The 112838-nt window shown below is 71.2% G+C and carries 105 protein-coding genes, 1 tRNA gene and 2 pseudogenes (2 of these 108 only partly in view); 57 read left to right on the top strand and 51 right to left on the bottom strand.

The features are described from left to right. Positions 1 to 516 carry the 3' portion of a glutamate synthase subunit beta gene (locus tag ACIRD7_RS22220; RefSeq protein ID WP_403455806.1) on the top strand. The gene continues 945 nt to the left of window position 1, outside the view, so only the last 516 of its 1461 coding nucleotides appear in the window; its start codon lies beyond the left edge, outside the window; it ends in the stop codon at positions 514 to 516. Between the two features lie 127 nt (positions 517 to 643). Here the strand turns inward: ACIRD7_RS22220 and ACIRD7_RS22215 are convergent, their stop codons facing one another. Together ACIRD7_RS22215 and ACIRD7_RS22210 are read right to left on the bottom strand one after the other, a co-directional pair. Then, a complete protein-coding gene (locus tag ACIRD7_RS22215) occupies positions 644 to 1552 on the bottom strand; it encodes a chitosanase (RefSeq protein WP_403455803.1) in 909 nt (302 codons plus the stop codon). Then, positions 1549 to 2487 carry a rhomboid family intramembrane serine protease gene (locus ACIRD7_RS22210; protein WP_403455801.1) on the bottom strand — a complete coding sequence of 313 codons (939 nt, stop codon included), beginning with the start codon at positions 2485 to 2487 and terminating at the stop codon, positions 1549 to 1551. The genes ACIRD7_RS22215 and ACIRD7_RS22210 overlap by 4 nt, the downstream gene beginning before the upstream one ends. 146 nt (positions 2488 to 2633) lie before the next feature. Between ACIRD7_RS22210 and ACIRD7_RS22205 the strand changes: the two genes are divergently transcribed. Next, positions 2634 to 3359 carry a vWA domain-containing protein gene (locus tag ACIRD7_RS22205; protein WP_403455798.1) on the top strand — a complete coding sequence of 242 codons (726 nt, stop codon included), beginning with the start codon at positions 2634 to 2636 and terminating at the stop codon, positions 3357 to 3359. An 84-nt stretch (positions 3360 to 3443) separates the two neighbouring features. Continuing rightward, positions 3444 to 5093, top strand: coding sequence for a cytochrome bc complex cytochrome b subunit (locus ACIRD7_RS22200; RefSeq protein WP_403455796.1), 1650 nt, complete (start codon positions 3444 to 3446; stop codon positions 5091 to 5093). On the opposite strand, the gene ACIRD7_RS22195 is transcribed toward ACIRD7_RS22200, so the two are convergent. After that, positions 5068 to 6036 carry an acyl-CoA dehydrogenase family protein gene (locus tag ACIRD7_RS22195; protein ID WP_403455794.1) on the bottom strand — a complete coding sequence of 323 codons (969 nt, stop codon included), beginning with the start codon at positions 6034 to 6036 and terminating at the stop codon, positions 5068 to 5070. The two genes, ACIRD7_RS22200 and ACIRD7_RS22195, sit on opposite strands and share 26 nt — an antisense overlap. Beyond that, entirely contained in the window at positions 6036 to 7184 is a 1149-nt protein-coding gene (locus ACIRD7_RS22190) for an acyl-CoA dehydrogenase family protein (protein ID WP_403455791.1), read from the bottom strand. Before ACIRD7_RS22190 ends, ACIRD7_RS22195 begins: the two co-directional genes overlap by 1 nt. 38 nt (positions 7185 to 7222) lie before the next feature. Here ACIRD7_RS22190 and ACIRD7_RS22185 point away from each other — a divergent pair, with 38 nt between their 5' ends. Genes ACIRD7_RS22185 through ACIRD7_RS22175 form a run of 3 tightly spaced genes read left to right on the top strand, consistent with a single transcriptional unit; the run spans position 7223 to position 9819 of the window. Continuing rightward, on the top strand, positions 7223 to 8008 hold the full coding sequence (locus tag ACIRD7_RS22185; protein ID WP_403455789.1) for an SDR family oxidoreductase: 786 nt from the start codon (positions 7223 to 7225) through the stop codon (positions 8006 to 8008). 15 nt (positions 8009 to 8023) lie between these two features. Continuing rightward, a complete protein-coding gene (locus tag ACIRD7_RS22180; RefSeq protein ID WP_403455787.1) occupies positions 8024 to 8635 on the top strand; it encodes a TetR/AcrR family transcriptional regulator in 612 nt (203 codons plus the stop codon). 26 nt (positions 8636 to 8661) lie between these two features. Further along, positions 8662 to 9819, top strand: a complete 1158-nt coding sequence (locus ACIRD7_RS22175; protein ID WP_403455785.1) for an acetyl-CoA C-acetyltransferase — start codon at positions 8662 to 8664, stop codon at positions 9817 to 9819. A 1-nt stretch (position 9820) separates the two neighbouring features. Here ACIRD7_RS22175 and ACIRD7_RS22170 read toward each other — a convergent pair whose 3' ends face one another. The 4 genes from ACIRD7_RS22170 to ACIRD7_RS22155 are packed head-to-tail and all read right to left on the bottom strand — an operon-like array spanning position 9821 to position 13187. Next, the gene (locus tag ACIRD7_RS22170; protein WP_403455783.1) at positions 9821 to 10876 is read right to left on the bottom strand and encodes an NAD(P)H-dependent flavin oxidoreductase; all 1056 of its coding nucleotides are present in this window, start codon (positions 10874 to 10876) and stop codon (positions 9821 to 9823) included. After that, complete coding sequence (locus ACIRD7_RS22165; RefSeq protein WP_403455782.1) at positions 10876 to 11595, bottom strand: CoA-transferase subunit beta; 720 nt, start codon at positions 11593 to 11595, stop codon at positions 10876 to 10878. Before ACIRD7_RS22165 ends, ACIRD7_RS22170 begins: the two co-directional genes overlap by 1 nt. Further along, on the bottom strand, positions 11592 to 12428 hold the full coding sequence (locus ACIRD7_RS22160) for a CoA transferase subunit A (protein ID WP_403455780.1): 837 nt from the start codon (positions 12426 to 12428) through the stop codon (positions 11592 to 11594). The genes ACIRD7_RS22165 and ACIRD7_RS22160 overlap by 4 nt, the downstream gene beginning before the upstream one ends. Continuing rightward, positions 12429 to 13187, bottom strand: a complete 759-nt coding sequence (locus ACIRD7_RS22155; RefSeq protein WP_403455778.1) for an enoyl-CoA hydratase family protein — start codon at positions 13185 to 13187, stop codon at positions 12429 to 12431. It lies immediately after the preceding gene. Between the two features lie 54 nt (positions 13188 to 13241). Between ACIRD7_RS22155 and ACIRD7_RS22150 the strand changes: the two genes are divergently transcribed. Together ACIRD7_RS22150 and ACIRD7_RS22145 are read left to right on the top strand one after the other, a co-directional pair. Next, positions 13242 to 13982, top strand: a complete 741-nt coding sequence (locus ACIRD7_RS22150; RefSeq protein WP_403455775.1) for an SDR family oxidoreductase — start codon at positions 13242 to 13244, stop codon at positions 13980 to 13982. A 1-nt stretch (position 13983) separates the two neighbouring features. After that, entirely contained in the window at positions 13984 to 14889 is a 906-nt protein-coding gene (locus ACIRD7_RS22145; protein ID WP_403455772.1) for an SDR family oxidoreductase, read from the top strand. Positions 14890 to 14980: 91 nt separating this feature from the next. On the opposite strand, the gene ACIRD7_RS22140 is transcribed toward ACIRD7_RS22145, so the two are convergent. Next, a complete protein-coding gene (locus ACIRD7_RS22140) occupies positions 14981 to 15877 on the bottom strand; it encodes a hypothetical protein (RefSeq protein WP_403455770.1) in 897 nt (298 codons plus the stop codon). Positions 15878 to 16037: 160 nt separating this feature from the next. Here ACIRD7_RS22140 and ACIRD7_RS22135 point away from each other — a divergent pair, with 160 nt between their 5' ends. The 9 genes and pseudogenes from ACIRD7_RS22135 (at position 16038) to ACIRD7_RS22095 (ending at position 26408) form a co-directional block, all read left to right on the top strand. Beyond that, entirely contained in the window at positions 16038 to 16835 is a 798-nt protein-coding gene (locus tag ACIRD7_RS22135; RefSeq protein WP_403455769.1) for a S1 family peptidase, read from the top strand. A 76-nt stretch (positions 16836 to 16911) separates the two neighbouring features. Beyond that, positions 16912 to 17511, top strand: a pseudogene (locus tag ACIRD7_RS22130) (helix-turn-helix domain-containing protein); the annotation flags it as partial. Positions 17512 to 17522: 11 nt separating this feature from the next. Further along, on the top strand, positions 17523 to 17897 hold the full coding sequence (locus tag ACIRD7_RS22125; RefSeq protein WP_403455767.1) for a chorismate mutase: 375 nt from the start codon (positions 17523 to 17525) through the stop codon (positions 17895 to 17897). Between the two features lie 141 nt (positions 17898 to 18038). Continuing rightward, the gene (locus tag ACIRD7_RS22120; protein ID WP_403455765.1) at positions 18039 to 18584 is read left to right on the top strand and encodes a two-component system response regulator; all 546 of its coding nucleotides are present in this window, start codon (positions 18039 to 18041) and stop codon (positions 18582 to 18584) included. 56 nt (positions 18585 to 18640) lie between these two features. Beyond that, positions 18641 to 21145, top strand: a complete 2505-nt coding sequence (pepN, locus tag ACIRD7_RS22115) for an aminopeptidase N (RefSeq protein ID WP_403455763.1) — start codon at positions 18641 to 18643, stop codon at positions 21143 to 21145. Between the two features lie 191 nt (positions 21146 to 21336). Further along, positions 21337 to 22722, top strand: a complete 1386-nt coding sequence (locus ACIRD7_RS22110) for a pyridoxal phosphate-dependent decarboxylase family protein (protein WP_403455760.1) — start codon at positions 21337 to 21339, stop codon at positions 22720 to 22722. Continuing rightward, positions 22719 to 24230, top strand: coding sequence for a lysine N(6)-hydroxylase/L-ornithine N(5)-oxygenase family protein (locus ACIRD7_RS22105; protein ID WP_403455757.1), 1512 nt, complete (start codon positions 22719 to 22721; stop codon positions 24228 to 24230). The genes ACIRD7_RS22110 and ACIRD7_RS22105 overlap by 4 nt, the downstream gene beginning before the upstream one ends. Positions 24231 to 24499: 269 nt before the next feature. Beyond that, a complete protein-coding gene (locus ACIRD7_RS22100; RefSeq protein ID WP_403455754.1) occupies positions 24500 to 26029 on the top strand; it encodes a hypothetical protein in 1530 nt (509 codons plus the stop codon). A 4-nt stretch (positions 26030 to 26033) separates the two neighbouring features. Further along, complete coding sequence (locus ACIRD7_RS22095; RefSeq protein ID WP_403455752.1) at positions 26034 to 26408, top strand: hypothetical protein; 375 nt, start codon at positions 26034 to 26036, stop codon at positions 26406 to 26408. 52 nt (positions 26409 to 26460) lie between these two features. Here the strand turns inward: ACIRD7_RS22095 and ACIRD7_RS22090 are convergent, their stop codons facing one another. Then, entirely contained in the window at positions 26461 to 28275 is a 1815-nt protein-coding gene (locus tag ACIRD7_RS22090) for a bifunctional metallophosphatase/5'-nucleotidase (protein ID WP_403455750.1), read from the bottom strand. A 148-nt stretch (positions 28276 to 28423) separates the two neighbouring features. Here ACIRD7_RS22090 and ACIRD7_RS22085 point away from each other — a divergent pair, with 148 nt between their 5' ends. Beyond that, entirely contained in the window at positions 28424 to 29140 is a 717-nt protein-coding gene (locus ACIRD7_RS22085; RefSeq protein WP_403455749.1) for an SIMPL domain-containing protein, read from the top strand. Positions 29141 to 29285: 145 nt separating this feature from the next. Continuing rightward, complete coding sequence (pyk, locus tag ACIRD7_RS22080) at positions 29286 to 30722, top strand: pyruvate kinase (protein ID WP_403455746.1); 1437 nt, start codon at positions 29286 to 29288, stop codon at positions 30720 to 30722. A gap of 72 nt (positions 30723 to 30794) precedes the next feature. Here the strand turns inward: pyk and ACIRD7_RS22075 are convergent. After that, positions 30795 to 30869: transfer RNA gene (locus ACIRD7_RS22075), tRNA-Leu, on the bottom strand. A gap of 101 nt (positions 30870 to 30970) precedes the next feature. Between ACIRD7_RS22075 and ACIRD7_RS22070 the strand changes: the two genes are divergently transcribed. Continuing rightward, on the top strand, positions 30971 to 31627 hold the full coding sequence (locus tag ACIRD7_RS22070) for an ANTAR domain-containing response regulator (RefSeq protein ID WP_403455743.1): 657 nt from the start codon (positions 30971 to 30973) through the stop codon (positions 31625 to 31627). Between the two features lie 66 nt (positions 31628 to 31693). On the opposite strand, the gene ACIRD7_RS22065 is transcribed toward ACIRD7_RS22070, so the two are convergent. The 8 genes from ACIRD7_RS22065 to ACIRD7_RS22030 form a co-directional block, all read right to left on the bottom strand. Beyond that, positions 31694 to 32410: an ABC transporter ATP-binding protein gene (locus tag ACIRD7_RS22065; RefSeq protein ID WP_403455740.1), complete on the bottom strand. Its 717-nt coding sequence runs from the start codon at positions 32408 to 32410 to the stop codon at positions 31694 to 31696. Further along, the gene (locus tag ACIRD7_RS22060) at positions 32407 to 33279 is read right to left on the bottom strand and encodes an ABC transporter ATP-binding protein (RefSeq protein ID WP_403455737.1); all 873 of its coding nucleotides are present in this window, start codon (positions 33277 to 33279) and stop codon (positions 32407 to 32409) included. The genes ACIRD7_RS22065 and ACIRD7_RS22060 overlap by 4 nt, the downstream gene beginning before the upstream one ends. A gap of 5 nt (positions 33280 to 33284) precedes the next feature. Further along, entirely contained in the window at positions 33285 to 35096 is a 1812-nt protein-coding gene (locus tag ACIRD7_RS22055; RefSeq protein ID WP_403456391.1) for a branched-chain amino acid ABC transporter permease, read from the bottom strand. A 23-nt stretch (positions 35097 to 35119) separates the two neighbouring features. After that, entirely contained in the window at positions 35120 to 36049 is a 930-nt protein-coding gene (locus ACIRD7_RS22050) for a branched-chain amino acid ABC transporter permease (protein ID WP_403455734.1), read from the bottom strand. Between the two features lie 113 nt (positions 36050 to 36162). Then, the gene (locus ACIRD7_RS22045; RefSeq protein WP_403455731.1) at positions 36163 to 37392 is read right to left on the bottom strand and encodes a branched-chain amino acid ABC transporter substrate-binding protein; all 1230 of its coding nucleotides are present in this window, start codon (positions 37390 to 37392) and stop codon (positions 36163 to 36165) included. A 480-nt stretch (positions 37393 to 37872) separates the two neighbouring features. Beyond that, entirely contained in the window at positions 37873 to 38280 is a 408-nt protein-coding gene (locus ACIRD7_RS22040) for a hypothetical protein (RefSeq protein ID WP_403455729.1), read from the bottom strand. Positions 38281 to 38372: 92 nt separating this feature from the next. After that, positions 38373 to 38861, bottom strand: coding sequence for a PaaI family thioesterase (locus tag ACIRD7_RS22035; RefSeq protein ID WP_403455727.1), 489 nt, complete (start codon positions 38859 to 38861; stop codon positions 38373 to 38375). A gap of 52 nt (positions 38862 to 38913) precedes the next feature. After that, positions 38914 to 41208, bottom strand: a complete 2295-nt coding sequence (locus ACIRD7_RS22030) for an FdhF/YdeP family oxidoreductase (RefSeq protein ID WP_403455725.1) — start codon at positions 41206 to 41208, stop codon at positions 38914 to 38916. 232 nt (positions 41209 to 41440) lie between these two features. Between ACIRD7_RS22030 and polA the strand changes: the two genes are divergently transcribed. Continuing rightward, complete coding sequence (gene polA, locus ACIRD7_RS22025; RefSeq protein ID WP_403455722.1) at positions 41441 to 44167, top strand: DNA polymerase I; 2727 nt, start codon at positions 41441 to 41443, stop codon at positions 44165 to 44167. A gap of 535 nt (positions 44168 to 44702) precedes the next feature. Continuing rightward, entirely contained in the window at positions 44703 to 45017 is a 315-nt protein-coding gene (locus ACIRD7_RS22020) for a hypothetical protein (protein WP_403455720.1), read from the top strand. Here ACIRD7_RS22020 and ACIRD7_RS22015 read toward each other — a convergent pair. Continuing rightward, on the bottom strand, positions 44926 to 45792 hold the full coding sequence (locus ACIRD7_RS22015) for a DUF4184 family protein (protein ID WP_403455718.1): 867 nt from the start codon (positions 45790 to 45792) through the stop codon (positions 44926 to 44928). The genes ACIRD7_RS22020 and ACIRD7_RS22015 overlap by 92 nt on opposite strands. Before the next feature lie 317 nt (positions 45793 to 46109). Between ACIRD7_RS22015 and ACIRD7_RS22010 the strand changes: the two genes are divergently transcribed. The 3 genes from ACIRD7_RS22010 to ACIRD7_RS22000 all read left to right on the top strand — a co-directional run bounded on the left by ACIRD7_RS22010 (position 46110) and on the right by ACIRD7_RS22000 (position 49169). After that, complete coding sequence (locus ACIRD7_RS22010; protein WP_403455716.1) at positions 46110 to 47849, top strand: lytic murein transglycosylase; 1740 nt, start codon at positions 46110 to 46112, stop codon at positions 47847 to 47849. A 167-nt stretch (positions 47850 to 48016) separates the two neighbouring features. Then, a complete protein-coding gene (locus ACIRD7_RS22005) occupies positions 48017 to 48151 on the top strand; it encodes an SPW_0924 family protein (protein WP_403455713.1) in 135 nt (44 codons plus the stop codon). 25 nt (positions 48152 to 48176) lie between these two features. After that, a complete protein-coding gene (locus tag ACIRD7_RS22000; protein ID WP_403455712.1) occupies positions 48177 to 49169 on the top strand; it encodes a DUF3068 domain-containing protein in 993 nt (330 codons plus the stop codon). Here ACIRD7_RS22000 and hrpB read toward each other — a convergent pair. Next, positions 49159 to 51636, bottom strand: coding sequence for an ATP-dependent helicase HrpB (hrpB, locus tag ACIRD7_RS21995; protein ID WP_403455710.1), 2478 nt, complete (start codon positions 51634 to 51636; stop codon positions 49159 to 49161). The genes ACIRD7_RS22000 and hrpB overlap by 11 nt on opposite strands. A gap of 4 nt (positions 51637 to 51640) precedes the next feature. Beyond that, complete coding sequence (locus tag ACIRD7_RS21990) at positions 51641 to 52444, bottom strand: class I SAM-dependent methyltransferase (RefSeq protein ID WP_403456388.1); 804 nt, start codon at positions 52442 to 52444, stop codon at positions 51641 to 51643. Positions 52445 to 52820: 376 nt separating this feature from the next. On the opposite strand from ACIRD7_RS21990, the gene rpsA reads away from it, so the two are divergent. The 4 genes from rpsA (at position 52821) to ACIRD7_RS21970 (ending at position 56537) form a co-directional block, all read left to right on the top strand. Further along, a complete protein-coding gene (rpsA, locus tag ACIRD7_RS21985) occupies positions 52821 to 54317 on the top strand; it encodes a 30S ribosomal protein S1 (RefSeq protein ID WP_403455708.1) in 1497 nt (498 codons plus the stop codon). 160 nt (positions 54318 to 54477) lie between these two features. Continuing rightward, on the top strand, positions 54478 to 55416 hold the full coding sequence (locus ACIRD7_RS21980) for a PAC2 family protein (protein ID WP_403455705.1): 939 nt from the start codon (positions 54478 to 54480) through the stop codon (positions 55414 to 55416). Positions 55417 to 55471: 55 nt separating this feature from the next. Further along, positions 55472 to 56086, top strand: a complete 615-nt coding sequence (coaE, locus tag ACIRD7_RS21975) for a dephospho-CoA kinase (protein WP_403455703.1) — start codon at positions 55472 to 55474, stop codon at positions 56084 to 56086. A 70-nt stretch (positions 56087 to 56156) separates the two neighbouring features. Further along, complete coding sequence (locus ACIRD7_RS21970; protein WP_403455701.1) at positions 56157 to 56537, top strand: tetratricopeptide repeat protein; 381 nt, start codon at positions 56157 to 56159, stop codon at positions 56535 to 56537. Positions 56538 to 56667: 130 nt separating this feature from the next. Here ACIRD7_RS21970 and ACIRD7_RS21965 read toward each other — a convergent pair. Beyond that, positions 56668 to 56925 (bottom strand): annotated as a pseudogene (locus ACIRD7_RS21965) (DUF6343 family protein); the annotation flags it as partial. Between the two features lie 55 nt (positions 56926 to 56980). On the opposite strand from ACIRD7_RS21965, the gene ACIRD7_RS21960 reads away from it, so the two are divergent. Both ACIRD7_RS21960 and ACIRD7_RS21955 read left to right on the top strand, forming a co-directional pair. Beyond that, on the top strand, positions 56981 to 57892 hold the full coding sequence (locus ACIRD7_RS21960) for an acyltransferase domain-containing protein (RefSeq protein WP_403455698.1): 912 nt from the start codon (positions 56981 to 56983) through the stop codon (positions 57890 to 57892). Between the two features lie 89 nt (positions 57893 to 57981). Beyond that, positions 57982 to 58446, top strand: a complete 465-nt coding sequence (locus ACIRD7_RS21955; RefSeq protein WP_403455696.1) for a DoxX family protein — start codon at positions 57982 to 57984, stop codon at positions 58444 to 58446. A gap of 103 nt (positions 58447 to 58549) precedes the next feature. Here ACIRD7_RS21955 and ACIRD7_RS21950 read toward each other — a convergent pair whose 3' ends face one another. Next, complete coding sequence (locus tag ACIRD7_RS21950) at positions 58550 to 59083, bottom strand: RNA-binding S4 domain-containing protein (RefSeq protein ID WP_403455693.1); 534 nt, start codon at positions 59081 to 59083, stop codon at positions 58550 to 58552. A 90-nt stretch (positions 59084 to 59173) separates the two neighbouring features. Here ACIRD7_RS21950 and ACIRD7_RS21945 point away from each other — a divergent pair, with 90 nt between their 5' ends. After that, the gene (locus tag ACIRD7_RS21945) at positions 59174 to 59875 is read left to right on the top strand and encodes a uracil-DNA glycosylase (protein WP_403455691.1); all 702 of its coding nucleotides are present in this window, start codon (positions 59174 to 59176) and stop codon (positions 59873 to 59875) included. Here ACIRD7_RS21945 and ACIRD7_RS21940 read toward each other — a convergent pair. Further along, entirely contained in the window at positions 59868 to 60521 is a 654-nt protein-coding gene (locus tag ACIRD7_RS21940; protein WP_403455685.1) for a GntR family transcriptional regulator, read from the bottom strand. The genes ACIRD7_RS21945 and ACIRD7_RS21940 overlap by 8 nt on opposite strands. A 172-nt stretch (positions 60522 to 60693) precedes the next feature. Here ACIRD7_RS21940 and ACIRD7_RS21935 point away from each other — a divergent pair, with 172 nt between their 5' ends. Together ACIRD7_RS21935 and ACIRD7_RS21930 are read left to right on the top strand one after the other, a co-directional pair. Further along, complete coding sequence (locus ACIRD7_RS21935) at positions 60694 to 62160, top strand: NCS1 family nucleobase:cation symporter-1 (RefSeq protein WP_403455682.1); 1467 nt, start codon at positions 60694 to 60696, stop codon at positions 62158 to 62160. Between the two features lie 5 nt (positions 62161 to 62165). Continuing rightward, positions 62166 to 62885, top strand: coding sequence for an aspartate/glutamate racemase family protein (locus ACIRD7_RS21930; protein WP_403455679.1), 720 nt, complete (start codon positions 62166 to 62168; stop codon positions 62883 to 62885). On the opposite strand, the gene ACIRD7_RS21925 is transcribed toward ACIRD7_RS21930, so the two are convergent. The 4 genes from ACIRD7_RS21925 to ACIRD7_RS21910 form a co-directional block, all read right to left on the bottom strand. Continuing rightward, complete coding sequence (locus tag ACIRD7_RS21925) at positions 62886 to 63344, bottom strand: GNAT family N-acetyltransferase (RefSeq protein WP_403455678.1); 459 nt, start codon at positions 63342 to 63344, stop codon at positions 62886 to 62888. After that, positions 63344 to 63766 (bottom strand): RidA family protein, encoded by a 423-nt coding sequence (locus ACIRD7_RS21920; RefSeq protein WP_403455675.1) that lies wholly within the window; start codon positions 63764 to 63766, stop codon positions 63344 to 63346. The genes ACIRD7_RS21925 and ACIRD7_RS21920 overlap by 1 nt, the downstream gene beginning before the upstream one ends. A 134-nt stretch (positions 63767 to 63900) precedes the next feature. Then, positions 63901 to 64101 (bottom strand): DUF397 domain-containing protein, encoded by a 201-nt coding sequence (locus tag ACIRD7_RS21915; protein WP_403455673.1) that lies wholly within the window; start codon positions 64099 to 64101, stop codon positions 63901 to 63903. Positions 64102 to 64310: 209 nt separating this feature from the next. Next, entirely contained in the window at positions 64311 to 65216 is a 906-nt protein-coding gene (locus ACIRD7_RS21910) for a helix-turn-helix domain-containing protein (RefSeq protein WP_403455671.1), read from the bottom strand. A 443-nt stretch (positions 65217 to 65659) separates the two neighbouring features. On the opposite strand from ACIRD7_RS21910, the gene ACIRD7_RS21905 reads away from it, so the two are divergent. Together ACIRD7_RS21905 and ACIRD7_RS21900 are read left to right on the top strand one after the other, a co-directional pair. Continuing rightward, on the top strand, positions 65660 to 65788 hold the full coding sequence (locus tag ACIRD7_RS21905; protein WP_403455670.1) for a hypothetical protein: 129 nt from the start codon (positions 65660 to 65662) through the stop codon (positions 65786 to 65788). Between the two features lie 398 nt (positions 65789 to 66186). Further along, on the top strand, positions 66187 to 68088 hold the full coding sequence (locus ACIRD7_RS21900) for an FUSC family protein (RefSeq protein ID WP_403456386.1): 1902 nt from the start codon (positions 66187 to 66189) through the stop codon (positions 68086 to 68088). A 456-nt stretch (positions 68089 to 68544) separates the two neighbouring features. Here the strand turns inward: ACIRD7_RS21900 and ACIRD7_RS21895 are convergent, their stop codons facing one another. Next, entirely contained in the window at positions 68545 to 69504 is a 960-nt protein-coding gene (locus ACIRD7_RS21895; RefSeq protein WP_403455668.1) for an endonuclease/exonuclease/phosphatase family protein, read from the bottom strand. Between the two features lie 163 nt (positions 69505 to 69667). Between ACIRD7_RS21895 and ACIRD7_RS21890 the strand changes: the two genes are divergently transcribed. The 4 genes from ACIRD7_RS21890 to ACIRD7_RS21875 all read left to right on the top strand — a co-directional run bounded on the left by ACIRD7_RS21890 (position 69668) and on the right by ACIRD7_RS21875 (position 73375). Beyond that, positions 69668 to 71032 (top strand): amidohydrolase, encoded by a 1365-nt coding sequence (locus ACIRD7_RS21890; protein WP_403455666.1) that lies wholly within the window; start codon positions 69668 to 69670, stop codon positions 71030 to 71032. 10 nt (positions 71033 to 71042) lie between these two features. After that, complete coding sequence (locus ACIRD7_RS21885) at positions 71043 to 72230, top strand: cytochrome P450 (RefSeq protein WP_403455663.1); 1188 nt, start codon at positions 71043 to 71045, stop codon at positions 72228 to 72230. Positions 72231 to 72347: 117 nt separating this feature from the next. Further along, the gene (locus ACIRD7_RS21880) at positions 72348 to 73037 is read left to right on the top strand and encodes a DUF899 domain-containing protein (RefSeq protein WP_403455660.1); all 690 of its coding nucleotides are present in this window, start codon (positions 72348 to 72350) and stop codon (positions 73035 to 73037) included. 152 nt (positions 73038 to 73189) lie between these two features. Further along, a complete protein-coding gene (locus tag ACIRD7_RS21875; protein WP_403455657.1) occupies positions 73190 to 73375 on the top strand; it encodes a hypothetical protein in 186 nt (61 codons plus the stop codon). 21 nt (positions 73376 to 73396) lie between these two features. Here the strand turns inward: ACIRD7_RS21875 and ACIRD7_RS21870 are convergent, their stop codons facing one another. The 3 genes from ACIRD7_RS21870 to ACIRD7_RS21860 form a co-directional block, all read right to left on the bottom strand. After that, on the bottom strand, positions 73397 to 75340 hold the full coding sequence (locus ACIRD7_RS21870) for an ABC transporter ATP-binding protein (protein ID WP_403455656.1): 1944 nt from the start codon (positions 75338 to 75340) through the stop codon (positions 73397 to 73399). Between the two features lie 132 nt (positions 75341 to 75472). Beyond that, a complete protein-coding gene (locus tag ACIRD7_RS21865; RefSeq protein ID WP_403455653.1) occupies positions 75473 to 75907 on the bottom strand; it encodes a hypothetical protein in 435 nt (144 codons plus the stop codon). After that, positions 75898 to 76536: an ATP-binding protein gene (locus tag ACIRD7_RS21860; RefSeq protein WP_403455651.1), complete on the bottom strand. Its 639-nt coding sequence runs from the start codon at positions 76534 to 76536 to the stop codon at positions 75898 to 75900. Before ACIRD7_RS21860 ends, ACIRD7_RS21865 begins: the two co-directional genes overlap by 10 nt. A gap of 272 nt (positions 76537 to 76808) precedes the next feature. Between ACIRD7_RS21860 and ACIRD7_RS21855 the strand changes: the two genes are divergently transcribed. The 3 genes from ACIRD7_RS21855 (at position 76809) to ACIRD7_RS21845 (ending at position 78834) form a co-directional block, all read left to right on the top strand. After that, positions 76809 to 77669, top strand: a complete 861-nt coding sequence (locus ACIRD7_RS21855) for a helix-turn-helix transcriptional regulator (protein ID WP_403455650.1) — start codon at positions 76809 to 76811, stop codon at positions 77667 to 77669. Next, complete coding sequence (locus ACIRD7_RS21850; RefSeq protein WP_403455647.1) at positions 77670 to 77924, top strand: DUF397 domain-containing protein; 255 nt, start codon at positions 77670 to 77672, stop codon at positions 77922 to 77924. It begins immediately after the preceding gene. Positions 77925 to 78045: 121 nt separating this feature from the next. Then, the gene (locus ACIRD7_RS21845) at positions 78046 to 78834 is read left to right on the top strand and encodes an SAM-dependent methyltransferase (protein ID WP_403455644.1); all 789 of its coding nucleotides are present in this window, start codon (positions 78046 to 78048) and stop codon (positions 78832 to 78834) included. Positions 78835 to 78919: 85 nt separating this feature from the next. Here ACIRD7_RS21845 and ACIRD7_RS21840 read toward each other — a convergent pair whose 3' ends face one another. From ACIRD7_RS21840 to ACIRD7_RS21825, 4 genes are all read right to left on the bottom strand, one after another. After that, positions 78920 to 79624 (bottom strand): dual specificity protein phosphatase family protein, encoded by a 705-nt coding sequence (locus ACIRD7_RS21840; protein WP_403455641.1) that lies wholly within the window; start codon positions 79622 to 79624, stop codon positions 78920 to 78922. A gap of 112 nt (positions 79625 to 79736) precedes the next feature. Further along, complete coding sequence (locus tag ACIRD7_RS21835; RefSeq protein WP_403455640.1) at positions 79737 to 80657, bottom strand: hypothetical protein; 921 nt, start codon at positions 80655 to 80657, stop codon at positions 79737 to 79739. After that, positions 80654 to 82882 (bottom strand): PEP/pyruvate-binding domain-containing protein, encoded by a 2229-nt coding sequence (locus ACIRD7_RS21830; protein ID WP_403455637.1) that lies wholly within the window; start codon positions 82880 to 82882, stop codon positions 80654 to 80656. The genes ACIRD7_RS21835 and ACIRD7_RS21830 overlap by 4 nt, the downstream gene beginning before the upstream one ends. A 402-nt stretch (positions 82883 to 83284) precedes the next feature. Next, positions 83285 to 84778 carry a PLP-dependent aminotransferase family protein gene (locus ACIRD7_RS21825; RefSeq protein ID WP_403455634.1) on the bottom strand — a complete coding sequence of 498 codons (1494 nt, stop codon included), beginning with the start codon at positions 84776 to 84778 and terminating at the stop codon, positions 83285 to 83287. A 47-nt stretch (positions 84779 to 84825) separates the two neighbouring features. On the opposite strand from ACIRD7_RS21825, the gene ACIRD7_RS21820 reads away from it, so the two are divergent. After that, positions 84826 to 85413 carry a carboxymuconolactone decarboxylase family protein gene (locus tag ACIRD7_RS21820; RefSeq protein WP_403455632.1) on the top strand — a complete coding sequence of 196 codons (588 nt, stop codon included), beginning with the start codon at positions 84826 to 84828 and terminating at the stop codon, positions 85411 to 85413. A gap of 42 nt (positions 85414 to 85455) precedes the next feature. Here ACIRD7_RS21820 and ACIRD7_RS21815 read toward each other — a convergent pair whose 3' ends face one another. The 3 genes from ACIRD7_RS21815 to ACIRD7_RS21805 all read right to left on the bottom strand — a co-directional run bounded on the left by ACIRD7_RS21815 (position 85456) and on the right by ACIRD7_RS21805 (position 88469). Beyond that, positions 85456 to 86943 carry a glutamate synthase subunit beta gene (locus ACIRD7_RS21815; RefSeq protein ID WP_403455631.1) on the bottom strand — a complete coding sequence of 496 codons (1488 nt, stop codon included), beginning with the start codon at positions 86941 to 86943 and terminating at the stop codon, positions 85456 to 85458. Between the two features lie 177 nt (positions 86944 to 87120). Continuing rightward, a complete protein-coding gene (locus ACIRD7_RS21810) occupies positions 87121 to 87600 on the bottom strand; it encodes a DUF1772 domain-containing protein (RefSeq protein ID WP_403455629.1) in 480 nt (159 codons plus the stop codon). 173 nt (positions 87601 to 87773) lie between these two features. Further along, positions 87774 to 88469: a DUF2293 domain-containing protein gene (locus ACIRD7_RS21805; protein ID WP_403455627.1), complete on the bottom strand. Its 696-nt coding sequence runs from the start codon at positions 88467 to 88469 to the stop codon at positions 87774 to 87776. A gap of 189 nt (positions 88470 to 88658) precedes the next feature. Between ACIRD7_RS21805 and ACIRD7_RS21800 the strand changes: the two genes are divergently transcribed. The 3 genes from ACIRD7_RS21800 to ACIRD7_RS21790 all read left to right on the top strand — a co-directional run bounded on the left by ACIRD7_RS21800 (position 88659) and on the right by ACIRD7_RS21790 (position 90341). Further along, on the top strand, positions 88659 to 89300 hold the full coding sequence (locus tag ACIRD7_RS21800) for a uridine kinase (RefSeq protein WP_403455625.1): 642 nt from the start codon (positions 88659 to 88661) through the stop codon (positions 89298 to 89300). A 54-nt stretch (positions 89301 to 89354) separates the two neighbouring features. After that, positions 89355 to 89768, top strand: coding sequence for a PPOX class F420-dependent oxidoreductase (locus ACIRD7_RS21795; RefSeq protein ID WP_403455623.1), 414 nt, complete (start codon positions 89355 to 89357; stop codon positions 89766 to 89768). 135 nt (positions 89769 to 89903) lie between these two features. Then, entirely contained in the window at positions 89904 to 90341 is a 438-nt protein-coding gene (locus tag ACIRD7_RS21790) for a CBS domain-containing protein (RefSeq protein ID WP_403455620.1), read from the top strand. 127 nt (positions 90342 to 90468) lie between these two features. Here ACIRD7_RS21790 and corA read toward each other — a convergent pair whose 3' ends face one another. Beyond that, entirely contained in the window at positions 90469 to 91596 is a 1128-nt protein-coding gene (gene corA, locus ACIRD7_RS21785) for a magnesium/cobalt transporter CorA (protein WP_403455618.1), read from the bottom strand. Positions 91597 to 92203: 607 nt separating this feature from the next. Here corA and ACIRD7_RS21780 point away from each other — a divergent pair. Further along, positions 92204 to 92998, top strand: coding sequence for a methyltransferase domain-containing protein (locus tag ACIRD7_RS21780; protein ID WP_403455616.1), 795 nt, complete (start codon positions 92204 to 92206; stop codon positions 92996 to 92998). A gap of 29 nt (positions 92999 to 93027) precedes the next feature. Here ACIRD7_RS21780 and ACIRD7_RS21775 read toward each other — a convergent pair whose 3' ends face one another. Beyond that, the gene (locus ACIRD7_RS21775; protein WP_403455613.1) at positions 93028 to 93990 is read right to left on the bottom strand and encodes a carbohydrate kinase family protein; all 963 of its coding nucleotides are present in this window, start codon (positions 93988 to 93990) and stop codon (positions 93028 to 93030) included. Beyond that, a complete protein-coding gene (locus tag ACIRD7_RS21770; RefSeq protein ID WP_403455611.1) occupies positions 93987 to 94895 on the bottom strand; it encodes a pseudouridine-5'-phosphate glycosidase in 909 nt (302 codons plus the stop codon). The genes ACIRD7_RS21775 and ACIRD7_RS21770 overlap by 4 nt, the downstream gene beginning before the upstream one ends. Before the next feature lie 98 nt (positions 94896 to 94993). Here ACIRD7_RS21770 and ACIRD7_RS21765 point away from each other — a divergent pair, with 98 nt between their 5' ends. Further along, positions 94994 to 95422 carry a VOC family protein gene (locus tag ACIRD7_RS21765; RefSeq protein ID WP_403455609.1) on the top strand — a complete coding sequence of 143 codons (429 nt, stop codon included), beginning with the start codon at positions 94994 to 94996 and terminating at the stop codon, positions 95420 to 95422. 112 nt (positions 95423 to 95534) lie between these two features. On the opposite strand, the gene ACIRD7_RS21760 is transcribed toward ACIRD7_RS21765, so the two are convergent. The 3 genes from ACIRD7_RS21760 to ACIRD7_RS21750 all read right to left on the bottom strand — a co-directional run bounded on the left by ACIRD7_RS21760 (position 95535) and on the right by ACIRD7_RS21750 (position 98451). Continuing rightward, positions 95535 to 96821, bottom strand: coding sequence for an MFS transporter (locus ACIRD7_RS21760; RefSeq protein ID WP_403455607.1), 1287 nt, complete (start codon positions 96819 to 96821; stop codon positions 95535 to 95537). 148 nt (positions 96822 to 96969) lie between these two features. Then, on the bottom strand, positions 96970 to 97524 hold the full coding sequence (locus tag ACIRD7_RS21755) for a methylated-DNA--[protein]-cysteine S-methyltransferase (RefSeq protein WP_403455604.1): 555 nt from the start codon (positions 97522 to 97524) through the stop codon (positions 96970 to 96972). Between the two features lie 57 nt (positions 97525 to 97581). Further along, complete coding sequence (locus ACIRD7_RS21750; RefSeq protein ID WP_403455602.1) at positions 97582 to 98451, bottom strand: glycerophosphodiester phosphodiesterase; 870 nt, start codon at positions 98449 to 98451, stop codon at positions 97582 to 97584. 278 nt (positions 98452 to 98729) lie between these two features. Between ACIRD7_RS21750 and ACIRD7_RS21745 the strand changes: the two genes are divergently transcribed. The 7 genes from ACIRD7_RS21745 to ACIRD7_RS21715 all read left to right on the top strand — a co-directional run bounded on the left by ACIRD7_RS21745 (position 98730) and on the right by ACIRD7_RS21715 (position 107484). Further along, a complete protein-coding gene (locus ACIRD7_RS21745; RefSeq protein WP_403455599.1) occupies positions 98730 to 99596 on the top strand; it encodes an MHYT domain-containing protein in 867 nt (288 codons plus the stop codon). Between the two features lie 39 nt (positions 99597 to 99635). Continuing rightward, positions 99636 to 101789, top strand: a complete 2154-nt coding sequence (uvrB, locus tag ACIRD7_RS21740) for an excinuclease ABC subunit UvrB (protein ID WP_403455597.1) — start codon at positions 99636 to 99638, stop codon at positions 101787 to 101789. Between the two features lie 166 nt (positions 101790 to 101955). Continuing rightward, positions 101956 to 102534 (top strand): TerD family protein, encoded by a 579-nt coding sequence (locus tag ACIRD7_RS21735; RefSeq protein WP_403455595.1) that lies wholly within the window; start codon positions 101956 to 101958, stop codon positions 102532 to 102534. Between the two features lie 60 nt (positions 102535 to 102594). Further along, positions 102595 to 104610 carry a TerD family protein gene (locus ACIRD7_RS21730; RefSeq protein ID WP_403455592.1) on the top strand — a complete coding sequence of 672 codons (2016 nt, stop codon included), beginning with the start codon at positions 102595 to 102597 and terminating at the stop codon, positions 104608 to 104610. A 224-nt stretch (positions 104611 to 104834) separates the two neighbouring features. Then, on the top strand, positions 104835 to 105836 hold the full coding sequence (locus ACIRD7_RS21725) for a TerC family protein (protein WP_403455590.1): 1002 nt from the start codon (positions 104835 to 104837) through the stop codon (positions 105834 to 105836). Positions 105837 to 105965: 129 nt separating this feature from the next. Further along, positions 105966 to 106280, top strand: a complete 315-nt coding sequence (locus tag ACIRD7_RS21720; RefSeq protein ID WP_403455588.1) for a hypothetical protein — start codon at positions 105966 to 105968, stop codon at positions 106278 to 106280. A gap of 103 nt (positions 106281 to 106383) precedes the next feature. Beyond that, the gene (locus ACIRD7_RS21715) at positions 106384 to 107484 is read left to right on the top strand and encodes a calcium:proton antiporter (RefSeq protein WP_403455587.1); all 1101 of its coding nucleotides are present in this window, start codon (positions 106384 to 106386) and stop codon (positions 107482 to 107484) included. Between the two features lie 41 nt (positions 107485 to 107525). Here the strand turns inward: ACIRD7_RS21715 and ACIRD7_RS21710 are convergent, their stop codons facing one another. Continuing rightward, complete coding sequence (locus ACIRD7_RS21710; protein ID WP_403455584.1) at positions 107526 to 108830, bottom strand: MFS transporter; 1305 nt, start codon at positions 108828 to 108830, stop codon at positions 107526 to 107528. A gap of 61 nt (positions 108831 to 108891) precedes the next feature. Beyond that, complete coding sequence (locus ACIRD7_RS21705; protein ID WP_403455583.1) at positions 108892 to 109938, bottom strand: S66 peptidase family protein; 1047 nt, start codon at positions 109936 to 109938, stop codon at positions 108892 to 108894. 103 nt (positions 109939 to 110041) lie between these two features. Between ACIRD7_RS21705 and aroQ the strand changes: the two genes are divergently transcribed. Continuing rightward, complete coding sequence (gene aroQ / locus ACIRD7_RS21700) at positions 110042 to 110515, top strand: type II 3-dehydroquinate dehydratase (RefSeq protein ID WP_403455582.1); 474 nt, start codon at positions 110042 to 110044, stop codon at positions 110513 to 110515. A 78-nt stretch (positions 110516 to 110593) separates the two neighbouring features. On the opposite strand, the gene ACIRD7_RS21695 is transcribed toward aroQ, so the two are convergent. From ACIRD7_RS21695 to ACIRD7_RS21685, 3 genes are all read right to left on the bottom strand, one after another. Beyond that, positions 110594 to 111322: an amino acid ABC transporter ATP-binding protein gene (locus tag ACIRD7_RS21695; protein WP_403456383.1), complete on the bottom strand. Its 729-nt coding sequence runs from the start codon at positions 111320 to 111322 to the stop codon at positions 110594 to 110596. A 65-nt stretch (positions 111323 to 111387) separates the two neighbouring features. Continuing rightward, positions 111388 to 112308, bottom strand: a complete 921-nt coding sequence (locus tag ACIRD7_RS21690; protein ID WP_403455581.1) for an amino acid ABC transporter permease — start codon at positions 112306 to 112308, stop codon at positions 111388 to 111390. Further along, a protein-coding gene (locus tag ACIRD7_RS21685; protein WP_403455578.1) for an ABC transporter substrate-binding protein crosses the window boundary here: on the bottom strand, positions 112305 to 112838 show its 3' portion. The gene runs 351 nt beyond the window's last position; the window shows 534 of its 885 coding nt (coding positions 352-885); its start codon lies beyond the right edge, outside the window; it ends in the stop codon at positions 112305 to 112307. The genes ACIRD7_RS21690 and ACIRD7_RS21685 overlap by 4 nt, the downstream gene beginning before the upstream one ends.

The raw sequence follows: 112838 nt of genomic DNA, 5'->3' as shown, positions 1-112838 counted from the left end.
CCCCGTCCGGGCGAGGACCGGGCGCCGCACCAGCCGTGGCCGACCTTCCCGATGCTGTACAAGGTCACGTCCGCGCACGAGGAGGGCGGTGAGCGGGTCTACTCCGTCTCCACCACCCACTTCGAGGGCGACGAGGACGGCAACGTCCAGTGGCTGCACCTCACCGAGGTGGAGTTCATCGACGGCAAGCTGACCCCGAAGCCGGGCACCGAGCGCAAGATCCCGGCCCAGCTGGTCACCCTCGCCATGGGCTTCACCGGCACCGACCGCGAGAACGGCCTGGTCGAGCAGTTCGGCCTGGACCTCGACGAGCGCGGCAACATCGCCCGCGACGCCGACTTCCAGACCAACGTGCCGGGCGTCTTCGTCGCCGGTGACGCGGGCCGCGGCCAGTCCCTCATCGTGTGGGCCATCGCGGAGGGCCGCTCGGCCGCCCGCGGCTGCGACCGCTTCCTCACCGGCGCGAGCGAACTGCCGGCCCCGATCCGCCCGACGGACCGCGCGCTGATGGTCTGATCCGAGGATCGACAGACGTCCCGTACAAAGGCGTACGGGCGGGATGTCTGGGGGATACCCCCAGATCCCCGCGACGGCGCCTGCCCCTTGTCCCCGACCGGACGAATGGGCAGGCGCCGTCACTTGCTCAGGGCACCTTGTACGTCTCCCCGTACACCTGCCACCGGAGCGGCGTCCGCAGCCCCAGGTTCCCGTCGTACAGGAACTGCCGCTGGGCCGTGTCGATGCGGGTGGTGTCGGTGCCCGGGCGTTTCTCCCGCATGGCCTTGCGACGGACGTCCAGGAAGATGTCCAGGTACGCCTTCTCCGAGCCGCCCTGGGACGGGGAGTTCGCCTCGCGCAGGGCCCGTTCCCGCAGGACGTAGAAGCCGTCGTCGTCGATGCCGGGGCCGTGGAAGACCATCGCGTCGAAGTAGATGAACTGGCCCAGCGTGCCGAGGCCGTCGAGCTTGGCCAGGCGCACCGCCGGGTCGAAGTAGGCGCGGTCCCGCTCGGCCAGCTGGGCCTCCTGGAAGGCCGGCAGCTCGGCCTCCGCCTTCCAGGCCGCCGTGAAGCCGGGGTCGAGGCCCTCGTGGGAGTCCGTGCCGTCGACCGCGCGCAGGGCGGGCAGATACTTGGCGAGCCCGTTGTCCGGGTGGCTGTCGGTGTAGCGCTCGACCAGCGCGAGCAGGTCGTGCGTGCCGGTGCAGAAGCCGATGATGCCGGCCGTGTAGCCCTGGCCGTCCTTGATGTCCTCGATGTAGCCGAAGGCGCTGCGCCAGTTCAGGGTCGAGTTCTCGGCGCTGGACACGAGCCGCTGCGCCAGCTCCTTCCTCGCCGGGTCGGCCAGCCCCGGCGGCAGGCTCGCGATCAGCTTGTCGTCGGCCGACCGCTCCTGCTCGGCGCGGCTCTTGGCGTCCTGGCGGGAGGCCTGCTGCGAGGTGGCGACGGAGGGTTCGGCGGGGCTCTCCGCGGAGTCGGTGGGGACGAGGAAGTAGGCGGCCGCGGTGATGGCGACGGGGACGGCCGCGAAGAGCAGGACTCCGGTACGTCTCACTGGGACAGCCCTCCACTCGTCAGCTCCGACACCTTGGCGAACGCGACCATGGCCAGCAACACCAGCACGCCCGCACATGCGACCGCCTGGACCAGGGTCTGACGCGGCCCGCGCGGGGCGTAAGCGTAGGCGAACGTCACCGCCGCGCCGGTCAGCAGCCCGCCGAGGTGGCCCTGCCAGGAGGTGAGGCCGGCGGACAGCAGCAGCCACAGCAGAAGGAAGACCATGAAGCGGTTGACGGACCGCATGTCGGCGCCGATCCGGCGGGCGAGCACGTAGTACGCGGCGCCGAGGCCGAAGATCGCGCCCGACGCGCCGACCGACTCCACGTTCACGTCGGTGAGCAGCAGCTCGAACACCGAGCCGCCCAGCGTCGCCAGCAGGTACAGGGCGACATAGCGGAGCCGGCCCAGCATGGGCTCCACGACCCGGCCGAGCTGCCACAGCGAGAGCATGTTCATCACGATGTGCAGCAGCCCGAAGGTGCCCTCCGTCGGCGGCAGATGCAGGAAACCGCCGGTGAGCAACCGCTCCCACTGCCCGGCGACGACGCCTTCGGCATGGAAGTCCGAGGGGTACGGGGACTGGTAGACGTAGAAGCCGCCGTCCGGCCCGACCAGCCGGGCGCTGAGCATCGAGAACCGGTCCAGGATCTCCGGGCGCACCACCTCGGCCAGATAGGCGACGACGTTGAGCCCGATGAGCACCGAGGTCACCAGCGGCGTCGTGGCGATCCGGCCGCCGACGAGCGTCCGGGCCTGCCGCACCGACCGCGCGCCCTCCTTCACGCACTCCACGCACTGGTGTCCGACGGCCGCCTCACGCATGCAGTCCGGGCAGATGTACCGGTCGCAGCGGGTGCAGCGGACGTGGGACTCCACCTTGGGATGGCGATAGCAGGTGGTCACGACGGACTCGGTGGACTCGGGCTCCACAGCCGGCTCCTCTGAGGACTGGACGAACGGTGAGCCGGTGGGGACGGCGACGCATCAAAATATCGAACACCTGTGGGTGGCGGGAGGGGCGGGGCCGGTGGTGTCGTAGTCTCGGCATCCTGTGTGGTGCGCTAGGGGGAGAACGTATGGCGGCGATCAGTCTGAGCAAGGTGGAAGAGCGCGCGCCCGCGCTGGTCAGTCTGTACAAGAGCGCCGGGGTGTCGCTCCGCAAGCACGGGCTGGACGGGGTGCGGGCCGCCGTCTATCTGGTGGTCGACTACTCCGGTTCGATGAAGCCGTACTACAAGGACGGCAGCGTGCAGGCGCTCGCCGACCGGGTGCTCGGGATGTCGGCGCACTTCGACGACGACGGCACGGTGCCGGTGGTGTTCTTCTCCACCGACGTGGACGCCGTCACCGACATCGCGCTGGCCGACCACCGGGGCCGGATCGAGCGGATCGTGTCCGGGCTCGGGCACATGGGCAAGACCAGCTACCACCTGGCCATGGACGCCGTCATCGACCACTACCTGGACAGCGGCTCGACGGACCCCGCCCTGGTCGTGTTCCAGACCGACGGCGGCCCCATCAACAAGCTCGCCGCCGAGCGGTACCTGTGCAAGGCGGCCAGGCTCCCGCTGTTCTGGCAGTTCATCGGGTTCGGGGACGCCACCAGCAAGCAGTTCGACTTCCTGCGCAAGCTCGACGAGCTGGCGGTGCCGGACAAGCGGGTGGTCGACAACGCGGGGTTCTTCCACGCCGGTTCGGATCCGCGGACCGTCTCCGACGCCGAGCTGTACGACCGCCTGGTCGAGGAGTTCCCGAAGTGGCTGGTGGCGGCGCGGGCGCAGGGGATCGTACGGCCGCGCTGACGGGCGAGCCGGGCCGCCCGCCCCGTTGGCTCAGCCCGTACCGCCGTGTCACTCTGAGGTGATCCGGCGGGAAGGCGACGACGTATGGACGGCGCACGATCGGAGCACGAGACGGCGGCGACGCGGCGGTCCGCGCCGCCGGGCAGGGGCGAGCGGATCGCGGACTGGGCCGACGGGCGGCTCGGGCTGTACGCGCTCGCCAAGGCCAATATGCGCAAGGTCTTCCCGGACCACTGGTCCTTCATGCTGGGCGAGGTCTGCCTCTACAGCTTCCTCGTGCTGATCCTCACCGGCGTCTATCTCACCCTGTTCTTCGACCCGAGCACCAACGAGGTCGTCTACAACGGCTCCTACGAGCCCCTCAACGGCGTCCTGATGACCCGGGCGTACGAGTCGACGGTCGACATCAGCTTCGACGTGCGCGGCGGGCTGCTCATCCGGCAGATCCACCACTGGGCGGCCCTGGTCTTCGTCACGGGCATGCTGGTGCACATGATGCGGGTGTTCTTCACCGGCGCCTTCCGCAAGCCCCGCGAGCTGAACTGGGTGTTCGGCTGGACCCTGCTGATGCTCGGCATCATCACCGGCCTGACCGGCTACTCCCTCCCCGACGACCTGCTGTCCGGCACGGGCCTGCGGTTCGCCCACGGCGCGATCCTGTCGATCCCGATCGTGGGGACGTACGTGGCGTTCTTCCTCTTCGGCGGGGAGTTCCCCGGGGAGGACTTCATCGCGCGCCTCTACCCGATCCACATCCTGCTGCTGCCCGGGATCATGCTCGGGCTGGTGGTCGCCCATCTGATCCTGGTCTTCTACCACAAGCACACGCAGTACCCGGGCCCCGGCCGCGACCAGAAGTCGGTCGTGGGCATGCCCTTCCTGCCGGTGTACACGGCCAAGGCGGGCGGCTTCTTCTTCCTCGTCTTCGGCGTGCTGGCGCTCATGGGCGGCGTCGCCAGCATCAACCCGGTGTGGGCCTTCGGGCCCTACCGACCGGACCTGGTGACCACGGGTGCGCAGCCCGACTGGTATCTCGGCTTCTCCGAGGGCCTGATCCGGGTGATGCCGGGATGGGAGCTCAACGCCTGGGGCCACACCCTGGAACTGGGCGTCTTCATCCCCTTCTCGCTCTTCCCGCTGATCCTGCTCGCGCTGGGCCTGTACCCCTTCGTCGAGGCGTGGATCACCGGCGACAAACGCGAGCACCACATCCTCGACCGGCCCCGCAACATGCCCGTGCGCACCGGGCTCGGCGCGGCCTGGCTGAGCCTGTACGCGGTGCTGCTGATCGGCGGTGGCAACGACATCGTGGCCACGCATCTGCATCTGTCCATCAACTCGATCACCTGGTTCGTGCGGATCGCGGTCTTCGTGGCGCCGGTCGTCACCTACATGGTCACCAAGCGCGTCTGTCTCGGACTCCAGCGCCGGGACCGGGACAAGGTGCTGCACGGCAGGGAGACCGGCACCATCAAACGGCTGCCGCAGGGCGAGTACATCGAGGTCCACGAGCCGCTCTCCCAGGGGCAGCTGTTCACCCTCACCCAGCACGAGGAGCATCCGCCGTACGAGATCGGCCCGCGCGTCGACGCGAACGGCGTCCGGCGCCGGGTCACCGTCTCCGAGCGGGTGCGGGCGAGGCTGGCGGAGGCGATGTTCGGTCCCCGGTCGCGGATCCCGAAACCGACGGTGGAGGAGTACCAGGAGATCACCAGCGGCGATCACCACCACTGAGCACCGCGTCCCTGCACACGTCCGGGGCTCCCCAGGCGGTGCGCAGCACGCGGGCCTTGGTCAGCCACAGCGACAGGTCGTACTCCGCCGTGTAGCCGATCGCGCCGTGCGACTGCAGTGCGGTACGGGCCGTCGCGTACGCGGCCTCGCAGGCGGCGACCTTGGCGGCGGCGACATCGGCCGGGTCCATGGTGAGCGCGGCGCCGAGGACGAGGGGCCGGGCGAACTCGAGGCCGATCCGCGCGTCGGCCAGGCGGTGCTTCACGGCCTGGAAGGAGCCGATGGGGACGCCGAACTGGGTGCGCTGCTTGACGTACGCGACCGTCCTGTCGAGCAGGGCGAGTCCGACGCCGAGGGCCTGCGCGGCGGTGGTGAGGCGGGCGAGGGCGAGGGCGTGGGCGGTGGGCGGGTCGGGGCTGAGCAGTTCGCCGCCCGGCCGAAGGGGGGTCAGGCGGCGGGCCGGGTCCAGGGAGGGGCGCACCGGGCCGGGGCCGGGGGAGAGGCGCAGACCGTCACGGGTGAGGGCGAGGCGGGTCGTGGCCGCGTCTCCGTCCAGGGCGTACGGCGCCGTCCACGCCAGCGTCGCCATCGCCTCCCCGGACGCCAGCGCCGGCAGGAGCCGCTTCGCCGGGCCCGGGTCGGGCAGCCCGGCGAGCAGGGCCGCCGCCGCGACCGTCTCCACCAGCGGCCCGGGAACCGCGTGCCGCCCCAACTCCACGAAGGCGACGGCGAGTTCGACCGGCCGGCAGCCCACCCCCTCGTAAGCCTCGGGAACCGCCAGTGCGAACACGCCCGCCTCAGCGATACGGCTCCACAGCGCCCGGCCCCTCGCCCGCTCGCCCCGGCTCCAGTCCCGTACGGCCGACGGCGTGTCCGCCGCCGTCAGCATCGCGTCCAGCGAGCCGGCGAACGCGCGCTGCTCGGCGTCGAGGAGGAACCTCATCAGCGGCGCCCCTTCGGCAGGCCGAGCAGTCGTTCGGCGATGATGTCGCGCTGGATCTCGTTCGTCCCGGCGTAGACGGGGCCGGCCAGGGCGAAGACATAGCGCTCGGACCAGTCGGTGTCGGCCGCTTCGCCCTCGGCGCCGAGCAGGTCGAGGGCCGTCTCGTGCAGGGCGATGTCGTACTCCGACCAGAAGACCTTGTTCAGGCTGGACTCCGGGCCGATCGACTCACCGTCGAGGACGCGGGAGGCGGCCGCGTAGGTGAAGAGCTGGTAGGCGCGGGCGCCGATCAGGGCGTCGGCCACGCGGGCCCGCGCGCTCTCCGGGCTGCCCCGGTCCAGCCACAGGCGACGCAGGCGGTCGGCGCTCGCGAGGAAGCGGCCGGGGGAGCGGAGCATCAGACCGCGTTCGTTGCCCGCCGTCGACATCGCGATCCGCCAGCCCTGGCCCGGTGCGCCGATCATGTCCTCGTCCGGCACGAACACCTCGTCCAGGAACAGCTCGGCGAAGGCGGGCTTGCCGTCGAGGCGGGCGACGGGGCGGACCGTGACGCCGGGGGCGCGCAGGTCGAACATCAGGTAGCTCAGGCCCTGGTGGGGCTTGGGGGCCTCCGGGTCGGTGCGGAACAGGCCGAACGCGCGGTCGGCGAAGGCGGCACGCGAGGACCAGGTCTTCTGGCCGCGGAGCAGCCAGCCGCCGTCCGTGCGCACGGCCCGCGACCGGAGCGAGGCCAGATCCGAGCCCGCCTCCGGCTCCGACCAGGCCTGCGCCCAGATCACCTCGCCGGTGGCCATGGGCGGGAGCACCCGGGCGCGCTGCTCCTCGGTGCCGTGGTCGAGGAGGGTCGGGGCCAGCAGGCTGATGCCGTTCTGCCCGACGCGGCCCGGTGCGCCCGCCGCGTAGTACTCCTCCTCGAACAGCAGCCACCGCAGGAGTGAGGCGTCCCGGCCGCCGTACGCCGCGGGCCAGTTCACCACCGACCAGCGGTCCGCGGCCAGCTCGGCCTCCCACGCGCGGTGCGCCGCGAAGCCCTCCTCGGTCTCCAGCGAAGGGAGCGGATCGGGCGGCACATGCGCGCGGAGCCAGGCGCGGGCCTCGGCGCGGAACTCCTCGTCGGCCGCAGAGTGCGTCAGGTCCACCGTCACCATCCTTCCCTAACAAGTGTTTGGTAGGTTAGCGTGCTGCCATGACAAACGTCGAGGCGCCGACGTACGTTCCCGGGCACGGACTGCTCCGCGGACGCACCGCCGTGGTCACCGCCGCGGCCGGCGCGGGCATCGGCGGCGCGACCGCCCGCCGCCTGCTGGAGGAAGGCGCGCGCGTACTCATCAGCGACGCGCACGCGCGGCGGCTGAAGGAGCACGAGGCGGAGCTGGCCCGGGAGTTCGGGGACGCGGTGACGTCCGCGGTGTGCGACGTCACCGACGAGGCTCAGGTACGGGCCCTGTTCGAGGCCGCCGTACAGGAGCACGGACGGCTCGACGTGGTCGTCAACAACGCAGGCCTCGGCGGGACTTCACCACTCGTGGACATGACCGACGAACAGTGGTCGAAGGTCCTCGACGTGACCTTGAACGGCACGTTCCGGTGCACCAGGGCCGCCCTGCGCCGGATGCGGGACACCGGCGGCGGTGTGATCGTCAACAACGCCTCCGTCGTCGGCTGGCGCGCCCAGGCCGGACAGGCGCACTACGCGGCCGCGAAGGCGGGCGTGATGGCCCTGACCCGGTGCGCGGCGATGGAGGCCGCCGAGTACGGGGTGCGGGTGAACGCCGTGGCGCCGAGCCTCGCCATGCACCCCCACCTGGTCAGGGTGACGACCCCCGAACTGCTGGCGGAACTGACCGCGCGCGAGGCCTTCGGGCGGTACGCCGAGCCCTGGGAGGTGGCCAACGTGATCGTCTTTTTGGCCTCGGACTACTCCTCGTACATGACCGGCGAGATCGTCTCCGTCAGCAGCCGGCACGCCTGAGACGACAATGGACCCGTGCCGACCAAGAAGACGCCCCAGGTGACCGCCGCAGCCGCCAGGCGGCGCGAACTCCTCGACACCGCCGCCGAGGTATTCGCCGAGCAGGGCTACAACGCCACCACCGTACGCAAGATCGCCGACCACGCGGGCATGCTCGCGGGCAGCCTCTACTACCACTTCGACTCCAAGGAGTCGATGCTCGAAGAGATCCTGCGGTCCTTCCTCGACGAGCTGTGGAGCGGCTACGACTCCGTCCTGGAGGCCGGGCTGGGCCCGCGCGAGACGCTGGAGGCGCTGGTCACCGAGTCGTTCCGGGAGATCGACCGGCACCGGGCCGCCGTCGCGATCTACCAGAAGGAGAACCGGCAGCTCGTCGCGCAGGAGCGGTTCGCGTTCCTCGCCGAGTCGCAGCGCAAGTTCGAGAAGGCGTGGCTGTCCACGCTGGAGCGCGGGGTCGCCGCCGGGGTGTTCCGGTCCGACCTCGACGTCCGGCTCACCTACCGGTTCGTGCGCGACACCGTGTGGGTCGCCGCGTCCTGGTACCGGCCCGGCGGACAGCACAGCCCCGAGGAGATCGCCCGGCAGTACCTGTCGATGGTGCTGGACGGGATCGCCGTACGCACATAACCCACTGTTCCCACCGGGGAGTTGCCATGGCCGAGGCCTACATCGTCGAAGCGGTCCGTACGCCCGTCGGGCGGCGCGGAGGAGGACTCAGCGGGGTCCATCCGGCCGACCTGGGCGCGCATGTCCTCAAGGCGCTCGTGGAGCGCGCGGGCATGGACCCGGCGGCCGTCGAGGACGTCGTCTTCGGCTGCCTGGACGCCGTCGGGCCGCAGGCCGGGGACATCGCCCGGACCTGCTGGCTGGCGGCCGGGCTGCCCGAGGAGGTGCCGGGCGTGACCGTGGACCGCCAGTGCGGCTCCTCGCAGCAGGCCGTGCACTTCGCCGCGCAGGGCGTGCTGTCCGGCACCCAGGACCTGGTGGTCGCGGGCGGCGTGCAGAACATGTCGATGATCCCCATCGCCTTCGCCACCCGGCAGGCCGCCGAGCCGCTCGGACTGACCGCGGGCCCCTTCGCGGGCAGCGAGGGCTGGCGGGCACGGTACGGGGACAAGGCGGTCAACCAGTTCGTCGGCGCCGAGATGATCGCCGCCAAGTGGGGGATCAGCCGGCAGGACCAGGAGGAGTTCGCGCTGCGCTCGCACCGGCGGGCGCTGCGGGCCGTCGACGAGGGCCGATTCGAGCGCGAGACCGTGGCTTACGGCCCGGTCGGCGTGGACGAGGGGCCGCGCCGGGACACCTCCCTGGAGAAGATGGCCGGGCTGAAGCCGGTCATCGACGGCGGCACGATCACGGCGGCCTGTTCCTCACAGGTCTCCGACGGCGCTGCGGCGATGCTGCTGGCCTCGGAGCGGGCGGTGCGCGAGCATGGCCTCACGCCCCGGGCCCGGGTGCACCACCTCTCGGTGCGCGGTGAGGATCCCATCCGCATGCTCACCGCGCCGATCCCGGCCACTGCCCACGCCCTGAAGAAGACCGGCCTGTCCATCGCCGACATCGACCTCGTCGAGATCAACGAGGCGTTCGCGCCGGTCGTCCTGGCCTGGTTGAAGGAGACCGGCGCGGATCCGGACAAGGTCAACGTCAACGGAGGCGCGATCGCCCTGGGGCATCCGCTGGGGGCCACGGGTGTGAAGCTGATGACGACCCTGCTGCACGAACTGGAGCGCACCGGCGGCCGGTTCGGGCTGCAGACGATGTGCGAGGGCGGCGGACAGGCGAACGTGACGATCATCGAGCGGGTGTGAGTCAGCCGTTCCCGAGGGCCGTGAGGCGCTCCTGGGCCTCCGCCGCCTCCTTCATGATCCGCTCCACCAGCTCCGCGCACGACGGCAGGTCGTCGATCAGGCCGGCGACCTGTCCGGACGCCATCACGCCCAGATCCGTACGGCCGTCCACCATGGACGCCCTCAGCAGCATCGGTGTGTTCGCGGCGAGCAGGACCTGGCTCCACGCCAGGTCCTTGCCGTGCCGGAGCGCGCGGCCGTCCTGGATCATCCGGCGCCAGGTCGTGCCCGACAGCTTCCGGTAGCCGGCCGCTCTGCGGATCGCCCGCACCAGAGCCCTGGTCCGGCCCGAGCGCTCCAGGGCGTCGACCAGGTCCGTGCGCAGCATGCGGTGGGGCAGGCCGTCCACGGCCGTGGTGACCGTGACGTCCCGTACCGTCGCCGCCAGGTACCGCGCCTTCACCGCGTCCGGCACCGTCGAGTCCGACGTCAGCAGGAACCGCGTGCCCATGGCGATGCCCGCCGCCCCGTAGGCCAGCGCCGCGACCAGCCCCCGCCCGTCGAAGAAGCCGCCCGCCGCCACGACCGGGATGTCGACGGCGTCGACCACCTGCGGCAGCAGCACCGTCGTCGCCACCTCACCGGTGTGCCCGCCGCCCTCCCCGCCCTGCACGATCACCGCGTCCGCACCCCAGGCGGCGACCTTCTCGGCGTGCCGCCGGGCGCCTATCGAGGGGATGACGGCCACGCCCGCGTCCTTGAGCTCGGCCATCAGCTCCCGGGAGGGCGCGAGGGCGAAGGAGGCGACCCGCACCCCCTCGGCGATCATCACACTCACCCGGTCGCCGGCGTCCGACGCGTCCGCCCGGAGGTTCACCCCGAACGGCGCGTCGGTACGGGACTTGACCTCCCGGATCGCCTCGCGCAGCCGGTCGACCGACATCGTCGCCGAGGCGAGGATGCCGAGCGCTCCCGCGTTCGCCGTGGCCGAGACCAGCCGGGGGCCCGCCACCCAGCCCATGCCGGTCTGCACCACTGGATGCCGGACCCCGACCAGTCGGGTCAGCGCGGTCTCCATCAGAGCGGGACCTCCCGTGCCCGGCTGTTCCCCGGGTCGATCACCTGCCGGATCAGACGCAGCTCACCGGCGGTCGGCTCGCGGGTGAACGGCACCTCGTCGGGGACCGCGAGCGCGAACCCCGTGGCCTCGCGCACCTCGTCGACGCTCACCCCGGGGTGCAGCGCGGCCAGCCGCATGCTGTGGTCGGGGGTCGCGAAGTCGAAGACGCCCAGGTCGGACACGACCCGGGGAATGCGGTGGTGGCGGGCCCCGGCCTCGGCCGCGCGGTCGTACCCGACGCCGCACACCATGTCGACCCGCTCCACGAACACCCGCCGGGAGTGCTTCGGGATCCAGTAACTCGTCGGGTTGTTGAGCGTGTTGACCGGCGCCCCGCGCACCCCGAGCAGCTGCCGCTTCGGCCGCGCCCAGTCGCCGATGCAGGAGATGTTCTGGTTGCCGTACCGGTCGATCTGGCTCGCGCCCATCATCACGTGCCGCCGGCCGCTCGTGACCAGGCTCAGGTGCTGCCGGTAGGGCAGCCAGCCCTCGGCGGTGCCGTCCGGGCGGACGATCGTCGCCTCGCCGTCGGTCAGCAGCAGCTCCGGTGCGAAGGTGAGCCGCGCCAGCCGGGCGCCCACGGACGGGATCAGACCCATCGGGCTCGCCAGGATCTCGCCGCCGTCGCGCCAGGCCTCGGCGCAGGCGATCACGCAGTACTCGGCACGTGTCGTCATGAGTCCTCCCGGGCCGCCGACCGGTACGCCTGCTCGTCCCCGGCGAGGTAGCGCGCCGCGAACTCCGGCCACGGTGTGGTCGCGTACCGCTTCTGCAACGCCTCGTCCCGGCCGTAGTCAGGGGCGCAGGACGTGAAGTGCGCGCCGCCCGGCGCCTCCACGACCCCCGTCACCACATGCCGTTTGACCAGCAGGGTCTGCGGCGCCGCGTCCTTCGTCAGCTCGGCGGTGTCGACGATCCGCTCGCAGGACAGGTACGCGGTGTCGGCCGCCTCGCAGAACAGGTCGTCGAAGTAGGGGTCCGGGCCCAGATACTGCCCGTTGCCCAGCCGGTCCGCCCGGTTGACGTGCACCAGGGCCGCGTCCAGGCGCAGGGCCGGCATCGCGACGAACGTCTCGCCGTCGTCGTAGGGCGACGTCACCGTGCGCAGGCCGGGGTTGACCCGCATCACGTCCGAGCCGAGGCCCGCCCGGACCGGCAGGAAGGGCAGCCGGTTCGCCGCGGCCCGCAGGCCCCACATGAACATCGCCTCGTCGATCTCCGTCAGCTCGAAGGCGCCCCGCTCGCGGGCCGCGCGGTAGTGCGGCTCCAGCGGGATCGAGTCGAGGGTGACGAAGGGAGCGACCAGCTTGCGGATCCGCCCCGCGGCGGCCAGCATGCCGACGTCGGGGCCGCCGTACGAGACGATCGTGAGGTCGGTGACCTCGGAGCGCAGCAGCGCGCGCACCAGCGCCATCGGTTTGCGGCGTGAGCCCCAGCCGCCGATGCCGAGCGTCATGCCGCTGCGCAGCCGGGCCACCGCCTCGTCCGCCGTCGTCGTCTTGTCGCTCACTCAGCCACCGTCCCTTCCGAAGCCGTCCCGGACCCGGTCGGCCACCCCGCTGAGGCCCGCCTCGAAGGTGAAGCCCTGCTCGAAGCGGTAGCTGCGGCGGACGTCGACCGGGTCGATGCCGTTGATCGCGGCCTTGGCCAGGCGCAGCAACTGCCCGTCCTTCGCGGCGATCTCGCGCGCCAACTCCATGGCCGTAGCGCGCAGTTCCTCACGCGGTACGACCCGCCACACCGAGCCGTGGGCGTGCAGCTCGGCGGCGGTCGCCGTGCGCGAGGTGTAGTACAGGGCGCGCATCAGGTGCTGGGGGACGAGGCGGGCCAGGTGGGTGGCCGCGCCCAGGGCGCCCCGGTCCAGCTCGGGCAGCCCGAACGTCGCGTCGTCGCTCGCCACGATCGCGTCCGCGTTGCCCACCAGGCCGATCCCGCCGCCCAGGCAGAAGCCGTGCACCGCCGCGACGACCGGGACCTCGCAGTCGTACACCGCGGCGAAGGCGTCCGCGCAGGCGTGGTTCACGCCGATCAGTGCGCCGTCGCCGTCGCGCTGCAACTCCTTGATGTCCACGCCCGCGTTGAACCCGCGCCCCTCCGCCGCCAGGACGACGCACCGGATCTCCGGATCGCGGCCCGCCGCCCGCACCGCGTCGGCCAGGGCGGACCAGCCGGCCACCGGCAGCGCGTTCACGGGTGGGAAGTCGACCGTGACGACCGCGATTCCGTTCTGCCCGGGTTCCTTTTCCGGGAACGAGGTGGAGACACCCATGGCCGCATCAGCTACCTTTCCACCAAACGTTTGTTAGGTGAAGGGTAGCCGCGAATGAGGCTGGACGGGAAGGCAGTTGTCGTCACGGGCGGTACCAGGGGCGTCGGCGCCGGCGTGGCGAGGGCCTTCGCCGAGGCGGGTGCCGAGGTCCTGGTCTGTGCCCGCAGGGCGCCCGAAGTCCCTGTCGCGGGGGCTGAGTTCAGACCGCTCGACCTGCGCGACCCCGCCGCCGTCCGGGACTTCTTCGCCGCCCTGCCCCGCCTGGACGTCCTCGTCAACAACGCGGGTGGCACACCGTACCGACGGTTGGCGGACGCGGACGCCGAGCGGCACGCGCGCGTGATCGAGCTGAACCTCGTCGCCCCGCTGACGGCCTCCCTGGCCGCGTACGAGCACCTGCGGCGGTCCCACGGCTCCGTGGTGATGATCGGCAGCGTCAGCGGCGGCCGGCCCTCGCCCGGATCGGCCGCGTACGGCGCGGCCAAGGCCGGGCTGGAGAGCCTGGCCCGCTCGATGGCGGTCGAGTGGGCACCGGAGGTCAGGGTCAACACGCTGGTCGTCGGCATGGTCCGCACCGAACTGGCCCACCTCCACTACGGCGGCGAGGACGGCATCGCCGGGGTCTCCCGCACCGTCCCGCTCGGCCGCCTCGCCGAACCGGCCGACGTCGGCGCGGCCGCCGTCTTCCTCGCCTCCGAGGCCGCCGCCTACGTCAGCGGGGCGAGCCTGCTCGTGCACGGCGGGGGAGAGCGTCCCGCGTTCCTGGATGCCGCAACGGTCAACAAGGAGGCATGACATGAGCCGGATCTGCGAGGGGCGGGTCGTCGTCGTCACCGGCGCGGGCCGGGGGCTCGGCCGCGCGCACGCGCTGGCGTTCGCGGCCGCGGGGGCGCAGGTCGTCGTCAACGACCTCGGCGTCGGTCTCGACGGCACACCGGCCGCCGACAGCCCCGCCCGGCGGGTGGCCGACGAGATCCGCGCGGCGGGCGGCGAGGCGATCGCGCACGGCGGCGACGTGGCGACGAGCACCGGGGCCGGCTCCCTGGTGGCCGCCGCGGTCGAGACGTACGGCCGCCTCGACACGCTCGTCAACAACGCCGGGTTCCTGCGCGACCGCATGCTGGTCAACCTCGACGAGGACGACTGGGACGCCGTCGTACGCGTCCACCTCAAGGGCCACTTCCTGCCCCTGAAGCACGCGGCCGCGCACTGGCGGGCCGAGGCGAAGGCGGGGCGCACGCCGACCGCCCGGGTCGTCAACACGAGCAGCGGAGCAGGACTGTTGGGCTCGCTCGGACAGGGCAACTACAGCGCCGCGAAGGCCGGGATCGTCGGGCTCACCCTGGTCGCGGCGGCCGAACTGGCCCGCTACGGCGTCCAGGTCAACGCGATCGCCCCGGCGGCGCGCACCCGCATGACGGAGCGCGCCTTCGCGGCCTCCATGGCGGCCCCTGACACCGGCTTCGACGCCATGGCCCCGGAGAACGTCTCCCCGCTGGTCGTGTGGCTGGGCTCGGCGACGAGCGCCGGGGTGACGGGCCGGGTCTTCGAGGCCGAGGGCGGGCGGATCACGGTGATGGAGGGGTGGCGGGCCGGGCCGACGGTGGACAAAGGCGCGCGGTGGACGCCGGAGGAGGCGGGGGAGACGGCGCTGAAGCTGCTGGGGGAGGCGGAGGTGCCGGGGGCGGTGTACGGAGGGTGAGGCAACGCCCCGAAAGGGCGCGGGGAACTGCGCGACCAGCCACATCGCACCCGCACACGCCCGACAGCAAACGGTGCCACCCCATCAGGCGTCACGTGTCACATTCGAGCACCGTCCGGCACAACCCGCACCGCGCGCGGACGCGCCCCCGCACCGGCACCCGAATCCGCTGCTGACACGTAGGACACGGAAACGACACCCTGAGCGGCCCCCGCCCGTCCGGCGTGAACGTGTACGGCTCCCCCGTCGAGGGGCCGGCCCCGGGCCGGTCCTGGGCGTGCCGCCGGTCCCGGGCGTACCGCCGCCGGCCCGCCCAGCCCGCCGCCGTCAGCGGTGGCTGCGTCTCGTCGCGGCGGGCCTCGGCCATGCCCTTCACATACGCCGGGTACGCCTGGGGGCTGGTGAACCACACCGACGGGTCCTCGGCGAAGACCAGCGCCCGCTTGGCGAGGACGTACCCGAACTCCTCCGGCGTCAGATAGCCGAGCTTCTGCGAGGACGCCGAGTCCTCCCGGTAGGCGTCGAGGAGCAGCCAGCCGGCGCCGAGATACGTCGTCGCCGTGTCCGTGAGGATCTCGTTGTCCCGCGTGCCGGGGAAGGCGAGGCCGAGGCGATGCAGGTACACGTGCATCACCTCGTGGGCGAGCGCCGCGCCGATGTCCCTGCGGTGGGTGCGGAAGCGGTCGTTGAGCTCGACGAAGTACTCCGGCCCGGCGGCCAGTTCGACGTTGGCCGCGTGGCTCATCTCCCGGAAGCTGACGATCAGCCGGGCGTCCGGCAGGCGGTAGTGCCGCACCAGCTCGTGGGCCACCCGCTGGGCGCCCAGATACAGGTCGTCCGTGTCGCAGAAGGCCACGTCGGCCGGCGCCACGCTGGTGTCGAACGTCTGGACGGTGTCGTACGACAGCCGCCTGTAGAGCGCGGTGATCGAGGCCCGCACCGTCTCCAGGTGCGGGAAGCCGTGCTGGACCGGTCCGCCGTTCGCCACGCCCTTACCCCCAAGACGCCTGGAAACCGATTCCACTCTACGGGGATGTGAGGGGTTTTTCCCTGGTCGGGTTCCATCGCGGGGGCGTGAGATCCGTCCTTGTCATGCACGCCGTTCGATCTTCATACTCCGGGTCGCTCAACCCCCCACGAAAGGACGAATGTTGAGCCATAACATATCCCGGAGATCTGGCATCTCCCTGGCGAAGAGAGCCGCGGCGGCCGGTGCCGTGGCGCTCGCGGTCGCCTCTCTCCAGCCGGTCAGCGCGCAGGCCGCCTCCACCCGTGTCGTCGGAGGAACGCCCGCCGCGCAGAACGAGTTCCCGTTCATGGTCCATCTGTCGATGGGCTGCGGCGGGGCGCTCTACAAGAAGGACGTGGTGCTGACCGCGGCCCACTGCATGGACGGCTCCGGCAACAACAACCGCATCACCGTCACCGCGGGTGTCAACGACCTGAACTCCTCCGCGGCGATCAAGGTCAAGTCGACCAAGGTCAAGGTGGCGCCGGGTTACAACGGCACCGGCAAGGACTGGGCGCTCATCAAGCTCGCCCGGCCCATCGACAAGCCGACGCTGAAGATCGCCACCACGGACCGGTACAACCGCGGCATGTTCACGATCGCCGGGTGGGGCGACATGGAGGAGGGGGCCAACACGGGCACGACCAAGCTCCGCAAGGCCACCGTTCCCTTCGTCGCCGACCGCGTGTGCAAGCGGCACTACGGAAACCGGCTGGTGTCGAAGGAGGAACTGTGCGCCGGCTGGCAGAGCGGCGGCATCGACACCTGCCAGGGCGACTCCGGCGGCCCCATGTTCCGCAAGGACGACGCGGGCAAGTGGATCCAGGTCGGCATCGTCAGCTGGGGCGACGGTTGCGCCCGCGCCGGTGTGCCGGGCATCTACACCGAGGTCAGCCACTTCGCGAAGGACATCGCCAGGGCGGCGTCCGCGCTGTAGGCGACCGGCGCACCGATGTGCGTCAGACGGCCCGGAGCACCGGGGTGTCCGGCTCGCCGGATCCCCGCCGGGCCGTCCCGGGCCCGCCACCGCGCCGTACACCGAACTCGGCTCGATCGACCGTCGTGCCGCTCTCCGACGCCTCCGGCCCGCGTGCCGTCATCGGGCGCATGGCCCGCGCCGCCCGCCGCGACAACCCGCTCCTGGAGGTGGAGACCGGGGCCGCCGTCCACGAACTCCTCGTCGCCCTGCGCCGCGCGCGTGCCGACCTGGCCCCGGACGGGCACGTTGTCCTCGAGGCCCTCGCCCGCGACGCCTGCCTGCCGCTGACGGTCGCCGAGCACGCCGCCCGGCACGGCATGACCCCCGCCGAACTGCGCGCGGCCGTCCGCAGGGGCGCCGGATGCAGCCCAAGGACTGTCTGCTCGGCATCCGCCTGATCCGTGCCAAGGAACTCCTCGCCGCCATCGAGCTGCCGGTCGCCGCCGTCGCCCGCCGCGTCGGCTACGACGACCCCGCCTACTTCTCCCGCCTGTTCACCCAGCGCGTCGGCATGGCGCAGGTCCGCTTCCGCGCCCAGCAGGGCCGCGCGGTCCCCGGCGGCCGGAGCGAACAGGTCCCCGACCCCGACGACCCGCCCCGGATCGAACGGACGACCGCTCCGGGCGCCCCGTAGGCTGAACCCCCATGACCAGCAACATGTCCCCAGGCGACGTCGACCCCGCTGTGCGCGAGGAGCTCGCCCGGCTGCGCGACAGCATCGACAACATCGACGCGGCCGTCGTCCACATGCTCGCCGAACGCTTCAAGTGCACCCAGCAGGTCGGCCACCTCAAGGCCCGCCACCAGCTCCCGCCGGCCGACCCGGCCCGCGAGTCCCGGCAGATCGCCCGGCTGCGCACCCTCGCCGAGAACGCCAAGCTCGACCCGGCGTTCGCCGAGAAGTTCCTCAACTTCATCATCGCCGAGGTGATCCGGCACCACGAGAGCATCGCCGAGACCGCCGAGACCGCCGAGACCGCCGACTACACGGTCAACGGCGCTGCGCCCACGGCGAACTGACGCCTACTGGCCCTTCCCGGGGAGTGACAGGGCGGCCCGCGCGGGGCATGCTGCGCTGTGCACCGCATGCCAGCTGACACGCACGCTCCGTCAGCGCCCCCGGACATACTCCGGATGTCCACGCGGGAGGGACGTCGGGCCATGCCGTCGGATGCCAAGATCCTCATCGTCGACGACCACGAGGAGACGCTGTACGCGCTGGAGAGCGCCCTGGCCCCGCTGGGCTACCGGCTCGGCCGTGCCACCAGCGGTGACGAGGCGCTCAAGCAGGTGCTCCGCGGCCAGGTCGGGCTGCTCCTCCTGGACGTCCGGATGCCGGGCGTCAGCGGCCTGGACGTGGTGCGGTACATGCGACGCGTGGAGCAGACCCAGCACATTCCGGTCATCCTGCTCACCGGTTTCGGCGCCGATCACGACCTGACGGCCGCCGCTTTCGGACTCGGCGTCGCGGACCTGGTCATGAAGCCCATCGACCCCTGGGCGCTGCGCACCAAGGTCCGCTACCTGTACGACGCCTACCAGCGCCACCGCGCCTTGGAGGAGGAGGTCCGCACCCTGCGCGCCCTGGTCAAGGGCCCCGCCGACGCCCCGGAACCCGAGCCGCGCCCCGCCCTGCCCCACCCCGACGCCCGCGTCCCGCCCCAGCGCGACAGCCCGACGGCCACGTCGACCACAGACCGGACATAGTTCGCTTACTGATCCACCCCTGTGCCATGTCGGTGCCATCAGGCAGCATGTCCTGCATGTCCGTACTCACGCGCGACGAAGCGCAGATCCGTGCCCAGCTCCTCGACGTCCACCGCTACACGATCGAACTCGACCTGACGACCGGGGACGAGACCTTCGACTCCCGCACCGTCATCGCGTTCACCGCGCGCGCGGACGCGGACACCTTCGTCGAGATCAAGCCGGCCGAGCTGCGCTCCGTCACGCTGGACGGTCAGCCCCTGGACCCGCAGACCCTGGACGGGAACCGGCTGCCCCTGAAGAACCTCACCGCCGGTGAGCACGAACTGCGCTTCGACGCGGCCATGCGCTACTCCCGCACCGGCGAGGGCATGCACCGCTTCACCGACCCCACCGACGGCGAGACGTACCTCTACACCCAGCTGTTCATGGAGGACGTCCAGCGCGTCTTCGCCGCCTTCGACCAGCCGGACCTCAAGGCCGTCTTCGCCCTGTCCGTCACCGCCCCCGAGGGCTGGACCGTCCTCGCCAACGGCATCACCGAGCACCTCGGCGAGGGCCGCTGGCAGGCCGCGCCCACCCCGCTGATCTCCACCTACCTCGTCGCCGTGGCCGCCGGCCCCTGGCACTCGGTGCGCACCGAGCACCGCGGCCTGCCCTTCGGCATCCACTGCCGCCGCTCCCTCGCCCCCCACCTGGACGCGGACGCCGACGAGCTGCTGCAGGTCACCCGGCAGTGCTTCGACCGCTTCCACGAGAAGTTCGACGAGCCCTACCCCTTCGACTCCTACGACCAGGCGTTCGTCCCCGAGTTCAACGCCGGCGCCATGGAGAACCCCGGCCTGGTCACCTTCCGCGACGAGTTCGTCTACCGCTCCGCCGTGACCGACACCGAGCGGCAGACCCGCGCCATGGTCATCGCCCACGAGATGGCCCACATGTGGTTCGGCGACCTCGTCACGCTGCGCTGGTGGGACGACATCTGGCTGAACGAGTCCTTCGCCGAGTACATGGGCTACCAGATCTGCGCCGAGGCCACCCGCTTCACCGACACCTGGGTCGACTTCGGCGTCGCCCGCAAGTCCTGGGGCTACGACGCCGACCAGCGGCCCTCCACCCACCCCGTGGCCCCCGAGGCCGTCGACGACACGGCCTCCGCCATGCTCAACTTCGACGGCATCTCCTACGCCAAGGGCGCCTCCGCGCTGCGCCAGCTCGTGACCTGGCTCGGCGAGAAGGACTTCCTGGCCGGCATCAACACCCACTTCGCCCGCCACAAGTTCGCCAACGCCACCCTCGCCGACTTCATCGACTCCCTCGCCGCCAACACCGAGCGCGATGTGCACGCCTGGGCCGACAGCTGGCTGCGCACCACCGGCGTCGACACCCTCACCCCGTCCGTCACCGCCGGCGACAACGGCACGTACACCCTCACCGTCGGCCACGCGGGCAGCCGCCCGCACCGCATCGCCGTCGGCCTGTACGCCCAGGACCTCGGCGACAACGACGGCCACCTCACCCTGCGCGAGCGCGTCGACCTCGACATCCCGCAGTCCGCCCCGCAGCCCATCGGCAAGCGGCCGGCCCTGCTGCTGCTCAACGACGGCGACCTGACCTACGCCAAGGTCCGCTTCGACCCCGAGTCCTTCGAGACGGTCCGGACGGGCCTGGCCGGCCTGCCCGACCCGCTGACCCGTGCGGTCGTCTGGAACGCCCTGCGGGACGCCGTCCGCGACGGCGAACTGGCCGCCACCGCCTATCTGGAGGCCGCCCGCACCCACCTGCCGCGCGAGACCGACCTCGCCGTGGTGCAGGGCGTGCTCGCCTTCGCCACCGGGCAGATCGCCGGCCGCTACCTCACCGCCGAGGAGCGGCCCGCCGCCCTGGCCACCCTGTCCGCCCTGTGCCGCGACCTCATCCGCCGCACCGAGGACGGCGACAACCCCGGCCTGCGCCTCATCGCCGTACGCCACTTCATCGACGTCGCCGCCCACCCCGACACGATCGCCGCCTGGCTCGCCGACGGCACCGTGCCCGGCGGACCCGAGCTCGACCCCGAGCTGCGCTGGCGCGTCCTCGGCCGGCTCGCCGTGCTCGGCGCCGTCGACGAGGCCGCCATCGCCGCCGAGCTCGAGCGTGACCCGAGCGCCACCGGCCAGGAGGGCGCCGCCCGCTGCCGGGCCGCCCTGCCCGACGAGGCGGCCAAGGCGCGGGCATGGGAGGCCATGTTCGCCGCCGACGAGAGCACCGAGCTGTCCAACTACCTCTTCAGCGCGACCGCCCAGGGCTTCTGGCAGCCCGAACAGGCGGACCTGGTACGGCAGTACGTGCCGCGCTACTACAAGGACGCGGTCGCCGTCGCCGCCCGCCGCGGCCCCGCCATCGCCGACGCCGCCGGCCGCTTCGCCTTCCCGGCGTACGCCGACGACACCGAGACCCTGCGTTTGGGCGAGGAATGCCTGCGCGACGGCGATCCGATCCCGGCGCTGCGCCGCAGGCTCGCCGACCAACTCGACGACCTGGCACGGGCGTTGCGGGTGCGGGAGGGCCGGAAGGGCTAGTACCTCCGACGTAGGGGGCGCCGGGCCGGCCGGCCGCCCCCTACTCCGCCGAACTCGGCACACGGCATCCGACACGCTTTCCCCGTACGAAAGTACCCCCTTTCGGGTTCCGCTCATTGGGCTTTTCGGGCGCCATCGTGCATCCGGGTACAAGCTGGAAGTCCCCCTTGTCCAGCGCCCGGGAGGACACGATGAGCACCTCGCCGTCGCTCGCGTCAGGCCCCGAAGGTCCGCACGCCCTGCGGCCGTTGCTGGACACCGTGCTCGACGCGCTCGACGAGGGCGCCAAGGCGCGCGGGGGACCGCTGCCCTCGGGCGGTCCGGCGGCGGTGGCCGCGCGCGTACGGGCCGCGGTCGGGGACGTACTGCCGGACCAGGGCGATCCGAACGCCCTGCACACCGTCGTCCGCGCCCTGGCGGAGGCCGCCGCCGACCCCGCGGACCCCTTCTGCACCGCCCACCTGCACTGCCCGCCCCTCGCCCTCGCCACCGCGGCCGACCTCGCCGTCTGTGTCCTCAACCCCTCCCTGGACTCCTGGGACCAGGCACCGGGCGCGTCGGAGCTGGAGGCGCTGGTGACAGGGGTGCTCGCGAGCGAGGTGTACGGGCGCGCGACTCGGACCGGCCCCGGCCCCGCCGCCCTGATCACCACCGGCGGCACCGAGTCCAACCAGCTCGCCCTCCTCCTCGCCAGGGAGGCACAGGGCGCCGGCGTAAGGCTGGTGCACGGCGCCAACGCCCACCACTCGCTGCCCCGGGCCGCCTGGCTGCTCGGGCTGTCCGAGCCCGTCGTGGTGCCCGCCCCGGCCGGTGCCCTCGACCCCGCCGCCCTCGACGAGGCCCTCACCGAGCTGCCCGGCCCGCATCTGGTCACCGCCACCGCCGGCACCACCGACGCCGGGATCGTCGACCCGCTGCCCGAGATCGCCGCCGTGTGCGCGTCCCACGGCGCCCGGCTGCACATCGACGCCGCCTACGGGGGCGGCCTGCTCTTCAGCGGCCGGTACCGCGATCGGCTCACCGGCCTCGACGCCGCCGACACCGTCACCCTCGACCTGCACAAGCTCGGCTGGCAGCCGGTCGCCGCCGGTGTGCTCGCGGTCCGGGACCGAGGCGACCTCGCCGTGCTGCACCACCGCGCCGACTACCTCAACGCCGACGACGACACCGACGCCGGCCTGCCCGATCTGCTCGGCCTGTCCCTGCGCACCAGCCGCAGGCCCGACGTCCTGAAGATCGCCGTCACCCTCAAGACCCTCGGCCGCACCGGCCTCGGCCGACTGGTCGAGCAAGTCTGCGACCACGCCCGCGAGTTCGCCGCCCTCGTCCACGACCACCCCGGCTTCGAGCTCTACGACCGGCCCACCCTCAGCACGGTCCTGTTCCGGCCCGCACACGCCGCCGACGACACCGTCGCCGCCGTACGCCGCAGGCTTCTCATCGACGGCCGCGCCGTCCTCGGCCGGGCCCGCACGGACGGGCGCCTGTGGTTGAAGGCCACGCTCCTCAACCCCCGCACGCGCCCGGACGACCTGGCCGCCCTCCTGCAACTGGTGGAAGGAAACACCCCCGGATGAGCCCGCAGTCGAACCCCCCTGCCGACGCGCACCCCAACCCCTCGCGCCAGGACCCCGACACCCCCCGCGACCTCGTCGGCATCGGCATCGGCCCGTTCAACCTCTCCCTCGCCGCCCTCGCCCAGCCCCTCGCCGGACTCGACGCCGTCTTCTACGAACAGCGCACCGCCTTCGCCTGGCACCCGGGGCTCCTCATCGACGGCTCCCGGGTCCAGGTCCCCTTCCTCGCCGACCTGGTGACCCTCGCCGACCCCGCCAGCCCCTGGTCCTTCCTCAACTACCTCCGGGCCCGCGACCGGCTCTTCCCCTTCTACTTCGCCGAGCGCTTCCACATCCAGCGCGCCGAGTACGACGCCTACTGCCGCTGGGTCTGCGAGAGCCTCACCGGACTGTGCTTCGGCCACCAGGTCGACGCGGTCCGCTTCAACCCCGAGCGCGACGTCTTCGAGGTCGACTTCACCCGCATCGCGCCCGACGGCGAGGCCGAGGGGCTCGGCCGTACGTACGCGCGCAACATCGTCCTCGGTATCGGCACCGAGCCGTACGTCCCCGACCCGCTGCGGCCCCTCGTCGACGCGCCCGCCGTGCCCGTCATCCACGCCGCGGACTACCTCGACCACCGCGAGCGGCTCCTCGCCGCCGAGCACGTCACTGTCATCGGCTCGGGACAGTCGGGCGCCGAGATCTTCCTGGACCTGCTCCGGCGCCGCCCCGTCGGGCGTGAGAAGCTCCACTGGCTCGGCCGCACCGAGGCCTTCGCGCCCATGGAGTACTCCAAGCTGGGCCTGGAGCACTTCACCCCGGACTACACGCGCTACTTCCACGCCCTCGCCGAACCGGTCCGCGACCAGCTCCTCGCCTCCCAGTGGCAGCTCCACAAGGGCATCGACGCCGCCACCCTCGCCGCCATCCACGACGAGCTCTACCGCCGCACCCTGCACGGCGGCTGGCCCGACGCCGTGCTCACGCCCGGGGTCCGGGTGCGCACCGCCGGCCGTGTCGCCACGACCAAGGTGGAGCTCCACCTGGAGCACGTCCACCAGAACACCCGCTCCCGCATGACCACCGACGCGGTCGTGCTGGCCACCGGCTACCGCGAGCGCTCCCTCGACCGCATCCTCGCGGGCCTCGACCCCTACCTGCGCCGCGACGGCCGGGAACGCCCCCGGATCGACGACCGACACCGCCTGGTCATGGACCCGTCCGTCAGCGGCTCCGGCTGCCACGTCTACGTCCAGAACGCCGAACGCCACACCCACGGCATCGGCACCCCCGACCTGGGCCTCGCGGCCTGGCGCAGCGCGGCCATCCTCAACTCCGTGACCGGCAAGGACACTTACGCCCTCCCCAGCCGTACGGCGTTCACCACCTTCGGTCTGGAACAGCAGCCCCGGATCCCGGCCGCACGCAAGGCGCCGGTGCTCACCCCGCTGGTGGACACCACCTGTGCGACCCCGGTGAAGAATCACGGAAGGGGACGGGGAAAAGGCCACTTGAACATCCCATGACCCTCCCGCCCGAGCGGGCGCGCTGCTACCTTCCGGTTCATGTCGCGGTTACGGGGGCATCTGATCCGGGCGATATTACTTTCGGGGGCCGTCGACGCCCCGTCGGGCACGCTCACCCGCGTCCGGCCCCCTGCCGCCTCCCCTCTCCGCCTTTTCCGACGGCGCGCGTTCGATCAGCGAAACGACCGGCCCCGACCGCATCCCGGTGATGCCCGAGGCCGTCCGCAAGGCGCTCACGAAGGACACCTTCCGAGAGGAGGCACGAAGTCATGACCACTCCGACTCCGCCCCCCGGTCCCGCCGCACCGCCCGCACCCACCCACGCCCCCCTGGTGGCCCCCGAGACGCGGTTCGCCCCGGACATCACCCGGTACCTGTGCACCGCCGTCCACACGGACACCAAGTTCGCCCGCCGAGCCGTCGAGCAGATCGTGGAGGAGCCGCGCCGCGCGGTCGCCTCGTCGCCGGGCGTCGACCTCGGCTGCGTCCTGCGGCACGCCCTGGCGGCCCGCCGTCGTCAGGTCGTCCGGGACGTCCTGCTCGCCGTGCTGCTCCTGATCGTGGTGATCATGCTGCCGGTCACCTTCGGCACGGCCGTCGTCCTCGGCTGGATCGTCGCCTGGATCATCGTCGCCGTCGAGTCGCTGTCCGTGCACTACGGCGTGGTCGCCAAACAGCTCAGCCGGCAGAACTTCGCCCCGGAACGGGCCCCCGAGCCGGCCGGGTCCGAGAACCGGCGGCGCATCGCGGAGATCGAGAAGCGCGACCGCGGCAACGTCGTCGTCTCCTCGCTCTACGCCCCCTTCGTCGGGTACGGGGCGACGACGAGCACCTGGTCGTTCACCCTCGACACCGCGCGTCCCGCCGAGGGCAAGCAGGTCGTGCCGTTCACCGTGCACGAGCTCAACGACCACCTCGCCGCCCGCGTCGGCGACCTGAAGCTGCCCGGCGTCCACGTCGAGAACCTGCTGCTGGTCAACGGCAAGGACCTGCTGTACGAGGTGGACGACCGCACCCGCTCCGAACTGCTGCCGGACCCCGCGGGACCGCCCAGCGCGCGCGTCTCACCGGAGCTCCTGAACGAGCTGCGCGAGGACGGCAAGGGCCGCGCCCGCCCCTACCTGGCGATCCGCGTCACCGGCTGGAGCGGCGAGCTGGCCATCACCTTCTTCGTGCGGTGCGCGCTGCTGTCGGACCGCAAGATGCTCTTCATCGAGGGCAGCAGTTCCCTGCTCGCCCCGGTGCGCGAGCGCTACCGCATCGCCGACCAACTGCTCGACTCCCCGACCTTCCGGCAGTGGTGGGCCCTGGTGGCCCAGGCCGGCCTGCGCGCGCCGGTCCTGCTGGTCGGATCGCCCTTCTCCGTCATCGCGGGCCTGTTCTCGCCGTTCTTCCAGAACGGCAAGCAGCGCCGCCAGGCCCAGGAGATCCGCCACCGCACCTTCGACTACGGAGCGTCCTTCAGCATCAGGGACTCCGCCAGCGACCAGCTCTACTACCGCTACTTCCAGCAGCTCGACCGGGAGTTGTACGCCAAGACGGTCGAACACCGGGTGCTGGACGCCCTGGTGGAGTTCCTGGAGGACCACGACATCGACACAGGCGAACTCATCCAGCGCCAGACCACGATCTTCAACACCGGCCTGTACGCGGGCGGCGACGTGAATCTCAGCGGCTCCGCCGTCGGCATCGGCGGCAGCGTCGCCGGTGTCTTCCGGCGCGGCCAGGCGACGGGAGGTGCCGGACAGCAGGCACCGTCCGCGCCGTCCGCCGCCCCGCAGGCGAGCCGAGGAAGGTGACGACATGACGGGGACCGGCGACAACAGCGGGATCCAGGCCGGCGGCGACATCCGCATCGACGGCAGCGCGGTCGCGGTCAACCGCTCGACGGCGACCACCGGCGCCGCGGCCGCGGCCGACCGCGAGGCCGCCGTGGCCGAACTGCGCGCCGCGGCACGGCTGCTGCTCGACCGGGTACGCGCCCACCAGGACGAGTACGAGGACGGGGAGGAGCTCGTCGAGGCCGCCGAACGCGTCGAGGCCGAGCTCGCCCAGGACGAGCCCCGCCGGGGAGTCCTGCTGCGCTGGCTCGGCTTCCTCGCCCCCGGCGTGGCCGCCACGGCCGCCGTCGCGGGCGACGTGGCCGCCATCCAGGACAGCGTGACGAGCCTGTTCTGAGCGCGGGGGAAGGCCGGCGGCCGGACGGACCGCCGGCCTTCCCCGTCCGGTCCTAGAAGACCGGCGTGCCGTTGCGCGTCAGCTTCCAGTCCACGGACGCGAAGTCCTTCGGGTCCAGCACGCCCTTGGCGGTGACCCACTCCGCGATCCGGGTGCGGATCTCCGTCGACTCCGCCCACAGCTCCTGGGCCGCCGCCACGTGCGGGAACGCGCCGCCGCCGTTGGCCCGGTAGTTGTTCACCGCGAACACGAACTTCTGCGCGTCGTCGAGAGCGGCACCGTTGTAGGTCACGTTCTTGATCCGCGAACCGGCCGCCTGCGCGATGTCGATGTCGTACGACAGCCCGGAGACGTAGTCGTAGTTGTAGTCGGGGCGGTTGTTGGCGTTCGTCAGCTTCTCCACGTCGACGGCCGCGTCGGCGGCGGTCTGCACGAAGTACGCCGCCGAGTACTCCAGGTACGCCTTGAGCTGCGCGCCCGTCATCAGCTTCGCGACCAGCGTGTTGTCGTACACGTACAGGCTCGACAGATCCCGGATCGTCACCTCGCCGGCCGGGATCTCCGAGGTGCGCGAGAAGGGCGACGCCTGGGCGATGACCGGCAGCGAGGCGTACTCGGTGCCCGCCAGCGCCGCCTTGACGACGTCCTCCTGGACCTTGGTGATCAGGTCGATGATCGGGGCGTCCTTGTAGCGGGCCTCGACCGTGGTCAGCGCGTCGGTCGCGGTGCCCACGACCTGGTTGACGTACGCGACGACCTTGTCGTGCTCGTCCTTCAGCAGCTTGGTGATCTTCGGGTCGTCGGCGACCGTGTTGGAGTTCAGCACCGAGGCCGCGACCTTCTCGACCGTCCAGCGGCCCTTGGCGAAGGTCAGCTCGATGTCGAACAGCGACAGCCGCTCGGCGAAGCACAGCGGCTCCGACAGCACGACGGTCTTGCCGGTCTTCGCGTTGACGACCTTCAGCTCCGGGATCTCGACGTGCGCGTGGCCGACCAGAATCGCGTCGATGTCCGGCACCTGCTGCGCCACCAGCGCCGCCGAGTTCTCGATGTACGGCAGCTGGTCACCGTACGACGACGTGCCCGAGGAGCCCGAGTGCGCCGAGACGATCACCACGTCCGCGCCCATCGCCTTCAGCTTCGGCACCCACTTCGCCGCCTGCTCCTCCAGGCCCGGGAACGTCAGCTTGCCCTGCACATAGGCCTTGTCCCAGATCGCGATGCCGGGGTTGGTCAGACCGAGGACGGCGACCTTCACCGGCGGGGCGCCCTGCAGCCGGAAGTTCTTGATGAAGTAGGGCGGGAACGCGGGCTTGAGGGTCTTCGCGTCCAGCGCGTTCGCGCCGAGCAGCGGGAAGCGGCACTGCTCCTCGAACTTGCGCAGCGTCTCGATGCCGTAGTTGAACTCGTGGTTGCCGAGCGCGACCGCGTCGAAGCCGATGGCGTTCATCGCCTGCGCCATCGGGTGCACCGGACCGCCCTCGGCGGTGATCGGGTCGACCTTGGCGTAGTAGTACGTCAGCGGGGTGCCCTGGATCGTGTCGCCGGCGTCGATCAGCAGCGTGTTGCGCCGGCCCCGCTCCTCGCGGATCCGGTTCACCAGCGTCGACACCCGCGCCAGACCCTGCGCGTTGCCCTTGGCGTCGGTGTACTCGGCGTCCTTGAAGTAGTCCCAGTTGAAGACGTGGCCGTGCAGGTCGGTCGTGCCCATGACGGTCAGCGAGTACCGCTTCTCGCACTTCTTCCCCGCCGGCGTGGCCGTGCCGGCCTCGGCGGCCTCCGCCGCCGGAGCCGCCGCACCGGCGAGGGCCACCCCCGCTCCGGTCACGGCGGACTTCTTCAGGAACTTCCGGCGGTTCAACGGCATGAGTGCTTCTCCAGGGCGAGTGGTCGACAACGCGCGTAACGCGCGTAGATTCTGACCTGCGCATGGCGAGCCGGAACAGACCCCGCAGGTTTCGATCTGATGACCCACGGGGGTCCGTAACCAAGCAAGCGATGACAGAGTGGGACGTATGACCGCTCCCTCAGAGGAACTTCAGCCGGCCGTCCCGTACGGCACCCCCGACGCCCCGCGCATCGCCGTGCGCGGCGAGGCCCGTCTGGAGGTCGACCCGGAGATCGCCCGCATCGGCGTCACGGTCGCCTCCCGCGGCAAGGACCGCCGCGCCGCCCTCGACGACCTCAGCCGCCGCAACGCCGCCGTCCTCGACCTCATCAAGACCTACGGCGACGCGGTCGAGCGGCTGGAGACCGGCGCCTTCTCCATCAGCCCGGAGCTCAAGGACAAGGGCCGCGGCGAACGCGTCCACGCCTACCACGGCCGCGTCCACATCACCGCCGTACTCACGGACTTCACCGCGCTGGGCGAACTCACCACGCGACTGGCCGACTCGGACCTCACGCGCGTCGACGGCCCCTGGTGGGCCCTGCGCCCCGACTCGCCGGCCCACCGGGAGGCCCGGCAGCAGGCGGTGCGGGAGGCCGTGCAGCGGGCGCGGGAGTACGCGCAGGCGCTGGGGGCGTCGCTGGCCGCGCTGGTGGAACTCGCCGACATCGGCGCCGAGAACGCCGCGCCGCCCTATCCGCAGTCGTCCGGCGGCCGTATGCGCTCCATGGCCTACGGCGCCGCCGAGGACGCCGCGGCCGCCCCGCTCGATCTCGAACCCCAGCGGCAGCACGTCCACGCCCAGGTCAACGCGCGCTTTACGATGACGCCGCCGCGGCTGTGAATTCACCGTACGGGGTGATTCTCGAACGCTCATCGGAGCGCCCCGCCGCACAATTCAACACTTGTCAATATCCCTTCACGCAACGGTTGTTGAGTGGTCATGCGGGACCAATTCTCTACCCGCCGGTAAGTCATAGAGTCGAAACATGCGCCGAGCGAAAATCGTCTGCACCCTGGGCCCCGCGACCGACTCGTACGACCAGATAAAGGCACTGGTCGACGCCGGAATGGACGTCGCCCGATTCAACCTCAGCCACGGCGGCCACGCCGACCACGAGGAGCGCTACCGGCGCGTGCGGAAGGCCTCCGACGAGACCGGCCGCAGCGTCGGCGTCCTCGCCGACCTTCAAGGCCCGAAGATCCGCCTCGGCCGCTTCACCGAAGGACCTGTACTGCTTGAACGCGGGGACACCTTCACCATCACCGTCGAGGAGGGCGCCGAGGGCGACCGCCACCAGTGCGGCACCACCTACTCCGGTCTCGCCGCCGACGTCACCCCCGGTGAGCGCATCCTCGTCGACGACGGCAAGGTCTGCCTGGAGGTCACCTCCGTCGACGGCCCGCGCGTCAACACCACGGTCGTCGAGGGCGGCATGGTCTCCGACCACAAGGGCCTGAACCTCCCCGGCGTCGCCGTCTCCGTACCCGCCCTCTCCGAGAAGGACGAGGCGGACCTGCGCTGGGCGCTGCGCACCGGCTTCGATGTCATCGCGCTGTCGTTCGTCCGCAGCGGCCGGGACATCGAGGACGTGCACCGGATCATGGACGAGGAGGGCCGCCGCCTCCCGGTGATCGCCAAGGTGGAGAAGCCGCAGGCCGTCGACGCGATCGACGACATCGTGGCCGCGTTCGACGGCATCATGGTCGCCCGCGGCGACCTGGGCGTGGAGATGCCGCTGGAGCAGGTCCCGATCGTCCAGAAGCGCGCGATCAAGCTGGCCAAGCGCAACGCCAAGCCGGTGATCGTGGCGACGCAGATGCTCGACTCGATGATCGAGAACTCGCGTCCGACCAGGGCCGAGGCGTCGGACGTGGCCAACGCGGTCATCGACGGCACCGACGCGGTGATGTTGTCCGGCGAGACCAGCGTGGGCAAGTACCCGATCGAGACGGTCCGCACCATGGCGAAGATCGTCGAAGCGGCCGAGGAGGACATCCTCGCCAAGGGCCTGCCGCCCCTGACCGACCGCAACAAGCCCCGCACCCAGGGCGGCGCGGTCGCCCGCGCGGCCGCCGAGATCGGCGACTTCCTGGGCGCGAGGTTCCTGGTCGCCTTCACCCAGTCCGGCGACACCGCCCGCCGCCTGTCCCGCTACCGCTCGCCGATCCCGCTGCTGGCCTTCACCCCGGAACCGGCGACGCGTTCGCAGCTGAATCTGACCTGGGGCGTGGAGACTTTCCTGGGTCCGCACGTGGACTCGACGGACGCGATGGTCGAACAGGTGGATGAGCTGCTGCTGAAGTACGGGCGCTGCCAAAAGGGCGACACGGTGGTCATCACGGCCGGCTCGCCGCCCGGGGTTTCCGGCTCGACGAACATGGTGCGCGTCCACCACATCGGCGAGGACGACAGTCCCAAGTAGAAAATCCCCGAAAAGCTTGAGGGCCCCTCCGCCGGAGGGGCCCTAATAGCGACCTTGAAATCCAAGGAAAAGTGCCCCGGGTCGGACTCGAACCGACACTGTACGGGTTTTGAATCCGTTGCCTGCTGCCAATTGGGCTACCGGGGCTCGAAGAATCCAAGGTTTCCCCCGACCCTCCGCGCGTCCACCATACCGTAGCTAGGTAGGCTCTTGTCAGCAGCACCCATGCCCCTGAACGAGGAGCCTTCGTGAGCGCCCCCGAGTCGCCCCAGCCCGTAGACGCGCCCGACGACGACAAGTCGCACGTGCCTCCGCTGACGACCCGTGTCGTCATCGCCGAGGACGAGGCGCTGATCCGGCTCGATCTCAAAGAGATGCTCGAGGAGGAGGGGTACACCGTCGTCGGCGAGGCCGGTGACGGTGAGCAGGCCGTGGAGCTGGCCCGCGAGCACAAGCCCGACCTCGTCATCCTCGATGTCAAGATGCCCAAGCTGGACGGCATTTCGGCGGCCGAGAAGATCGCCGAGGAGTCCATCGCCCCGGTGCTGATGCTGACCGCGTTCTCGCAGCGCGACCTCGTCGAGCGCGCCCGGGACGCCGGCGCCATGGCCTACCTGGTCAAGCCGTTCAGCAAGAGTGACGTCGTGCCGGCGATCGAGATGGCGGTGTCGCGCTTCACCGAGCTGAAGGAGCTGGAGAAGGAGGTCGCCGACCTCACCCTCCGCCTGGAGACGCGCAAGCTGGTGGACCGGGCGAAGTCGATCCTGCAGACCGAGTACGGACTGACCGAGCCGGCCGCGTTCCGCTGGATCCAGAAGACCTCCATGGACCGGCGGATGTCGATGCAGCAGGTCGCCGAGGCGGTCATCCAGGACGCCGACGAGAAGAAGGCCGCCAAGGGCTGACGCCCCCGGAACACGAACGAGGCCCGTGCCCCCTGACCGGGGGCACGGGCCTCGTCGTATGGGTGATCAGTCCTCGCCGAGGTAGGCCTTGCGCACCGACTCGTCGTGCAGGAGGTCCTGCCCGGAGCCGGAGAGGACGATCTTGCCGACCTCCATCACGTGGCCGTGGTCGGCCAGGGAGAGCGCGGCCTGGGCGTTCTGCTCGATGAGCAGAATGGTGGTGCCCTGGGACTTGAGCTCCTTGATGGTGGACATGATCTTCTGCATCATGATCGGCGAGAGGCCCATGGAGGGCTCGTCGAGCATGAGCAGCTTCGGCCGGGACATCAACGCCCGCCCCATGGCGAGCATCTGCTGCTCACCGCCGGAGAGGGTGCCCGCCGCCTGCTTCCGGCGCTCCCCGAGGATGGGGAACAGGTCGTAGGCGCGCTGGATGTCCTTCTCGATGCCCTCCTTGTCGGAGCGCAGGAACGCGCCGAGCCGGAGGTTGTCCTCGATCGTCATGCGGGGGAAGATGTGCCGCCCCTCGGGGGAGTGGGCGAGCCCCAGCGCGACGACCTTGTGGGCGGGGACCTTCTTCAGCGACTTGCCTTCGAACCGGATCTGACCGGACAGCGGCTGGAGAAGACCCGACAGGGTCCGCAGGGTCGTGGTCTTGCCGGCGCCGTTGGTGCCGATGAGGGTGACCACCTCGCCCGCGTCCACCTTGAACGAGATGCCCTTGACGGCCTCGATCTTGCCGTAAGCGACCCTGAGGTCCTCGACCTCGAGCAGTGCGGTCACTTGTCATCCCCTTCCGTGGTGCTCTGCGCGTCCGTCTCCGCCGCCTCGACCTCGGCGGCCTCCGCGGTGCCGGGCTCGCCCTCGAAGGGCGTGCCCAGGTAGGCGGCGATGACGCGCTCGTCGGCCTGGACGACCTCGGCGGGGCCCTCGACGATCTTCTCGCCCTGGACCAGCACGGCGACCCGGTCGCAGAGGTTCATGATGAAGCGGATGTCGTGCTCGATGACGAGGACGGCGATGCCCTGGTCCCGGATGGCGAAGATGAGCTCCTCGGCCGCCCGGGTCTCCTGCGGGTTCATACCGGCGGTCGGCTCGTCGAGGAGGAGCAGACCGGGCTCGCTCGCCAGCGCCCGGGCGATCTCCAGCTTGCGCTGCTCGCCGTAGGGCAGGTTGCGGGCGAGGTGGTCGGCCTTGGCGGCCAGACCGGTGAACTCCAGGAGTTCCATGGCGCGGGCCCGGGACGCGTCCTCGGCCTTCTTGAAGCCGGGCAGGCGCAGGAGCGCCGACCAGAGGCCCTCCTTGGTCCGGGTGTGGCGTCCGACCAGGACGTTCTCCAGAACGGTCATGTTGGCGAAGAGCCGGATGTTCTGGAACGTACGGGCGATGCCGGCCTGGGTGACCAGGTGCGGCTTGGGCGGCAGGACGGTGCCCTTGTAGGCGACCTTGCCCTCGGTCGGCACGTACAGGCCGGTGAGGCAGTTGAAGAAGGTCGTCTTGCCGGCGCCGTTGGGGCCGATGAGGCCGACGATCTCGCCGGTGTTCACGGTGAGGTCCACGTCGCGTACGGCGGTCAGACCGCCGAAGCGCATGGTGACACCGCTCGCGTCGAGCACCGTGGTCGTGCTGGGTGCGGTCGTGGTGGTCGTCATGGCGGTCACGCCCCTGCCTTCGCGACGCCGGTCGCGCCTTCGGGCAATGGCTTGTCCTCCGGTACGTCGAGCTGTCCGGTCTCGTGGAATTCGAGCTGCTTCCTGCGGTCGGCGACCAGGCCCTCGGGACGGAAGCGCATCAGCAGCATCAGCGCGACGCCGAAGAGCAGCAGCTGGTACTCCGCCATGAACTGGAGCTTGGCCGGGATCAGGTAGAGCAGCGCGGCGCCGATCAGCGGGCCGCTGATGGTGCCCATACCGCCGAGGATGACGGCGGCGAGCAGGAAGGCCGAGTTCGGCGGCACGGAGCCGGCGAACTGGTACTGCTCGGGGGTGACGCTGTAGGACACGTGCGCCTGGACGGTGCCGGCGAGGCCGGCGAGGGAGGCGCCGAGCGCGAAGGCGAGGAGCTTGAGGCGGAAGCCGTTGATGCCCATCGCGGTCGCGGCCGTCTCGTCCTCGCGGATGGCCACCCACGCGCGGCCGATGCGGGACTCCGCCGAGCGGCGGAAGACCATCACGACGATCGCCGTGAACAGCAGCATCAGCAGGTAGTAGTTGGCCGAGCGGGTCAGCTCGTGGCCGAGGACGTTGTGCGGGACTCCGAGGTTGAACCCGAAGATCTCCAGGTCGGGGATCTGCGGGATGCCGTTGGAGCCGTTGGTGACGTCCGGGCCGCTGTTGCCGTTCAGGTTGTTCATCGTGATGCGGAAGATCTCACCGAAGCCGAGCGTCACGATGGCGAGGTAGTCGCCGCGCAGTCGCAGGGTGGGAGCACCGATCACCACGCCGAAGATCAGCGAGGCGGCGGCGCCGGTGAGAACGGCCGCCCAGAACGGGAACTGCACACCGATGGTCGACGACGGGGAGCCGGAGACCAGGGCGGCGGCGTAGGCGCCGACGCCGAGGAAGGCGACGTAACCGAGGTCGAGCAGACCGGCGAGGCCGACGACGACGTTGAGACCCAGGGCGACCGTGGCGAAGATCAGGATGTTCGCGCCGATGAGGGCGAACTGGTCGTTGGACTGGGTGAACGGGAAGCAGATCGCCGCCGCGAACGCCGCCCCGAGGGTGACGTTGCGGTGCTTGGCGGTCAGCGCCGACAGCCGCTTGAGCAGACCGGCGCGGGTGACGGCGGTGAAGCCGAACGCCGCGACGATCAGGAAGCCGATGAACAGCTCGGAGTACTCGGTGCTGATGCCGTACGCGAAGACGTACAGACCGACGCCGAAGCCGGCGGCGATGATCAGGATCTCCACCCAGGAGGAGAGTTCCTTGGCACGGGCGGGGTCGGGAGCGGTGAGCGAGTGACGGATACGGCCCCAGAGGTTCGGGGTCGGGTCCGACGCGTCGTAGGGCTGGTCGACGGAGAGGCCGAGGGCGCCGATCACGGCGACGAGCGCGCCGATGCCGGAGACCCAGGCGCCGGGCTCCAGGTTGACCAGGCCGCCGAGCTCCTGGGTGATCGCGCCGATCGCGTAGCCCGTGGTGCCGAACACGCCGAGGGCGGCGAGCAGGACGGGGCTGTTCTTGCCGCCGGGGGTGAGCCAGCGCAGGCCGGGGATGCCGTAGCCGGAGAGGGCGAACAGCAGGGTGAGCAGGGAGCCGAAGAGGGTGAGGACCTGAAGGCCGCCCGGGTAGCCGGTGACGGTCAGGTTGCCCGGGAACTCCTCGGTCCAGGTCCAGGCGAGGAACGTGCCTATGAGGGCGAGGGCGGAGCCGCCGACCGCCAGCCCGCGGGCCACGGCCTGCGGCAGCGGGATGATCGGGGTGGCCTCGGCCGCGGACACCTTGGTGGTGTCGGAGGTCTTGTCCATGGGGATCTCGGTGGTCATGGGTATCACGCCCGATCCGCGACGCGTTCGCCGAGCAGACCTTGTGGCCTGAACAGCAGTACGAGGATGAGCAGAGCGAACGCCCACACGTCCTTCCAGGCGCCGCCGCCGAAGAGGTCCATGCCGGGGATGTCGCCGATGTAGCCGGTGGCGAGGGACTCGGCGACGCCGAGCACGATGCCGCCGAGCATGGCGCCGTAGATGTTGCCGATGCCGCCGAGGACGGCCGCCGTGAAGGCCTTGAGGCCCATCAGGAAGCCCATGCGGAAGCCGACCTGGCCGTTCTTGAGCCCGTAGGCGACGGCGGCGACGGCGGCGAACGCGGCACCGATGGCGAACGCCATGACGATGATGCGGTCGGTGTTGATGCCCATCAGCTTGGCCGTGTCCGGGTCCTGGGCCGTGGCCTGCATGCCGCGGCCGGAGCGCGTCTTCGTGACGAAGAAGCCGAGGGCGAGCATGCACAGCGGGGCGGCTATGAGGACGAAGAGGTCACCGCGCTGGATGTTGGCGCCGAGGATCTCGATGGGACCGCCGTCGAACTGCGGGAAGGGGTGGTCCTTCTTCGCGTCCGGGTACCACATCCACACGGCCTGCTGGAGGACGATGGACAGACCGATGGCGGTGATGAGGGGCGCCAGTCGTGGCGCGGTGCGCAGCGGACGGTAGGCGAACCGTTCCGCCGCCGTGCCGACGGCGACCGAGACGAGGACGCCACCGATGATCATGAGCGGGACTGCGGCCCCGAGGCCGAAGCCCTCGGGGAGTACCAACCAGACGGTGAGGGCCCCGAAGCCCCCGACCATGAAGATCTCGCCGTGGGCGAAGTTGATGAGCTGGACGATGCCGTAGACCATCGTGTAGCCGATCGCGATGAGTCCGTACATCGCGCCGAGGATGAGTCCATTGGCCAGCTGTTGCGGCAGTTCGTTCACCGCAGGGCCTCCGTGGAGTGGTTCGGATATGGCGCCGCGCGGGAGCGCTGATGGGTGCTCCCGCGCGGCCTGGATCAATGTGTGATGGGGGAGGGTTCTTTACTCGTCCTCTGCTAGCCCAGCTTGGGTTCGCCGCTGAACTCCGGCACCCAGGCGTTGCTCTTGACCTTGTAGGCGGTCATCGTGTGGTTCGTGGTGTCACCGAACTCGTCGAAGGAGATCGGGCCGGTGACGCCGTCGAACTTGACCTTGGCCATGGCGTCCAGGACCGCCTTGCGGCCGTCGTCCGGGAGCTTGCCGTCGTTGCCCTCGACCGCCAGCTTGACGGCCTCGATGATGGCCCAGGTGGCGTCGTAGGTGAGGCCGCCGTAGGCCTCGTAGTCGTCCTCGTAGCCGCCGGCCTTGTAGTTCTTGATGAACGTCTGGGCGGAGTCGAGCTTCTCGACGGGCTCGCCGACGGAGGTCGCGAGGTCGCCCTCGGCCTTCTTGTTCAGCTTCGGGAACTCACCGGAGTAGATGCCGTCGCCGCCCATGAGCGGGATGTTCTGGCCGCTGTCCTTGAGCTGCTGGCTCAGCGGGCCGGCGGCCGGGTACTCGCCGCCGTAGTACAGGGCCTCGGCGCCGGTCTTCTTGATCTTGGCGACCACGGCGTTGAAGTCACGGTCGTCGGGGTTGATGTGGTCCGTGCCCACGATCTGGCCGCCGAACTTGGTGAAGTTCGCCTTGAAGGAGGCGGCGAGGCCGGCGCCGTAGGTCTTCTGGTCGTCGATCAGGTAGACCTTCTTCAGCTTCGCCTGGTTGTACAGGTAGTCGGCTGCGAAGGCGCCCTGGATCTCGTCCGTGGTGGCCGTACGGAAGAAGGTCTTGAACTGGCGGACCGAGTTGCCGGTCTTCCAGCCGTCGCCCTGGGTCAGCTCCGTACCGGTGTTGGCGGGGGAGACCTGGGTCAGGCCGGCGTCGTTGAACGGCTTCTGCATCTGCTGCGAGACGCTGGAGTTCAGCGGGCCGACGACGCCGAGGACGTCCTTGTTGCTGATGAACTTCTGGGCGTTCTGCTGGCCCACGGAGGGCTGCGCCTGGTCGTCGAGGGGCTCGATCTTGAACTCGACGCCCTTGACGAACTCCTGCTTGTTGGCCGTCTTGGCGGCCAGGTCGGCGGAGTTCTTGATGCCGAGGCCGAGGGCCGACAGGTCGCCGGTCAGCGGAGCGTCGACACCGATCACCACAGTGGTCTTGTCGCCGTTGCTGCTGCCGCCGTCGTCGTCACGCGACCCACAAGCCGTGAGTGTCAGCGAACCCGCCGCGAGCGCGGCGGTTATGGCGATGATCGAACGTTGACGCACGAATCAGGTCCTTTCCCTGGCACGGCGGCTCCCTGTGGAGCGCGCCGAGTCGAGCGCTGGGTCGAAGTGACTTCGAATCCGGTAGCTCGGTGACTGGCGGTGACTCTAAGCGCGTGCGGGGAACATGGAGGAGGGCCTGACCAAGGCTGTGACGCTCTTGTTATGACACGAGGTAACGCACAGCGGTACTGGCTGGGGGGAAGAGTGAATTTCCGGTTGATTCGCCCTGTCCACATTGTGAGAACTCGCAGCGTTCGCGCGTAGCTTCTTCACGAGCGTTCACACGTTTTGGTGATTACCGGGGTCGTTGCTGGAGGCTACCAGGGGGCCTCTGTCGCCTTGTGCGAAAGGTGGTCACGACAGTCGAAGTGTTGGCTCGTATTGCACCCGTATTACGCTGAGTTACGAATGTGAAAGGTCCCCGGTAAATCCGGCACTTTCGTGTAGGGAGCAACGAAAGCGGATCGGGGAATTGCTCCCTCAGCCCCATGGACCTCCGGTCGGCTCGCCCTTCCGGTACCGCTCTTCGCACAACTCGCGTGCCCTGCGGTCGATAAGTCGCTCGGCCGTCCGCGCGTCGGAGCGCTCGCGCTCGGCCCGTGCGGCGTCCACGACCTTGCGCAGGATCTCGTACTGGCCGTCGGACAGGCCCATCGACTGATAGTCGCCGTAGGTGTCGCCGGTCATTGACCGGCGCGACCAGTACCCGATGATGCCGGCGCACAGCCGCGCGGGCGGAGTCGCCGAAGGGGAGGGCGAGTTGCTGCTCGCCCCCGTGGCGGGCGCACCGCCCCGCGCGTCCGCGTCGCCGCAGCCGGCCGCCAATACGGCGGCCAGCAGCGCGAGTCCCAGCGCGGCCCCCTTCCGGCGGGGTCCTCCCGTCGTCATGGGTCGACGTTATGCCGCCGGGCGCCCGGGTTTCAACGGCGGGCGGACGCAAGGGGGTTGGTGGTCACGGAGGCGTCGTCCGGAGGTCGGCGTCAGTTCGCCGTCCGGAGGTGCTCCCCGTCGCCCGGCCGCACGTCCCGCAGCAGACAGGTCAGCCGCGCGCTGCACACCCGCCGGCCCTGCTCGTCACTGATCACGATCTCGTACGTCGCCGTCGAGCGGCCCTGGTGCAGCGGCGTGGCCACGCCGGTGACGAGGCCGGAACGCACCCCTCGGTGATGGGTGCAGTTCAGGTCGACGCCGACCGCGATCTTGGAGCTGCCGGCGTGCAGCATCGACCCCACCGAACCGAGCGTCTCGGCCAGCACCGCGGAGGCGCCTCCGTGCAGCAGCCCGTAAGGCTGGGTGTTCCCCTCGACCGGCATGGTCCCGACGACCCGCTCGGCGGAGGCTTCCACAATCTGGACACCCATGCGGTTCCCGAGGTGCCCGGCGGAGAACAGGGCGGGCAGGTCGACGCCGAGCGCGGCGTACTCGTCGATGACCTCTTGCGGGAACTTCACGTGCTGCTGCTCGCCCATGGGTCGGCTCCGTTCGGGGTGCTCAGTCGGTACGGGTCGACTGAGCAAACGCTCAGTCGGTCGCCGATTGTTCCAGACGGACGACGACGGACTTGCTGGCCGGGGTGTTGCTGGTGTCCGCGGTGGCGTCCAGCGGGACCAGGACGTTGGTCTCCGGGTAGTAGGCCGCCGCGCAGCCGCGTGCCGTCGGGTAGTGCACGACCCGGAACCCGGGCGCCCGCCGCTCGACGCCGTCCTTCCACTCGCCGACCAGGTCGACGTAGGAGCCGTCGGCGAGGTTCAGCCGCGCCGCGTCCTCGGGGTTGACCATGACGACCCGGCGGCCGTTCCTGATCCCCCGGTAGCGGTCGTCGAGGCCGTAGATCGTGGTGTTGTACTGGTCGTGCGAGCGCAGGGTCTGTAGCAGCAGCCGTCCCTCGGGCAGCTCCGGGTACTCGACCGGGGCCGCGGTGAAGTTGGCCTTGCCGGTCGTCGTCGGGAAGCGGCGCTCGTCGCGCGGGGCGTGCGGGAGGGTGAAGCCGCCGGGGTGGGCCACGCGCGCGTTGAAGTCCTCGAAGCCGGGGATCACCCGCGCGATGCGGTCCCGGATCGTCGCGTAGTCCTTCTCGAACTCCTCCCAGGGCGTCCGGCTGTCCTCGCCCAGCACGCGGCGTGCCAGCCGGCAGACGATGGCCGGCTCCGACAGCAGGTGCGCGCTCGCGGGCTCCAGCCGGCCCCGGGAGGCGTGCACCATGCCCATGGAGTCCTCGACGGTCACGAACTGCGCTGTGCTTTTCCCGTTCGGGCCGACCTGGAGGTCGCGCTCGGTGCGGCCGAGCGTCGGCATGATCAGCGCGCGGGCGCCCGTGACGGCATGACTGCGGTTCAGCTTCGTCGACACGTGCACGGTCAGCCGGGCGCGCCGCACGGCCGCCTCGGTGACGTCGGTGTCCGGCGTCGCGGACACGAAGTTGCCGCCCATCGCGAAGAAGACCTTCGCCTCGCCGTCGCGCAGCGCGCGGATGGCCTGGACGACGTCGAAGCCGTGCTCGCGGGGCGGCGCGAAGCCGAACTCCCGCTCCAGGGCGTCCAGGAAGGCGGGGGCGGGCCGCTCGAAGATGCCCATGGTGCGGTCGCCCTGCACGTTCGAGTGGCCGCGCACCGGGCACACGCCCGCGCCCGGGCGGCCGATGTTCCCGCGCAGCAGAAGGAAGTTGACGACCTCGCGGATGGTCGGCACGGAGTGCTTGTGCTGGGTGAGGCCCATGGCCCAGCAGACGATCGTGCGCCGCGAGGCGAGGACCATCTCCATCGCCTTGTCGATGTCCGCGCGCGAGAGCCCGGTCGCCCTCAGGGTCTCGTCCCAGTCGGCCGCGCGGGCGGCCTCGGCGAACTCCCCGTAGCCGTGCGTGTGCTCGCGCACGAACTCCTCGTCGACCGCTCCCTCCGTCTCCAGGATCAGCTTGTTGAGGAGCCGGAAGAGGGCCTGGTCGCCGCCGATGCGGATCTGCAGGAACAGGTCGGTGAGCGCGGCACCCGTGGTGAGGCCCTTGGGGGTCTGCGGGTTCTTGAAGCGCTCCATGCCCGCCTCGGGCAGCGGGTTCACCGTGATGATCTTCGCGCCGCTCGCCTTGGCCTTCTCCAGGGCGGTGAGCATGCGCGGGTGGTTCGTCCCCGGGTTCTGGCCGGCGACGATGATCAGGTCGGCCTTGTACAGGTCCTCCAGCAGGACGCTGCCCTTGCCGATGCCGATCGTCTCGGTCAGGGCCGAGCCGGACGACTCGTGGCACATGTTCGAGCAGTCGGGCAGGTTGTTGGTGCCCAGCTCGCGCGCGAAGAGCTGGTAGAGGAACGCCGCCTCGTTGCTGGTGCGGCCGGAGGTGTAGAAGACGGCCTCGCCGGGGGAGGCGAGGGCGGTGATCTCCTCGGCGACGATGTCGAAGGCGCGCTCCCAGCTGACCGGCTCGTAGTGCGTGCCGCCCTCGGGGAGGTACATGGGGTGGGTGAGGCGCCCCTGCTGCCCCAGCCAGTAGCCGCTCCTGGTCGCGAGATCGGCCACGGAGTGCGCGGCGAAGAACTCCGGGGTGACCCGGCGCAGGGTCGCCTCCTCGGCCACCGCCTTCGCGCCGTTCTCACAGAACTCCGCCGTGTGCCGGTGGTCCGCCTCGGGCCAGGCGCAGCCCGGGCAGTCGAAGCCGTTCTTCTGGTTGACGCTCAGCAGGGTCAGCATCGTGCGCTTCACGCCCATCTGCTGCTGCGCGATCCGCAGGCTGTGGCCGATCGCCGGCAGCCCCGCCGCCGCGTGCTTCGGCGCGGCGACCTGCGGCGCGTCCTGAACCGGGTCGCCCTTGGGCGGCTTGGTGGCCATCGCGCATTCCCCTTCGTGTACACGTGTGAGGTACGTCGCCGATCCTCGCACGCGGGACCGACAACGGGCCCGGCCCCCTCCGCACTCCCGTCCGGCCCCCTCCGCACTCCCGTCCGGCTCCCTCCGCATTCCCGTCCGGCCCCCTCCGCGCTCCCGCCCGGCACTCCCCGTAGTACCGGCCGCGGCCCCCGACGGGGACCGAGTGTCAGTGGGGCGTGGCAGGATCGGGGGCGTGGCAGAGACAGCATCGAAGAAGACCGACAGCAACTCCGGCGGCAGCCGGCCCCGCCTGATGCTCATGGACGGGCACTCGCTGGCCTACCGGGCGTTCTTCGCGCTCCCCGCGGAGAACTTCACGACCGCGACGGGCCAGCCCACGAACGCGATCTACGGTTTCGCGTCGATGCTGGCCAACACCCTGCGCGACGAGGCGCCCACGCACTTCGCGGTGGCCTTCGACGTGTCCCGCAAGACCTGGCGCTCCGAGGAGTTCACCGAGTACAAGGCGAACCGTTCCAAGACCCCGGACGAGTTCAAGGGGCAGGTCGAGCTGATCGGCGAGCTCCTCGACGCGATGCACGTCTCGCGGTTCGCGGTCGACGGCTTCGAGGCCGACGACGTGATCGCCACCCTCGCCACCCAGGCCGAGGCCGAGGGCTTCGAGGTGCTGATCGTCACCGGCGACCGTGACTCCTTCCAGCTGGTCAGCGAGCACACCACGGTGCTGTACCCGACCAAGGGCGTCTCCGAGCTGACCCGCTTCACCCCCGAGAAGGTCTTCGAGAAGTACGGCCTGACGCCCGCCCAGTACCCCGACTTCGCGGCCCTGCGCGGCGACCCGTCCGACAACCTCCCGGGCATCCCGGGCGTCGGTGAGAAGACCGCCGCGAAGTGGATCAACCAGTTCGGCTCGTTCGCGGAGCTGGTCGAGCGGGTCGAGGAGGTCAAGGGCAAGGCCGGGCAGAACCTCCGCGACCACCTGGAGGCGGTCAAGCTCAACCGCCGGCTGACCGAGCTTGAGCGGGGCGTCGAGCTGTCCAAGACCGTCGCCGACGTCGCGCGCGTGCCGTACGACCGCAAGGCCGTGGCGATGATCCTGGACACCCTGGAGATCCGGAACCCCTCCCTGCGCGAGCGGCTCTTCGGCGTCGACCCCGGCGCCGAGGAGGCCGAGACCACCCCGATCGCGACCGACGGCGTGGAGATCGACGGCTCGGTGCTCGGCACCGGAGAGCTGGCCCCGTGGCTGGCCCGGCACGGCGGCGAGGTGCTCGGCGTGGCCACCGTCGACACCTGGGCGCTCGGCACCGGCTCGGTCGCCGAGGTCGCCCTCGCGGCGGGCGACGGCACGGCCGGCTGGTTCGACCCCGCACAGCTGGACGAGGCCGACGAGAAGGCGTTCGCGGCATGGCTGGCCGACGCCGCGAGGCCGAAGGTCTTCCACAACGCCAAGGGCGCGATGCGGGTCTTCGCCGAGCACGGCTGGAGCATCGAGGGCGTCCGCATGGACACCGCCCTCGCCGCGTACCTGGTCAAGCCGGGCCGGCGTTCCTTCGACCTGGACGCGCTGTCCTTGGAGTACCTGCACCGCGAGCTGGCCCCCGCCGCCGCTGCCGACGGCCAGCTGGCCTTCGGTGCCGACGACGGCGCCGAGGCCGAGGCGCTCATGATCCAGGCCCGCGCGGTCCTCGACCTGGGCGAGGCCTTCGAGAGCCGCCTCGAGGAGGTCGGCGCCGCCGACCTGCTGCGCGACATGGAGCTGCCGACCTCCGCCCTGCTGGCCCGCATGGAGCGGCACGGCATCGCGGCCGACCGGCCCCACCTGGAGGCCATGGAGCAGATGTTCGCCGGCGCCGTCCAGCAGGCGGTGAAGGAGGCGCACGCCGCGGCCGGGCACGAGTTCAACCTGGGCTCGCCCAAGCAGCTCCAGGAGGTCCTCTTCGGCGAGCTCGCCCTGCCCAGGACGAAGAAGACGAAGACCGGCTACACCACGGACGCCGACGCCCTCGCCTGGCTGGCCGGCCAGACCGACAACGAACTGCCGGTGATCATGCTCCGCCACCGCGAGCAGGCGAAGCTGCGTGTCACCGTCGAGGGCCTGATCAAGACGATCGCGGCGGACGGCCGTATCCACACCACCTTCAATCAGACGGTGGCGGCGACGGGCCGGCTGTCCTCGACGGACCCGAACCTGCAGAACATCCCGGTCCGCACCGACGAGGGCCGGGCGATCCGCCGGGGCTTCGTGGTCGGCGAGGGCTTCGAGTCCCTGATGACCGCGGACTACAGCCAGATCGAGCTGCGCGTGATGGCGCACCTCTCCGAGGACGAGGGCCTGATCCAGGCGTTCACCTCGGGCGAGGACCTGCACACCACGGCCGCCTCGCAGGTCTTCGCCGTGGAGCCGGGCGCGGTGGACGCGGAGATGCGCCGCAAGATCAAGGCCATGTCGTACGGCCTGGCGTACGGCCTGTCGGCCTTCGGCCTCTCCCAGCAGCTGAACATCGACGCCGGCGAGGCCCGCGCCCTGATGGACGCCTACTTCGAGCGCTTCGGCGGCGTACGGGACTATCTGCGCCGCGCGGTCGACGAGGCGAGGGCGACGGGCTACACGGCGACGCTGTTCGGCCGCCGCCGCTACCTCCCCGACCTCAACAGCGACAACCGCCAGCGCCGCGAGGCGGCCGAGCGCATGGCCCTCAACGCGCCCATCCAGGGCACGGCGGCGGACATCGTCAAGATCGCCATGCTGAACGTGGACCGGGCCCTGCGCGAGGAGAACCTCACCTCCCGCATGCTCCTCCAGGTCCACGACGAAATCGTCCTGGAGATCGCCCCCGGCGAACGCGAGGCGGCCGAGACGGTGGTCCGCCGCGAAATGTCCAACGCGGTCGACCTCAAGGTCCCCCTGGGCGTCTCGGTAGGCGCGGGCCCGGACTGGGAGTCGGCGGCACACTAGCCTCCGGCGACAGAACCACGCATCGATGCCGGGCCAGCCTTCCAACTGGCCCGGCATCCCGTGTTCCTACGGGGGCCCTCCGCCAAGGGCAACGGCAACGCGCCCCAAGGGGGCGCGGGGAACTGCGCGCCCAGCCAAAGACAGCCCGCGGCCCCAAACCAACACGCACCCGGCAGACGCGAAGGCCCTCGCCCCGGCATGGGGGTGGCCCTCCGCCGAGGGCGACGACAGCGCGCCCCAAGGGGGCGCGGGGAACTGCGCGACCAGCCAAAGACAGCCCGCAGCCCCAAACGAACATTCACCCGGCAGACGCGAAGGCCCTCGCCCCGGCATGGGGTGGCCCTCCGCCAAGGCCGACGACAGCGCGCCCCAAAGGGGCGCGGGGAACTGCGCGACCAGCCAAAGACCACCCGCGGCCCCAAACCAACCCCCACCCGGCAGACGCGAAGGCCCCGCCCCACCCCCGGAGGGCCCCGTCACTCGCGTGGCCCCCGCCAAAGCGCTCCCCCCGCCCAAGGCCCGTAAGGATGCGCTCATGGGTATACGCACGCTCCACCGCCGGACGGCCCCGGCGCCGGCGCAAGCGACCGCCGATCAGCTCCCGCCCCCGGCGCGACCCCCGGTCGCGGCCCTGGCCCCCGGCGCGAGCACCGCCCGCATCCCCACCGACCCGATGAGCACCCTGCGGCACACCACGGCGCACCTCCGGCGCCGCCTGACCCGCATCGTCACGGTGTTCGCCACCGCCGCCCGCACCCTCACCGAGCCGCAGGACGGCTCGGCTCCTTCCCGGTCCCACCCGCACCCGCACCCGCACTGCCAGGAAGCGGAGCCGGACGCCACACCCTGACCCCGACGGCGTACAGCAGCAGCCCGAGCACGAGTCCCGCGCCCGCGCCGAAGCACAGCGTGGGAATCAGCTCCCAGTACTTGGCGGTCGACCCCCAGTACGCCCACCAGCGCGACGCCCGCTGCACCGCCGCCACCACGGCCAACCCGCCGATCACCGCGCCGGCCAGCCAGCGGTCCCGTACCGAGAGCACCGGAACGCCGACGGGCGCGGCCGCGGGAGTCCGCCGTAGCGCCGCCCATACGAACGCGGTGATGACGACCGCCGCCACCGCCGAACCGCCGTACTGGAGGTACCAGTACAGAGGCGAGCCGGCGATCTCCTCGCCCAGTACGGGGAACAGCCGCATGCCCCACCGGTCGAGATGGGTGAAGGCGTCCCACACGACATGGGTCAGCGCGCCGAGCGCCGCCGAGGCGTACCAGCGCAGCGCGAGCGACGGCCGGACACGCGCCCGGGGCGCCCCGCAGCGCAGCAGTGTGGCCGGCCGCGCCCGGCGCCCGGCCGGCAGCAGCGCCACCAGCGGTTCACGCAGCAGGAACCACAGGCCCACCAGCGCCCAGGCGACCACCACGTCGACCGTGAACACGCCCGCGAACGAGTGCGTGACATCGCCGAACTCCATCGCGCCGGGCAGGACACTCGCCGCGTAATAGGTCATGTCGGGAGCGAAGGAACCCGCCACCAGCAGGGCGGGCACGAGCCCGGCCCGGCCGGTTCCGTCCGTGCGCACGGCGGGCAGTACGGCCGCCGCATGGCTGAGCGTGAACGGCAACGGGGCTCCTCGCGTGAGGTCTTGGCGGGACGGGTCGGCCCCGGTGTCGGCGTAGCCAGTATGAGGGGCGTACGACGGACAGCTCTCACATGACCAAGCGGTAAAAATCGGGCACCAACGGGTGACCCTGCAAAGGAAGTTGTCGTAGGGTCGCCTGGGTCGCCGCGGCGGCGGAGCGCGGTCGGACGGAAGAACGTCGACGAAAGCGCGCCGCGAGGGCAACTGTGGCGGCGGGTCGATCGTCACTACAGGGGCGAGCAAGGCGAGCTCGGCAGAAACAGACGGGCGCTCGGGCGTCCACGGGAGGGGTCCACTACATGGCGGCGCAATTCGGCAGGCTCCGCAAGGGCGCGGTGAACACCACCGTCGCCGCGGTCGTCGTAGCGGCACTGGCCGCCTCCCAGGCTCCGGGAGTGACCACCGACGACGCCGGCAGAAGAGTCACCACCGGAACCCAGCCCTCCCCGGACGCGCCCGCCGAGGACAGCGCGACCGGCAACTCGCCGTACTACACGGACCTGCCGCCGCTCAACAGTCCCAACCCCTCGCCGACCACCGGCACCACCCCCGTCACGCCGGGCGAGAGCGAGGCGGGCATCCCCGCGACCGTCCTCGACGCGTACAAGAAGGCCGAGACCGCGCTCCGGCAGGCCAAGCCCGGCTGCAATCTGCCCTGGCAACTGCTGGCCGCCATCGGCAAGGTCGAGTCCGGCCAGGCCCGCGGCGGCCGCGTGGACGCCGACGGCAACACGCTCTCCCCGATCCTCGGCCCCCAGCTCAACGGCAACGGCTTCGCGAGCATCAGCGACACCGACGGCGGCGCCTACGACGGGGACAGCACCTACGACCGCGCCGTGGGCCCGATGCAGTTCATCCCGTCCACCTGGGAGTGGGCGGGCCGCGACGGCAACGGCGACGGCAAGAGCGACCCCAACAACATCTACGACGCCGCTCTCGCCGCCGGGCACTACCTGTGCCGCAACGGCTGGGACCTGTCGACCCAGGGCGACCTCGACCGCGCGATCCTCAGCTACAACAACTCGCGGGACTACCTCAACCTCGTCATGAGGTGGCTGGAGTACTACCGCAAGGGCACCCACGAGATCCCGGACGGCACGGGCTCCCTCCCGAGCGGCCGCAGCGACGCCACGACGGGCGCGAGCCCCTCGCCGACGCCCACGACGCCGAGGACGCCGACGACTCCCGGCACCAAGCCCGGCGGCAACGGCGGCTCCACGAGCCCCACGCCGAAGCCGACGCCTCCCGACACGCCCACCCCGACGCCCACGCCCACCCCCACCCCGACCGACACGGTCCACCACCTGGAGAACGCGGGCACGGGGAAGCTCACCGCGATGGCGGGCGACACCTTCACCGAGCGGATCGGCACCCGCGCCGAGACCAGGGTGGGCACGCCCGTCGCCAAGGTCCGCGTCCGCTTCACGATCGTCGGCGCCACCGACGCCACCTTCAGCAACGGCGAGAAGTACGCGACCGCCGTCACCGGCGCCACCGGCCAGGCCACGGCGCCCGCGCTCGAGGCGGGCGAGACCACCGGCGAATTCGTCGTCCGTGCCACGCTCGTCGGCCGTTCGATCACCTTCGACTTCAGGGCGACCGTCACCGAGCGGGCCGCCGACACCCTGGCCCGCACCAGCGACGCCGCGCTGACCTGCACGGTGGGCGGCGAGTTCGCCGACCAGGTCGAGGTGAAGGCGACCTACAAGGGCGCAGTGGCCGACAAGGTCGCGGCCACCGCCACCCTGATCAAGTCGGCCGACGACCCGGCCGAGAACGACAAGGGCCCCTACTTCAAGGACGCCGACGGCAAGCCCGTTCGCACCCTGACCGACCTCACCACGGACGCGGACGGCCTGCTCAAGCTGCCCAAGCTGTACGCGGACGACACCGCGGGCACCTATCTGCTCCGCATCACCACGGCGGGCGGCGCGACGCTGACCGTGGAGCTCAAGGTGGAGGCGGCGGCCGAGACCTCGCCCAGCCCGACCCCGACGGAGTCGGCTTCCGGCTCGGCCTCGCCGAGCCCGAGCGCGTAGCCACCGAGGCTTCCGCCCGAGGGCGCCCTTCCGCTACGGCGGACAGGGCGCCCTTCGTTGTGTGTGCAACGTGTTCTCATCTCGCCCGCGCGTTGCTACGGTGCCCGGACCTGACGAAGTATCAGATGCGTCGGCTGTGTCGGCTCCGAGATCGCCGGGAGGCCCGTATGCGCGCCCTGATCGCCGCCGCGACCGGTCTCGCGGCCGCGCTCGCTCTCGTCCTCGGGCTGACCGCGATGGGCTCCCCGTCCGGCGAGACGTCCCCGAAGCCGCTGCTGACGACGGTGCCCGCACACCCGTAACCACCCGTCCGGGAGGGAGGCCGAGATGCGCCGCAAGGCCAGTCTGATCCTGCTCGCCCTCGCCGTGTTCTTCGCGGCCCTGTCCCCGCTGCTGCGCTGGTACGCCTTCCCGCGGCTGGCCAAGATCCCGGCCAACCAGTACCAGGACATGGTCCTGGAGGCGAAGGACGCCACCCTCCTCGACTACGGCACCATGAAGGCCCGCAAGGTCTCCAAGGTCACCATCGTGCAGACGCTCAAAGGCGACGTCGAAGCCTCGGAGAAGATCGAGAAGACGGCCGGGAAGGACGTCGTCGTCTGGGACGGCCTGTCGTACGTCGTCGGCCCCGACGGCAAGATGGTCTCCAAGATCCCCGAGCGCTACATCTTCGACGCGCACACCCAGGAGCCCGTGCACGCCACCGGGGAGATGGTCGACGGCGACCCGGTGAAGCGGGAGGGCATCGAGTTCAAGTGGCCCTTCCTGACGGAGAAACGGGACTACGAGTACTTCGACGCCCAGGCACGGATCACCGCCCCCATCCACTACAAGGGCACCCAGGACTTCCGCGGCGTCGAGGTCTACTACTTCGAGCAGACCATCCCGTGGACCAAGGTGACGTTCCCCAGGACGATGCCGGTCCAGGGCATAACGCCGGAGTCCGTCGCCAAGACCGGCACCACCCGCTGGTACACGACCGTCCGCAAGTTCTGGGTCGAACCCCTCACCGGAGCCCCGGTCTACGGCGAGGAGATCCACAAGGAGGAACTGCGCGGCGGCACCCTGCTCGGCGGCCGGGAGAAGGTGACGGCGTTCGCGGGTCACGTGAAGATGCGCGAGGACTACATCGTCTCCACGGTCGACCTGGTGAAGTCCAACCGCACCCTCGTCCTGCTGATGACGTCGTACCTGCCCTGGAGCTTCCTGGCCCTGGGCCTGCTGCTCCTTGCGCTCTCCCTCTACCTGGAGGCACGCGGACGCCGCCCCGGCGACCCGGAGCCGACGAGGGACACCGAACCGGAGCCGGTCACCGCCTGAGCCGGGCGTTGGTGTGCCGGGTCGGCTCGGCGCCCGCGGGGTCCTCGGGCCACGGGTGCTTCGGATAGCGGCCGCGCAGCTCCGCCCGTACGCCCTTGTAGCCGTCCTTCCAGAAGGAGGCCAGGTCGGCGGTGACGGCGGCCGGGCGTCCCGCGGGGGAGAGGAGATGCACCAGGAGCGGGACCCCGGCGACGGCGGGCGACTCGTGCAGTCCGAACATCTCCTGCAACTTCACGGCGAGGACGGGCTGTTCGGGGTTGTCGTAGTCGATCCGGATCCTGGACCCACTCGGCACCTCGATGCGCTCGGGCGCCAACTCGTCGAGCCGGCCCGCCTCCCCGGAGGCCCACGGCAGCAGCCGGGTCAGCGCCTGCCCCGCGTCGATCCGCCCGAGGTCGCCCCGCCGCCGGGCCTGCCCCAGCTCGGGCTCCAGCCACTCGTCCACGCGCGTGTGCAGCGCCTCGTCGGCGACGTCGGGCCAGGGCTCTCCGAGGTGCAGACGCAGGAAGGCGAGCCGCTGCCGCAGTACGACGGCGTCGGGCGCCCACCGCAACAGGCCGAGCCCTTCCTGCCGCAGCCCGTCGAGGAGGGCGTCGCGTACGAGGGCGGGGTCGGCGTCGCGCAACGGCCGCGCCGCCAGCTCGATCGCCCCCAGCCGCTCGACCCGCCGGGCGACGACGTCCCCGTCGGCCCAGTGGACCTCCTGGCTCTCCCGGTACAGCGGGGCCGCCGCCGACCGGGCCGTGTCCTCGTCCACCGCGGCGGCGAGCTGCACGCGCGCGTGCCCCTTGCCGACGGGCCGGTCCGCGACGGCCACGGCGATCCACGGGGCACCCCGCAGCGGACTGCCCTCACGGAGCTCGGCGCGCGTGCCGGAAGCCATGAGATAGGAACCGCCGTCCGCCTTCGCGACACGCTCGGGAAAGGCGAGTGCTGCGACGAGGCCCACGGCGCGGTCGTCCACCGCGTCCGGCGCCGCGCTCTCGCCGGCCGCCCGCAACCGCCGCACCTCCGCACGCCACCGCCCCGCGTAGGCGTCACCGCCGCGCCGGGCCGCCCGCAGCGCGGCGGCCAGGTCGTCCCCGTACTCCCTCGGGGCCTCCTCGCTCAGCAGCGCGACCACCTCGGCACCCGCACCGGAGGTGTCCAGCAGCGCCCGCCCCAGCCGGGGATGCAGCCCCAGCCGTGCCATCGCCGTGCCCCGCGCCGTGGCCCGCCCGTCGGCGTCCACCGCCCCGATGGCCGTCAGTACGCTCCGCGCCGCCGCCATCGCCCCGCCGGGCGGTGCGTCCAGCAGCGCGAGCCCGGCGGCCTCAGGATCGCCCCAGCACGCCGTCTGCAACGCGAACGCCGTCAGGTCGGCCACCTTGATCTCCGGTGACGGGAAGCGCGGCAGCCGCGCGTCCTCCGCCTCGGCCCAGCAGCGGTACACCGCGCCCGGCGCCTCACGCCCGGCCCGCCCCGCGCGCTGGCGCCCGGCGGCCTGCGAGGCCCGTACCGTCGTGAGCGCGCTCAGCCCGCGCGCGTGGTCGACGCGGGGCTCGCGCGCCAGCCCGGAGTCGACGACCGCCCGCACCCCGGGAACGGTCAGCGACGACTCCGCCACGGACGTCGCCAGCACCACCCGGCGCCGCTCCCCGCGGGCCAGCACCGCGTCCTGCACGGCCGCCGGGGCCCGCCCGTGCACCTGGAGCACCTCGACGTCCCCGAGATCACCGAGCTGCCCGGCCACCCGCGCGATCTCGCCGACACCGGGCAGGAAGCACAGCACGTCCCCCGCCCGCTCGGCCAGCGCCCGCCGTACCGTCGACGCCACGTGTGCCAGCAGCGCCGGGTCGACCCGCATGCCGTGCGGCGGCCGTACGGGACGCGTGGGCGGGGCCCACACCACCTCCACGGGGTGCGCGGTGCCCTCGGCCGCGACGACGGGGGCGTCACCCAGCAGCCGTGCCCAGCCCTGCGCGTCCGTCGTCGCAGACGCGGCCACCAGCCGCAGCTCCGGCCGCAGCGCCTGCCGTACGTCCCACAGGAACGCCGCCACCGTGTCCGCGTCCAGATGCCGCTCGTGGCACTCGTCGAGGATCACCGCGTCCACACCCGCGAGCTCCTGGTCGCGCTGCAGGCGCTGGAGCAGCACACCGGTCGTGACGACCTCCACGCGCGCGTGGCGGCCGACGACGCGTTCCCCGCGGACGGTGTAGCCGACGCTCCCGCCGACCTTCTCGCCCAGCAGCCACGCCATCCGCCGCGCGGCGGCCCGTGCCGCGATCCGCCGGGGCTCGGCGACGACGACCCGCCGTGCCGGTCCCTCGCCGAGCAGCCCGGCGAGCGCGAGCGGCACCAGCGTCGTCTTGCCGGTGCCGGGCGGCGCGACGAGCACCGCTGTGCCGTGCCCGGCCAGGGCGTCGGTCAGAGCGGGCAGGGCGCCGCGTACGGGCAGTGCGTCCAGGGCGTCGTAACGGATCACGCTCTCAGTCTCGTACGCAGACGAAGATCGCCGTCCCCGGGATCAGGTTCCCGCGCAGCGGCGACCAGCCGCCCCACTCCGAGGTGTTCCAGGCCGGCCACTCCGGCTCGACCAGGTCCACCAGCCGGAACCCGGCCGCCACGACGTCCCGCACCCGGTCGCCGATCGTGCGGTGGTGCTCGACGTAGACCGCCTCACCCGCCTCGTCCTGCTCGACGTACGGCGTGCGGTCGAAGTAGGAGCCCGAGACGGACAGGCCCTCGGGACCCGGCTCGTCGGGGAAGGCCCAGCGGAGGGGATGGGTGACCGAGAAGACGAAGCGTCCGCCCGGGCGCAGGACGCGGCGCACCTCCTTGAGGACGAGCACCGGGTCGGCCACGAACGGCAGCGCCCCGTACGCCGAGCACGCCAGGTCGAAGGAGGCGTCGGCGAAGGGGAGCGCGCACGCGTCGGCGCACACCAGAGGGAACGCGCCCCCGATGCGCAACGCGTGCTGGAGCTGACGGTGGGAGAGGTCCAGGGCGACCGGGCGGGCGCCCTGCGCGGCCAGCCAGCGCGAGCACTGCGCCGCGCCGGCGCCGATCTCCAGGACCTCCTTGCCCTTGAGCTCCTCCGGCGGACCCAGCAGCTCGGCCTCCACCTCGTCCAGTCCCTCGGGGCCCCACACGAAGCGGTCGTCACCCAGGAAGGTGCCGTGCTCGACCTGGTACTCGTCCGCGTTGCGGTCCCACCAGCCCCGGTTGGCCCGCGAGCTCTCCGCGACGCCGGACTCACGCCGCGTGGCCTCCGGTTCGTACTCTTGGATGATCGGCTCCCTCGTCGTACTCTTCCGTCACCTGAATGGCGCGGCCCCTCGCGGCGGTGTCACGAAAGGGACTGCCCAAGGCCCACGTGGCCTCAAGAGACAGGTTTTGTGCCGGGTATAGGGCGATCCGCCCCGGGTGTGCGGCTTCGCGCATTGACCCTGTCCGGCTGCCCCCGTATGCTACAAGTTGCGCTGCGGGCCTGCGCACCTCAGACGTAGCAGGCTGCGCTCGCATCTGTTGTATGTCCCCTCGGTTCTCGAGGCGCCACGAGCTTTTCGCGTGGCGCTTCCTTGGCTGTCCGGCTTCTTCAGAGCGAAACGGGCTCCCGGCGTAAGCAGTACCTACGACTTCAATGTCCGTACCGGAGCCCTTTCCCACATGACGAGCAGCACCGAGACCACCGCCACCACCCCGCAGGTAGCGGTCAACGACATCGGTAACGAGGAAGCCTTCCTCGCCGCGATCGACGAGACGATCAAGTACTTCAACGACGGCGACATCGTCGACGGCGTCATCGTGAAGGTCGACCGGGACGAGGTCCTGCTCGACATCGGTTACAAGACCGAAGGCGTTATCCCGAGCCGCGAGCTCTCGATCAAGCACGACGTCGACCCCAACGAGGTCGTCGCCGTCGGTGACGAGATCGAAGCCCTTGTTCTCCAGAAGGAGGACAAGGAAGGCCGCCTGATCCTCTCGAAGAAGCGCGCCCAGTACGAGCGTGCCTGGGGCACCATCGAGAAGATCAAGGAAGAGGACGGGATCGTCACCGGTACCGTCATCGAGGTCGTCAAGGGTGGTCTCATCCTCGACATCGGCCTTCGTGGCTTCCTCCCGGCCTCCCTGGTCGAGATGCGCCGCGTCCGCGACCTCCAGCCCTACGTGGGCAAGGAGCTCGAGGCCAAGATCATCGAGCTGGACAAGAACCGCAACAACGTGGTCCTGTCCCGCCGTGCCTGGCTGGAGCAGACCCAGTCCGAGGTCCGCCAGACGTTCCTCACCACCCTCCAGAAGGGTCAGGTCCGTTCCGGCGTCGTCTCCTCGATCGTCAACTTCGGTGCCTTCGTGGACCTGGGTGGCGTCGACGGTCTGGTTCACGTCTCCGAGCTGTCCTGGAAGCACATCGACCACCCCTCCGAGGTTGTCGAGGTCGGCCAGGAGGTCACCGTCGAGGTTCTCGACGTCGACATGGACCGCGAGCGTGTCTCCCTGTCGCTGAAGGCGACCCAGGAAGACCCGTGGCAGCAGTTCGCCCGCACCCACCAGATCGGCCAGGTCGTGCCCGGCAAGGTCACGAAGCTGGTTCCGTTCGGTGCGTTCGTCCGCGTGGACGAGGGCATCGAGGGTCTGGTCCACATCTCCGAGCTGGCCGAGCGCCACGTGGAGATCCCGGAGCAGGTCGTCCAGGTCAACGACGAGATCTTCGTCAAGGTCATCGACATCGACCTCGAGCGCCGTCGCATCAGCCTCTCGCTGAAGCAGGCCAACGAGTCCTTCGGTGCCGACCCGGCCTCGGTCGAGTTCGACCCGACCCTGTACGGCATGGCCGCGTCCTACGACGACCAGGGCAACTACATCTACCCCGAGGGCTTCGACCCCGAGACCAACGACTGGCTCGAGGGCTACGAGAAGCAGCGCGAGGAGTGGGAGCGCCAGTACGCCGAGGCGCAGACCCGCTTCGAGCAGCACCAGCAGCAGGTCATCAAGTCCCGCGAGGCCGACGCGGCGGCTGCCGCCGAGGGCGGCGACGCGGCGGGTGCGGCTCCGGCCGCGTCCGGTGGCTCGTACTCCTCCGAGGGTGCCGACAACAGCGGCGCGCTGGCCTCGGACGAGGCGCTTGCCGCACTGCGCGAGAAGCTGGCCGGTGGTCAGAGCTGAGCTGACGCTCACTGAGCAGTAGCTCTTGGCTGAGGGGCCGCACCTTTCGGGGTGCGGTCCCTTCGTCGTTCGTCCGGCAAGATCATGAACCCCTCCTCCTCGGGAATGCCGCCGCCCGTAAGGGCGTTGTCACATGTGGACACGAGGAGGAGCGGTCATAGTGCTTGATCCGCAGGGTTTGTACGCATGGGAGCCGAAGGGCCTCGCCGTCGTCGACATGGCGCTCGCCCAGGAGTCGGCCGGTCTTGTCATGCTCTACCACTTCGACGGATACATCGACGCGGGTGAGACCGGCGACCAGATCGTCGACGGCCTCCTGGACTCGCTGCCCCACCAGGTCGTCGCACGCTTCGACCACGACCGGCTGGTGGACTACCGCGCCCGCAGGCCCCTGCTGACGTTCAAGCGCGACCGCTGGGCCGGCTACGAGGTGCCCGCCATAGAGGTGCGGCTCGTCCAGGACGCCACCGGCGCGCCCTTCCTGCTGCTGTCCGGACCCGAGCCGGACGTGGAGTGGGAGCGTTTCGCCGCGGCCGTGAAGGAGATCGTCGAGCGGCTCGGCGTCCGGCTGTCGGTGAACTTCCACGGCATCCCGATGGGCGTCCCGCACACCCGCCCGGTCGGCCTCACCCCGCACGGCAACCGCACCGAGCTCGTCCCCGGCCACACCAGCCCCTTCGAGGAGGCGCAGGTGCCCGGCAGCGCCGAGGCCCTCGTGGAGTACCGGCTGATGGAGGCGGGGCACGACGTCCTGGGCGTCGCCGCGCACGTCCCGCACTACATCGCCCGCTCCCCGTACCCGGACGCGGCCCTGACCGTCCTCGAGGCCGTCACGGCGGCGACCGGACTGGTCCTGCCCGCCGTCGCGCACTCCCTGCGCACCGACGCCCATCGCACACAGAACGAGATCGACCGCCAGATCCGCGAGGGCGACGAGGAGCTCACCAACCTCGTCGAAGGGCTCGAGCACCAGTACGACGCGGTCGCCGGCGCCGAGAGCCGGGGCAACATGCTCGCCGAGCCGGTGGACATCCCCTCGGCCGACGAGATCGGCCGGGAGTTCGAGCGCTTCCTGGCGGAGCGCGAGGGCGACGGCTGAGCGGCGACCGGTCCTGCCCGGTGCGCTGTCAGTGGCAGGACCTAAGCTGTCGGTCATGCTGAAGGTGGGCCTGACCGGCGGCATCGGCGCCGGCAAGAGCGAGGTGTCACGGCTGCTCGTGGAGCAGGGAGCCGTGCTGATCGACGCGGACCGGATCGCGCGGGAGGTCGTCGCGCCCGGTACGCCCGGTCTCGCCGCCGTCGTCGAGGCGTTCGGCGAGGACGTGCTCGCCGCCGACGGCTCTCTGGACCGGCCCAGACTCGGGTCGATCGTCTTCGCCGACGCGGACCGGCTCGCCGTGCTGAACTCGATCGTGCACCCCCTGGTGGGCGCCCGCTCCCGCGAGCTGGAGGAGGCCGCCGCCGAGGACGCCGTCGTCGTCCACGACGTCCCGCTCCTCACGGAGAACGGCCTGGCGCCGCTGTACGACGTGGTGGTCGTCGTCGACGCCCGCCCCGAGACCCAGCTCGACCGGCTCGTCGGCCTGCGCGGCATGACCGAGCAGGACGCACGCGCGCGGATGGCCGCGCAGGCGACCCGCGAGAGACGCCGGGAGATCGCGGACATCGTGATCGACAACGACGTACCGCTGGAAGAGCTCCGGCGGCGCGTGAAGGACGTATGGGACGAGCTGGTGCGGCGGGCCCATGGGGCTCCTGAGGGCCGGTAGTCCCCCTCGCCCCAGGAATAGGCGTGTTCCGATCGCGCGTTAATCCTCCCAGTGAGGGAAGGACTCTGCCGTGCCCGAGACCAGCGGTTCGACCGGACGTACTCCGGAGACGCATGTCATCGACTTCCGCGCCGCCGAGCAACTGCTCGCCGCGCGGGACCCGCGGGGCGCGGTGAAGCTGCTCGACGGGGTCATCGACGCGCACCCGGAGAACACCGCCGCGCGGCTGCTGCGTGCGCGGGCGTTTTTCGCGGCGGCCCAACTGAGGCCCGCCGAGCTGGAGTTCACCATCGTCCTGGAGCGTGAGCCGGACAACGCGTTCGCGCACTTCGCGCTCGCCCGCACCTATGAGCGGCAGAGCCGGCACGACCAGGCCAAGCGCCACTTCCGGCTGGCCGCCGCGCTCGACCCGAACCCGCAGTATCTGAAGGCGGCGCGGTTCGACGCGTGAGCGGCGACGGGGTGGGCTGCCCTCGGCGCGATCAGGGGCGGTGGTTGTCCGGCGGGGGCTGCTGCGGTCCGTTCCACGGCGGTGTGCCGTGTGGTCCGCTCCACGGCGGTGGTCCGTGCGGGTGGTAGGAGCGCTCCTCCGGCGGGAGGTACGGCGGAATGTCGCGGCCCGGCTGGTAGTGCGGGCCCTGGTGGATGTGCCTGAGGACCATGGCCAGGTCGATCGTGATCACCAGCCACAGCACCCCGCAGGCGATCGCCCAGCCCGGCCGCCCGGCGAGCGCGAACGCGACGGTGCCGAAGACCGCCCAGACCACGCCCCACACGCACAGCCAGAAGCGGACCCGCAGCGCACTGCGTGCCGTCATCGGCTCACTGCCCGTACGCATCCACATCACCGCTTCTTCTTGCAACGTACTCCTCGTTCTCCAGGCAGGGGGCCCTGTGCTGCCGGACACCGATGAACTGGCCGAGGTGCTGCTCGACCTCTCCGTACCCCACGAGGACGTCAACGACCTGGTGCGGATGGCCCGGCGGGTGACGGACGACCCGGAGCTGCGGCAGTTCCTGCGGCGGTCCGTCGACGAGCTGGTCCGGGGGATCGGCGAGGTCGGCGGCCCGGTCGACCTGCCCGACCTCGACTGGGCCTCGGGTGCCCTGCAGCGCTGCTTCCCCGTGTACGTGTTCGTCGCGGCGCTGCCGTACACCCGTGCCTTTCACCGGGAGCACGGCATCCCGGCCGACGTCTCCCGGCGCACCCTCGCCGACCTCGGGCGGAACATGGCCGTGCACCGCAGGCGGCACGGCCGGGCGGGTCTGCAGGCCCCCTGGTGGCTCATCCATCACTTCCGCGGTGAGCTGTACCAGCTGGGCCGGCTGCAGTTCGAACGGGCACGGCTCGGACAGCGGACCGGGACCGGACTCGCGGCGGCCGGACTCGACGCCGGCCCGGACACACCGTGTCTCAATCTCCACATACCCGACTTCCAGGGGCCGTTGTCCCCGGTCGCCGTCGAGCGGTCCCTGTCGCTGGCCAGGGAGTTCTTCCCGCTGCACTTCCCGCGGGAGCGGTACCGCGTGGCGACCTGCCACTCCTGGCTGCTGGACACACAGCTCGGCGAGTACCTTCCGGAGAACTCCAACATCGTCCGTTTCCAGAAGCGTTTCCGCGTCCTGCGCGAGGACCGGGAACCGGCCGACACCGAGCCTGTCCAATTCGTCTTCGGGGACCCGGAGTTGCCGATCGAGAGCCTGCCCCGCCGGACGGCCGTGGAGCGGGCCGTCGGGGACCATCTGCGGGCGGGCGGGCACTGGTACGTGGGGCACGGGTGGCTGCCGTTCGGCGGGGGCGCGTAGAAATTCCCCTCCTACGGCGATGAGTTCGGGAGCGAGCGCCGGTCTACCTCTGTGACAGCACCACGGACCGCTGAACACAGGAGATCCCCATGTCCGAGACCACCGCCCCCGTCACCACCGCCGCCTCCGCCCCTTCCCGCACCGTCATAGCCGAGTCCGCGACCCCGCGCGGGCGCCGCGCCCGCATCGCCCTGCGCGGTCTGCAGATCGTGCTCGCCCTCTTCTACGGGATCGCCAGCGCCCTGCCCAAGCTGATCGCGCACCCGTCGGCCGCCGAGGGCTTCGACGAGCTCGGCTGGGGCAGCGCGGGGATGTACACCATCGGTGCCCTCGAACTGGCCGGTGCCGTCGCGTTGTTGATCCCGGTGCTGCAGTCGGTGGCCGCGATGGCGCTGAGCGCGCTGATGGTCGGCGCGTTCGTGGTGACGATCACCGCCTTCGGCGGCGAGAACGCGGCGACACCGCTCATCCTGATCGTGCCGCTCACCCTGATCGCCTGGGCGCGGCGGAGCTCGAACGCCGATCTGCTGCGGCTGGTGCGACGGCGGGCGTGAGCCGACGCGGCCGTTGGACGCGCGACGACGACGTACGACACCGACACCCGTCGATGGCGTCCGGCCCGGGCCTGTGCGGCCCGCCGGACGCCGCCGACGTGTGTCAGCGTCCTTGCGGTCGTCCCGCGTCGCCGCCCATGAGTCCGCGCAGGCGTTCCAGCTCGCGCCGGTCCCGCTTGGTGGGGCGGCCCGTGCCGCGGTCGCGGATGCCGGCCGGGGCGACGGCCACGCGCGGCGGCGGAGGGGGCGAGTTGTCGACGTAGCACTGGACCGCGACCGGGGCGCCGACCCGCTTGCGGATCAGCCGCTTGACGATGACCACCCGCTCCCGGTTCTCCTGCCGCAGCCGGACCTCGTCGCCGATGCGCAGGGAGTGGGAAGGCTTCACGCTCTGGCCGTTCACGCGCACGTGCCCGCCCTTGCAGGCGGAGGCGCCCATGGAGCGGGTCTTCACCAGACGCACGGCCCAGATCCAGCTGTCGACCCGCACGGACTCGCCGCTGTGCGGACCGGCCGCCTCGGCCGCGGCCACGGCGGCGGCGAGCTTCGGGTCGTCGGCCTGTTCGGCGTTCGTCGCGTCCGGCCGCTGTTCGTCGGCCGCGCTGCCGCCCTTCTCCTCGTCATCCTGGGAAGCCATGCCTCGACCTTAGTCCTCACCCGGGGCGGCGACGGCCTTACGGCGGAGCCGGCGGTCTGCTGGTGGAGCTGACGGCCGTACGGTGGAGCTGTGGACGCCCTCACCGAACTCGACCTGCGGGTTTCCGGCTGCCGGGCCTGCCCGCGGCTGGTCGGCTGGCGTGAGGAGGTGGCCCGCACCAAGCGCGCCGCCTTCGCCGACCAGACGTACTGGGGCCGGCCGGTGCCCGGATTCGGCCCGGTGGACGCCCGGCTGCTGATCGTCGGGCTCGCCCCGGCGGCCCACGGAGGCAACCGCACCGGCCGGATGTTCACCGGGGACCGCTCCGGTGACGTGCTCTACCAGGCGCTGTACGACGAGGGGCTCGCCTCGCAGCCCACGTCCGTCGCCGTCGACGACGGACTGGAGCTGTACGGCGTCCGCGTCACGGCCCCCGTGCACTGCGCCCCGCCCGACAACAAACCCACCCCGGGCGAGCGCGAGACCTGCCGGCCCTGGCTGCTGCAGGAGCTGCGGCTGCTGCGGCCGACGCTGCGCGCGGTCGTCGTCCTGGGCGCCTTCGGCTGGCAGGCGACCTTGCCCGCGCTGGCGGAGGCGGGATGGCAGGTGCCCAGGCCGCGGCCGGCGTTCGCGCACGGGGCGCGGGTCGCGCTGGACGGGGCCGACGGGGGCGCCCTGGCACTCTTCGGGTGCTTCCACGTCAGTCAGCGCAACACCTTCACCGGCCGGCTCACCCCCGCGATGCTGCGCGAGGTCCTGCGGGCGGCGGCCCGGGCGGCGGAGCTCAGGTAGGGTCCTCGCCGAAGAGGTGCCGGACCGTCGAGCGGTAGTTGGCCTGCACGTGGCTCAGGGTGTGGGCGCGGGCGCGCTCCGGGTCGCCGGATGCGATCGCCTCGTACAAGTCCTTGTGCTCTTCGAGGAGTTGGGGCCACTCCTCGTTCTGCCGGGTGAGCCAGCGCAGGCGGCCGTCGACCGGTTCCATGACCGAGGTCAGCAGGCTGTTGCCGGCCATGGCCAGGATCCTGTTGTGGAACCGGGTGTTGACGTCGGTGATCCGCTCGGCGTCCCCGGCCTCGGTGGCCCGCGCCGCGCCGCGCAGCAGCTCCCGCAGCTCGGCCAGGTCCTCCGCCGTCGCCCGGGACGCGGCGAGTCCGGCCGCGTACACCTCCAACGCCTCGCGCAGCTCGAAGAGTTCCTTGACATCGGCGGGGGTCAGCCGCCGTACGACCGTACGGCGCGGCGTCTCGAAGTGGACGAACCCCTCGGCGACCAGTGCGCGGATCGCCTCGCGGACCGGCACCCGGGAGACGCCGAAGCGGTCGGCCAGCTCGCGCTCGACCAGGCGGTCGCCGGGGCGCAGACGGCCCGCGATGATGTCCTGCCGCAGGGTGGCCAGGACGCGCTCGCGGATCGCTCCGAGCGGTTCGATCTTCGTCATGGGGCCCATCTTCGCCGACCCGGAGCGCGTTTTACGAAGCGTTAACAGCAGCGATATCCGTCCGAACGGTTGACGGGAGGACGATGACGGCAGTTTGGTATACCAAAAGCGCGCGGCAGTCGTAGTTCTCGCCATATCAGTCCTCCTTCGTCCCCTCGCTCCTGGAGGCCCCGTGTCCCTCGCCGACCGTGCCGAAGCCACCGGCACAGCGCCGTTCGTCCCCGACCCCCGGCTCACCAACGAAGACCTCGCGCCCGCCGGCAAGCGCAACTGGAAGGTCTTCGACCTCTTCGCCCTGTGGATGTCCGACGTCCACAACCTCGGCAACTACACGTTCGCGGCCGGTCTGCTGGTCCTCGGCATGAACGTGTGGCAGGTCTTCACCTCCCTGCTCGTCGGCTTCGTGCTCATCTACATCGGCATGAACTGGATGGGGAAGATCGGCCAGCGCCACGGCGTGCCGTTCCCCGTCGTCAGCCGCATCAGCTTCGGTGTCTGGGGCGCCAACATCCCGGCGCTGATCCGGGCCGTGATCGCCATCATGTGGTACGGCATCCAGACCTACCTGGCCTCGGTCGCGGTGAACGTGATGCTGCTGGCCGCCTGGCCGGGGCTGGAGTCCTGGACGCACAGCTCCTTCCTCGGCCTGCACGCGCTCGGCTGGGTCTCCTTCCTCTCCCTCTGGCTCATCCAGGCGCTGATCATCAGCCAGGGCATGGAGTCGGTGCGCAAGTTCCAGGACTTCTGCGGACCGGCGATCTGGGTGGTCATGATCGCGCTGGCGGTGTGGGTGCTGGCGAAGGCCGGCTGGACCATCTCCCTCACCACCACCCCGCACCCGGTCTCCGTCGGCGAGCAGTGGCGGCAGTGGTTCGGCGCGATCGGCCTGATCCTCGCCACGTACGGCACGCTGATGCTCAACTTCTGCGACTTCTCCCGCTTCGCGCCCGACTACCGGACGGTCCGCAAGGGCAACTTCTGGGGCCTGCCCATCAACTCGACGGCGTTCGTGGTCGTCTCGGTGATCGTCACGGCCGGTTCGCTGGAGGTGTTCGGCGAGGCCATCACGGATCCGGCGGAGCTGGTGGCGAAGGTCGGCAACACCTGGGTGCTGGTCCTGGCCGCGCTGACGTTCGCCATCGCCACCATGGGCGTCAACATCGTCGCCAACTTCGTCTCACCGGCGTACGACCTGGCCAACGTCTGGCCGCAGAAGATCACCTTCAAGGTCGGCGGCATGATCAGCACGGTGGCGGCGCTGGTGGTGACACCGTGGAACCTCTTCTCCAACCCCACGGTCGTCAACTACTTCCTGGGCGGCCTCGGCGCCTTCCTCGGTCCGCTGTTCGGCGTGATCATGGTCGACTACTACCTGGTGAAGCGGGGCCGCGTGGACGTGGACGAGCTCTTCTCCGCCGAGCCGGGTTCGCGCTACTACTACCGCAAGGGCGTCAACCCCAAGGCGCTGTGGGCGTTCCTGCCGGCGGCGGGTGTCGCGGCGGTGCTGGCGCTGGTGAAGACGTTCGGCGACGTGGCGCCGTACTCCTGGTTCATCGGTACGGCGCTGGCGGCGGGGCTGTACCTGGTGCTGTGCCGCGACGAGCGCGAGGCCACCGGATCCGTGGTGCGGGAGGTCTGAAGGACGTGCGGATCGTCGTCACCAACTGCAACACCACGCAGGAGATGACCGAGGAGATCGTACGAGGTGCCCGGGCCGCGGCAGGCCCGGGCACCACCGTGACCGGCCTGACCCCGCGGTGGGGGCCGGAGTCGGCGGAGGGCTGGCTGGACAGCTATCTGTCGGCGGCCGCCGTACTGGACGCGTTGCGCACGTACGACGGGCCCGCGTACGACGCGGTCGTCATGGCCGGTTTCGGGGAGCACGGGCGCGAGGGCGTCCGGGAGTTGGTGGACGTCCCCGTCGTCGACATCACCGAGGCGGCGGCCCATCTGGCCTGTCTGCTCGGGCGCCGCTACGGGGTCGTGACCACGCTGGAGCGGTCCCGCGGGCAGATCGAGGACAGCCTGGAGACGGCCGGGGTGGGCCGCAACTGCGCCGCGGTGGTCGGCACGGGACTCGGCGTGCTGGAACTGGAGGACGGCGAGCGCACCGAGTCGGCGTTCCTCGCGGCCGCCGAGCGGGCGCGGGACGCGGGTGCCGAGGTGCTGGTGCTGGGGTGCGCCGGGATGACCGGGCTGCAGCGGACCGTCGGGGAGAAGCTGGGGATTCCGGTGGTCGACGGGGTGGGGGCGGCGGTGAAACTCGCCGAGTCGCTGGTGGAGCTGGGGTTGCGGACGAGCCGGGTCGGCGGGTACGCGCGGCCGTTGGCGAAGCGGCGGGTGTGGGGGCGGGGGCGGCCGTGATCAGGAGCGCCCCGGACGCCACACGTACCGCACATCGGGTTCGCGCTCCTCGTTCCCGCTTCCGTCCGTGTGCTCGACGGCGACGAAGCCGTGGCGCTCGTAGAAGCGATGGGCGGGGCCGTTGACCTGGAAGGTCCACAGGCTCAGCCCGTCCGGGCGGCGCTGCTTGGCGAGCGCGACGAACCGGTCGCCGATGCCGTGCCCGCGCCAGTCGGGGTCGAGGTAGAGCTGGGAGAGCAGTTCGCCGTCGAGGACCATGACCCCGACGAGACGGTCGGCGGCCTCGGCGACCCAGGTCTCCCGCAACAGCACCACGACCTCACGGAAGTACGTGCGGACCTCGTCGTCGGAGCGGGGCCGCACGACGGTCGGCAGGGCGGCGGCGAAGGACCGCAGCCAGACGTCGGCGGCGGCACCGGCGTCGGTGGGAAGGGCGCGGCGCAGCGCGACGGCGGTCATCACCGCGTCGTCCCCGCCGCCTGCTCGGGGACGACGGCCGTGGCCGTGATCTCCACCAACTGGCCGGTGTAACCGAGACAGGCCACCCCGAGCAGCGTCGACGCATGCGGACCGGCACTCAGCCCCGACGCCTCGACGACCTCCCACACGGCCGACAGCACGGCGGTGTCACCGCTCACGACGTACACGTCGGTCGCCAGCACATGCCCCAAGTCACTGCCCACCGCCCGGAGTTGCTCCTCAAGGTTGCGGATCACCTGCTCGGCCTGCCGTACGGGATCCCCTTCCCCGACGAGATTCCCGTCCCCGTCCAGAGGCACGGCCCCGGCGAGAAAGGCGAGCCTGGTGCCGGCCTCTACGACCGAGGCGTGGGAGTAGGTCGGGGGCGGGAAGAGGGCGGGGGAGGTGATGCGACGGATCATGGGGGCTCCTGGCAAGGGCGACGGGTCGTGGCCGCGAAGGTGAGGCCACATGGCGTGCAACTTGCCGATCATCCGCGCCCGCACAGCTGCGCGCATCCGAGTTTCCACCGCACGAGTGGACCGAAGAGGCTCCGTCAGGCGGCCCGCACCGAGGAGGCGAGGGTGACGTGGTCGACGAAGCGGGTCCACGCCGAGGCGGAGAGTCGAAGAGCCGGGCAGGTGGGGTGCTTGGAGTCGCCGACGAGGACGCCGTTGCGCGTGCGCGCGATCTGTACGCAATCTCCCGAGAGGCCGCCGCTGTAGGAGCTTTTGTGCCAGACCGGTGAGGCGCCCACTGAACCCCTCCTCGAACCTTCGCTGAGGGAGGCTCCGGCCTGTGGCGCGGACCGTCCCGCCGGTGTGGTGGCGCTGGTGCAAGGGCGGACAGCACCTTTCCACAGGGTAACAACCGCTGCTGACAAGGTGAATGGGCTGAAATGCGCCAGGTTCGGAGGCGAAGGGGCTCCCCCGGTGGGGGTGCCCGATAGTGGTCCGCGTGTCTGGGCTACTCCTCCGGCGGTGTGTCGAGCAGAGCGGCCAGATCGTCGTCGCCGTTGTCGATGCGCTGGATGAGGCGGTGCATCAGGGTCTCCATGTCGCCGCTGATGCTCAGGTCCTCGAGCTGCCAGAAGAGTTCGAGGTAGCGCCGTGTCTCCTCGGGCTTGTTGGAACCGACGGTGTCACCGCGCGGGTTCTCCAGAAACAGGGAGTCGGGCATCTCGTCGCTGGCGAACTCGAAGAGGGTGAAGGGTCCTTGGAGACCGGGATGGGCGCCCGCGGTGTAGGGGACCACCATGATGGTGACCTTGGGGTGCTTGGACAGCTCGGCGAGACGCTGGAGTTGGGCTCGCATGACGCCCGTGCCGCCGATCTGCCGGTGCAGGATGGCCTCGTCGAGGATGAAGTACAGATCCGGGCAGGCTTCGCTCTGCAGCAGGTCCTGGCGTGAGAGTTGCGCCTCCAACATGCGCTCCTCTGTCTCGGTGAGGGTCACGCCACTGCCGTACGCGGTGGCGATGGCCCGGGTGTACTCCTCGGTCTGCAGCAGGCGGGGCAGTTGGAGGGAGTTGAAGTACCGGGCGGCGGACGCCGAGGCCTCCAGGGCGAGGAACTGGAGGAACTCGGGCTTGAAGACGTCCCGGTACTCGGCGAAGGGCATTTTCCGGCTGCCGCGCGCCAGGTCGAGCAGGCCTTCGATCCGACGCCGGTCGCTGATCCCGTACGTCGTCAGAAGCGGCCTGAGGTCGTTGACCGAGATGCTGACCTCGCCCGACTCGATCCGCAGCAGCTTCGAGGGGGACCACTCCATCTGCTTGGCCACCTGCCGCTGCGTCAGGCCGGCGCTGACGCGTGCCTTGCGCAGCTCCGTCCGTAGCTTGAGACGCTGCTCGGCCGCACTTGGCGCGCTCATGATAGCTATACCTCCTGTTGCGGCATGCGGTCTGCTAGGTAGCAGATGGCCAAGTCCCTGCATGGCAGCTCCCAAAGGGCTGCCGCGCTGAGCATGCCTATGCATGTCAGAGAGCTGGACGGCCGAGCGGGGCAGGGAGTCGGGTGCTGCTTTCTGCTACCTAGCAGATTGCGATGCAGCAAAATGATGGGTCCGGATTGAAGGTTGTTTTATGGGAGCACCCTATACCTGGCCTGGACAACAAGCTACTCTGCGAGTAAGGCCGCACACGCCTCAACACCCTTTCGGCGTAAGGAGGATGGGGATGCGGGAGCGGCCTGATGTGTCGGTTCGTATCCGACCGGAGTCCATCCGTCCTTGATGACGACCGCACCACGGTCGCGGAGTGCCGCGGCGTCCACGACCTACGTGGGCCGGTGTGTCGACAAGGAGAGGAGGACACCGTGGAAGAGGAGCCGGCGCAGGGACGCCGTCGCATCATGCTGCGCAGGGTCGCGTTTACGGCCCAGCTGGCGAGCATCGCCCTGGCGATCATCAGGATCGTGAGGGAGTGGATTCTGCTCAGCGCGTGACAGCAGACGACCCCGACTGAGTGCCGGGGTCGGATGCGCGGGCCCGGAAGGCGGTGCCCCATTCCGAAGTCGCTTGGCCAGCTATCAGGGGTGGGGTTCCGTCGTGGCGAACCTGCAATCCACTCATTGTGCCCGTACTGCGGCCGTGTGGCGAGTGGTCTGCCGGCGAGCTTCCGCATCACCTCGGACCGGTGCGCCCGTGGACGCCGTCCTGCCCCTTGCGTTCATAAAGAACGCGGCGTTTCCAGGCATCGTCACATCCCCGAAACGTCAACGTCCCGTCGCCACCGCGCCGCCCCCCTACCGTGGACACCACCGGCCGCCACCCCAGGGCCGACCCGCTGCCCGGCCACCGTCGCCCGAAGGCACACCCCCGCCCTCGCCCCGACTGGAGCCCCGTGTCCCGCCCCGTACGACCCGTTGTCGCCCTTCCGCCCTGGCTCGCGCACGCGCTGCGTGCGCAGCGGGGGCCCGTGCCCTGGAGTGCGGTCACGCGTGGGGCGTTGGCCGCCGGGCCGTTGCTGCTCGGCGCGGTGCTCGCCGGGCGGACCTCCCTCGGTGTGGTCGCCGCCATCGCCGCCATGCTCGCCGGGATCAACGACCGGCCCGGCAGCCGTCGCGGCTCGGTCAGGCGGCTCGGAGTGCCCGCGTTGGTGGGGGCGGTCGGGCTGTTCGGTGGGACGTATGCCGGGGACCACCTCGGGGCCGTGCCGCTCACCCTCGTGCTCACCGGGCTCGGACTGCTCGCCGGAGGCATCAGTGCCGTCGGGCCCGTCGCCTCCGCGGCCGGCACCCAGTTGCTGGTCGCCGCCGCCATCGGGGCTGGGATGCCGCTGCCCGAGAGCGGGTGGGCGCGGGCCGCCGCCTATGTCGCCGGTGCTGTCTGGCTGCTCGCGCTGCGGCTGGCGCTCCCCACGCCCGGGTCGCTCGTCGGTGACTTCCGGTTCGACGGGGAGCGGGACGCGGTGGCCGATGTGTACGACGCCGTCGCCGAGTTGCTCGACGCCGTGGGGACCGACCGTGCCACCGCACGCCGTGCGGCCCTCACCGCCGCCCTCGATCACGCGCAGGACGCCCTCACCGGACCCCGGCTGCGGCGATACGCCTCCTCGTCGAGCGAGCGGCGGCTGCACGCGCAGTACGCCGCCGCCCTGCCGCTCGCCGAGGCCGCCACCGCGCTCGCCTGGGCCGGGGAGACCGTGGCCGCCCGCGCCTCCGAGGGGCCCCGGCGTCTCGCCGCCGCCGTACGCGACAACACCCCTACCGGACCCCTGCCCGCGCCCTCCCGTTCCGCGCCCGCCCTGCGCGCCCTCGACGACGCCCTGCTGCACGCCGCCGAGGCCTTCGACCGGGGCAAGGAGAACAGGGACCTGCACACCCGGCGCCGTACGGTGAAGGACTTGGTCCGGGCCGTGTTCGGGGTCGGCGGGCGGGAGTACGGGCTGCGCGTCGCCCTCTGCTTCGGGGCCAGCGCCGGCATCGCCCAGGCCCTGCACCACGCCCAGTGGTACGGGCAGCACGCGCACTGGTACTGGCTCCCGGCCACCGCCGTCTTCCTCGTCAAGCCCGACCTCGGTCCGCTCGTCTCGCGGGTGCTGTGCCGGGCCGCCGGGACCGTGCTGGGCGCGCTGCTCTTCGCCGGGTTCGCCGCCGTGCTGCCCCGGCCGGAGGGGCTCATCGCGCTCGTCGCCCTCAGCGGCGCCCTGATTCCCGTCGCGACCCGCCACTTCGCCGCCCAGACCGCCGTCGTGACCGTCCTCGTGCTCGCCCTGGTGATGGTCGGCGGCGAGCCGCAGGCGTCCGTCAGCCGGATCGGCGAGACGCTGCTGGCCTGCGCGATCGTGCTCGTCGTCGGGCACCTGCCGATGCCGGGGCAGCGGGGCGGGGGCGTGCGGGCGCGGCTCGGTGCGGCCGGGCGCGCCGCGTACGCGTACCTCGCGCATGTGATGCGCGAGTCCGACGCCCTCGACGGGGGGACGGGCCGAGGCGACCGCGCCCGGCGCTGGACCCTGCGCCGCGAGGCCTACCGCGCGCTCGCCGAAGCCCGTAGCGCCATCGCCCTCGCCGCCGCCGAACTGCCCGCGCTCGCCCGGCACACGAAGGGCGCCGACGAGGTCGTCGCCACCCTCGAACGGCTCGTGGACGCGACGACCGCCTGTGCCGTGCACCTCGACGACTCGGGACGGCTCACGGCCCGGCACACCGCCCAGCTCACCGAGCTGCTCGACGAGCTGGCCGAGGAGCGCGACCGGGCCGGGCTACGGATCCCCGACGCCCCCGAGCTGCGCCTCGCCGGCTGACGCCGGCGGGGCGGTGGCCCGTACGCAGACCAGGGTGCTCCCGACGCCGGTGGTCCCCGTGCGCACCGACGTCAGGAAATCCCGCGCCGCCACGACCGCCTCCACCTGTCCGGCGATCTCCCGCGCGCGCCGCGTCCGACGGCGCCGTAACGCTGCGTGGGTGGCGGCGGGCAGGGCGGTCGTGCGGACGGTGGCCCTGGAGGAGGCCGGCCGACTTCCCCGACGGATCCGTCGACAGGATCCTCACGGTGAACGCAAACCTCTTCCGCGTCCGCCCGCCGGAGCGGGAACTGGCCCGCGCTGAGGCGGTAGCCGGCACTCGGCGACACCCTCTGCCTGTGCCGCGAAGCGCGACGCCGCGGGCGTAGCCGATCTCCATCACGCGGTCCCCGGGGGCGAGACCGGGGTTCTCCACCGCCCAGGTCAGGCGCTCCGGGACCGGCCCCACGACACCTCCTAGCCGCCCGTCCGCACCCACACCGGCGCGTGGTCCGAGCCCGCCGCACCCCGCCGTTCCTGAGGATCCGCCCCGACCGACGGCAGCCCCGGCGCACCGGACCCCGGCACCCCCGTCCCCGCCGCCGTGACCCGCTGGAGCAGACGGTGGCTGCACAGTATGTGGTCGATCAGCTCACGCCGCCCGGAGTTGACGCGGGAGAACCGCTGCTCGGCGGGGATCAGCGGCGCCACGTTCCACAGGCGGCCCCGGTCGCCGTTGTCCCTGACCTTGAAGCCGGGCGTGCCGATCTCCGAGCCGGGCGGGCCCAGCAGGATCTGGGTGGTCGCCGCCTGCACCTCGTCGTTCAGGTCTCCCACGACCGCCACGTCGTGCTCGCGACCGTCACCGTCCAGCAGTACGTCGACCAGCGCCCGCAGGGCCGTCGCCTCGGCCGCCCGCCGGTAGAGGGCGTACGCCCCGTACCGCGCCCGTTCGCCCTCGTCGCGCGGCTGGAAGCGGTCGCCGGGGTACGACAGCAGCTTCGACTTGAGGTGGGCCACCGCCACGCGCAGCGGTCCGGTCCCCGTCTCCGGCTCCGTCTCCACGGCGAGGAAGCCCCGGCCCGACGCGGACGCCGTCCCGCCCTGGTCGTCCGTCTGCACCGGGCGCAGCTTCGCCGGGAAGGCGTTCGTGTCGTGCAGGATCCGCAGCTCCGTACGGCTGAGGAAGCCGACCCTGATGCCCCGTCCGTCCGGGTGCTCGGAGAGCGCGAGGTGCCAGACCCCGCCCAGCATCCCCGCCAGGTCCCGCAGGGCCTGAGGGTCCCCGACCTCCTGCACGCCGAGCAGCGCGGGGTCGAGACCGGTGACGACCGCGGCCAGTGCCGCGAGCTTCGTCTCGTACGCCGCCTTGTCCTTGGGGCCGAACTCGCCGCCGGGCCGGTAGAGGTTCTCCAGGTTCCAGGTGCCGAGGAGCATGCCGGGTTCCTTCCAGAAGCCGTGGGCAGGCCGTCGCGGTGAAGCCCGTCGGGCGGGCCGTGGTGAGGCCAGCGTGCCCGTGCGCCGGCGCCCTGCGACAGCCCCGTGACCGGATGCGCGGTTCACCTCACGCGACCCGACGACCTCGTCGTACGTTGGCGTGATGACGTCTTCTCCCGCAGAAGCTCCCGCCGACCTCGTCATCACCGGCTGCACCGTCCTCACGCACGACGATCAAGAGCGGATCGGGTTCGCGGAGAACGCCGCGATCGTCGTGCGCGGCGGGATCGTCGAGTCCGTCACGACCGTCGACGCCGTGCGCGGGCGGGCCGCCGTCGAGCGGCTCGACGCCGCCGGTCAGGTCGCCCTGCCCGGCCTCGTCAACTGCCATACCCACGCGCCCATGGTGGCCCTGCGCGGTGTCGCCGAGGACCTGCCGACCGAGGAGTGGTTCAACGACGTCGTGTGGCCCGTCGAGTCCAACCTCACCGAGCGGGACGTGGAGTTGGGGGCACGGCTCGCCTGCGCCGAGATGATCCGCGGCGGGGTCACGTGCTTCGCCGACCACTACTTCTCGATGGACGCCGTCGCCGCCGTCGTCGAGGAGTGCGGGATGCGGGCGCACCTGGGGGAGGCGTACTTCTCCTCCCAGGGGGCCGAGGGGCGGGAGCAGTCACTGGACTTCGCGCTGCGCCATCGCGGCGGCGCCGGCGGCCGTATCACCACCGCCCTCGCCCCGCACGCCCCCTACACCGTCGACGACGCCGACCTCGTCGCCACCGCCGAACTCGCCGCCGGCCACGGCCTGCCCGTCCACATCCACGCGGCCGAGAACCGCGACCAGGCCGAGACCAGCCTGCTGCGCCACGGCGCCACCCCCATCGAGATCCTCCGGAACACCGGAATCCTCGACACCGACGTCCTCATCGCGCACGGCACGGGCATCCTGGACCGGGACCTGCCCGTGCTCCGGGACGCCACGGGACGCGTCGCCGTCGCCACCGCCCCCCGCGGCTACCTCAAGTTCGCCTGGCCCACCACCACACCCGTACGGGCCCTGCACGACATCGGCGTCCCCGTCGGCCTCGCCACCGACGGCGCCGCCTCCAACAACTCCCTCGACGTCTGGGAGGCGATGGCCCTCACCGCCCTCGTCCAGAAGTCGGCCACCGGCGATCCCCGCTGGATGACGGCCCGTCAAGCCCTGCACCACGCAACGCTCCAGAGCGCCCGAGCGGTCGGACTCGGCGACACGATCGGCAGCATCGCTCCCGGCCGGCGCGCCGACATCGTTCTGGCCGACCTCTCCGGGCCGCACACCCAGCCCGTGCACGACCTCGCAGCCACGCTCGTGCACAGCGCCCGCTCCTGCGACGTGCGCACGACCGTCGTGGACGGGCGGATCCTGATGCGGGACCGTGAACTGCTGACGATCGATGTGCCCGCCGTCGTGGGGGAGTTGGGCGAGCGGCTGCCCGCACTGCTGGACCGGAGCCACGGCAAACGGATCCAGGAGTACGACACATAGGCTCACCGGCATGGATCTCGCCGACGGCCTCATCGACCACCCGTACGACGTCTACCAACGCCTGCGCGAGGCCGCCCCCGTGCACCGGATCGCCGGTCCGGACGGCAGCCCGGCCTGGCTCGTCACCCGGTACGACGACGTGCGCGAGGCCCTCGCGGACCCCCGGCTGTCCCTGGACAAACGGCATGCGGCACCCGGCGGCTACCGGGGCCTCGTCCTCCCGCCGGCCCTCGACGCCAACCTCCTCAACATGGACCCGCCCGACCACACCCGCATCCGCCGCCTGGTCGGCCGGGCCTTCACCGCACGCCGGGTCGAGCGGCTGCGCACGCCCGTACGACGGACCGCCGACCGGCTCCTCGACGCCCTCGGCCCGCACGGCACCACCGACCTGATCGCCGCCTACGCCGCGCCCCTGCCGGTCACCGTCATCTGCGACCTCCTCGGCGTCCCGGAGGCGCACCGACGGGACTTCAGGGAATGGACCGACGCCCTGGTCGCCCCCGACCCCGCGCGACCGCGGGCCGCCAAGGAGGCGGTCGGCGCGATGCTCGGGTTCTTCACCCGCCTCCTCGCCGACAAGCGGGCGGACCCGGCCGACGACCTGCTCTCCGACCTGGTCGCGGTCCGGGAGGAGGGCGACCGGTTGAGCGAGGACGAGTTGATGTCCCTCGCCTTCCTCATCCTGTTCGCCGGGTACGAGAACACCGTGCAGCTCATCGGGAACGCCGTGCTGGCCCTGCTCCGGCACCCCGACCAGCTCGCCGCCCTGCGCGAGGATCCCGCGCGACTCCCGGCCGCCGTCGCGGAGTTGAGCCGCTACGAGGGCCCCGCGCTGCTCGCCATCCGCCGGTTCCCCACCGAGGACGTCACCCTCGGCGGGGTCACCGTCCCCGCCGGCGAGACCGTCCTGCTGTCCCTGGCCGCCGCCAACCGCGACCCCGCCCGCTTCCCCGACCCCGACCGCCTCGACCTCGCCCGCGACGCCTCCGGCCACCTGGCCCTCGGCCACGGCATCCACCACTGCCTGGGCGCGCCCCTGGCCCGCGCCGAGACAGAGATCGCCCTGGCCGCCCTCCTGGAACGGTTCCCCGCGCTCGCCCTCGCGGACGAGGACGTGCGGTGGCGCCGCTCGCTGCGCGCCCGCGGCCTGACCGCGCTGCGGGTGTCGTACTCCAGCGGGGCGAAGGCCGGTTGAGACCGTCTGCCGGGCGGCCCGTGAAAATTCTCGTGAAATTTCTTCGCGCCCGGCGATGAGTTCGGCCCTCGCCGCCGGTCACCACCCCGAAGGGACCGTTGCACAGGAGGGGCGCCCATGTCGCTTCCGGAGATCGTCTCGCGCGCGCAGTGGCGGGCGGCACGTGAGGAACTGCTGGTCAAGGAGAAGGCGATCACGCGCGCGCGTGACGCGCTCAACGCCGAGCGGCGCAGACTTCCCATGGTCGAGGTGGACGAGGAGTACGTCTTCGAGGGCGGCGACGGCAAGGCCACCCTGCTCGACCTGTTCGAGGGGCGGCACCAACTCGTCGTCTACCACTTCATGTTCGCGCCCGAGTGGGACGCCGGCTGCCGCAGCTGCTCCGGCTTCCTCGACCAGATCGGGCACCTGGCCCACCTGAGGGCCCGCGGCACGACACTGGTCGCCGTCTCCCGGGCGCCGTTCACGAGGATCCTGCCGTTCAAGGCGCGGATGGGCTGGACGCTGCCCTGGTACTCGTCGTACGGCAACGACTTCAACCGTGACTTCGAGGCGACCCTGGAGCACGAGGGCGAGCTGGTGGAGCGGCCCGGGATCAGCTGTTTCCTGCGGGACCGGGACCGCGTCTTCCACACCTACTCGACCTATGAGCGCGGCCTGGACGGACTGGGCTCGACCACCGGCTTCCTCGACCTCACCGCGCTGGGCCGGCAGGAGGAGTGGGAGGAGCCCAAGGGGCGCGCGTCGGCTCTCGGGGCGCCCGCGGGCAGCGAACGCGTCCGATATCACGACGAGTACGAGGACTGACACGGGTCGTCACGGTTGATCATCGAGCGTGAGTGGACGCTCACACATCGCGGTGAACGAGTGTCAACTACGTCTCAGTCCCGTCACCGGGCGAGCCGTTTCCCTCCGGCAGGCGTTAACTCCTACAAGTACGACGCTTAACGGAGGTCAGGATGGTGAACGGGCGAACGGTGCTCGAACGCTTTCCCGCCGGCGGGCCGCGAGGATCGTGGCCGGCGGAGGAGTTCGCGCACGCGCGGCGCATGGAGGGACTGCCCGCCGAGGTCGTCATGGACCTCGCGACGGACGCGTTCCTGGTGATCGTCCGGGGTGACGTCACGGCCGACGCCGTCGCGTGAGACCGGGCCGCCGCCCGCCGGTCAGCCGGCCTCCGGAGTCGGCACCCGTGCCGTGAACTGCTCGGCCTGGAGCGAGTACAGCTCCGCGTAGACACCGCCGGTCGCCAGCAGCTCGTCCGGGGTGCCGGACTCCACGAGCCTGCCCTGGTCGAGGACGTGCACCAGGTCGGCGTGGCGCACGGACGCCAGCCGATGGGTGATGAGGACGACGGTCTGGCCGGTGGAGGCCAGGGCCCGGATCTTCTCGAAGACCTCCAGCTCGGCCCGTGCGTCCAGGGCGGCCGTCGGCTCGTCCACGATGAGGATGCGCCCGCGCCGGTACGCGGCGCGGGCGATGCCCAGCCGCTGCCACTGACCGCCGGACAGTTCGTGCCCGCCGTTGAACTGGCGGGCCAGCAGGGTGTCCAGGCCGCGCGGCAGATCGGCCACCACCTCCTCGGCCCCGGCCTCGGCGAGCGAGTCGCTCAGCCGCTCCTCGGTGAGGGGCGCGGAGGAGCGGCCCACGGCCACATTGACCCGTGCCGTGAACGGCCAGCGCTTGAAGTCCTGGGCCACCATCGCGATGCGCTCGGCGAGTTGGTGCCGGTCGGCGGTGGCCGCGTCGACGTCGTCCCACAGGACGCGGCCCCGGTCCGGTTTGTAGAGCCCGGCGAGCAGCTTGACCAGGGTCGTCTTGCCGGAGCCGTTCTCGCCGACCAGTGCGACGATCCGGCCGAGGGGGAGGGAGAGCGTCACGTCGTCGAGGGCCGGGCGGGCCGACTCGCCCGGGTAGCTGAAGGTGACGTTCTCGAAGCGGATCTCGCGGGGGTCCTCGGGCAGGGCGGCGCCCCCGACCGGAATCGCCCGCTCAGCCGCCTCGACGTACAGCCGCTGCAGATCACCCACGAACAGCGCCTCCTCGTGGAGCGCGTTCACCTCCAGCACGAGGGTGTCCAGGCTCGCCGACCCGGTGCGGATCGCGATGACGGCCGTACCCGCCACGGACAGCGCCATCGCGCCGGCGAGCAGCAGCCCGCCGAGGGTGGCGTACGTCGCGACGGTCGCGAGCCCCGTCCAGGCCGCCGCGATCAGCCCCGTACGCGCCGCGAGCCGCGCCAGCCGGGCCTGCTCGGCCTCCGCGGTCTCCGACATCGCCCGGTAGTGGCGCAGCAGGAACGGGCCCACCCGGTGCACCCGGATCTCCGGCGCCGCGGCGGGCTCGGTCAGCAGCCCGCTGATCAGATGGCCGGCGCGGGCGTGCTGCACCCAGGTGTGGAAGGACTCGTAGCGCCGCCGGGCGTTGGTCAGGGCGCTCCAGGCGCTGGGCAGCGTCATGGTGGCGAGCAGGGGGAGCAGGGCGGGGTGCAGCACGGTGAGCACACCGGCCGCGGCGATCAGTGAGATGGCGGCGTTCACGACGCGGGCGCTGTACGAGATCATGCGGCGGGCGGAGGCGGCGCCGTACTGCGCGGTGTCCAGCAGTTTGTGGAAGGCGTGGTCCTCGATCGCGGCCAGCTCAACCGCGGCGGCCCGCTCCAGATACAGCTCGGTCGCCACGCGCTCCACCTTGGGTTCCAGCCGCCCGGTGGCATACGTCGAGGCGGCCCGCAGCAGCGTGGAGATCACCATGACGGCGGCCATCGTGACGAGCGCCGGCACGGCACCCCGTAACCGCTCCTCCAGCGGCCCGCCCTCGATCAGCCGCCCCAGCACACTGTTCACGGCGAGCAGCGCGACCGCCTGCGCCAGCCCACGCCCCACCTCGGCCACCAGCACGGTCCGCGCGGCCCGACGGTCGGCCTGCCAGGCGAGCCGGAAGCTCGACCCCAGCAGCGACGGCAACCGCGTCACCATGGCCCGGAAGCTCAGCTCCATAAAGGCGTCCCGGTGCTGGTTCCACCCCATGTCGTACCGCAGAGGCCCCCCGAACAGCAGCCGCTCGGACTCCGACACCCGCGCCTCACCGGCACCGCGTTTCTTCCCCACCCTTGTCCTCCCCCGAGGCCGCCTTGTGACGGAGGGCCACTATGGCGGGCCGGGGGCATCGGGGGGAGGGCGCGAGTACGGGTGGCAGGCGCGCGCGGGCGTACGCGTGCGCTCAGCTCGCCCGGCGGAGTTTCACGCGCTGATCTGGCGCGACCAGGTGGGCGTGGTCCCCGTGACCCGGCACAGCGTCAGATACAGCGGAATCGGCGGGGTGTACGGCACCGTCCCCGCCGGCCGGTGGATCAGTCGCGGGACGTCCGTGACTACCGCCCCCGTCAGATACCGCGCGGGCGCCGGCCACTCCAGCGCGTAGTCGGAGTCGGAGGGGACGATCCACCACCAGTGCGTGTCGTCGGCGTACACGCAGCCCACGCGCGGCAGCCGCGGCAGGATCAGGGGACCGAGGCGGGCGGGAACCGCCACCGCGTCGCAGCCCAGGGGCGCTGTCATCCCCTCCGGAACGGGCAGGCGGCGCGGGGCGGCGGATGTGCGCATGCCGCGGCGGAGGCGGACCAGCGTGTCCAGGCTCAGCACCTGACCGCCGCCGGACGCGCCGCTCACAGCCATGCGGATCCCGTTCCCCCGTCGTGCCGGGCCTGTGCTTCGTCCTCGTCGCCCGGAGCGCCGGGCGGGCCCGGCTTGGGCCGAGAGCCCCAGCCGAGATCGTTGTACGGAACCGTGTCGATGCCGGGAAGGTCCGGGAAGCCGGTCCGGCGCGGCAGATCGGCCCAGACCACCAGTCCGGAGCCGTGCTCCTGGGCGCCCCAGGCGTGGCACATCGCGTCGATGAGGAGGAGCCCCCTGCCGTGCTCCTCCTCGGGACGCGCGGGCGACTGATGGGGCTCGCCGGGAGCGCACCCCTCGTCACGCACGGCTATGCGCACCAGATCGGCGCCGTCGTGCAGCTCGCACACTATGTGCTCGCTCGCGGTGTGCACGATCGCGTTGGTGACCAGCTCGGACACGACCAGTGCCGCCGTGTCGCAGGTGTCCTCGCACACCGCCCACCCGTTCAACCGCGCCCGGGTCAGACGTCTGGCCTGCGCGGGAGAACCCGGATGAGCGGCCAGTTCGAAACGGAAGCGACGTTCGGTGCCAGCGCCCCGCTGGGGGCCGACTCCCGTGCTCGCACCGAGGCCGTGGGGGGCTGTGGTGGCGTCTGTTCCTAAGGGCGGGGACGGAATCACGCTTGCCACTATCGCCCCGCCGTGAACACTTGGCAAGAGTCACTCTGAAAAATGCAGAGTGCTGTGTGACTCTCTGGAAGGCCGTGGCACACTGCTCGCAACAGCATGTGGAACGGCGCCAATTGGGATCACCGAAGGTCCACTCCCGCCTTCGAATGGGTCTTCGAATGGCGCCGTCGGCCTGTCGGCGTTCGGTTGGCCCGCCGGGGTGGGGTAGGGCCGTCTGTCACTATTCAGGCGGTCTGTATGGGTGTGTGGGTGTTCATTCGTGGAGGTGGAGCGTGAGCGAACCGCGGTCCGCGCCGACGGTCGGCCAGGTCGTCCTGGGTCGGCGCCTGCTGGACCTGCGAGAACGCGCCGGGCTCAAGCGCGAGGAGGCCGCCCGCGTCCTGCGCGTCGCCCCCGCCACGGTCCGCCGTATGGAGATGGCCGAGGTCGCGCTCAAGATCCCGTACCTCCAGCTGCTCCTGAAGGCCTACGGCGTCTCCGACGAGGAGGCCGAAGGGTTCGTCCAGCTGGCCGAGGACGCCAACAAGCCCGGCTGGTGGCAGCGGTTCCACGACATCCTGCCCGGCTGGTTCTCCATGTACGTCAGCCTGGAGGGCGCCGCCGCCCTCATCAGGTCGTACGAACCCCACTTCGTGCCCGGTCTGCTCCAGACCGAGGACTACGCGCGCGGAGTGCTGAAGTCGGGCGCCATCGGCCAGACCAGCCCCGACGACATCGAGCGCCATGTCGCCCTGCGCATGCAACGCCAGCAACTGCTCACTCGTGAGGACGCGCCCCGGCTGTGGGTCGTGATGGACGAGACCGTGCTGCGCCGCCCGGTGGGCGGCCCGGAGGTGATGCGTGCCCAGGTCGACAGACTGCTCGAGGCCACGAAGCTGCCCAACGTGACGCTGCAGGTGGCCCCGTTCGCGAACGGGCCGCACCCCGGCACGTACGGGCCCTTCGTGCTGTTCCGATTTGCCATGTCAGAACTGCCGGACATGGTCTACAGCGAGTACCTGACCGGCGCCGTCTACCTCGACGCGCGCGCCGAGGTGGCCGCCCATCTCGAGGTCATGGACCGCATGGCGGCGCAGGCCGCTACGGCACATCGCACGAAGGAGATCCTGCGGGATCTCCGCAAGGAGCTGTGAATGGATCGCATCAAGCCGCGCATACGCGTCTACAACGGCATGCCCGCGCGGGACTTGGGCAGTGAGGGGTGGCACAAGCCCTGGAGCGGCGGCAACGGCGGCAACTGTCTGGAGGCGATGAAGCTCGCCGACGGCCGGATCGCCGTGCGCCAGTCGACGGACCCCGACGGGCCGGCGCTGATCTACACCGCGGACGAGATGACGGCGTTCATCGAAGGTGCCAAGGCGGGGGAGGCGGACTTCCTGCTGTCCTGAGCCAGTTGCCCGCTGTCCTGAGCCAGTTGCCTGCCGTCCTGAGTCAGTTGCCTGTCTCTCTCGTACAACATCCTTGATTTGGTGCTTAGTTGATAATTCCTTGCGTCTTACGGAGAGCCTCATGACCGAGATCGACACCAGCAAGCCGCATCCGGCGCGCATGTACGACTGGTACCTCGGCGGGAAGGACAACTATCCCGTCGACGAGGCCATGGGGAAGCAGATGCTCGTCCTCGACCCGCGCGTGCCGGTGATGGCGCGGGTCAACCGGGCGTTCATGCACCGCTCCACCCGCTGGCTCGCCCGGCAGGGCGTACGTCAGTTCCTCGACATCGGCACCGGCATCCCGACCGAGCCGAACCTCCACCAGGTCGCCCAGCGGATCGCCCCCGACGCCCGCGTCGTCTACTGCGACAACGACCCCATCGTGCTGGCCCACGCGGCGGCCCTGCTGCGCGGCACGGAAGAGGGCGCCACCGAGTACCTCCAGGCCGACGTGCGCGATCCCGACGCGATTCTCGAAGGTGCCCGCAAGATCCTGGACTTCAGCCGGCCGGTGGCCCTCTCGCTGGTCGCGCTGCTGCACTTCGTGCCCGACGAGGACGGCGCGCACGACCTCGTCCGCCGGCTGCTGTCGGAACTGCCCTCGGGCAGCTATCTGGTGGTGACCCACGCGACCGCCGACTTCACCCCCGAGGAGTCCCGGGCGGCGGTCGAGAAGCTCAAGGCTGCGGGCGTCACGCTGGCCCTGCGCTCCCGCGAGGAGTTCAGGCGCTTCTTCGACGGCCTCGAACTCGTCCCGCCGGGCGTCGAGGTGCCGCACCAGTGGCACCCCGACCTGGGAGACCCCGTACCCGGACAGGATGACGGGGTCATCCCCGGATACGGGGCGGTGGGGCGCAAGCCGTAGCGTCACGGCCTGCCCGCGAGGGGCTTGGGACCCGGGACCCGGGGGCCGGGGGCCGGGGGCCTGCGGCCTGGGGGCTTGGGGCGCCTCAGAAGTACGACATGATGCGCCGCGGGGCGTCCACCAGGCGGCTGACGACCAGCACCGGCAGCGGCGGCTGCTCCGCCTTGGCCGGGCTGACGTTCAGCCCGTAGTAGATCTGCTCGATCGAGGGCGGGCCGACCGCGAGGTTGCGTCGGACCGCCTGCGACGGTGACTCCTCACCGGTGTTCACGAGGTACGCGGCGACCATCGCGCCCGTCCGGCCGACACCCGCGCCGCAGTGCACGAACACCGGGCCGGACGCCGAGGAGACGACGTCGAGGAAGCGCTGCACCTGCTTCGGCGCCGGCGTCTGGCCGTCACGGATCGGCAGGCGTACGACGTTCAGACCGGCCTCGCCCGGTTCCGCCAGCTGGGCCGAGCTCATGTCCTCGGCACGCAGGTCGACGACGGTGGTGATGCCCATGCCCGCCAGCGCCCGGTAACCGGCCGGGGAGGGGGCGGAGCCACGCCACAGGCGGCCTTCGGAGTCCACGGGCTGGAAGTGGTTCACGCCCTGGACGGCGCGCGTCCCGGCGGGTGCCGGGGTCTCCGCGCGGGTCAGCATCGACAGGCCCAGAATGCCGCCTGCGCCTACTGCCCACAGGACGAAGTAGCCGATCACGATGCCGACGAGGACTCGCAGGGCGCGCTGGGGCAGTGGGCGCTTGCGGAGGGCAGGGCGAGGCAGAGTAGCGGAGAGGACAGCCATGGGCGACCCGGGGGACTAGGGGACGGTGGGCGCCTAGGAAGAGTACCCCGGGTATGGCGATCAATGGGTTATAAGTCCGATTTTGTGTAATAGGTCTCACTTGCCCGACCGGTCACCGTGAGTCGTCGCCCGACTCCATGTCATTGACGGCGACGACCGTGAGGTGGGCGCGCTCCAGGGTCGCGTCCTCCAGGCAACCGCGCAGCCGCATGAGGTTGTGGTCGGTCAGCGCGGGCCGTACGACCCCGGCGAACATGCCGTTCCCGAGGTCACCGAGGGGGGCGTGCCGCAGCGGGGTGGACGTGGAGTCGCGGCAGCCCTCCCAGATCTGCTGCGCGGCCAGGGCCTTGCGGCTCGGTGACACGTCCGGGCCCCGCAGGTCGACCTGGACCAGCACCGAGGTCGCCTGGTGCTCGTTGGCCTCCTCCGGCCGGGTCTGGGTGAGGTCGGCGAGGGCCACGACCAGCGCGGCGACCAGGGCGACGGACAGCACGGTGGCGGTGGTCACGCGTGCGGTACGGCGGCCGGAACCCGCGCCCGGGGCCGGCAGGTCCTCCAGATCGCCGGGAGCGGCCGGATCGGGGGCGGCAAGGACGGACAGCCGCCCGGCCAGGCGTTGCTCGGCGGGTCCGGCCGTGGCCGACGCGACCTTCTGCACCACCCAGGCGAGCCCGGACAGCACCACCCCGGCGATCATCAGCACCGGCACGAACACGTACGACCGGTCCGCCGGGTCCTCCAGCCAGCGGAACCGCGTCTCCTCCCGCGCCATCGCCGGCTCGCGCAGCCGCGTCAGCACGTCCTCGTGGCGGGCGTCGAGCTCCCGCTGCCGCCGGTCGGTGTCGCGCAGCCGCTCCTCGATCCGGCTCAGCCGTCCCAGCATCACCAGGCCGAGCAGCATCACCTCGATGACCAGCAGCAACACCCCGCAGATCAGGGCCCGCTGCCACTGCCACCGGTACAGATAGACGATCAGGTAGGTGCCCGCGCCCGTCGCCGCGAGCAGTCCGAAGACGTACGCGATCTTCCTCATGGCACGCCCCCCAGTCGTACGTCACCGGCGGTCCCGTCGACCGTCAGCCGCGCGCCGGGCGGGAAGCGGCGCACGGCGTCCACGGCGCCGACCACTGCGGGGATCCCGAACTCCCGCGCCAGGACGGCCAGATGCGACAACGGGCTGCCGGTCTGCGCGACCAGACCGGTGAGGCCGGGCAGCAGCGGGGCCAGCGCGGGGTCCAGGCTGCGCACGACCAGCACGGCGTCCGCCGGCCGCTGCCCCGTCCCGTCCCACACGGTCCCGACGGCACGCCCCGCGGACACGCCCTGGACGCCACCGGACCGGCGGGCCCCGCGCCCGGCGACGACCACCTGGCCGTCCGCGAGCCGGAACTCGTCCGGGAGCGGGGGCGAGGCGGGCCGCGGCACGCGCTCGTGCAGGCCGGCGGGCAGGGGGCCGCCGTCCAGTACGTCGGCCAGCTCCGCCCAGCGCAACAGGCTCACGCGCTCGATGCCGATCCCCAGCCGGCGCGACGCCTCGCGGACGAGCCGTACCTGCAGTTCCTGCACCCAGCGGACCCGGAGGCGGAGGGCTTCGCGGGGCGGGAGCGAGGTGACGGGGAGTGGTGTCTGTGGGGTCCTATTGGTCTGGGTGGTCTGGGTGGTCTGGGTGGTGGGGGTGGTGGGAGTGATGTGAGGGGTGGGGGCGAGCGCGTTTGCGTAGATGGACAGGGTCGCGGTCGCCCCGGTGCCGGTCGTTCCATCCCCGGGCGGCAGCGCCGCTTGCGGCAGTCGCCCCCGGCCTCCCAGGCTCGGGGCCGTGAGGGCCAGGACGACCGGGTCGGCGGCGACCACCTCGTCGTCCGGGACGCCCCGGGCGCGGGCGTCCGCGAGGGCGGTCAGGGCGGTGCCGGCCGCCGTGCGGCTCTTGGGCGGTTCGCGGAGGAGGGCGCCCGCGAGGGCCTCCTGGGCGTGCAGCGAGACCAGGACCCGGCGGGTCCAGCGGAGCTCCGCGGCGATGGCCGAGCCGGAGAGCGCGCCGGGCGCCGGGATCTCGGCGAGACGGCGGTCGACGTCGGCGGTGAGGTCCGTGGCCAGTCCCGGCAGCGAGGAGGCCAGGCGCCCCACCCGCCACGCGGCGGTGAGCCGGCGCGCTCCCGGTGCGGGGTTGAGCAGCGCGAGCCAGCGGTGCCGTGGTGGCACGGTGCCGAGGAGGCGCAGGTCGGCCGCCGCGCGTCCGTCGACGGTCCTGACCAGCGGCACCGACCTGAGCAGCCGGCGTGGTGCCGTGCCGCCGATGTCGAGCGCGGCGGCGAGTCCGCGGGCCATCGGCGCCACCCAGAGGTCCTCCTCCAGCGGCGCGAGCTGCCCGGGCAGCGTCTCCGCCACCGGTCCGGGACCCAGCAGCCGTGCGCCGCGCGCCGGCCGGGCCGCCATCGCGGTGATCGGCCGGCTCTGGAACAGCCACAGCCGCCCGTCCGCGTCGAACCCGAACTCGACGTCCTGCGGCCCGCCGAAGACCCGGCGCACCCGGCGCGCCAGCCGCGCCAGGCGGAACAGCTCGGCGCGCGTGAGGGGCGAGTCTGCCGCGGCCGCAGCCTCGGTCAGGCCGTCCTCGGCGGACTCCGTCCGCAGCAGTCGTCCGTGTCCGCTCAGCCAGTAGCTGGTGCCGGTCCGCGTTCCGCCGACCAGGCTGTCCGGCCCGCCGCGCACCGCGCTGACCAGCATCCGGTCGGCCCGCCCCGCCACCGGGTCGGCACCGAACATCACCCCGCCGACCTCGGCGGACAGCATGGGCTGGACCAGGACCGCCATCGGTGCCGTGGAGCCGTCGGGCCGGTGCGCCGAGTCGAGCACGGTCTGCACGGCCGTAAGAAAGTCCCGCCATCCGCGCACGTCCAGCACCGAGGCGAACTGGCCCGCGAGCGACGACTCCTCGGTGTCCTCCTGGGGCGAGGAGGACCGTACGACGAGGGGGAGAGTGCCGCCGTCGGAGAGCTCGTCCCAGGCGCGTCGCAGAGCGATCATGTCGCCGCTGCCGCCGTGCGGGATCACGAATCCGGGGAGTACGGGCAGTCCGGCGCCGGCCGCGCGGGCGAGGTTCGCGGCCTTGGACCCCATGAGCCGGGGAAGCGCGCTGCCGCGCTGGTTCAGGGGGACCACGGTCGGGCCGTGCACCTCGACGCGGCCGAGGGCGACGTCGCCCCGGTGCTCTTCCCTGTCGCGGGCACCTTCTCCATGACGTTCATAGAGCGTCGTCATCGCACACCCTCCAGGACCGACCGTCAACAGGGGGGACGCGCCGGGGTGGCCCTGCGCCTGACGACGGAACGAAGGATGGGGGCGAGCCGCTACCGGCCCGGTCGGGTGCGACTACAGCACGCCTCCTGCTCCGATGATCCCACTCCTGTTCGGCTGCATGTAGCCCAGAAGTCACTTTTCGGACAGATAGGAGAACAAATCCGAGCGCGGCAGTATGCCGGGATCGGGCGATTCATCCAGCTGCGGCAGCTCCGGCTCGTTCGCGGGCAGGATGCGGCGCGGGGCGAGTCCTCCGCGGGCAGGATCCGGGTGCCGGAGGGCTTCCCCCGCAGCGGTGTTCCGCCGTGCGGCTCACCCCGCCGTGCGGCTCACCCCGCCGTGCGGCTCACCCCGCCGTGCGGCTCACCCGCCGTCCGGCGGCAGCACAGCGCACAGGGCCTCCAGCGCTGCCCCGTACGCGTGCTCCGGGGGCGTGGCGTACCCGACGACGACGCCGTCGCGGACCGGCATGCCGGGCTCCGTCGCCGCCGGGTGCCGGAACTCGGCGAGTCCGTCCAGGGCGACGCCCTGCCAGGTGGCCGCCTTGACCGTGGACCGCTCGGTGCCGGGCGGCAGCCGCAGCACCGCGTGGAGTCCGGCGGCGACCCCCGTGACGTCGATGTGCGGCGCGTGCACGGCCAGCGCGGCCACCAGGCGGTCGCGGCGGCTTCGGTAGCGCTGCCGCATGCGCCGTACGTGACGGTCGTAGGACCCGGAGACGATGAAGTCGGCGAGGCTCAGCTGATCGAGGACGCTCGCCCACCCCTCCCGCTCGCCCTTGGCCGCGAGCACATCGCCGACGTACCGCTCCGGCAGCACCATCCACCCGAGCCGCACCGCGGGGGAGAGGCTCTTGCTGACCGAGCCGATGAAGATCACGTGCTCGGGATCGAGGCCCTGGACGGCGCCGACGGGCTTGCGGTCGTAGCGGAACTCCCCGTCGTAGTCGTCCTCCAGGATCACGCCGCCACGCGCGCGTGCCCAGTCGACGACGGCGGCCCGGCGCTCCGGGTGCAGCGGGCCGCCGGTCGGGAACTGGTGCGCCGGCGTCAGCACCACGGCCCGTTCGCGGGCGGTCAGGCGGTCGACGCGGGCGCCGTCGTCGTCGAGGGGGAGCGGGGTGGTCCGTACGCCCTCGGCGGCGAGCAGCTCCCGGTGGAAGCCCAGCCCGTACGCCTCGACGGCCAGCGGTCCGCGCAGCACACCGCCGGCTCCGCCCCTGTCGCGGTGGAACAGCAGCCGCAGGGCGTGCGCGAAGCCGGAGCAGATGACGATCCGGCCCGGCTCGGTGCGCACGCCACGCGCGCGTGCCAGGTACTCGGTGAGCGCCTCCCGCAGTTCCACGCGCCCTGCGGGGTCGCCGGGCCCGAAGGCCTCGTTCGGTGCCTGCTGGAGGGCCCGCCGCGAGGAGGCCAGCCAGGCAGCGCGCGGGAACGCCGACGCGTCCGGCGTGCCCTGCCGGAGGTCGTGCCGGGGGCCACGCGCGCGTGGCGGCGTCTTACGGGGCACCCGCTCGGCGCGCGGCAGGGGTTCGGCCCGCTCGGCCACCTTCGTCCCCGAACCCTGCCGGGAGGTGAGCCAGCCCTCGGCGACCAGCTCCGCGTACGCGTCGGCCACGGTGTTGCGGGCGACTCCGAGGTCGGCGGCGAGCGAACGGTAGGGCGGCAGCCGGGTTCCGGGAGCGAGCCGCCCACTGCGCACGGCTTCGCGCAGCGCACGGATCAGAGTGGCCCGGCGCCCGCCGGGCCCGGACGCCGCCGAGAGGTCCAGATGCAGGTCGGCGCCGATCCGCTGCGCCGAGTCGACCCAGGAATCGAGCGGGGAATCGACCCATGAATTGACCCATGAATCTGCCATGGAAATGCACCCTACAGCCGGTCTTTTCGGCCCGTAGGTTGATCCGCATGACGACGAACACGATCAGCAACGGCAACGGCAACGGCAACGGCAACGGCAACGGAATCGGCACGGGGATCGACACCGGCACAGGCCCCGGCACGGGCATCGACATCGAGTGGGCCATCGGCGAGGCCGAGGCCGCCCGCACCCGGCTGGACTTCGCGAAGTCCGCCCCGAAGGTCTTCCGCGCCATCATCGGCTTCGACGCCGCCGCCCGTGAGGGCATCGACCCGGCGCTCGTGGAGATGATCCAGATCCGCGCGTCGCTCCTCAACCAGTGCGCCTACTGCCTCCACATGCACACCAACGACGCCCGCAAGGCCGGCGAGAGCGAGGACCGGCTGCACCTGGTCGCCGTCTGGCGCGAGGCCCGCCACTTCTTCACCGAGAAGGAACAGGCGGCCCTGGCGCTGACCGAGGCGGTGACCCTGGTGTCCGACGGCGGGGTCCCGGACGAGGTCTACGCCCAGGCGGCGGCCCACTTCGACGACACGGAGCTGGCCCACGTCCTCGCCCTGATCATGACGATCAACACCTGGAACAGGGTGGCCCTGGCCACGGGGAAGGTGGCGGGCACGGACGAGCGGCGCTGAGGAAGGCCGCACGGCGGTGCCGGTGACGCCGGTGCCGCCCCGTCAGACGGTCATGGGACGGTCGTACGGCGAGATCGGCGCCGGCAGCCGCGAACTCCCCGTCAGATGACGGTCGACGGCCGCCGCCACCGCCCGCCCCTCGGCGATCGCCCACACGATGAGGGACTGCCCCCGGGCGGCGTCCCCCGCGGCGAACACCCCGGGCACGTTCGTCGCGAACCCGGCGTCCCGGGTGATCGTCCCGCGTGGCTCCATCTCCAGCCCCAGCTGGTCGATCAGCCCGTCCGTCCGGTCGGGCCCGGAGAAGCCGAGGGCCAGCAGCACGAGGTCGGCGGGCAGCGTCCGCCCGGTGCCCGGCAGCGGCCGGCGCCCCGCGTCCACCTCGACCAGGTGCAGGGACCGCACATGTCCGTCCGCGTCGCCCGTGAAGCGGAGCGTGGACGCCGCGAACAGCCGCGCGTCCGCGTCCGCCGCGGGCGCCGTCTCCAGTTCGCGCGCCTCCTCGTGGGCGGCCGACAGACGGTAGATCTTCGGGTACGTCGGCCAGGGCTCGGCGTCCTCGTCCCGCTCGGCGCCGGGCATGGCGTAGATGTCCAGCTGGGTCACGGACGCGGCGCCGTCCCGCACCGCGGTGCCCAGACAGTCCGCCCCCGTGTCCCCACCGCCGACGATGACGACATGCTTCCCGGCGGCCGACATGGGGGACCTCTCCAGATCCCCCTCGCGCACCCGGTTGGCCAGCGGCAGATACTCCATCGCCTGCCGGATTCCGCTCAACTCCCGCCCCGGAACGGTCAGTTCACGCCAGGCCGTAGCCCCCGTGGCGATCACCACGGCGTCGTAGCGCGACCGCAGCTCGGCCGCTCCGATGTCCCGCCCGACCGCCGTCGAGGTACGGAACTTGGTCCCCTCGGCCCGCATCTGCTCGATCCGCCGCTCCAGATGGTGCTTCTCCATCTTGAACTCGGGGATGCCGTACCGCATCAGCCCGCCGATCCGGTCGTCCTTCTCGTACACCGCGACCGTGTGCCCCGCCCGGGTCAGCTGCTGCGCCGCCGCGAGCCCCGTGGGCCCCGACCCGATCACCGCCACCGTCCGCCCCGACAGCCGGTCTGGCGGCCGAGGCGGAGCGAACCCCTCCGCCCACGCCCGATCGGCGATGGCACATTCGACGTTCTTGATGGTGACGGCCGGCTGGTTGATCGCCAGCACACACCCCGCCTCGCACGGCGCCGGGCACAACCGCCCGGTGAACTCGGGGAAGTTGTTGGTCGCGTGCAGCCGGTCCGCCGCCGCCCGCCAGTCCTCCCGGGACACCAGGTCGTTCCACTCGGGGATCAGATTTCCCAGTGGGCAGGCCTCGTGGCAGAACGGGATCCCGCAGTCCATGCAGCGGTCGGCCTGCTTGCTGATGATGGGCAGCAACGCTCCGGGGACGTACACCTCGTCCCAGTCCCGGACCCGCTCCTCCACGGGCCGGCGGGGCCAGTCCTGGCGGGGGGTGGTCATGAAGCCCTTGGGATCGGCCATGGCCGTCTACCTCGTGCGCGTGTGACGTGCAGGAGCCGTGCGTCATCGGGCGGCACTCTTCCCGCAACGATACGTCCCACCGGCCCCGTGCGCAGAGTGTGCGGACAGCGCTTTCTCGTGCTGTCCGCCCTGGTCTCCGGCGTGGCTCCGGCCTGTGCGCCAGGCTCTGCTCTGCGCTCAGCTGATGCCCAGCACGTACGACACCGTCGCGGCGGCCGACGCGACCGTCCGGACGTGGTTCCACGCCGTCCACTCCCGTACATACGTCGGCCAGTAGTCGGCCGCCTCCTGGGTGCCCGGCTCCAGCTTGAGCAGCGCGTCGTTGCGGGGCACGTTCGCCACCATGGTCACCCCGAACGAGCCGAACAGATAGAGCGCGCTGCCCAGCAGCAGCTCCACCGTCCCCTCGTCCGGCCAGAGCACGAACGTCACCACCGCGATCACCGCGCACAGCACCGCCGTGCCCATGAACACCAGCATGAACGCCGGCATCAACGCGGTCACATTGATCGCCCTCATCGCGGCCACGCCCTGCGCGGGCGGCAGCGAGGCGAGCCCACGCATCACGAAGGTCGAGAAGGCGCAGAAGACTCCGGCCACGAGGCCGGTCCCGACCACACCGACCACGATCAGTACGAAGTACGGCCCATCGATCATGTCAACGTCAGCTCCCGCATCCCGCCGGAATCCTGCCCGGCCCTGTCCGTCACCTCAAGTGAAATCCTGTACGAGAACAGTGACCATGGCCGAGCGGCGCGAGCACATACGTGAGCGTCCAGTGCCGCCCCCTCTCCTCTCTCCACCCCCTCCTCTTCCCTTCCCGGCCCTGGTCAGCCGGCCTCGGACACCTCCGTCCGCCATCCCCGCAACGTCGTCTCCACCACCGCCCCGATCCGCCGCCGAGCCTCGTGCCGTGGCACCCCGCTCATCAGCAACTGGTCGTACGGCGTGTCCACGTGCCGCACGGACGCCACGACCGCCGACGTCACCGCCACCTCGGACAACGCCCGCCCCGCAGCACTCCGCCCCACCCGTCCACTGCCCCGTACCGACGCATGCGCGGCGATCTCCCGCGCACGGTCCGCCGGACACCCCGGGAACAGCCGCCGTATCTCCGCCGCGAACGCCTCCGCGAACCGCACGTCCTCCAGCGCCCGGCGCCGCGCGTCCCGCATCCGGCGCCGCCGCCGGGCCTCCGCGTCCGCCAGGCACCGCTCCTCGGCGCGGGCCAGCCCCGCCTCCTCCACGAGAACGCCCTGCCGCTCGTAACGCCCCTTGCGCCGGTTGAACCGCACGACCACCGCCGACAGCGCACTCTCCTCCCGGGCCCGACGCGTCAGCGCCGTGTCGCCGCGCGGCAGGAACACCAGATGCCCGAGATCAGCACAGTCCAGACACCGAGGCGCCCCGTCCTCCAGCACGAGCATCTGCAACGGCCCCGCATGGCACTCCGCGCAGTGCCGCCGCTTGAGGGGCTGGATGACGAGAAGGCCGGTACGGGGCGGGGGAGTTGCGAGCGGTGCCATAGGGGGTTCATTCCCCGCGGTGTGGGTGCGAGGAACCGCGTGCCGGGCCGCCGCCCGGTAGCCGTACCCGGCCTGCCCGGCACCCCGGGGAACCCCCTCCCCGGAGGCCGCGACAACGCACCTGCAGTGCCAGGAGAACCCCCTCCCGGCAGATCGCGACACCGCACCCCACCCTCCCCTTGTCGCATCATGGGCCGTGTGCGACTGGAAGCGATCACTTGGGACCGGCTCGGCGATCTGCTCGCCGAGCGGCTGCTCGACCTGAAGCCGGCCGACGGCAGCCCTTGGCCGCGCGTCGCCTTCGACGGTGCCCCGGCGGCCCGTCCGGGCGACCTCGCCGAGCGGGTCGGCGAGGCGCTGCGCATACGCGGCCGCCCCTCGCTCGCCGTCGGCACGGAAGGCTTCCTGCGCCCGGCCTCGGTCCGCCTGGAGTACGGCCACCGGGACGTGGAGGCCTACTACAACGGCTGGTTCGACACCGGCGCCCTGTGGCGCGAGGTCTTCGGCCCGCTCGAACCCGATGGCCACGGCCGCGTCCTGCCCGACCTGTGGGACCCGGTCACCGACCGGGCCACCCGCACCCCCTCCGTCCAACTCCCGCCCGGCGGCTTCCTGTTGCTGCACGGCCCCCTCCTGCTGCGCCACTGGTTCCCCTTCGACCTGACCGTCCATGTCCTCCTCTCACCGGGCGCCCTGCGCCGCCGTACCCCTGAGGCCGAGCATTGGACCCTCCCCGCCTTCGAGCGCTACGAGCAGGAGACCGACCCGGCCGGCACCGCCGACGTCCTGGTGCGCGCCGACGACCCCCGGCACCCGGCATGGAGCGGTTGAGATCTGATCCGCCAACCTCTTCTATTGCATGTGCATTTAAATATGCTGGCTCTCATGCAGACCTCCACGACTGATCCGATCTCCTTCGACGACTCCGTCCGCGCCCTGCTCGACGGACGGAACTTCGCCAGCGTCGCCACGCTCGGCCCCGACGGCGGCCCTCAGAACTCGGTGGTCTGGATCAAGCGCGAGGGCGACACAGTGCTCTTCTCCTCCGTCGACGCGCGCCAGAAGGTCCGCAACCTCCGCCGCGACCCCCGTATCAGCGTCTCGGTCTACGACCTCGCCAACCCCTACTCCTCCGTCGAGATCCGCGGCACCGCCGAGATCGTCCCGGACGAGGCCAAGCGGCTGCCGTTCGAGCTCTCGCACAAGTACCTGGGGATCGACCCGCCCGCCGAGAAGGACGACGAGACCCGCGTGATCATCCGTGTCGTGCCGCGGAAGATCGTGCGCTTCTCGGCCTGAGGCGCCGCCTGCCGCCCCTGGCCGTGACCGCTCGGTTCCAGGTGCAGGGGCCGGATGCCACGGCGAGAATGAAGGGCGTCGGGACTAGCGGTGCGTCCCGCGCCGCGCCGGCCGTCCGGCATCGGGAGGTAGTCGATGACCACTGCCGGAGACATCATGCACCGAGGCGCCCAGTGGATCCCGGACCACGAGACCCTGGACCGCGCCGCCCAGTTGATGCGTGAGCTGGGTGTCGGAGCCCTGCCCATCAGCGACAAGAACGAACGGCTCTGCGGCATTCTCACCGACCGTGACATCGTCATCGGCTGCGTGGCCATGGGCCACGACCCGAGCAAGGTCACCGCCGGCGAGATGGCCCAGGGCACCCCGCGCTGGATCGACGCGAGCGCCGACATCAGCGATGTGCTCCGCGAGATGACGGAGCACCGGATCCGCCGGCTTCCCGTCATCGAGAACAAGCGCCTGGTCGGCATGATCAGCGAGGCAGATCTGGCCCGGAGCCTTTCGGAGGACCAGATCGGCCACTGGGCCGAGAGCGTCTACGCCATGGGCGCGACGCCGACGACGCACTGACCCTGGGCTGGTGAACCGTCACTCGCGTCCTGTTCTCGTCCGGCCGGCCGTGCCGGACGAGAACGGGAACGAGAACGGGTACCGGGGGACTGGACGGAGTCGGCCGCCGGCCTTCAGCCGCCGCTCGTCAGAGCCACCCGTTGCGCCGGAACCCGCGGTACAGCAGCACACAGGCGACGGATATCACGCCGAGGACCAGCGGGTAGCCGAACGTCCAGCGCAGCTCCGGCATGTAGTCGAAGTTCATGCCGTAGACACCGCACACCATGGTGGGGATGGCGATGATCGCGGCCCACGCCGTGATCTTCCGCATGTCCTCGTTCTGCGCCACGGTGACCTGCGCCAGGTGCGCCTGCAGGATCGAGTTCAACAACTCGTCGAAGGCCGCTATCTGCTCCTTGGCCCGCAGCAGATGGTCGGAGACATCGCGGAAGTAGGCCTGTATCTCCGGCTCGACGACCCTGATCGGTGCTGTGGCCAGCTCCTCCAGCGGGCGGCTCAGCGGGACCACGGCCCGCTTCAGCTCCAGCAGTTCCCGCTTCAGCTGGTAGATCCGCCCGGGGTCCGCACGCGCTCCGTTCTCCGCGAACACGTCCGTCTCCACCTCGTCGATGTCCTCCTGCACCGCGTCGGTGACGTTCAGATACTCGTCCACCACGTGGTCCGCGACGGCGTGCAGCACCGCAGCCGGTCCCTTGGAGAGCTGCTCGGGGCTCGACTCCAACTCCTCGCGCAGCGGGCCCAGTGAGCCGTGCCGCCCGTGGCGCACGGTGATCACGAAGTCCTTGCCGACGAACACCATGATCTCGCCCGTGTTGACGACCTCGCTCGTCGCCGTGAGCTTCTCGTGCTCGACGTAGCAGACCGTCTTGAACACGGCGAACAGCGTCTCGTCGTACCGCTCCAGCTTCGGCCGCTGATGCGCCTCGACCGCGTCCTCGACCGCCAGCGGGTGCAGGTCGAACAGCTCGGCGATGCCCGCGAACTCCTGGTCCGTGGGCTCGTGGAGGCCGAGCCAGACGAAACCGCCACCGCGCTTGCGCACCCGCTGCACGACGTCGACCAGATCACCGCTCTCCGGGACCCGCACGCCGTCCCGGTACGTCACGCAGTTGACCACCGAGGAGCCCAGCGGGGACCTGGCGGGGTGACTGAGGTCGACGCGGGGACGACGTCGACCCAGCCGTGCCACCTTGCGCAGGCCGCCGACCTTGCTGAGGCCGGTGACCTTCCGCAGATTCCCTGCCATGGACATCTGGATCTCCTTGCGTGGACCGCTCGCGCCGCATCCCTGCGCCTTGGCCTGCCAGTTTGCCAGCCGGTGGTGAGGGACGGGTAAGCCTGTGGGAACAGCGGATTCCGCCTTGTTCCCCCCTGTGGACAACCAGTCCCACCCGGCTAGACGCAACGTCTTCCCGGTCGGATGCAGGTCATGCCGGATGTGTGGTCTGTCGTGCCGGGCGCGTTGGTCTGCGGTGCGGGGCGCTTTCGTCTGTCGTGCCGGACGCGTTGGTCTGCCGTGCGGGGCGCTTTCGTCTGTCGTGCCGGACGCGTTGGTCTGCCGTGCGAGGCGCTTTCGTCTGTCGTGCCGGACTCGTTCGTCTGCGGTCCGGGGCGTCCTCGTCTGCCGTCCGGGGCGCTTTCGTCTGCTGTGCCGGACGCATTTCATCCGCCATGCCGGACGCACTCATCTGCCGTTCCGGACGCACTCATCTGCCGCGCCGGGCGCGGCATCTGCCCCGTTCGCCCCAGCCACCTGCCCGAACCGGTGCCTGCCCGTCGCGCGACCGGGCGTCCGCCATCTCGTCGTAGGCGCCGCGTCGCCCCCTCCTCGCGAGCCGGGCAACTGGGATGATCGCGCCATGACGCGAAACGACGGATATCTCCTCGACAATCGGCAGACCGAGGCGGGCGAGCGTTTCGACGCCTTCGCCACCCTCTTCGACCCCACGACCTTCCGGCACCTCGAAGGATTCGGCATCGGACCCGGCTGGCGCTGCTGGGAGGTCGGCGCCGGCGGCGGGTCCGTCGCGTCCTGGATGGCCAAGAAGGTCGGCCCGACCGGACGGGTCGTCGCGACCGACATCGACACCTCGCAGCTCGCCTCCGCCGTCCGGCCGCCGGTGGTGGTCCGCGTCCACGACGTGAGCGCCGACGAACCGCCGGGGGAGGACTTCGATCTCGTGCACGCCCGGCTCGTCCTCGTCCATGTGCCGGACCGGGAACGGGCGTTGCGCTCGATGATCGAGTCCCTGCGTCCCGGCGGCCGGCTCCTGGTCGAGGACGCCGACCCCGCCCTCCAGCCCCTCATCTGCCCCGACGAGCACGGTCCCGAGCAGCAGCTGGCCAACCGGCTGCGCCACGGCTTCCGCAAGCTCCTCGCCGACCGCGGCGCCGACCTCTCCTACGGCCGCAGGCTCCCGAGGCTGCTCCGCGAGGCCGGACTGCGCCAGGTGACGGCCGACGCGTACTTCCCGGTCACCTCGCCCGCCTGTGCCGCCCTGGAGTCCGCCACGATCCGGCAGATCCGCGACCAGCTCGTCACCGAAGGCATCGCCACGGACCAGGACATCGACCGTCACCTCGCGAACGTCGCCTCCGGCACCATGGACCTGGCCACGGCTCCGCTGATCTCGGCGTGGGGACGCAAGGCATAACCGTCGCGGCGCGAGGTCCTTCATGACCGTCACGCCGGTTTCGGCGGCCTCCCCCCGACCCGCTCCACCGCTCGCGCCCCCGCCCGGCACCCCTCCCGGGCCGCCGCCTCCGCCCCGACGCCGGACAGCAGGGCGGCGAGGAAGGCACCGGTGAAGGCGTCTCCCGCCCCGGTCGTGTCCGTCGGTGTCGCCGGTACGGCGGGGACGCGGGCGCTCACAGCGCCGGACCGGGCCACCAGTGCGCCGTCCGCGCCCTGCTTCGCGACCACGAGCGGCACCTGCCGACTCAACTTGGCCGCCGCGTCCTGCGCATCCGGCAACCCCGTGAGCAGGCACGCCTCGTCCCGGCTCGGCAGCAGGACGTCCACACCCTCGGCCAACGCCAGGAAGCGGTCGACACCCAGCTCCACGAGGAATCCGGCCGACGCCGGATCCAGGCTGACCGGCACGCCACGCGCGCGTGCGGAAGCGAGAGTTACCGGCACCAGCGCCCGTCCCTGCTCGGAAAACAGCAGGTAGCCCGACAGGTGCAGCCATACGACACCGTCGAGGAGCGCGTCCGACCAGTCGCCCGGATCCAGCCGCAGCGACGCACCGCTGTCGGTGAGGAACGTCCGCTCGGCCGCCGCGCCGGTGTCGACCAGGCAGATCACCGTCCCGGTCGGCGCCTGCGGATCGACCACGAGGCGGGGCCGCACCCCGCTCGCGATCAGCTCACGCTCGTGCCACTCGACGGCCTCCGCGCCCACCCGGCCCAGCAACCGCACTTCGTCGCAGCCCTGATACGCCGCCCAGCAGGCCACATTGGCGCCCGCACCGCCCGGCAGCGTCCGGACGGCCGCGGCCGTGTCCGTCCCCGAGGCGAGCGGGCCCCGGTGCCGGGCGATGACGTCCGTCACCACATCCCCGACGACGAGCAGCGCGCCGTCGAGGGCCCCGAACGGCTCGCCCCGCGAACCCCCGGACCCGGTCCCGGTCCCGGTCGCGGTCACGCCCCGACCCAGGCCGCCGCGATCCGCCCCGCCAGCCGTACGTTCCCACGCACCGCCGCGAGATTGGCGCTCAGCGAGGCACCGTCCGTGTGCCGGACGAGGTAGTCCAGCAGGAACGGCGTGACGGTCTGACCGGTGACGCCCTCCTCCTCGCACGCGTGCAGCGCGTCGGCGAGCACACGCGCGTGCAGCTCGGGATCCAACTGCTCGTCCTCCGGCACCGGGTTGGCGACGATCAGCGCCGACTCCGGCCCGTCGAGGGCATCCTGAGCGCGCATCACCTCGGCCACCTCCTCCGGTGAGCCGAGCGTCCAGTCCACGGGCTGCCCCGAGTCGGAGAGGTAGAAGCCGGGGAAGTGCTCGGTGCGGTAGCCGGCCACCGCGACGCCCAGCGTCTCCAGCCGTTGCAGGGTCGCCGGGACGTCCAGAATCGACTTCACCCCGGCGCACACCACCGTGATCCGCGTACGCGCGAGCAGCCCCAGGTCGGCCGACTCGTCCTGCGTCACCGTCCACTCCCGGTGCACACCGCCGAGCCCACCCGTCGCGAACACCCGTACGCCCGCGAGTGCCGCCAGCAGAGCCGTCGCGGACACCGTGGTCGCCCCGCTCGCCCCGGAGGCCACCGCGAGCGGCAGATCCCGGTGCCCCAGCTTGCGGACCCCGGCCTCGTTCGCGACCCGCTCCAGCTGCTGTTTGTCCAAGCCGACATGGGGCCGCCCGTCCAGCACGGCGATCGTCGCCGGTACGGCACCCTCCCGCCGTACCGTTTCCTCCAGTTCCAGCGCCACCTGGAGATTGCGCGGGCGCGGCAGCCCGTGCGCGATGATCGTGGACTCCAGGGCCACCACGGGTCGACGCGCGTCGATCGCCTCCCGCACTTCTTCGGACACCACCAGCACCACGCGCCTGCCTCCTGTCAGTCGTCCTCCCTCATCTCTGGCGGGCGACGCGGCGCGTCAAACCCTTGCGGCCTGTGGGAGACGACACCAGCCTTGGCTGCATGACGGACAACACCACACGTCTCGACCACGTCGTCCTCTGGGTGAACGACCCGGTGGCTTCGGCCGACTTCTACGAGAAGGCGGTCGGCCTGGAGCCGGTCAGGCTCACCGAGTTCTCGGAGGGGACGGTCTCGTTCCCCTCCGTGCGCCTCAACGAGGAGTCGATCATCGACCTCATGCCGCTCACCATGGCGGAACGCATGAAGATGCTGCCCGGCGCCGCCGACAGCGCCGGCCACCCGGTCAACCACGTCTGCCTGGCCCTGCCCGGCCAGGACTTCGACGCCCTTCGGGCCCGCCTGGAGGAGCGCGGCGCCCCCGTGTCGGACATCTCCCACGACTCCTTCGGAGCACGCGGCAACGCCCGGCGCAGCTTCTACTTCCGCGACCCCGACGGCAACGTCTTGGAGGCCCGGCACTACGACTGACCTGCCGCGAAAGGGGGCCACGCGCGCGTGGCCCCCTCCCGTCGTCACTGTCGAGAGACGTCAGACCGGCTGTACGCCGGCCAGCGCCCCGTGGGGATTCAGCACGTAGGCGTCAGTCGCCGACCGGAACGCCCTGCGCCCGCCCCCGCCGTGTGAGCAGCGCCAGCGCCGCCAACGGGAGCAGCAGACACGCGGCGGCGAGGTTCAGCCAGCCGTAGCTCGCGCGGGCCACCACGAGGCCCGCGGCCGCCCCGCCGATGCCGGCGGACGCGTTCATGACGAGGTCGGACAGGCCCTGCGCGGCGGCCCGCGCGGGCTGCGGCACGGAGTCCGTGAGCAGCGCGGAACCGGAGACGAGCGCCGCCGACCAGCCGAGCCCCAGCACGAACAGGCCGCCGGCCGTCTGTCCATGGCTGCCGCCGGCCGTCCCGGCGAGGAACACCGCGCACGCCAGCAGCCCCACGGCGAGCCCGATCCCGGACAGCCGCCCCAGCCGGTCCGTCAGCCGTCCCATCAGCGGCGCGAACGCGTACATGCCCGCGATGTGCACGCTGATGACCAGCCCGATCAGGTCGATGCCCGCGCCATGGTGCGCCAGGTCGACCGGGGTCATCGACATCACCGAGACCATCGCCGTGTGGGCCACGGCGACCGTCACCACCGCGAGCCGCGCCCGCGGCGACGCCGCCACGGCCGTCATCCCGGCGCGCAGCGAACGGGCCGCCGGTGACTGCTCCTCGGCCGGCGCGAGCGCACGCGCCGTCAGCAGCGGATCCGGCCGCAGCAGTACGGCGACCACGACCGCGGATATCAGGAAGATCCCGGCCGCCCACAGGAACGGGCCCGCCGTCGCCGGAATCCCGAGACCGGTGACGCTGCGACCGGCGGGCGCGGCGATGTTCGGGCCGAGCACCGCGCCGATGGTGGTCGCCCACACGACGAGGGAGATGGCCTGGGCCCGCCGCTCCGGCTCGGCGAGATCCGCGGCCGCGAACCGTGCCTGGAGATTCGCCGACGACGCCGCTCCGAACGCCGCCATCCCGGCCAGCAGCAGCGGAAAGCTCCCCAGGTGAGCCGCGACCACGGTGACCGCGGCGCCCACAGCGCCGATGATATAGGCCAGGACGAGCCCAGGACGGCGCCCCCGCGCGGTCATCAGCGCGGCCAGCGGCATCGACAGCACCGCTGTGCCGGCGACGGTGGCGGTGGGCGCGAGCCCGGACAGCGACTCGGTGCCGCTCACGTCCTTGGCCAGCACGGACGCGAGCGCGATGCCGGTGGCGACGCCCAGCCCGCCCAGGATCTGCGTCGTGATCAGCACGGCCGAGATACGGCGCCGCAGGGCCGGCAGCCGCTCGGCCGAGACTGGCACGGCGCCCTGCCGATCGAGGGCGGTCACGACGGATTTCCAGGCGTACGTCCCCGCCCGGCCGGAGGGCGACTGCACACCGGACCGGCCGTGTACATGTGGGTGAAAGGTGTCGTCACAGGCGCAGTCTCCCCCCTCTTCTCTCGCCTGCCCATCCCCGTGAAGATGCGGAAAGCCCTCAGAACAGGGGCTCCGGCAGTACCCCCTCCAGCGCCAGCAGCTTCCGCTTGGTCTCCAGACCGCCCCCGAACCCGCCGATGCCGCCGTCGCTCTCCACGACCCGGTGACAGGGCACGACGACCGGCAGCGGATTGGCACCCATCGCCATGCCGACGGCCTGGGCCGCACCCGGCTGCCCGACCCGCCCGGCCAGGTCGCCGTACCCCACGACCGTGCCGAACGGGACGCCGGAGGCCAGCTCGCGCAGCACCTGCCGGTTGAACCCGGAGATCAGCGACCAGTCCAGCGGCAGCTCGAAATCATGCCGGGCACCGGCGAAGTACTCCTTGACCTGACGTATCGCCTCGGCCAGCAGCGGCGAGTCGGGTGCCTCGACAGGCTCGGTGCCCAGCCGCGACGCCAGTCGGTCGAGCATCTGCTCGCACACCTTCCGCGTGGCGTGGAACACGACGCTGACCAGGCCGTCGCGGGTGGCGGCCAGCATCAGCGGACCGATGTCGGTACCGACGACGGTCCACACGACCTGCTGCTCGTACTGCCCATGGCTGTCCATGCGCCCACCGTACGGACCGCCACTGACAACGGCCCCGTCATCGGGCTCGGTACGGCCTCACTCGGCGGGCAGGGCGTCGCGCACCACGTCGGGCGTGTTCGTGATGATCCCGTCGACGCCGTACCCGGCGACCAGCCGGGCGGTGTTCACGTCGTTCACGGTCCAGGCGAAGACCTCCAGCGGCCTGCCGTGCGGTCCCTCGACCGCGTGGACCGCGGCGACGTAGCCCAGGGAGATGGAGGCGTACGAGGTGTTGATCTGGTCGGCGAAGACCGCGTACCGGTCCAGGTCCGCCACGGCCGGCGTACCCAGGAGGCCGGTCTTCACGGCCGGCTTCAGCTCATGGACGGTCCGGACGGTGTCGGCGCGGAAGCTCTGCACGATCAGCCGGTCCGCAAGATGGGGCCCGTCGAGCCACCCCTCGTTCGCCAGGACCTTCAGGGTCTCCGACTCGATGCCCGGGTACAGCTCGGGGTTCTTGATCTCCAGGAGCAGCTTCTGGTGGTGCGTCTCCACACGGTCCACATATTGCTTCAACGTCGGCACGCGCGCGTCCGCGTACTCAGGGCCGAACCAGCTGCCCGCGTCCAGGCGCGCGATCTCGGCGGCCGTGAAGTCCTTCACCTTCCAGGGCGCACGGCCGGGGAAGACCTCCTCCGCGTCGGTCGTCCTTCGGAGGTTGTCGTCGTGAAGGACGACCAGCTCGCCGTCCTTGGTGCGCTGGACGTCGTTCTCGACCCAGTCGATGCCCAGCTCAGCAGCCGTGTCGACCGCGGCCAGCGTGTTCTCGGGGGCATAGGCGGAAGCCCCCCGATGGGCGATGACCGTGGGCCGCTCGGCACCGGCCCGGGCGTCGGTTGCGGGCACGAGCAGGGCCGCGGTTCCCAGGAGTGCGGTCGTCGTGGCGGCCACAGCGCGCGCGTGCATGCGTACTCCTCGCATCGGACGATCACAAACAGCTCAACTGTGACAGCAGTGGGTCAACGGCGGGGGAGTACAGAATGGCCACAGATTGAATGGAGTTGCCCGCGACCGCTCACCTCGGCGGCACAACTGGGGCAAGGCCGTGTTTCTTTGCCGGAAAATCGTTCGACCATTGCGGTGGGCGTTACTCTCGGCCTCAACCTTGACCGTTCGGGCGGTCCTGGGAGGGGGCGCATTTCACGGAGTTCCGGGACGTAAGAGGGCGGGAAAGGCAGTCGCGTATGCAGGGCACGATCGACGGTTTCAGCTACGGACTCGTCACACCGCTGGTGGCTTACGTCATGGCCTGCCTCGGCGGCGCGCTCGGTCTTCGCTGCACCACCAGATCGATGCTCGTCTCGCAGTCATGGCGCCCCGGCTGGCTGGCCCTGGGCTCGGCGGCCATCGGCTCCGGCATATGGACCATGCATTTCGTCGCGATGATGGGGTTCACGGTCAAGGAGACCCCGATCCACTACGACAGGGCGATGACCTTCGCGAGCCTGGCCGTCGCCATCGTCATGGTGGGCGTAGGGATCTTCATAGTCGGTTACAAAGGCGCCAGCGGAGCGGCCCTGTTCACCGGCGGCACCATCACCGGCCTGGGCATCGCCTCCATGCATTACCTGGGCATGGCCGGCATACAGCTCGACGGCAGGCTGGAGTACAACACGCTCACCGTGGCCGTCTCCGTCGTCATAGCCATGGCAGCCGCCACGGCGGCCCTGTGGTCCGCCGGACAGGTCCGAGGGCTCATGTGGAGCGTGGGCGCGAGCCTCGTCATGGGCCTCGCCGTCAGCGGCATGCACTACACCGGCATGGCCGCCCTCAGCGTCCACCTCCACGGCACAGAGGCCCCCGCCACCGGCGACTCGCCCGCCGCCCTGCTGGCGCCGATGCTGATCGGCCCGCTCGCCTTCCTGCTCCTCGCGGGCGTCGTCGTGCTCTTCGACCCGAAGATGGTCATGGGGCGGCCGACGGTGGCCCCCGTCGAGCAGAAACCGGGCGTCCCCGCCCACGCCACCGTCCCGCGTCCGGCCCGCCGCCCCCCGCAGCGGCCGCGCCGCACCGCCGGAAACCGAGGCTCCAGGACCCCGCAGAACCACTGACCGGACCGCGTTGTCAGTGGGGGGTCGTACGGTGGATCCATGCGGCCCGTTTCCAGCATCGAACGCACGGTGGCGCCCTTCGAGGTCGTCAGCCCCTACCAGCCCAGCGGCGACCAGCCGACGGCCATCGCCGAGCTCGCCCGACGCATCGAAGCCGGTGAGAAGGACGTCGTCCTGCTCGGCGCGACCGGCACAGGCAAGTCCGCCACCACCGCGTGGATGATCGAGAAGCTCCAGCGGCCCACCCTGGTGATGGCGCCGAACAAGACTCTGGCCGCCCAGCTGGCGAACGAGTTCCGCGAGCTCCTGCCGAACAACGCCGTCGAATACTTCGTCTCGTACTACGACTACTACCAGCCCGAGGCCTACGTCCCGCAGTCGGACACCTACATCGAGAAGGACTCCTCGATCAACGAGGAGGTCGAGCGCCTGCGCCACTCCGCGACCAACTCGCTGCTCACCCGGCGCGACGTCGTCGTGGTCGCCTCGGTCTCCTGCATCTACGGCCTCGGTACCCCGCAGGAATACGTCGACCGCATGGTCCCCCTCAAGGTCGGCGAGGAGATCGACCGGGACCAGCTGCTGCGCCGTTTCGTGGACATCCAGTACACGCGCAACGACCTGGCCTTCACCCGCGGCACCTTCCGCGTGCGCGGCGACACCATCGAGATCTTCCCGGTCTACGAGGAGCTCGCCGTCCGCATCGAGATGTTCGGCGACGAGATCGAGGCCCTGTCCACGCTGCACCCGCTGACCGGCGAGATCATCAGCGACGACGAGCAGCTGTACGTCTTCCCGGCCTCCCACTACGTCGCCGGCCCCGAGCGCATGGAGCGGGCCGTCAACGACATCGAGAAGGAGCTGGGCGAGCGCCTCGCCGAGCTGGAGAAGCAGGGCAAGCTCCTGGAGGCCCAGCGCCTGCGGATGCGCACGACCTACGACCTCGAGATGCTCCGCCAGATCGGCTCCTGCTCCGGCGTCGAGAACTACTCGATGCACTTCGACGGCCGCTCACCCGGCTCCGCGCCGAACACCCTGCTCGACTACTTCCCCGAGGACTTCCTGCTCGTCATCGACGAGTCGCACGTGACGGTGCCGCAGATCGGCGCCATGTACGAGGGTGACGCCTCCCGCAAGCGCACCCTGGTCGACCACGGCTTCCGGCTGCCCTCCGCCCTCGACAACCGGCCCTTGAAGTGGGAGGAGTTCCAGGGGCGCATCGGGCAGACCGTCTACCTGTCGGCGACCCCCGGCACCTACGAGCTCTCCCGCGGGGACGGCCAGGTCGAGCAGATCATCCGCCCCACCGGCCTCGTCGACCCGGAGGTCGTCGTCAAGCCCACCGAGGGCCAGATCGACGACCTGGTGCACGAGATCCGCACGCGCGTCGAGAAGGACGAGCGCGTCCTCGTCACCACCCTCACCAAGAAGATGGCCGAGGACCTCACGGACTACTTCCTGGAGCTCGGCATCCAGGTGCGCTATCTGCACAGCGACGTCGACACCCTGCGCCGGGTCGAGCTGCTGAGAGAGCTGCGCGCCGGCGAGTTCGACGTCCTCGTGGGCATCAACCTCCTGCGTGAGGGCCTCGACCTGCCCGAGGTGTCTCTGGTGGCGATCCTCGACGCCGACAAGGAGGGCTTCCTGCGCTCCGGTACCTCGCTCATCCAGACCATCGGCCGAGCGGCTCGTAACGTCTCCGGTCAGGTCCACATGTACGCCGACAAGATCACCCCGGCGATGGAGAAGGCCATCGACGAGACCAACCGCCGCCGGGAGAAGCAGGTCGCCTACAACAAGGCGAACGGCATCGACCCCCAGCCGCTGCGCAAGAAGATCAACGACATCGTCGCGCAGATCGCCCGCGAGGACGTCGACACCGAGCAGCTGCTCGGCACCGGCTACCGCGCCAAGAAGGACGGCCGGGGCACCAAGGCCCCCGTACCCTCCCTCGGCGACAAGGCGGCCAAGGGCGCGAAGTCGGCCAAGGGTGCCAAGGGCAAGGGCAAGGCCAAGGAGACGGTCCCGACCGACCGCCCGGCGGCCGATCTCGCCGAGCAGATCGAGGAGTTGACGGAGCGGATGCGCGCCGCCGCCGCGGACCTCCAGTTCGAGATCGCGGCCCGACTGCGCGACGAAGTGTCCGAGATGAAGAAGGAACTGCGCCAGATGAAGGAGGCGGGTCTGGCCTGACGGGCCCGGCCCGAACGGGCGTCGGCGAACTCCCGGCACTCACTGTGTTGCAAGACCGACACAAAGTGGGGACCGGGGTACGTCACTGTCAGTGCCCCTGCGTAGGGTTCTCGTCATCCGCGGGCTCCGCGGCCAACAGGGGAAAGCTCGAGAGGGGAAACAGCACGTGACCGTCAACATGACCAAGGGTCAGGCAATCAGTCTGCAGAAGAACGACGGGGGCAGCCTGACCGCGGTGCGCATGGGTCTCGGCTGGCAGGCGGCTCCCCGGCGCGGCCTGTTCGGCTCGCGCACGCGGGAGGTCGACCTCGACGCCTCGGCCGTCCTGTTCGCGGACAAGCAGCCGGTGGATGTCGTCTTCTTCCGTCACCTGGTGAGCGACGACGGCTCGGTGCGTCACACCGGTGACAACCTCGTCGGCGGTGTCGGCCAGGGCGGCGACGACGAGGCGATCCTCGTCGACCTCGCGCGCATCCCGGTCCACATCGACCAGATCGTCTTCACCGTGAACTCCTTCACGGGCCAGACCTTCCAGGAGGTGGAGAACGCGTTCTGCCGCCTGGTCGACGAGACCAACGGCCAGGAGCTCGCCCGCTACACGCTCGCCGGCGGCGGCGCCTACACCGCCCAGATCATGGCCAAGGTGCACCGCTCGGGCGCGTCCTGGACGATGACGGCTCTCGGCACCCCGGCCAACGGCCGTACGTTCCAGGACCTGATGCCGGCGATCCTGCCGCACCTGTAGGACCTGCAAGGCGCCGGCGAGCGGCACACGACACGACAACTGACACAGGGGGACGAAGGCATGACGGCCGAGCTGGTGCGGGGGCAGAACCACCCGCTCTCCCAGGCCCGTCTGGAGATCCGGGTCTCGGCCGGCGCGCCGATCGTGGCCGGAGCGGCACTCGGCGACGAGCAGGGCAGGATCCACGGCGTCGAATGGGTGGCCCACCCCGGCGCTCCGACCCTGCCCGGCCTCGAGGTCTCCCGGCAGGCGGCCGCCGATCATCGCCTCGCGGTGGATCTGGACGCCATGCCGGAGGCGGTCCACCGTGTCAGTGTGCTGCTCGCCCTGCCGACCGGGGTCGGCGGCCCGACCCGTTTCGGCGCCGTCCCCACCCCCTTCGTCGCCGTCACCGGCCTCGACGGCGACGAGGTGGCCAGCTACACCATCACCGGTCTGGAGGCAGAGTCGGCCGTCGTCGCCCTGGAGCTCTACCGCCGCCAGGGCGCGTGGAAGGTGCGCGCCATCGGCCAGGGCTACGCGGGCGGCCTCGCCGAGCTCTTCACCGACCAGGGCCTGCCCCAGGCACACCAGCTCGCGGGCAGCATCAACGAAGCGGTGGCCCAGGGCGTGGCCCGCTCGATCCCGGCGCCCCCGCCCCGGACGGACGGCGACCGTTCCCGGCAGGCCCCCGCACCGGCGCGCGGCCCGGACCAGGGCGGCACCGCACCGCAGGGCGATCCCGTACCGCCGCAGCCGACGTCGCCGTACGGCACCCAGTCACCCGGCATACCGGGCGGACCCGACCCGCAGCCGTCGTACCAGGGCGGCAGCGGCGCCACCGACCCCTCCCAGCCGTCGTCTCCCACGTCAGGCGGCCCGATCGACTACAGCCACCCGCGCCGGCAGAACGCGGCTCCGCCGCCGCCCCCGCCGACCGCGCCCCCGGCCCAGCCCGGACAGCCCGCGCAGCCCGTCGCGGGTGACGCCACCGGGTGGTCCATGGAGGAGCGGCTCTACAACCAGGTGTGGGGCATGTTCGAGGACCTGGCCCGCACGACCGCCGCCTACCGCAGCGCCGTCGACTTCGCCGACTCCCGTATGGAGAAGGAGCTCGACCAGGTCCTGTCGGACCCGCGCAGCCGGATCGGCGGCCAGGGCGACGCCGCGCGCGAGGCGGCCCAGGCCAAGCACACCCAGCTCGTCAACCAGGCCAGGGCGGCGCTCGACCGGGACCTCGCCCAGCTCACCGCGGAGTCCGACGTCGTCGAGCCGGCGCTGCCGCCCGCGTACGCACGCTGGGACAACCCCGTCTGGCACGGCTACCGCGTGCCGATGGAGATCCCCATGGCCCTGCGCCTGGGCGAGCTGCACCTGCCCGAGAGCGACCGCCTGCGCATCCCGATGCTGATCCGGCTGCCGCTGGAGCGCGGCCTGTGGATCGACAGCGGGCGCGCCGGCTCCCTCGACGGTTCGTTCACCGACTCCCACGACCTGCGCCGCCTCGCGATGGAGACCGCGGTGGCGAACGCCGCCCGGCTGCTCGCCGTCTATCCGGCGGGCGAGTTCACCGTGCACGTGATCGACCCGGCGGGCTCGGGTGCTCAGGCGCTCGCGCCGCTGGTGCAGACCGGCGTGCTCGCGGCGCCGCCCGCGATGGGCGCGGCCGGAGTCGCGGATGTTCTCGCGCGGCTCACTCAGCGGGTCGACCTGGTGCAGATGGCACTGCGGGCCGGCGCGCCCGACTCCCTGCCGCCCGGCTTCGACACCTCCCAGCAACTGCTCATCGTCAACGACTTCCCGCACGGCTTCGACGACCGGGCGGTGACCCAGCTGCGCTACCTGGCGGACGAGGGCCCCGCGGTCGGCGTCCACCTGATGATGGTCGCGGACCGTGAGGAGGCCTCCGGGTACGGCCCGCTGCTCGACCCGCTGTGGCGGGCGCTGCTGCGTCTGACCCCGGTGCCGGACGATCACCTTGCCGACCCCTGGGTGGGGCACGCGTGGACCTACGAACCCTCCCTCGTGCCGCCCGGCAGTCAGGTCCTCCACCAGGTGCTCACCCAGGTGGCGGCAGCTCGGGCCAAGCACTGGTAAAAGGCCTCTGACCAGCTAACTTGGTACTTCTTTTGCCAATCACTTTACCTTTCCTTGGTGATTGGGGTAGTCTTCTTGGCACGGAGGGGAGTACTCCCTGACTGCTGCGACGTACCCGTCAATACGGATCCGGCCAGATCCCGGGGCGTCGGCCCATCGTGGGTGGAAGAGACCTCCGGCGCGCGACGACGCTGACATTTGCCGTTACGACTGCCGGAGGCGCAGTGGAAGTTTCCACGACCCTGTGGGTCCTGACCATCGTGGGCCTTGCCGCCCTGATCGCTGTCGATTTCTTCATCGGCCGCAAGCCGCACGACGTATCCATCAAAGAAGCCGGTGTCTGGACGGTCGTCTGGATCGCCCTGGCCGGCCTCTTCGGGCTCGGCCTGCTGATCTTCGGCGGCGGACAAGCCGGCGGTGAGTTCTTCGCGGGCTTCATCACCGAGAAGTCACTGAGCGTCGACAACCTCTTCGTCTTCGTCCTGATCATGGCGAAGTTCGCGGTGCCGTCCCAGTACCAGCAGCGAGTGCTGCTGGTCGGTGTCCTCATCGCCCTGGTGCTGCGAGCCATCTTCATCGCCGCGGGTGCCGCGATTCTCGCCAGCTTCGCCTGGGTGTTCTACCTCTTCGGCGCCTTCCTGATCTGGACCGCCTGGAAGCTCATCCAGGAGGCCCGAGCCGGTGACGAGGACGAGGAGTTCGAGGAGAACAAGCTGCTGAAGGCCGCCGAGCGCAGGTTCGGCGTCGCCGATCGCTATCACGGCACCAAGCTGTGGATCCAGGAGAACGGCAAGCGGGTCATGACCCCGATGCTGGTCGTGATGCTGGCGATCGGTACGACCGACGTGCTGTTCGCCCTCGACTCCATCCCGGCGATCTTCGGCCTGACGCAGGACCCGTACATCGTCTTCACGGCCAACGCCTTCGCGCTGATGGGTCTGCGGCAGCTGTACTTCCTGATCGGTGGCCTGCTGAAGAAGCTGGTCCACCTCAGCTACGGCCTGTCCATCATCCTCGGCTTCATCGGCGTCAAGCTGGTGCTGCACGCCCTGCACGAGTCGGGTGTCCACGTCCCCGAGATCAGCATTCCGGTCTCGCTCGGCGTGATCTGCTCGGTCCTGATCGTCACCACGATCACCAGCCTGAGGGCCTCCAAGAAGCAGGCGGCGGCCGAGGCGGCGCAGGAGCGGAGCGAAGGCGCTCCGAAGGACAGCATCGACGTCTGACCACGTCGGACGTAGGAAGAACCAACACCGGGGGTGGTGCTCAGCGAATTGCCGAGCACCGCTCCCGGTGCTTCGTTGGGTGCTGTGGGTGTCCCCGGCCGGGGACACCACGGCCGGGTGGAGGCACCTGTGGACGCACCCATGAAGTTCATGCAGATCATCGACTTCGAGACCGAGCGCATCGACGAGATGCGGGAGCTGGCCCGCGAGACGGAAGCGCGGCTGGCGGGCACCAACGGCGGCCCCACGCGCCGTCTCGTCCTCAAGGACCGGGGGCAGCCCAACCACTACCTCGTAGTGGTCGAGTTCGACTCCTACGAGGACGCCATGCGCAACAGCGACGACCCCGAGACGACCAAGTTCGCGGAGCAGATGGCCGCGCTGTGCACCAGGCCGCCGTCCTTCACGGACTGCGACGTACAGGAGACGACCGATTTCGCGTAGCGACATACGACCCGCAGGGGCCCCGCATCCCGAGGGTGCGGGGCCGCCTGACCGCCACACCGACGGGAATGCGAACCCTCAACCCCTCTGCGACGATCGCACCATGATCGCTCGGCTCAGGACGCTCACCACCCGGTGGACGTCGCTGGTACCGGTGCTGGCGGTCGTTCTGCTCGTCTTCACCTGGGGACGGGACCTGCCCGGCGCGGTCGTCGCGTTGGTGGCGCTGGTCCTCGCAGGTGCCGTCCTGGCCGCCGTGCACCACGCCGAAGTGGTCGCGCACCGGGTCGGCGAACCCTTCGGCTCGCTCGTCCTCGCCGTCGCCGTCACGATCATCGAGGTCGCCCTGATCGTGACCCTGATGGCAGACGGCGGCGACAAGAGCTCCACCCTCGCCCGGGACACGGTCTTCGCCGCCGTGATGATCACCTGCAACGGCATCGTCGGCCTGTCCCTGCTGGTCGCCTCCCTGCGACACCGGACGGCCGTCTTCAACCCCGAGGGCACCGGCGCCGCCCTCGCGACCGTCGCCACCCTGGCCACGCTCAGCCTGGTGCTGCCGACGTTCACGACGAGCGAGCCGGGCCCGGAGTTCTCCAGCGTGCAGCTGACGTTCGCCGCACTGTCGTCGCTGATCCTCTACGGGCTGTTCGTGGCGACCCAGACCGTCCGGCACCGTGACTACTTCCTCCCCATCACCCGGCAGGGAGAGGTGATCACCGCGGACGACCACGCCGACGCGCCCTCCGCCCGCACCGCGGCGATCAGCCTCGGGCTGCTGGGTCTGGCGCTGATCGGAGTGGTCGGGCTGGCCAAGGGAGTGTCGCCCACGATCGAGTCCGGAGTGGAGGCCGCAGGCCTGCACCAGGCCGTCGTCGGCGTGATCATCGCCCTGCTCGTGCTGCTTCCGGAGACGATCGCCGCGCTGCGCTCCGCCCGCCGGGACCGCGTGCAGACCAGCCTGAACCTCGCGCTCGGCTCGGCGATGGCCAGCATCGGCCTGACCATCCCCGCGGTCGCCCTGGCCTCCGTCTGGCTCTCGGGCCCGCTGGTCCTGGGCCTCGGCCCCGTCCACATGGTGCTGCTCGCCCTGACGATCGTGGTGAGCTCCCTGACGGTGGTGCCGGGACGGGCGACGCCGCTCCAGGGCGGCGTTCACCTGGTGCTGTTCGCGGCGTATCTGGAACTCGCGATCAATCCGTAGCCGCTGTCGCCCCGTTGCACGGCGGCCGAAGGCGGAGCGCGTCACCCCGTGGCGGGCTCCGCCGCCACCGCCGTCACCGGGCGAGTCTCGGGCAGCAGCGCGAAGCACCCCAGGCTGAGCAGCGCGACCCCCGTCAGATACGCCCCCACGCCCCAGGGCACCCGACCGCCCTGTTCGACGAGAGCCGTCGCCACGATCGGCGTGAGCGCGCCGCCGAGGACACCGCCGAGGTTGTAGCCCACCGCGGCGCCCGTGCAGCGCACCCGTGGCTCGTACAGCTCCGGCAGATACGCGGCGATCACGGCGAACATCGTGATGAACGCGAGCATCGCCCCGAGGAAGCCGAGGAACATCAGCAGCGGCTCCGCCGTGGCCAGGAGCGCGACCATCGGGAACATCCACACCGCGCTGGCGGTGCACCCGATCAGGCACAGGGGCCGCCGCCCGTACCGGTCCCCGAGGATCGCCACCACGGGCGTGAGCGAGCCCTTCACGACCACCGCGCCCATGATGCAGGTCAGCATGACTCCGCGGTCCACCCCGAGCCGTTCCGTGGCGTAGGCGAGGGACCAGGTCGTCACGGTGTAGAAGATCGCGTATCCGATCGACAGCGCCCCGGCGGTCAGCAGTACGAGCCGCCAGTGGCCACGGGCGACCTCGGCGAGCGGCACGCGCGCGTGGTCGTCGAGTTCGAGGAACCGGGGACTCTCGGCGAGCGACGACCGCAGCCAGAGCCCCACCACCGCGAGCACACCCGCCGCCCAGAACGGCACCCGCCAGCCCCACGCGGCGAACTGCGCGTCCGTCAGCGTCGCCGACAGCCCCAGCACCACACCGTTGGCGAGCAGGAAGCCCAGCGCCGGCCCGACCTGCGGAAAGCTCGACCACAGACCGCGGCGACCGGGCGGCGCGTGCTCCACCGTCAGCAGCACGGCCCCGCCCCACTCGCCGCCGAGCCCGAGCCCCTGAAGGAAGCGCAGCACGAGCAGCAGCAGGGGAGCGGCCACGCCGATCGTCTCGTACGTCGGCACGCAGCCGACCGCGACCGTGGAGGCCCCGGTCAGCAGCAGTGAGGCGACCAGGACCGGCCGGCGTCCGCGCCGGTCCCCGATGTGCCCGAACAGCACCGACCCCAGCGGCCGGGCCACGAAGCCCACCCCGAACGTCGCGAAGGCGGCCAGGGTTCCCGCCACCGGCGAGAACGTCGGGAAGAACAGCGGCCCCAGAACCAGCGCCGCCGCGGTCCCGTAGACGAAGAAGTCGTAGAACTCGATGGCCGTCCCGGCGAGCGAGGCGGCGGAGAGCCGCAGCATGGAGGGCGTCTTTACTGTGCGTACGTCGTGCATGCTGCGTCAACTACCCACAGTGACAGCGAGTTACGGGGGCGCGCGGGGGCGGCCGGGTGCTTCAGTAGGTGACGGTGATGCGCCGGGCGGGCCCGTCGACGCGCACTACGCCGCCGTACGGGATGACCAGTTGTGGATCGGTGTGGCCGAAGTCCACGTCGAAGACGATCGGGGTGTTGGGCGCATGCATGCGCATGGCCCGCAGCACGGCCTCCCGCTGTTCGGAGGCGTAACGAGCGGCCTCCTCGGGGCTGTTGGGCCGCTCGAAGGACCAGGTCTTCGCCCGGCCCATCAGAAGGGCGGAGAAACGTCGCAGCAGCCCGCGCTCGCCCATGTTCCGAAGCGTCCAGAACACCTCGTTCGCGCTCGGCATCTCCTCCGACGTCTCCAGCAGCAGCACACCACCGTCGTACGTGGAGAGGTCGCGCGCGATCTCCCGGTCGGCCATGAGCAGCCAGCCGACGATCTCCAGGCAGCCGCCCCAACTGCGGCCCTCCACGACCCGGTCGGCGTTGAGCCATGTCCAGCCGTCGGCCGGCCGCATCTCCGGCTCCGCGTCGAAGGTCGCGGGGTCGGCCCAGTCGCGGTTGATGTCGTTCCAGCGCTCGGCGGGCTTCAGTTCGTACTCGCCCGAGGTGAACAGAGCGGCCCGCAGTGAGTCTTCGGTGCGCGGGTTCATGGCGCCGGGGCGGCCGAGCTCGCACATCACGCTCACGCCGTGGTAGCCGACGATCCCTGTGTTGCGCAGGAACATGAGCAGGTTCGTGTTGTCGCTCATCCCGAAGAACGGCTTCGGGTTGGCGCGGATCAACTCCCGGTCCAGCAGCGGCAGCACGGTGATCTGGTCGTCACCGCCGATCGACGCGACGACCGCCTTGATGTCGGGGTCGGCGAAGGCGGCGTGGATGTCGTCGGCACGCTCCTGCGGCGTCGCGCCCATCTTTCGGGTCGCCGGGTACTCGACCGGTTCCAGTTCGAAGTCCTTCCGCAACCGCTCCAGGCCGAGCTCGTACGGGCGCGGGAAGAGGCCGGGCAGGCCGGCGCCGGGCGAAATGACGGCGACGCGATCGCCGGGGGAGGGCTTGAGAGGGTACGAGATGGTGGTCATGAACGGAGGGTATGAGGGATCGCGTGGTCCATGCATCGTGATAAACCGGGGCTGAGCAGCGGTCACCGACGGACCGCCCGACCCCGAACGGACCGGAGGAACCGTGCCCCGCACCCTGGCCAACGCCCCGATCATGATCCTCAACGGCCCCAACCTGAACCTGCTCGGCCAGCGTCAGCCCGAGATCTACGGCTCCGAGACCCTGGCCGATGTCGAGGCCCTGTGCGCGAAGGCGGCGGCCGCACACGGCGGCACGATCGACTTCCGGCAGTCCAACCACGAGGGCGAGCTGGTCGACTGGATCCACGAGGCACGGCAGAACCACTGCGCGATCGTGATCAACCCCGGTGCCTACTCCCACACCTCGGTGGCGATCCTGGATGCGCTCAACACCTGCGACGGCCTTCCGGTGTTGGAGGTCCACATCTCCAACATCCACAAGCGCGAGTCCTTCCGGCACCACTCGTACGTCTCGCTGCGCGCCGACGGGGTCATCGCCGGGTGCGGTGTGCAGGGGTACGTGTTCGGGGTGGAGCGGGTCGCGTCGCTGGCGGGGGCAGGGCAGGCGAACACGTGACGCGGGCGGCGCCCGGAGGTGAGGGGCCGGAGAAGTAAGGACCGCCCGCCCTGGCGAAGCGGTCCTTACAGTCGCTCCTTACAGCCGCCCGGCCTCCACGATCCGCCGCAGGAAGCGTTGCGTACGCTCCTGCTGAGGATCGCCGAAGATCTGCTCGGCAGTTCCGCGCTCCAGCACCACGCCTGCGTCCAGAAAGCAAACCTGGTCGGCGACGTCACGGGCGAACCCCATCTCGTGCGTCGCGAGCACCATCGTCAACCCGTCCGCCTTCAAGTCGCGGACGACGGCGAGGACTTCCCCCACGAGTTCCGGATCGAGGGCGGCGGTGATCTCGTCCAGCAGCAGCAGCCGAGGGCGTACGGCGAGGGCGCGGACGATCGCGACGCGCTGCTGTTGCCCGCCGCTCAGCCGGTCCGGGTACTCACCCGCCTTGCCGGCCAGCCCGAGCCGCTCCAGCAGCTCACGCGCGCGTGCCTCCGCCTCGGTGCGGGCCAGCCCGTGCACGCGGCGCGGGGCGAGCGTGATGTTCTCCAGGACCGTCATGTGCGGGAAGAGGTTGTACGCCTGGAACACCACGCCGATACGGCGGCGTACGGCGTCCTGGTCGACGCGCGGATCGGTGATCTCCTCGCCGTCCAGCCAGATCGCGCCGTCGTCGATCTCCTCCAGGAGGTTCGCGCACCGCAGCAGCGTGGACTTGCCGGAGCCGGAGGCGCCGATCAGGGCGGTCACCGTGTGCGGGGCGACCTCCAGGTCGACGTCCCGGAGCACGACCGAGTCGCCGAAGGCCTTGCGGACGGACTCCATCCGCAGGACAGGCGCGTCGCGCACCGAGGTGTCGGTCACGGACGTGTCGCTCACAGATGCGTCGCTCACAGGGCTCCTCCTTGGGCGCGCCGGCGGTCCATCCGGGCTGTCACCCAGTCCGTGAAGCGGGTCATCGGGATGGTCAACGCCACGAAGACCAGGCCCGCGACGATGTACGGCGTGTAGTTGAGGCTTCGGCCCACGATGATGTCGGCGGCCCGTACGGCGTCCACCGCGCCGCCGATCGAGACGAGGCCGGTGTCCTTCTGCAGCGACACCAGGTCGTTCAGCAGGGGCGGCACCTGACGTCGTACGGCCTGGGGCAGCACGACGTGCCGCAGAGCCTGCCGGTTGGTGAGGCCGAGGGAGCGGGCCGCGGCACGCTGCGAGGGGTGGACGGACTCGATGCCCGCCCGGAACACCTCGGCCACGTACGCCGAATACGTCAGCGTCAGTGCCGTACCGCCCAGCAGCACCGGATCCACGGTCACGCCCTGGAGCCGCAGCGCGGGGACGCCGAGCACGACGATCATGAGGTTAATGATGAGCGGAAGGCCCCGGAAGAAGTCCGTGTACGCGGCGGCCAGCGCGCGCAGCGGGAAGAACACCGGGCCGCGCAGGGTGCGCGCGACGGCGATGAGCATTCCGAGGACCAGCACCGCGGCCCCGCAGATCAGCAGCAGCCGGACGTTGAGCCACAGGCCTTCGAGGACCTTGGGGAACGCCTCACGCGCGTACTCCCCGTTGAAGAAGGTCTCCTTGGTGCGCGGCCAGCCCGGCGCGTTGACCACGACCAGGTAGAGCACCGCTCCGGTGACCAGCGTGGAGACGGCGGCGACGGCCGTGGCACGGCGGGCGCGGGCGCGCTTGTACCGCTCACGGTCGAGACGTCGCCGCGAGGGGACGTAGCCGTCGCCGTCCCCGCCGGGCATGCCTCCGTTGCCGTCCGCGTCCTCCTGGCCGGACTCCTCCTTCACCACCGTCACTTGAGCACCGGTGCGTCGACGGCGTCCGACAGCCACTGCTGCTCGAGCCTGTCCAGGGTGCCGTCCTTGCGCAGGGCGTCCACGGCGCCGGTCACGCACGAGGTGAGCGCGCTGCCCTTGTCGAGCACGAGCCCGAACTGCTCCGACGTACCGCCCTGGTTCTCGAACTGACCGACGATCGTCGCGTCCGTCACCTCGGCCGCGGTGATGTAGAAGGCGGTCGGCAGGTCGACGACGACGGCGTCGACCTGACCGTTCTTCAGCGCCGACTTGGCCTGGTCGTTCTTGGCGTATGCGGCGGCCTCCTGGGTCGGCTTCACCACGTCGTCGATGTAGTCGAGGCTGGTGGTGCCGACCTGCGCGCCCAGCTTGAGGCCCTTGAGGTCCGCGATGCTCTTCGCCTTGGCGGCCTTGTTGTCCTTCAGCGCGATGACGGCCTGACGGACGTCGTAGTAGCCGGACGAGAAGTCCACGGCCTTCTTGCGCTCCTCGCTGATCGACACCTGGTTGATGTCGAAGTCGAAGGTCTT

It is taken from the genome of Streptomyces sp. NPDC093568 (assembly GCF_044764945.1).
Classification (GTDB): domain Bacteria; phylum Actinomycetota; class Actinomycetes; order Streptomycetales; family Streptomycetaceae; genus Streptomyces.
The sequence above is the reverse complement of the archived record's forward strand: the minus strand, read 5'-3'. Positions and strand labels throughout refer to the sequence as shown.

Coding starts and splice junctions, on each gene's coding strand:
- ACIRD7_RS22205 (WP_403455798.1), top strand. CDS start 2,634: ATGGCGGCGATCAGTCTGAGCAAGGTGGAAGAGCGCGCGCCCGCGCTG.
- ACIRD7_RS22200 (WP_403455796.1), top strand. CDS start 3,444: ATGGACGGCGCACGATCGGAGCACGAGACGGCGGCGACGCGGCGGTCC.
- ACIRD7_RS22195 (WP_403455794.1), bottom strand. CDS start 6,036: ATGAGGTTCCTCCTCGACGCCGAGCAGCGCGCGTTCGCCGGCTCGCTG.
- ACIRD7_RS22190 (WP_403455791.1), bottom strand. CDS start 7,184: ATGGTGACGGTGGACCTGACGCACTCTGCGGCCGACGAGGAGTTCCGC.
- ACIRD7_RS22185 (WP_403455789.1), top strand. CDS start 7,223: ATGACAAACGTCGAGGCGCCGACGTACGTTCCCGGGCACGGACTGCTC.
- ACIRD7_RS22175 (WP_403455785.1), top strand. CDS start 8,662: ATGGCCGAGGCCTACATCGTCGAAGCGGTCCGTACGCCCGTCGGGCGG.
- ACIRD7_RS22170 (WP_403455783.1), bottom strand. CDS start 10,876: ATGGAGACCGCGCTGACCCGACTGGTCGGGGTCCGGCATCCAGTGGTG.
- ACIRD7_RS22165 (WP_403455782.1), bottom strand. CDS start 11,595: ATGACGACACGTGCCGAGTACTGCGTGATCGCCTGCGCCGAGGCCTGG.
- ACIRD7_RS22155 (WP_403455778.1), bottom strand. CDS start 13,187: ATGGGTGTCTCCACCTCGTTCCCGGAAAAGGAACCCGGGCAGAACGGA.
- ACIRD7_RS22150 (WP_403455775.1), top strand. CDS start 13,242: ATGAGGCTGGACGGGAAGGCAGTTGTCGTCACGGGCGGTACCAGGGGC.
- ACIRD7_RS22145 (WP_403455772.1), top strand. CDS start 13,984: ATGAGCCGGATCTGCGAGGGGCGGGTCGTCGTCGTCACCGGCGCGGGC.
- ACIRD7_RS22135 (WP_403455769.1), top strand. CDS start 16,038: ATGTTGAGCCATAACATATCCCGGAGATCTGGCATCTCCCTGGCGAAG.
- ACIRD7_RS22125 (WP_403455767.1), top strand. CDS start 17,523: ATGACCAGCAACATGTCCCCAGGCGACGTCGACCCCGCTGTGCGCGAG.
- ACIRD7_RS22120 (WP_403455765.1), top strand. CDS start 18,039: ATGCCGTCGGATGCCAAGATCCTCATCGTCGACGACCACGAGGAGACG.
- pepN (WP_403455763.1), top strand. CDS start 18,641: ATGTCCGTACTCACGCGCGACGAAGCGCAGATCCGTGCCCAGCTCCTC.
- ACIRD7_RS22110 (WP_403455760.1), top strand. CDS start 21,337: ATGAGCACCTCGCCGTCGCTCGCGTCAGGCCCCGAAGGTCCGCACGCC.
- ACIRD7_RS22105 (WP_403455757.1), top strand. CDS start 22,719: ATGAGCCCGCAGTCGAACCCCCCTGCCGACGCGCACCCCAACCCCTCG.
- ACIRD7_RS22100 (WP_403455754.1), top strand. CDS start 24,500: ATGACCACTCCGACTCCGCCCCCCGGTCCCGCCGCACCGCCCGCACCC.
- ACIRD7_RS22095 (WP_403455752.1), top strand. CDS start 26,034: ATGACGGGGACCGGCGACAACAGCGGGATCCAGGCCGGCGGCGACATC.
- ACIRD7_RS22090 (WP_403455750.1), bottom strand. CDS start 28,275: ATGCCGTTGAACCGCCGGAAGTTCCTGAAGAAGTCCGCCGTGACCGGA.
- ACIRD7_RS22085 (WP_403455749.1), top strand. CDS start 28,424: ATGACCGCTCCCTCAGAGGAACTTCAGCCGGCCGTCCCGTACGGCACC.
- pyk (WP_403455746.1), top strand. CDS start 29,286: ATGCGCCGAGCGAAAATCGTCTGCACCCTGGGCCCCGCGACCGACTCG.
- ACIRD7_RS22060 (WP_403455737.1), bottom strand. CDS start 33,279: ATGACGACCACCACGACCGCACCCAGCACGACCACGGTGCTCGACGCG.
- ACIRD7_RS22055 (WP_403456391.1), bottom strand. CDS start 35,096: ATGGACAAGACCTCCGACACCACCAAGGTGTCCGCGGCCGAGGCCACC.
- ACIRD7_RS22040 (WP_403455729.1), bottom strand. CDS start 38,280: ATGACGACGGGAGGACCCCGCCGGAAGGGGGCCGCGCTGGGACTCGCG.
- ACIRD7_RS22035 (WP_403455727.1), bottom strand. CDS start 38,861: ATGGGCGAGCAGCAGCACGTGAAGTTCCCGCAAGAGGTCATCGACGAG.
- ACIRD7_RS22030 (WP_403455725.1), bottom strand. CDS start 41,208: ATGGCCACCAAGCCGCCCAAGGGCGACCCGGTTCAGGACGCGCCGCAG.
- ACIRD7_RS22020 (WP_403455720.1), top strand. CDS start 44,703: ATGGGTATACGCACGCTCCACCGCCGGACGGCCCCGGCGCCGGCGCAA.
- ACIRD7_RS22010 (WP_403455716.1), top strand. CDS start 46,110: ATGGCGGCGCAATTCGGCAGGCTCCGCAAGGGCGCGGTGAACACCACC.
- ACIRD7_RS22005 (WP_403455713.1), top strand. CDS start 48,017: ATGCGCGCCCTGATCGCCGCCGCGACCGGTCTCGCGGCCGCGCTCGCT.
- ACIRD7_RS22000 (WP_403455712.1), top strand. CDS start 48,177: ATGCGCCGCAAGGCCAGTCTGATCCTGCTCGCCCTCGCCGTGTTCTTC.
- rpsA (WP_403455708.1), top strand. CDS start 52,821: ATGACGAGCAGCACCGAGACCACCGCCACCACCCCGCAGGTAGCGGTC.
- coaE (WP_403455703.1), top strand. CDS start 55,472: ATGCTGAAGGTGGGCCTGACCGGCGGCATCGGCGCCGGCAAGAGCGAG.
- ACIRD7_RS21955 (WP_403455696.1), top strand. CDS start 57,982: ATGTCCGAGACCACCGCCCCCGTCACCACCGCCGCCTCCGCCCCTTCC.
- ACIRD7_RS21950 (WP_403455693.1), bottom strand. CDS start 59,083: ATGGCTTCCCAGGATGACGAGGAGAAGGGCGGCAGCGCGGCCGACGAA.
- ACIRD7_RS21940 (WP_403455685.1), bottom strand. CDS start 60,521: ATGACGAAGATCGAACCGCTCGGAGCGATCCGCGAGCGCGTCCTGGCC.
- ACIRD7_RS21925 (WP_403455678.1), bottom strand. CDS start 63,344: ATGACCGCCGTCGCGCTGCGCCGCGCCCTTCCCACCGACGCCGGTGCC.
- ACIRD7_RS21920 (WP_403455675.1), bottom strand. CDS start 63,766: ATGATCCGTCGCATCACCTCCCCCGCCCTCTTCCCGCCCCCGACCTAC.
- ACIRD7_RS21910 (WP_403455671.1), bottom strand. CDS start 65,216: ATGAGCGCGCCAAGTGCGGCCGAGCAGCGTCTCAAGCTACGGACGGAG.
- ACIRD7_RS21895 (WP_403455668.1), bottom strand. CDS start 69,504: ATGCTCCTCGGCACCTGGAACCTGGAGAACCTCTACCGGCCCGGCGGC.
- ACIRD7_RS21890 (WP_403455666.1), top strand. CDS start 69,668: ATGACGTCTTCTCCCGCAGAAGCTCCCGCCGACCTCGTCATCACCGGC.
- ACIRD7_RS21885 (WP_403455663.1), top strand. CDS start 71,043: ATGGATCTCGCCGACGGCCTCATCGACCACCCGTACGACGTCTACCAA.
- ACIRD7_RS21880 (WP_403455660.1), top strand. CDS start 72,348: ATGTCGCTTCCGGAGATCGTCTCGCGCGCGCAGTGGCGGGCGGCACGT.
- ACIRD7_RS21875 (WP_403455657.1), top strand. CDS start 73,190: ATGGTGAACGGGCGAACGGTGCTCGAACGCTTTCCCGCCGGCGGGCCG.
- ACIRD7_RS21865 (WP_403455653.1), bottom strand. CDS start 75,907: ATGGCTGTGAGCGGCGCGTCCGGCGGCGGTCAGGTGCTGAGCCTGGAC.
- ACIRD7_RS21850 (WP_403455647.1), top strand. CDS start 77,670: ATGGATCGCATCAAGCCGCGCATACGCGTCTACAACGGCATGCCCGCG.
- ACIRD7_RS21845 (WP_403455644.1), top strand. CDS start 78,046: ATGACCGAGATCGACACCAGCAAGCCGCATCCGGCGCGCATGTACGAC.
- ACIRD7_RS21840 (WP_403455641.1), bottom strand. CDS start 79,624: ATGGCTGTCCTCTCCGCTACTCTGCCTCGCCCTGCCCTCCGCAAGCGC.
- ACIRD7_RS21835 (WP_403455640.1), bottom strand. CDS start 80,657: ATGAGGAAGATCGCGTACGTCTTCGGACTGCTCGCGGCGACGGGCGCG.
- ACIRD7_RS21830 (WP_403455637.1), bottom strand. CDS start 82,882: ATGACGACGCTCTATGAACGTCATGGAGAAGGTGCCCGCGACAGGGAA.
- ACIRD7_RS21825 (WP_403455634.1), bottom strand. CDS start 84,778: ATGGCAGATTCATGGGTCAATTCATGGGTCGATTCCCCGCTCGATTCC.
- ACIRD7_RS21820 (WP_403455632.1), top strand. CDS start 84,826: ATGACGACGAACACGATCAGCAACGGCAACGGCAACGGCAACGGCAAC.
- ACIRD7_RS21815 (WP_403455631.1), bottom strand. CDS start 86,943: ATGGCCGATCCCAAGGGCTTCATGACCACCCCCCGCCAGGACTGGCCC.
- ACIRD7_RS21810 (WP_403455629.1), bottom strand. CDS start 87,600: ATGATCGATGGGCCGTACTTCGTACTGATCGTGGTCGGTGTGGTCGGG.
- ACIRD7_RS21805 (WP_403455627.1), bottom strand. CDS start 88,469: ATGGCACCGCTCGCAACTCCCCCGCCCCGTACCGGCCTTCTCGTCATC.
- ACIRD7_RS21800 (WP_403455625.1), top strand. CDS start 88,659: ATGGGCCGTGTGCGACTGGAAGCGATCACTTGGGACCGGCTCGGCGAT.
- ACIRD7_RS21795 (WP_403455623.1), top strand. CDS start 89,355: ATGCAGACCTCCACGACTGATCCGATCTCCTTCGACGACTCCGTCCGC.
- ACIRD7_RS21790 (WP_403455620.1), top strand. CDS start 89,904: ATGACCACTGCCGGAGACATCATGCACCGAGGCGCCCAGTGGATCCCG.
- corA (WP_403455618.1), bottom strand. CDS start 91,596: ATGTCCATGGCAGGGAATCTGCGGAAGGTCACCGGCCTCAGCAAGGTC.
- ACIRD7_RS21780 (WP_403455616.1), top strand. CDS start 92,204: ATGACGCGAAACGACGGATATCTCCTCGACAATCGGCAGACCGAGGCG.
- ACIRD7_RS21765 (WP_403455609.1), top strand. CDS start 94,994: ATGACGGACAACACCACACGTCTCGACCACGTCGTCCTCTGGGTGAAC.
- ACIRD7_RS21755 (WP_403455604.1), bottom strand. CDS start 97,524: ATGGACAGCCATGGGCAGTACGAGCAGCAGGTCGTGTGGACCGTCGTC.
- ACIRD7_RS21750 (WP_403455602.1), bottom strand. CDS start 98,451: ATGCACGCGCGCGCTGTGGCCGCCACGACGACCGCACTCCTGGGAACC.
- ACIRD7_RS21745 (WP_403455599.1), top strand. CDS start 98,730: ATGCAGGGCACGATCGACGGTTTCAGCTACGGACTCGTCACACCGCTG.
- uvrB (WP_403455597.1), top strand. CDS start 99,636: ATGCGGCCCGTTTCCAGCATCGAACGCACGGTGGCGCCCTTCGAGGTC.
- ACIRD7_RS21730 (WP_403455592.1), top strand. CDS start 102,595: ATGACGGCCGAGCTGGTGCGGGGGCAGAACCACCCGCTCTCCCAGGCC.
- ACIRD7_RS21715 (WP_403455587.1), top strand. CDS start 106,384: ATGATCGCTCGGCTCAGGACGCTCACCACCCGGTGGACGTCGCTGGTA.
- ACIRD7_RS21710 (WP_403455584.1), bottom strand. CDS start 108,830: ATGCACGACGTACGCACAGTAAAGACGCCCTCCATGCTGCGGCTCTCC.
- ACIRD7_RS21705 (WP_403455583.1), bottom strand. CDS start 109,938: ATGACCACCATCTCGTACCCTCTCAAGCCCTCCCCCGGCGATCGCGTC.
- ACIRD7_RS21695 (WP_403456383.1), bottom strand. CDS start 111,322: ATGGAGTCCGTCCGCAAGGCCTTCGGCGACTCGGTCGTGCTCCGGGAC.